Source organism: Zavarzinia sp., assembly GCF_041650655.1.
Taxonomy (GTDB): Bacteria; Pseudomonadota; Alphaproteobacteria; order Zavarziniales; family Zavarziniaceae; genus Zavarzinia.
On record NZ_JBAZKR010000002.1, the window covers coordinates 1 to 101567 of the forward strand.

General features: G+C 68.2%; 105 protein-coding genes, 1 tRNA gene and 1 pseudogene. 51 read left to right on the forward strand and 56 right to left on the reverse strand.

From position 1 onward, the window contains the following. The 9 genes from WC493_RS00510 to tsaE all read right to left on the reverse strand — a co-directional run. Positions 1-681 (reverse strand): alpha/beta fold hydrolase (locus tag WC493_RS00510; RefSeq protein ID WP_373061389.1); only part of this gene is annotated, 681 nt, incomplete at its 3' end. Positions 682-697: 16 nt separating this feature from the next. Further along, positions 698-772 (reverse strand) — tRNA-Gly (locus tag WC493_RS00515). 60 nt (positions 773-832) lie between these two features. Next, complete coding sequence (locus WC493_RS00520; protein WP_373061391.1) at positions 833-1285, reverse strand: hypothetical protein; 453 nt, start codon at positions 1283-1285, stop codon at positions 833-835. 115 nt (positions 1286-1400) lie between these two features. Continuing rightward, positions 1401-1721, reverse strand: a complete 321-nt coding sequence (trxA, locus tag WC493_RS00525; RefSeq protein WP_373061393.1) for a thioredoxin TrxA — start codon at positions 1719-1721, stop codon at positions 1401-1403. A gap of 68 nt (positions 1722-1789) precedes the next feature. Continuing rightward, the gene (addA, locus tag WC493_RS00530; RefSeq protein WP_373061396.1) at positions 1790-5206 is read right to left on the reverse strand and encodes a double-strand break repair helicase AddA; all 3417 of its coding nucleotides are present in this window, start codon (positions 5204-5206) and stop codon (positions 1790-1792) included. Next, positions 5203-8178 (reverse strand): double-strand break repair protein AddB, encoded by a 2976-nt coding sequence (gene addB / locus WC493_RS00535; RefSeq protein ID WP_373061398.1) that lies wholly within the window; start codon positions 8176-8178, stop codon positions 5203-5205. Before addB ends, addA begins: the two co-directional genes overlap by 4 nt. Beyond that, positions 8162-8893, reverse strand: coding sequence for a nucleotidyltransferase family protein (locus tag WC493_RS00540; protein WP_373061400.1), 732 nt, complete (start codon positions 8891-8893; stop codon positions 8162-8164). Before WC493_RS00540 ends, addB begins: the two co-directional genes overlap by 17 nt. Further along, positions 8890-9936 (reverse strand): aminoglycoside phosphotransferase family protein, encoded by a 1047-nt coding sequence (locus WC493_RS00545; RefSeq protein WP_373061402.1) that lies wholly within the window; start codon positions 9934-9936, stop codon positions 8890-8892. The genes WC493_RS00540 and WC493_RS00545 overlap by 4 nt, the downstream gene beginning before the upstream one ends. After that, positions 9933-10517, reverse strand: coding sequence for a tRNA (adenosine(37)-N6)-threonylcarbamoyltransferase complex ATPase subunit type 1 TsaE (gene tsaE / locus WC493_RS00550; RefSeq protein WP_373061404.1), 585 nt, complete (start codon positions 10515-10517; stop codon positions 9933-9935). The genes WC493_RS00545 and tsaE overlap by 4 nt, the downstream gene beginning before the upstream one ends. A 157-nt stretch (positions 10518-10674) precedes the next feature. Here tsaE and WC493_RS00555 point away from each other — a divergent pair, with 157 nt between their 5' ends. Together WC493_RS00555 and WC493_RS00560 are read left to right on the forward strand one after the other, a co-directional pair. Further along, positions 10675-11697, forward strand: a complete 1023-nt coding sequence (locus tag WC493_RS00555; protein WP_373061406.1) for an NAD(P)/FAD-dependent oxidoreductase — start codon at positions 10675-10677, stop codon at positions 11695-11697. Between the two features lie 4 nt (positions 11698-11701). Beyond that, a complete protein-coding gene (locus WC493_RS00560) occupies positions 11702-12028 on the forward strand; it encodes a YnfA family protein (RefSeq protein WP_373061408.1) in 327 nt (108 codons plus the stop codon). On the opposite strand, the gene WC493_RS00565 is transcribed toward WC493_RS00560, so the two are convergent. Then, on the reverse strand, positions 12029-12544 hold the full coding sequence (locus WC493_RS00565; RefSeq protein ID WP_373061410.1) for a heme-binding protein: 516 nt from the start codon (positions 12542-12544) through the stop codon (positions 12029-12031). Positions 12545-12627: 83 nt separating this feature from the next. Continuing rightward, a complete protein-coding gene (locus WC493_RS00570) occupies positions 12628-13251 on the reverse strand; it encodes an ABATE domain-containing protein (protein ID WP_373061412.1) in 624 nt (207 codons plus the stop codon). 148 nt (positions 13252-13399) lie between these two features. Between WC493_RS00570 and WC493_RS00575 the strand changes: the two genes are divergently transcribed. From WC493_RS00575 to WC493_RS00620, 10 genes are all read left to right on the forward strand, one after another. Next, complete coding sequence (locus WC493_RS00575; protein ID WP_373061414.1) at positions 13400-14353, forward strand: alpha/beta fold hydrolase; 954 nt, start codon at positions 13400-13402, stop codon at positions 14351-14353. Between the two features lie 265 nt (positions 14354-14618). Beyond that, positions 14619-16424, forward strand: coding sequence for a nif-specific transcriptional activator NifA (nifA, locus tag WC493_RS00580; RefSeq protein WP_373061416.1), 1806 nt, complete (start codon positions 14619-14621; stop codon positions 16422-16424). A 170-nt stretch (positions 16425-16594) separates the two neighbouring features. Further along, positions 16595-18073 carry a nitrogenase cofactor biosynthesis protein NifB gene (gene nifB / locus WC493_RS00585; RefSeq protein WP_373061418.1) on the forward strand — a complete coding sequence of 493 codons (1479 nt, stop codon included), beginning with the start codon at positions 16595-16597 and terminating at the stop codon, positions 18071-18073. 24 nt (positions 18074-18097) lie between these two features. Continuing rightward, a complete protein-coding gene (locus WC493_RS00590; RefSeq protein ID WP_373061420.1) occupies positions 18098-18292 on the forward strand; it encodes a 4Fe-4S dicluster domain-containing protein in 195 nt (64 codons plus the stop codon). 24 nt (positions 18293-18316) lie between these two features. Then, the gene (locus WC493_RS00595) at positions 18317-19096 is read left to right on the forward strand and encodes a 4Fe4S-binding leucine-rich repeat protein (protein ID WP_373061422.1); all 780 of its coding nucleotides are present in this window, start codon (positions 18317-18319) and stop codon (positions 19094-19096) included. Continuing rightward, positions 19080-19370, forward strand: a complete 291-nt coding sequence (locus WC493_RS00600; RefSeq protein WP_373061424.1) for a nitrogen fixation protein NifZ — start codon at positions 19080-19082, stop codon at positions 19368-19370. The genes WC493_RS00595 and WC493_RS00600 overlap by 17 nt, the downstream gene beginning before the upstream one ends. Further along, positions 19367-19579: a putative nitrogen fixation protein NifT gene (gene nifT, locus WC493_RS00605; RefSeq protein ID WP_373061426.1), complete on the forward strand. Its 213-nt coding sequence runs from the start codon at positions 19367-19369 to the stop codon at positions 19577-19579. Before WC493_RS00600 ends, nifT begins: the two co-directional genes overlap by 4 nt. Before the next feature lie 4 nt (positions 19580-19583). Further along, on the forward strand, positions 19584-20435 hold the full coding sequence (locus tag WC493_RS00610; RefSeq protein WP_373061428.1) for an SIR2 family protein: 852 nt from the start codon (positions 19584-19586) through the stop codon (positions 20433-20435). A gap of 58 nt (positions 20436-20493) precedes the next feature. Further along, complete coding sequence (gene pepN, locus WC493_RS00615; RefSeq protein ID WP_373061430.1) at positions 20494-23127, forward strand: aminopeptidase N; 2634 nt, start codon at positions 20494-20496, stop codon at positions 23125-23127. 83 nt (positions 23128-23210) lie between these two features. Continuing rightward, positions 23211-24251, forward strand: coding sequence for an alpha/beta hydrolase (locus WC493_RS00620; protein ID WP_373061432.1), 1041 nt, complete (start codon positions 23211-23213; stop codon positions 24249-24251). Positions 24252-24349: 98 nt separating this feature from the next. On the opposite strand, the gene WC493_RS00625 is transcribed toward WC493_RS00620, so the two are convergent. The 5 genes from WC493_RS00625 to WC493_RS00645 all read right to left on the reverse strand — a co-directional run bounded on the left by WC493_RS00625 (position 24350) and on the right by WC493_RS00645 (position 31580). Continuing rightward, the gene (locus tag WC493_RS00625; protein WP_373061434.1) at positions 24350-26212 is read right to left on the reverse strand and encodes a fatty acid desaturase; all 1863 of its coding nucleotides are present in this window, start codon (positions 26210-26212) and stop codon (positions 24350-24352) included. A gap of 73 nt (positions 26213-26285) precedes the next feature. Next, positions 26286-26891, reverse strand: coding sequence for a TetR/AcrR family transcriptional regulator (locus tag WC493_RS00630; protein ID WP_373061436.1), 606 nt, complete (start codon positions 26889-26891; stop codon positions 26286-26288). A 142-nt stretch (positions 26892-27033) separates the two neighbouring features. Then, positions 27034-28386: an efflux transporter outer membrane subunit gene (locus WC493_RS00635; protein ID WP_373061438.1), complete on the reverse strand. Its 1353-nt coding sequence runs from the start codon at positions 28384-28386 to the stop codon at positions 27034-27036. A gap of 4 nt (positions 28387-28390) precedes the next feature. Then, positions 28391-30373 (reverse strand): MacB family efflux pump subunit, encoded by a 1983-nt coding sequence (locus tag WC493_RS00640; protein WP_373061440.1) that lies wholly within the window; start codon positions 30371-30373, stop codon positions 28391-28393. Between the two features lies 1 nt (position 30374). Further along, entirely contained in the window at positions 30375-31580 is a 1206-nt protein-coding gene (locus WC493_RS00645; protein WP_373061442.1) for an efflux RND transporter periplasmic adaptor subunit, read from the reverse strand. Positions 31581-31717: 137 nt separating this feature from the next. On the opposite strand from WC493_RS00645, the gene WC493_RS00650 reads away from it, so the two are divergent. Both WC493_RS00650 and WC493_RS00655 read left to right on the forward strand, forming a co-directional pair. Next, on the forward strand, positions 31718-32431 hold the full coding sequence (locus WC493_RS00650; protein WP_373061444.1) for a response regulator: 714 nt from the start codon (positions 31718-31720) through the stop codon (positions 32429-32431). Beyond that, a complete protein-coding gene (locus tag WC493_RS00655) occupies positions 32428-33708 on the forward strand; it encodes an ATP-binding protein (protein ID WP_373061446.1) in 1281 nt (426 codons plus the stop codon). Before WC493_RS00650 ends, WC493_RS00655 begins: the two co-directional genes overlap by 4 nt. Here the strand turns inward: WC493_RS00655 and WC493_RS00660 are convergent. From WC493_RS00660 to WC493_RS00710, 11 genes are all read right to left on the reverse strand, one after another. Then, complete coding sequence (locus WC493_RS00660; RefSeq protein ID WP_373061448.1) at positions 33695-34753, reverse strand: NADH:ubiquinone reductase (Na(+)-transporting) subunit F; 1059 nt, start codon at positions 34751-34753, stop codon at positions 33695-33697. The two genes, WC493_RS00655 and WC493_RS00660, sit on opposite strands and share 14 nt — an antisense overlap. Position 34754: 1 nt before the next feature. Further along, positions 34755-35111, reverse strand: coding sequence for a phenol hydroxylase subunit P4 (locus WC493_RS00665; protein ID WP_373061450.1), 357 nt, complete (start codon positions 35109-35111; stop codon positions 34755-34757). Between the two features lie 74 nt (positions 35112-35185). Further along, positions 35186-36706, reverse strand: a complete 1521-nt coding sequence (locus WC493_RS00670; RefSeq protein WP_373061452.1) for a YHS domain-containing protein — start codon at positions 36704-36706, stop codon at positions 35186-35188. A gap of 13 nt (positions 36707-36719) precedes the next feature. Then, the gene (locus WC493_RS00675) at positions 36720-36989 is read right to left on the reverse strand and encodes an MmoB/DmpM family protein (RefSeq protein WP_373061454.1); all 270 of its coding nucleotides are present in this window, start codon (positions 36987-36989) and stop codon (positions 36720-36722) included. A gap of 11 nt (positions 36990-37000) precedes the next feature. Further along, positions 37001-37993: a phenol hydroxylase gene (locus WC493_RS00680; protein WP_373061456.1), complete on the reverse strand. Its 993-nt coding sequence runs from the start codon at positions 37991-37993 to the stop codon at positions 37001-37003. A 33-nt stretch (positions 37994-38026) separates the two neighbouring features. After that, the gene (locus WC493_RS00685; RefSeq protein ID WP_373061458.1) at positions 38027-38275 is read right to left on the reverse strand and encodes a phenol hydroxylase subunit; all 249 of its coding nucleotides are present in this window, start codon (positions 38273-38275) and stop codon (positions 38027-38029) included. Between the two features lie 11 nt (positions 38276-38286). Further along, entirely contained in the window at positions 38287-39216 is a 930-nt protein-coding gene (locus tag WC493_RS00690; protein WP_373061461.1) for a catechol 2,3-dioxygenase, read from the reverse strand. Positions 39217-39418: 202 nt separating this feature from the next. Then, a complete protein-coding gene (locus WC493_RS00695) occupies positions 39419-41821 on the reverse strand; it encodes an RND family transporter (protein WP_373061463.1) in 2403 nt (800 codons plus the stop codon). Next, the gene (locus tag WC493_RS00700) at positions 41821-42954 is read right to left on the reverse strand and encodes a WD40/YVTN/BNR-like repeat-containing protein (RefSeq protein WP_373061465.1); all 1134 of its coding nucleotides are present in this window, start codon (positions 42952-42954) and stop codon (positions 41821-41823) included. Before WC493_RS00700 ends, WC493_RS00695 begins: the two co-directional genes overlap by 1 nt. A 59-nt stretch (positions 42955-43013) precedes the next feature. Continuing rightward, positions 43014-44366, reverse strand: a complete 1353-nt coding sequence (locus tag WC493_RS00705; protein ID WP_373061467.1) for a DUF1329 domain-containing protein — start codon at positions 44364-44366, stop codon at positions 43014-43016. Between the two features lie 33 nt (positions 44367-44399). After that, complete coding sequence (locus WC493_RS00710) at positions 44400-46085, reverse strand: DUF1302 domain-containing protein (protein ID WP_373061469.1); 1686 nt, start codon at positions 46083-46085, stop codon at positions 44400-44402. Between the two features lie 197 nt (positions 46086-46282). Between WC493_RS00710 and WC493_RS00715 the strand changes: the two genes are divergently transcribed. Continuing rightward, entirely contained in the window at positions 46283-47188 is a 906-nt protein-coding gene (locus WC493_RS00715; RefSeq protein WP_373061471.1) for a LysR substrate-binding domain-containing protein, read from the forward strand. Here the strand turns inward: WC493_RS00715 and WC493_RS00720 are convergent. Next, positions 47185-48876: a sigma 54-interacting transcriptional regulator gene (locus WC493_RS00720; RefSeq protein WP_373061473.1), complete on the reverse strand. Its 1692-nt coding sequence runs from the start codon at positions 48874-48876 to the stop codon at positions 47185-47187. The two genes, WC493_RS00715 and WC493_RS00720, sit on opposite strands and share 4 nt — an antisense overlap. A 319-nt stretch (positions 48877-49195) precedes the next feature. Here WC493_RS00720 and WC493_RS00725 point away from each other — a divergent pair, with 319 nt between their 5' ends. The 13 genes from WC493_RS00725 to WC493_RS00785 all read left to right on the forward strand — a co-directional run bounded on the left by WC493_RS00725 (position 49196) and on the right by WC493_RS00785 (position 58287). Next, positions 49196-50656, forward strand: a complete 1461-nt coding sequence (locus tag WC493_RS00725) for a 2-hydroxymuconic semialdehyde dehydrogenase (RefSeq protein ID WP_373061475.1) — start codon at positions 49196-49198, stop codon at positions 50654-50656. Positions 50657-50663: 7 nt separating this feature from the next. Further along, positions 50664-51461, forward strand: coding sequence for a 2-oxopent-4-enoate hydratase (dmpE, locus tag WC493_RS00730; protein ID WP_373061477.1), 798 nt, complete (start codon positions 50664-50666; stop codon positions 51459-51461). Then, positions 51458-52255, forward strand: coding sequence for a 2-oxo-3-hexenedioate decarboxylase (gene dmpH, locus WC493_RS00735; protein WP_373061479.1), 798 nt, complete (start codon positions 51458-51460; stop codon positions 52253-52255). Before dmpE ends, dmpH begins: the two co-directional genes overlap by 4 nt. Positions 52256-52274: 19 nt before the next feature. Further along, complete coding sequence (locus WC493_RS00740) at positions 52275-52502, forward strand: 4-oxalocrotonate tautomerase family protein (protein ID WP_373061481.1); 228 nt, start codon at positions 52275-52277, stop codon at positions 52500-52502. Continuing rightward, positions 52499-53416, forward strand: a complete 918-nt coding sequence (locus WC493_RS00745; RefSeq protein WP_373061483.1) for an acetaldehyde dehydrogenase (acetylating) — start codon at positions 52499-52501, stop codon at positions 53414-53416. The genes WC493_RS00740 and WC493_RS00745 overlap by 4 nt, the downstream gene beginning before the upstream one ends. Continuing rightward, positions 53413-54480, forward strand: a complete 1068-nt coding sequence (gene dmpG / locus WC493_RS00750; RefSeq protein ID WP_373061485.1) for a 4-hydroxy-2-oxovalerate aldolase — start codon at positions 53413-53415, stop codon at positions 54478-54480. Before WC493_RS00745 ends, dmpG (WC493_RS00750) begins: the two co-directional genes overlap by 4 nt. A 4-nt stretch (positions 54481-54484) precedes the next feature. Next, the gene (locus WC493_RS00755; RefSeq protein ID WP_373061487.1) at positions 54485-55231 is read left to right on the forward strand and encodes an SDR family NAD(P)-dependent oxidoreductase; all 747 of its coding nucleotides are present in this window, start codon (positions 54485-54487) and stop codon (positions 55229-55231) included. A gap of 19 nt (positions 55232-55250) precedes the next feature. Then, on the forward strand, positions 55251-55682 hold the full coding sequence (locus WC493_RS00760; RefSeq protein ID WP_373061489.1) for a 4-oxalocrotonate tautomerase family protein: 432 nt from the start codon (positions 55251-55253) through the stop codon (positions 55680-55682). A gap of 1 nt (position 55683) precedes the next feature. Then, positions 55684-55977 carry a 2Fe-2S iron-sulfur cluster-binding protein gene (locus tag WC493_RS00765; protein ID WP_373061491.1) on the forward strand — a complete coding sequence of 98 codons (294 nt, stop codon included), beginning with the start codon at positions 55684-55686 and terminating at the stop codon, positions 55975-55977. Between the two features lie 115 nt (positions 55978-56092). Then, positions 56093-56380, forward strand: a complete 288-nt coding sequence (locus WC493_RS00770) for a YggT family protein (protein WP_373061493.1) — start codon at positions 56093-56095, stop codon at positions 56378-56380. Continuing rightward, the gene (locus tag WC493_RS00775) at positions 56377-56715 is read left to right on the forward strand and encodes a DUF167 domain-containing protein (RefSeq protein WP_373061495.1); all 339 of its coding nucleotides are present in this window, start codon (positions 56377-56379) and stop codon (positions 56713-56715) included. The genes WC493_RS00770 and WC493_RS00775 overlap by 4 nt, the downstream gene beginning before the upstream one ends. Positions 56716-56726: 11 nt before the next feature. Beyond that, entirely contained in the window at positions 56727-57617 is an 891-nt protein-coding gene (locus WC493_RS00780; RefSeq protein ID WP_373061497.1) for a bifunctional methylenetetrahydrofolate dehydrogenase/methenyltetrahydrofolate cyclohydrolase, read from the forward strand. Between the two features lie 16 nt (positions 57618-57633). Beyond that, entirely contained in the window at positions 57634-58287 is a 654-nt protein-coding gene (locus WC493_RS00785; protein ID WP_373061499.1) for a LysE family translocator, read from the forward strand. A gap of 458 nt (positions 58288-58745) precedes the next feature. On the opposite strand, the gene WC493_RS00790 is transcribed toward WC493_RS00785, so the two are convergent. The 4 genes from WC493_RS00790 to WC493_RS00805 form a co-directional block, all read right to left on the reverse strand. Then, positions 58746-59204 carry a VOC family protein gene (locus WC493_RS00790; RefSeq protein WP_373061501.1) on the reverse strand — a complete coding sequence of 153 codons (459 nt, stop codon included), beginning with the start codon at positions 59202-59204 and terminating at the stop codon, positions 58746-58748. Between the two features lie 47 nt (positions 59205-59251). Next, entirely contained in the window at positions 59252-60070 is an 819-nt protein-coding gene (locus WC493_RS00795) for a class I SAM-dependent methyltransferase (RefSeq protein WP_373061503.1), read from the reverse strand. Between the two features lie 45 nt (positions 60071-60115). Next, positions 60116-61330, reverse strand: a complete 1215-nt coding sequence (locus tag WC493_RS00800) for an argininosuccinate synthase (protein WP_373061505.1) — start codon at positions 61328-61330, stop codon at positions 60116-60118. Between the two features lie 64 nt (positions 61331-61394). Next, entirely contained in the window at positions 61395-62270 is an 876-nt protein-coding gene (locus WC493_RS00805) for a thioesterase family protein (protein ID WP_373061507.1), read from the reverse strand. Positions 62271-62395: 125 nt separating this feature from the next. On the opposite strand from WC493_RS00805, the gene WC493_RS00810 reads away from it, so the two are divergent. The 3 genes from WC493_RS00810 (at position 62396) to WC493_RS00820 (ending at position 64016) form a co-directional block, all read left to right on the forward strand. Beyond that, positions 62396-62881: a winged helix-turn-helix transcriptional regulator gene (locus tag WC493_RS00810; protein ID WP_373061509.1), complete on the forward strand. Its 486-nt coding sequence runs from the start codon at positions 62396-62398 to the stop codon at positions 62879-62881. Positions 62882-62894: 13 nt separating this feature from the next. Continuing rightward, on the forward strand, positions 62895-63584 hold the full coding sequence (locus WC493_RS00815; RefSeq protein WP_373061511.1) for a helix-turn-helix transcriptional regulator: 690 nt from the start codon (positions 62895-62897) through the stop codon (positions 63582-63584). Positions 63585-63650: 66 nt separating this feature from the next. Then, entirely contained in the window at positions 63651-64016 is a 366-nt protein-coding gene (locus WC493_RS00820) for a VOC family protein (RefSeq protein WP_373061513.1), read from the forward strand. On the opposite strand, the gene rlmN is transcribed toward WC493_RS00820, so the two are convergent. Together rlmN and WC493_RS00830 are read right to left on the reverse strand one after the other, a co-directional pair. After that, the gene (gene rlmN, locus WC493_RS00825) at positions 64017-65198 is read right to left on the reverse strand and encodes a 23S rRNA (adenine(2503)-C(2))-methyltransferase RlmN (RefSeq protein WP_373061515.1); all 1182 of its coding nucleotides are present in this window, start codon (positions 65196-65198) and stop codon (positions 64017-64019) included. Between the two features lie 3 nt (positions 65199-65201). Continuing rightward, positions 65202-65684, reverse strand: coding sequence for an invasion associated locus B family protein (locus WC493_RS00830; protein ID WP_373061517.1), 483 nt, complete (start codon positions 65682-65684; stop codon positions 65202-65204). Positions 65685-65842: 158 nt separating this feature from the next. On the opposite strand from WC493_RS00830, the gene WC493_RS00835 reads away from it, so the two are divergent. The 4 genes from WC493_RS00835 to WC493_RS00850 all read left to right on the forward strand — a co-directional run bounded on the left by WC493_RS00835 (position 65843) and on the right by WC493_RS00850 (position 68186). Continuing rightward, entirely contained in the window at positions 65843-66409 is a 567-nt protein-coding gene (locus WC493_RS00835) for a sigma-70 family RNA polymerase sigma factor (RefSeq protein ID WP_373061519.1), read from the forward strand. Continuing rightward, positions 66406-67077 (forward strand): ChrR family anti-sigma-E factor, encoded by a 672-nt coding sequence (locus tag WC493_RS00840; RefSeq protein ID WP_373061521.1) that lies wholly within the window; start codon positions 66406-66408, stop codon positions 67075-67077. Before WC493_RS00835 ends, WC493_RS00840 begins: the two co-directional genes overlap by 4 nt. Positions 67078-67207: 130 nt before the next feature. After that, the gene (locus WC493_RS00845; protein WP_373061523.1) at positions 67208-67792 is read left to right on the forward strand and encodes a ferritin-like domain-containing protein; all 585 of its coding nucleotides are present in this window, start codon (positions 67208-67210) and stop codon (positions 67790-67792) included. 40 nt (positions 67793-67832) lie between these two features. Then, entirely contained in the window at positions 67833-68186 is a 354-nt protein-coding gene (locus WC493_RS00850; protein WP_373061525.1) for a cytochrome c family protein, read from the forward strand. Positions 68187-68189: 3 nt separating this feature from the next. Here WC493_RS00850 and WC493_RS00855 read toward each other — a convergent pair whose 3' ends face one another. Together WC493_RS00855 and WC493_RS00860 are read right to left on the reverse strand one after the other, a co-directional pair. Continuing rightward, the gene (locus WC493_RS00855; RefSeq protein WP_373061527.1) at positions 68190-68564 is read right to left on the reverse strand and encodes a cell division protein ZapA; all 375 of its coding nucleotides are present in this window, start codon (positions 68562-68564) and stop codon (positions 68190-68192) included. Between the two features lie 8 nt (positions 68565-68572). Further along, a complete protein-coding gene (locus WC493_RS00860) occupies positions 68573-69082 on the reverse strand; it encodes a hypothetical protein (RefSeq protein ID WP_373061529.1) in 510 nt (169 codons plus the stop codon). 235 nt (positions 69083-69317) lie between these two features. Here WC493_RS00860 and tkt point away from each other — a divergent pair, with 235 nt between their 5' ends. From tkt to WC493_RS00890, 6 genes are all read left to right on the forward strand, one after another. Next, positions 69318-71339, forward strand: coding sequence for a transketolase (gene tkt, locus WC493_RS00865; protein ID WP_373061531.1), 2022 nt, complete (start codon positions 69318-69320; stop codon positions 71337-71339). Positions 71340-71351: 12 nt separating this feature from the next. Beyond that, the gene (gap, locus tag WC493_RS00870; RefSeq protein WP_373061533.1) at positions 71352-72359 is read left to right on the forward strand and encodes a type I glyceraldehyde-3-phosphate dehydrogenase; all 1008 of its coding nucleotides are present in this window, start codon (positions 71352-71354) and stop codon (positions 72357-72359) included. A gap of 10 nt (positions 72360-72369) precedes the next feature. Then, the gene (pgk, locus tag WC493_RS00875) at positions 72370-73608 is read left to right on the forward strand and encodes a phosphoglycerate kinase (protein WP_373061535.1); all 1239 of its coding nucleotides are present in this window, start codon (positions 72370-72372) and stop codon (positions 73606-73608) included. Between the two features lie 129 nt (positions 73609-73737). Next, positions 73738-74670, forward strand: coding sequence for a class I fructose-bisphosphate aldolase (locus WC493_RS00880; RefSeq protein ID WP_373061537.1), 933 nt, complete (start codon positions 73738-73740; stop codon positions 74668-74670). 4 nt (positions 74671-74674) lie between these two features. Continuing rightward, the gene (thiE, locus tag WC493_RS00885; protein ID WP_373061539.1) at positions 74675-75337 is read left to right on the forward strand and encodes a thiamine phosphate synthase; all 663 of its coding nucleotides are present in this window, start codon (positions 74675-74677) and stop codon (positions 75335-75337) included. 106 nt (positions 75338-75443) lie between these two features. After that, positions 75444-75710 (forward strand): hypothetical protein, encoded by a 267-nt coding sequence (locus tag WC493_RS00890; protein ID WP_373061541.1) that lies wholly within the window; start codon positions 75444-75446, stop codon positions 75708-75710. A 289-nt stretch (positions 75711-75999) separates the two neighbouring features. Here the strand turns inward: WC493_RS00890 and WC493_RS00895 are convergent, their stop codons facing one another. The 10 genes from WC493_RS00895 to flgB all read right to left on the reverse strand — a co-directional run bounded on the left by WC493_RS00895 (position 76000) and on the right by flgB (position 86063). Next, on the reverse strand, positions 76000-76215 hold the full coding sequence (locus tag WC493_RS00895; RefSeq protein ID WP_373061543.1) for a hypothetical protein: 216 nt from the start codon (positions 76213-76215) through the stop codon (positions 76000-76002). An 80-nt stretch (positions 76216-76295) separates the two neighbouring features. Then, entirely contained in the window at positions 76296-78935 is a 2640-nt protein-coding gene (gene alaS, locus WC493_RS00900) for an alanine--tRNA ligase (protein ID WP_373061545.1), read from the reverse strand. A gap of 126 nt (positions 78936-79061) precedes the next feature. Next, positions 79062-80144, reverse strand: coding sequence for a recombinase RecA (gene recA / locus WC493_RS00905; RefSeq protein ID WP_373061547.1), 1083 nt, complete (start codon positions 80142-80144; stop codon positions 79062-79064). A 124-nt stretch (positions 80145-80268) separates the two neighbouring features. After that, entirely contained in the window at positions 80269-82644 is a 2376-nt protein-coding gene (locus WC493_RS00910; RefSeq protein ID WP_373061549.1) for an ATP-binding protein, read from the reverse strand. A 9-nt stretch (positions 82645-82653) separates the two neighbouring features. After that, positions 82654-83742 (reverse strand): flagellar biosynthesis protein FlhB, encoded by a 1089-nt coding sequence (gene flhB, locus WC493_RS00915; RefSeq protein WP_373061551.1) that lies wholly within the window; start codon positions 83740-83742, stop codon positions 82654-82656. A gap of 4 nt (positions 83743-83746) precedes the next feature. Further along, positions 83747-84502: a flagellar biosynthetic protein FliR gene (gene fliR, locus WC493_RS00920; RefSeq protein WP_373061553.1), complete on the reverse strand. Its 756-nt coding sequence runs from the start codon at positions 84500-84502 to the stop codon at positions 83747-83749. Positions 84503-84510: 8 nt separating this feature from the next. Further along, positions 84511-84810 (reverse strand): flagellar biosynthesis protein FliQ, encoded by a 300-nt coding sequence (gene fliQ, locus WC493_RS00925; protein ID WP_373061555.1) that lies wholly within the window; start codon positions 84808-84810, stop codon positions 84511-84513. 39 nt (positions 84811-84849) lie between these two features. Continuing rightward, positions 84850-85185 (reverse strand): flagellar hook-basal body complex protein FliE, encoded by a 336-nt coding sequence (gene fliE, locus WC493_RS00930; protein ID WP_373061557.1) that lies wholly within the window; start codon positions 85183-85185, stop codon positions 84850-84852. Positions 85186-85197: 12 nt separating this feature from the next. After that, positions 85198-85617 (reverse strand): flagellar basal body rod protein FlgC, encoded by a 420-nt coding sequence (gene flgC, locus WC493_RS00935; protein WP_373061559.1) that lies wholly within the window; start codon positions 85615-85617, stop codon positions 85198-85200. Between the two features lie 11 nt (positions 85618-85628). Then, on the reverse strand, positions 85629-86063 hold the full coding sequence (flgB, locus tag WC493_RS00940) for a flagellar basal body rod protein FlgB (protein WP_373061561.1): 435 nt from the start codon (positions 86061-86063) through the stop codon (positions 85629-85631). Between the two features lie 127 nt (positions 86064-86190). On the opposite strand from flgB, the gene WC493_RS00945 reads away from it, so the two are divergent. From WC493_RS00945 to fliP, 3 genes are read left to right on the forward strand one after another with little or no spacing between them, the layout of a single operon-like run. Beyond that, positions 86191-86523, forward strand: coding sequence for an EscU/YscU/HrcU family type III secretion system export apparatus switch protein (locus WC493_RS00945; RefSeq protein ID WP_373061563.1), 333 nt, complete (start codon positions 86191-86193; stop codon positions 86521-86523). Continuing rightward, positions 86520-86822, forward strand: a complete 303-nt coding sequence (locus tag WC493_RS00950; protein WP_373061565.1) for a flagellar biosynthetic protein FliO — start codon at positions 86520-86522, stop codon at positions 86820-86822. Before WC493_RS00945 ends, WC493_RS00950 begins: the two co-directional genes overlap by 4 nt. Next, positions 86822-87556 carry a flagellar type III secretion system pore protein FliP gene (fliP, locus tag WC493_RS00955; RefSeq protein ID WP_373061567.1) on the forward strand — a complete coding sequence of 245 codons (735 nt, stop codon included), beginning with the start codon at positions 86822-86824 and terminating at the stop codon, positions 87554-87556. The genes WC493_RS00950 and fliP overlap by 1 nt, the downstream gene beginning before the upstream one ends. Before the next feature lie 6 nt (positions 87557-87562). Here the strand turns inward: fliP and WC493_RS00960 are convergent, their stop codons facing one another. Genes WC493_RS00960 through WC493_RS00985 form a run of 6 tightly spaced genes read right to left on the reverse strand, consistent with a single transcriptional unit; the run spans position 87563 to position 94087 of the window. Continuing rightward, complete coding sequence (locus WC493_RS00960) at positions 87563-90610, reverse strand: hypothetical protein (protein WP_373061569.1); 3048 nt, start codon at positions 90608-90610, stop codon at positions 87563-87565. Next, positions 90579-91262 carry a protein phosphatase CheZ gene (locus WC493_RS00965; protein ID WP_373061571.1) on the reverse strand — a complete coding sequence of 228 codons (684 nt, stop codon included), beginning with the start codon at positions 91260-91262 and terminating at the stop codon, positions 90579-90581. Before WC493_RS00965 ends, WC493_RS00960 begins: the two co-directional genes overlap by 32 nt. Before the next feature lie 9 nt (positions 91263-91271). Beyond that, entirely contained in the window at positions 91272-91967 is a 696-nt protein-coding gene (locus WC493_RS00970; protein WP_373061573.1) for a MotE family protein, read from the reverse strand. Between the two features lie 10 nt (positions 91968-91977). Then, positions 91978-92379, reverse strand: coding sequence for a DUF6468 domain-containing protein (locus tag WC493_RS00975; protein WP_373061575.1), 402 nt, complete (start codon positions 92377-92379; stop codon positions 91978-91980). Continuing rightward, on the reverse strand, positions 92376-93494 hold the full coding sequence (gene fliM / locus WC493_RS00980; RefSeq protein WP_373061577.1) for a flagellar motor switch protein FliM: 1119 nt from the start codon (positions 93492-93494) through the stop codon (positions 92376-92378). The genes WC493_RS00975 and fliM overlap by 4 nt, the downstream gene beginning before the upstream one ends. Beyond that, positions 93494-94087, reverse strand: coding sequence for a flagellar basal body-associated FliL family protein (locus WC493_RS00985; protein ID WP_373061579.1), 594 nt, complete (start codon positions 94085-94087; stop codon positions 93494-93496). The genes fliM and WC493_RS00985 overlap by 1 nt, the downstream gene beginning before the upstream one ends. Before the next feature lie 249 nt (positions 94088-94336). On the opposite strand from WC493_RS00985, the gene flgF reads away from it, so the two are divergent. From flgF to flgH, 4 genes are read left to right on the forward strand one after another with little or no spacing between them, the layout of a single operon-like run. Further along, positions 94337-95077, forward strand: coding sequence for a flagellar basal-body rod protein FlgF (gene flgF, locus WC493_RS00990; RefSeq protein WP_373061581.1), 741 nt, complete (start codon positions 94337-94339; stop codon positions 95075-95077). A 19-nt stretch (positions 95078-95096) separates the two neighbouring features. Next, the gene (gene flgG / locus WC493_RS00995; protein ID WP_373061583.1) at positions 95097-95882 is read left to right on the forward strand and encodes a flagellar basal-body rod protein FlgG; all 786 of its coding nucleotides are present in this window, start codon (positions 95097-95099) and stop codon (positions 95880-95882) included. A gap of 10 nt (positions 95883-95892) precedes the next feature. Continuing rightward, on the forward strand, positions 95893-96402 hold the full coding sequence (gene flgA / locus WC493_RS01000; protein ID WP_373061585.1) for a flagellar basal body P-ring formation chaperone FlgA: 510 nt from the start codon (positions 95893-95895) through the stop codon (positions 96400-96402). Between the two features lie 31 nt (positions 96403-96433). Continuing rightward, the gene (gene flgH / locus WC493_RS01005; RefSeq protein ID WP_373061587.1) at positions 96434-97195 is read left to right on the forward strand and encodes a flagellar basal body L-ring protein FlgH; all 762 of its coding nucleotides are present in this window, start codon (positions 96434-96436) and stop codon (positions 97193-97195) included. A gap of 68 nt (positions 97196-97263) precedes the next feature. On the opposite strand, the gene dksA is transcribed toward flgH, so the two are convergent. Together dksA and WC493_RS01015 are read right to left on the reverse strand one after the other, a co-directional pair. Further along, entirely contained in the window at positions 97264-97680 is a 417-nt protein-coding gene (gene dksA, locus WC493_RS01010) for an RNA polymerase-binding protein DksA (protein ID WP_373061589.1), read from the reverse strand. 129 nt (positions 97681-97809) lie between these two features. Then, complete coding sequence (locus WC493_RS01015; RefSeq protein ID WP_373061591.1) at positions 97810-98220, reverse strand: flagellar assembly protein FliX; 411 nt, start codon at positions 98218-98220, stop codon at positions 97810-97812. Between the two features lie 216 nt (positions 98221-98436). Between WC493_RS01015 and WC493_RS01020 the strand changes: the two genes are divergently transcribed. The 3 genes from WC493_RS01020 to WC493_RS01030 are packed head-to-tail and all read left to right on the forward strand — an operon-like array spanning position 98437 to position 100290. After that, positions 98437-99549, forward strand: a complete 1113-nt coding sequence (locus WC493_RS01020; RefSeq protein ID WP_373061593.1) for a flagellar basal body P-ring protein FlgI — start codon at positions 98437-98439, stop codon at positions 99547-99549. Continuing rightward, positions 99549-99851 carry a rod-binding protein gene (locus WC493_RS01025; RefSeq protein ID WP_373061595.1) on the forward strand — a complete coding sequence of 101 codons (303 nt, stop codon included), beginning with the start codon at positions 99549-99551 and terminating at the stop codon, positions 99849-99851. The genes WC493_RS01020 and WC493_RS01025 overlap by 1 nt, the downstream gene beginning before the upstream one ends. Beyond that, positions 99844-100290, forward strand: a complete 447-nt coding sequence (locus WC493_RS01030) for a hypothetical protein (RefSeq protein ID WP_373061597.1) — start codon at positions 99844-99846, stop codon at positions 100288-100290. Before WC493_RS01025 ends, WC493_RS01030 begins: the two co-directional genes overlap by 8 nt. Position 100291: 1 nt before the next feature. Here the strand turns inward: WC493_RS01030 and dmpG (WC493_RS01035) are convergent, their stop codons facing one another. Both dmpG (WC493_RS01035) and WC493_RS01040 read right to left on the reverse strand, forming a co-directional pair. After that, positions 100292-101332, reverse strand: coding sequence for a 4-hydroxy-2-oxovalerate aldolase (dmpG, locus tag WC493_RS01035; protein ID WP_373061599.1), 1041 nt, complete (start codon positions 101330-101332; stop codon positions 100292-100294). Further along, positions 101332-101567: pseudogene (locus WC493_RS01040) on the reverse strand (acetaldehyde dehydrogenase); the annotation flags it as partial. The gene dmpG (WC493_RS01035) and the pseudogene WC493_RS01040, both read right to left, overlap by 1 nt.

The following is a 101567-nucleotide window of genomic DNA, read 5'->3' on the forward strand; positions in this document are numbered from 1 at the left end:
AGTGGCGGAGCAGGCGGCAGGTCTCCTCCGGCTTTTCGAGCGGCGGCAGGTGGCCGCAGTCGCAGAAGACGTGATAGGTCGAGCCCGCAATGCCGCGGTGGAGCGCCAGGGCTTCGGTCGGCGGCGTGATGCGGTCGCCGTCGCCGACCGCGACCAGGGTGGGCACCGCGATCGCGGCAGCAGGGGACGCGAATCGACCCGGCCCAGAATCGCCTGCAACTGGTGCCGATAGGCTTCGACCCCGACCTTTTCCGCCATTTCCATCACCGTCCGGCCGACCGGCCCGTCGACATGGGAAGCATGCACCAACTCGGGCAGGAAGCGCCGGGTGACGCCGACGAAACGGCCGATCTTCAGGCTCATGAGCCCGGCCTTGCGGCGCTTCGCCTGCTCCGGCCCGTCGAGCCCGGCCGAGGTGTCGAACAGGGCCAGGCGGCGCACCCGCTCGGGCGCCCGGCGCAGGATCTCGAAGGCGACATAGCCGCCCATGGAAAGCGCGGCCAGGGCGAAATCGCCCTCCACCGTGGCGAGCGCCCGCTCGGCCATGGCGGCGATCGTCGCATCCTGCGTCAGGTCGGCGATACGGGCATCGGCGATATCGGCCAGCGCCGTGGCCTGACCCCGCCACAGCCGCTCGTCACAGAGCAGCCCGGGCAGGAAAAGAAGGGGAATACGGCTCACGGCGGTTCCGGCGAATTGGAGCGGGTGATGGGAATCGAACCCACGACACTCAGCTTGGGAAGCTGATGTTCTACCTCTGAACTACACCCGCGCCGGGAGCAGGCGACGTTCTTAGCAACGATGCGCCCGCCCGTCAAAGTCAAACGAAGGATCATGGCGGCCCGGCTTCGAGCCGCCAGTCGCCCAGGAGTTCCGCGACCCGCGGATCCAGGGCCAGGATGGCGTCCGCGACGGCAAAGGCTTCGCCGGCCAGGCTCGTCCCGATCACTTCGTCGCGGCGGAGCGCCCGGCCGACCAGGGAACTCGCCGAAACGGGCCGGCCGGCCGCGTCGATCACCATCATGGCGGGGCCGGTCTCGAGCCGCCGGTAGGCGAGAGCGAGGGCGACCCGTCCCGCCGCCGTCGCCCCCTCGCCCCAGCCGCCGAGGATGAGATCGATGTTGGCCCCGCGATCGGCGACATGGCCTTCGGTCCAATGGACGAAATAGGCCGCGGCAGCCCGGCCGTCGACGAAGGCATGGCCCCGGACGATGCGCGAACGCCGCCCGCAGCAATCGCATACGGCGCCATCTTCGGCACCCGTCGGCTCGACGGTCACGGACATGGCGGTCTGCCTCGGGGCTTCCCCATGCCCCCGGCCCGTCCCCCCGGTTGGAGCGAGGGACGCCAAGCAAACGAAAGGCCCCGGCCGGCGGCCGGGGCCTTCGGGCGATCCTGGATCAGAGGGAGTTGTTGATCCACTCGACGATCTTGCCCTTGGGCAGGGCGCCGACCTTGGTCGCCGCCACCTTGCCGTCGCGGAACAGCATCAGGGTGGGGATGCCGCGCACGCCGTAGCGGGCCGGGGTGCCCGGGTTTTCGTCGATGTTGATCTTGGTGATGGTGACCTGGCCGCCCAGTTCCTCGGCGATTTCTTCGAGGCTCGGGCCGATCTGCTTGCAGGGGCCGCACCATTCGGCCCAGAAGTCGACGACCACGGGGCCGGGGGCGCCGAGGACGTCGGTCGCAAAGGAGCTGTCGGTCACCTTCTTGGTGGGCATGGTTCAGGGTACCTTTCGTGGCGGCGGGACATTTCGCCCTGCAGCATGAGATCACTCGGTCGGTAAATCTAGGTAGCCCCGGGGGGAGCGTCAACAGGGCGGGAGACGCCGGGCAGGTCTGCCAGACATGCGTCGAGCGCTGCGCCCGGGATCGGCATCAGGCGCGGCGTCTCGGTCCAGAGCAGGGCCGCCTCGACCGGGCGCCCGGGATAGAGCCGGGCGACCGCCGCCCGGTAGAGCGCCAACTGGCGGAGATAGCCGGGTGCCACCGCCCGCCAGTCGGCCGGCGAGGGCCGGTCGGTCTTGAAATCGACGATCAGCACCCGGTCTTCCAGCACCGCCAGACGGTCGATCTGGCCGAGCACGGTTTCTTCGCCCAGCACGGCGGCGATCGGCACTTCCGGCCGGCTGCCTGGGCCGAAGACCGGGGCAAAGGCGGGATCGGCCAGCACCGCCAGCGTCTCCGCCGCCAGGGCCGCCTGGCCGTCCGGTCCCAGGTCTTCACCGCGCAAGGCCAGGAAGCGCGCCGCCGCCCCGGCCCGGGCTTCCGCCGCCACTTCGGGCAGGAGTTCGAGCAGGCGGTGGACGAGGCGCCCGCGCAGGAAACGCGCCGTCCCCCCGAGGGCGAGCGGACTCGCCACCCCGAGGTCGGCATCGGCGAGGCGGGACGGGCTCAGGGGATCGGACGGCCGGCGCTCGACCGGGGCCGGGCGGGCGGCCCAGTCGGGCAAGGCCCGGGCGGCGACCGCCCCTTCCGCCGCCGCTTCCTGCTCGGCCACCGGGGCTTCCTGCGGACTCGCCAGGCGAAGCACCGGGGTGCCGTCGGACAGGACCGCTTCCGTGGCCTCCGCCGGGAAGGCGGCGGCCACGAGATCGTACCAGGAGCCGGCCTGATGCGCCTGTTCGGCCCGGCCGGCGCGCCAGCCGCAGACGATCAGCCGGTCCTCCGCCCGCGTCAGGGCGACATAGAGGAGGCGGCGATATTCGGCCAGTCCCGCTTCCGCCACGGTCTGGCGAAGGTCGGCCACCGCGGGCAGGGCCATGGCCCCGGCGACGGCCCAGACCGGCAGGCCGCCCGGGGTCCAGAACAGGGATTCGCGGGGCGCCGGCACGCCCGTGGTATCGGGCAGCAGGACGATCGGCGCCTGCAGGCCCTTGGCGGCATGAACGGTGAGGATGCGAAGCTCGTCCCGGCCGCGGTCGAGGTCGCGCTTCAGTTCGATCTCGCCGGTCGCGACTGCCTGGAGGAAGCCTTGCAGCGAGGGCGCGTGATCCGACTCGTGGCGAAGGGCGAGGGAGAGAAATTCCTCGACCGGTTCGGCCGCCTGGGGACCGAGACGGCCGAGCAGGCGCCGCCGCCCGCCGTGACGATCGAGCAGCCGGGCGAAGAAATCATAGGGGGCGACGTAATCGGCGCGTTCCAGCACTTCGGCCAGGAAGCCGTGGGCGGCGGCGAAATCCGCCCGCTCGCCCGCCCTGGCGCGCAGCGCCCGCCACAGGCTCCAATTCTCGGCACGGGATGCCGCGAGTTCCAGCAGCGCTCCCTCGGCGAGGCCGACGAAGGGACCCTTGAGGACACAGGCCAGCGTCAGGTCGTCGTCCGGCAGCAGGGCGAAACGGCCGACCGCCATCAGGTCCTTGACGCCGAGCTGGTCCGCCAATGCCATGCGGTCGCTGCCGGCGACGGGCACGCCGCGCGCCTTGCAGGCCCGGGTCAGGGCGTCGACGAAGGGGGTGCGGCGGCGGACCAGCACCATGATGTCGCCGGGCCGGATCGGCCGCCCGCGCGAGGGCAGGATGTCGCGCCGGCCGAGCCAGGCGGCGGTCTCGCCCGCGATCCGCTCGGCCAGTGCAGTCTGGGCACTGCGCCCGCGGGCGGCGCTGCGCATTGCGGCCCAGGCTTCGCCTTCCTCCGCCGTTTCGCCCTCTTCGACCGGCCAGAGTTCGATCAGGCCGGCGCCACCCTTGCGATGGGCGGCATGGGCCAGCACGCCGTCCTCGACCACGCCGGGCTTCGCCGGGTCCTGCGCGAAGACGGCATCGACCAGGCCGAGCACGAGCGGCACCGAGCGGAAGGAGAGATCCAGCTCGACCGGGCGGAACTGCTTGCCGGCGGCTGCCGCGGCCAGGGCGACGCGGCGGCGTTCCTCGCCGAAGACGGCGGGTGCCGCGCCCTGGAAGGAATAGATCGACTGTTTGACGTCACCCACGGCGAAGACGGTGCGGTGCCGTTCCCCGGCGCTCTGGCCGGCGAAGAATTCCTCGGTCAGGGCACGCACCAGTTCCCACTGCGCGGGGCTGGTGTCCTGCGCCTCGTCGATCAGCAGATGGTCGATGCCGCCGTCGAGCTTGTAGAGGACCCAGGCCGCGGCCGCCCCCTTGGTCAGGAGGTCGCGCGCCTTCAGCACCATGTCGTCATAATCGACCGCGCGGCGCCGCGCCTTGGCTTCGGCGTAACGCCCCAGGATCGCGGCGCCCAAGGTGAGCAGGGCGGCGGAGGCGGCATGGACATCGGCCGTGGTCGCCTCGATGCGCAGCTTGGCCAGGAGATCGGCTTCGTCCGCCATCCAGGCCGCCTCGCGCGGGAAGCGGGCAGCCAATTTCACCGTCATCGGATTCTTACGCGGGAGCCCCTTGTCGGTCAGGAAAATCGCGACATAGCTGTCGAAATCGCCGCCGGCGACAAAGGCGGCCAGGGCTGCCGCCGCCTTGGCGTCGGTCATCGTCCCCTGAGCCAGCGCCGCCGCGACGTCTCGGAGTGCCGCGGGCGACGCCCGGCGGCGGGCGGCGAAGGCGTCATAGACGGCGGCCCCGCCGCCGACGTCTTCCGGCCCGCGGCCGAGCGCCAGGGCGAGATCGCCCAGGTAACGCGGCAGGGTCGCCGGCCCCAGATCCTCCGGCAGACGGGTGCGGCCGCCGACGAAGCCCGACACCATGGCATCGAAAGTCTCGTCCGAGGCGATGGACGACAGGCGTTCCACCGAAGCCTTCAGGGCGGGATCGGCGGCGCGCAGCACTTCGGCCGTCGCCTCGGCCAGGAGTTCGGCGGCACCCGCCTCGTCCAGTGCGGTGAAGCGCGGCGCCAGGCCGACCTCGACCGGGAAACGGCCCAGCAGCGACTGACAGAAGGAATGGATGGTCTGGATGCGGAGTCCCCCCGGCGCCTCCAGCACGCGGGCGAAGAGGCGGCGCGCCGCCACCATGGTCTCGACTTCCGGCGGCTCGCCGGTCAGCCGGGCCAGGGCGTCGAACAGGCGGGCGTCGGGCGCCACCGCCCAATCGGCCAGGCGGGCCTGGATGCGGTTGGCCATTTCGGCCGCCGCCGCCTTGGTATAGGTCAGGCACAGGATGCGTTCCGGCGCCGCCCCCGCCAGCAGCAGGCGCAGCACCCGGTTGGTCAGCACATGGGTCTTGCCCGTGCCGGCCGAGGCCGAGACCCAGGCCGAGGCGGCGGGATCGGCGGCGCTGGATTGGGCCGCGGTCATGCCTCGCCCTCCTCGCCCCATTCGCCGACCCGGGCGAGATGGTCGTAGTCCCCGAAGCCGGCGCGCTTCGGGTTGGGCTTGGCCAGATAGGGCTGGTCGGGATCGGCATAGGCGGCGAGCAGGCGGACGGCGCCTTCGACCGCGCCGTCGGCGAGCGTCATGGCGTCACCCTCGCCGATCGTCTTCACCTCGCCCGCCGGTTTGCCGCCGGTCAGGCGCCAGACTTCGATGGCGCCGACCGAGGACGGGCCGACCTCGGCGAAGCCGCCGCGCGCCAGGATCGCCGCTTCGAGCGGCAATTGCGGGCGATAGCCGCGCTCCATGTCGGGTTTGGTCGGCGGCCGGCCCGTCTTGTAATCGATCACGACCGTACTGCCGTCCGGGCGGCGGTCGATGCGGTCGGCCCGCGCCGTGATCACATGGTCGCGCCCGCCGGCGGCAAGCGGCATTTCGCCTTCCGTCTCGACCGCCAGGGGGGCGAAGCCTTCGGCCCGGCGCGCCGCCTCTATCCCCAGGAACCAGCGCGCCACGCCGAGGAAGCGCGGCCACCAGAAGCTCTGCACCGCCGGCTGGTCGTCGTAACGCCGGAAGACCTCGCGCCCGAGGGCGGTCAGGCGTTCCAAGGCGTCGTCCGGCAGCGAGCCGGGGCCGGTTTCGCGCACGAAGGCGTCGAGCACTTCGTGGATGATGTTGCCGCGGTCGCGCGCCCCCGGCGCCTCGTCGATCGGGGCGAGCGGCTTCAGGCGCAGGATCCGCTTGGCATAGAGGGCATAGGGATCGCGCACCAGCCCTTCCATGTCCGAGACGGAGAAACTGGTCGGGCGGAGTTCGACCGGCGGGCGGGGCGCCGGCTCGGGCCAGGGGGCGCCTTCCGGCGGGTCGAGCGACAAGGCCCAGGCGGGCGCAGGGCCTGCCTGCCAGCGCCCCTCGCCCACCAGGGCGTCGAGCCGGCGGAGCCAGCGCGACAGCACGGTCGGCGACAGGTCGACCTTGGCCGCCCGGGTCAGCACCACCCGGGGCGCCGCCGCCAGGGTGACGAAATCATGGGCCGCCTGGCCGAGCCGGCGCTCGACCGGGGGCAGCCCGAGCTTTTCTCGCATGGCACGCGAGGCCCAGGGATCGGCCGGCGGTTCGGCCGGCCAGGTGGTTTCGTTGAGACCGCCCAGGATCACCAGGTCGGCCGCTTCGAGACGCGCCTCTTGCGGGCCCAGAATGCGCAGCCGCGGATGCCGGCCCCAGCGCGGGCGGACCGCGACGCCGGCCGCCAATTGCTCGAACAGGCCCGGATAGTCCCGCGGGGCGAGTTCGGCCATGGCGGGGGCTGCCGCCAGCATTTCCTGCATCAGGCCGGCGGCGGCCTCGCCCGCCTCGCCGCGCCAGAGGATTTCGGCACCGGGCGCTGCCGGCCCGTCGGCCAGGGCCTCAGTGGCTTGGACATGGGCGGCCGCGATCGCCGCGAGATCGCCGCCCGCCGCCAGCGCGGCCGCCAGCGGTGCCGTCGCGCGGTCCAGGCGGTCGACCAGATCGGCCAATTCCTCGTCCTTCGCCGCCGCGAGATCGCGCAGGGCGGCGAGGCCGGCGGCCGGCCGCGGCCCGCGCAACAGCTTGCGTTCCAGCCGGCGCAGACGGCGCAGCATCTCGGCCCGCTCGAGCCCCAGGGTGGCGAAGGGGTGCTTCAGGCAGGCGAGCAGATCGAGCGGCGTGAAACGCCCCGCGACCATGTCGACGGCATGGCGGAGGAAGGCCCCCGGCACGGTGGCGCCCAGGCTGGTGCCGGCGCTGTCGTCGACCTCGACCTCCCAACGGGTCAATTCGGCGGCGACGCGACGCGCCAGGTTGCGGTCCGGCGTCACCAGCATGGCGGTCGCCGCCGGGGTTTCCAGCACTTCGCGCATCAGGAGGGCGATGGCACGGGCTTCGGCCGGGCTGTCGGCGGCATCGATGCGGAAAAGGCCGGCGAGCGCGCCGTCGAGATCGAGGCTGCGGCGGCTGGCCGACCAGCGCTCGGTGGTCGCCGCCGGTGCCATCGCTTCGGCGAGCAGGGCGGCGCGCGCATCGGGCGGGGGCACCGGCCCGCCGTCCGGCCAGAGGCCGACATCGGCGCGGTCGGCCCTGATGCGTGCCAGAAGCTCGCGCAGCATCCATTGCGGATGGCCCGGTTCCAGCGCCGCCCAATCGCCGTCATCCATGGCGAGGTCGAGGCCGGGCAGTACCACCGCCCCCTTGGGCAGGCGGGCGACCACCGCCATCAGATGCGCAGTGGCCGGGATCGAGCCGGTGGAACCGGCGACGATCACCGGATGGGAGGGCGGCGTCCGGCGCCAGGCTTCGGCCTGGGCGAGCAGGAGCTGGTTGCGCCGGGCCGCCGGGTCCATGGCACCATGGGCATCGCGGATCACCGGCCAATAGTCGCGCGCCGCGATCTTCAGGAAATCCAGCGTGACCTGCCAATGGCTGGCCAGCGCATCCGGCACGACGTGATCGAGGGCGGACCAATCGATGCCCTCGGTCTCCATCTCGTCGATCAGCCGGGCCAGCTCCTGGGCATGGGCCAGCGCCGCCCCGGCATCCGCCGCCTCGCCCCGCGCCCGCCACCAGCCCATGACCAGGCGGGCGAGCAGGAATTTCCGGGTCAGCGGCTCGATCGCCGGCGGCAGCTCCAGGGCGCCGGTCTCGGCCGTCAGGGCCAGTTCTTCCTCGTCCGCGTCGCCGAGCGGGCGGAGGCGGGGCAGCAACACCGCCTTGCCGGCGGAGCGGCGCAGGAAGGCTTCGCGGAGCGAGCGGGCGGCGCGCCTGGTCGGCACCAGGATCAGGCTCGCGGCGAGTTCCAGGGGATCGCCCCCTGCCCGCGCCAGCAGGGCCTCCGCCACGGCATCGACGAAGGAAGTGCCGGCCGGAATCGTGAACAGCGCCGGCCGGCCGGTGACCGGCGCCAGATCGGCGAGGCGAAGCCCTTCAGCCGAGGTCGGCAAGGGCGCGCTCCGCCTCGCCGATGGCGGCGATGGTGCCGACATGGAGGAACTGCCCGTCGAGCCGGAGGCCGTAGAGCCGGTCGGCCTCGATCGCCCGGTCCCACAGGAGATTGAGCGAGAAAGGTCCGTCCGGCAGGTCGTGGAAACTCGCCGGGTTCATGACGGCGCAGCCGGCATAGACGAAGGGTGCCACCTGGCTCTCGGGCCGGCGGGTCAGGCGGCCGTCCGCCGCCATCAGGAAGTCGCCGAGCCCTTCGAGGCCTACCGTGCCGATGGTCGGCGCCAGCAGGAGAAGGGCGTCCATCGTCGCGGGATCGAAGCTGCGGATCAGGTCGGCGATCGGATCGCGCATCCCTTGGCGCCACAAGGTATCGGCATTGCAGACCAGGAAGGGCTTGTCGCCCAGCAGGGGCAGGGCCTTGGCCGTGCCGCCGCCGGTTTCGAGCAGGAGCCCGCTCTCGTCCGAAATCTCGGTCGCCGGCCCCATGCCGGCGGCGCGGCGGAGCAACAGGCGGGCGGCGATCTGGTCGCCCAGGTGGTGGGTATTGACGACGGCGCGGGCGATGCCGGCGGCGGCCAGGCGGTCGAGCAGGCGATCGAGCAGGCTCCGCCCCGCGACCTCGACCAGCGGTTTCGGGATGCGGTCGGTCAGGGGGCGCATGCGGAGCCCCTTGCCGGCGGCCAGCACCATGGCGGTGTCGATGGCCGCGCTCATGCCGCGAAGGTCCGGATGCCGGCGCGCAGGTCCTCGCCCGGAAGATAATGGTCGTACCAGGCGCGCAGATTGCCCAGCAGGGGATGGCGCAGGTCACGCTCCAGATGACGCCAGACCCGCGGCAGATAATCGAGGTAGCGGGGCTTGCCGTCGCGCTTCCAGAGGCGGACGAAGACGCCGGCGATGCGGCTGTTCCGCTGCGCCCCGAGGATCGCATAGGCGGCCTCGAAGGCGGCGGCATCGAAGCGGGGATCGACCCTGGCCGCCCCCTTGGCATAGCGCGCCTTCAGCTCGGCGCCGAGGGCGGGGTCGACGTCGCGCCGCGCATCCTCGATCAGGGAGACCAGGTCATAGGCGGGGGAACCCAGGGTGGCGTCCTGGAAATCGAGCAGGCCGACCCGCGCCGCGCCCTTCCTTCCTGGCAGCCAGAGCAGGTTGTCGGCGTGATAGTCGCGCAGCATCAAGGTCTCGCGCTCGCGCGGCAGGCGGCGCCAGAGATCGGCCCAGATCGCCCGGAAAGCCTCGCCCGCCTCGGGCTCCAGGCCCATGCGAAGGGCGGGGACATGCCAGTCGAGCACCAGCGAGGGGCCGAAGGCGAAAGTCTTGGCGTCATAGGCGGCCGGGCGGTGCGCGGTACCGTCGACGAAGCGGGTGGTGCCCGGCGCCGGTGCGCCCCGCAGCTCGATCAACACGTCGACCGCCGCTTCGTAGAGTGCCTCGGTCTTGGCCGGATCGGCGGCCAGGACCGTGGTATAGCTGTCGTCGCCCAGGTCTTCGAGCAGCAGGAAGCCGCGGGCGATGTCGGCCGCCAGCACTTGAGGCGCCGAGAGGCCGATGCGGGTCAGGTGGCGGTCGATGCCGACGAAGGGGCGCACGTCCTCCTTGGGCGGGGGCGCATCCATCAGGACGGCGCTGCGGCCGTCCGGCTTTTCCACCCGCTCGTAGCGGCGGAACGAGGCATCGCCGGCGAGCGGCCGGCGCGCGGCATCGCCCCAACCGATGGAGCCCAGGAAATCGGCGATCGCCGCATTACGGTCAGTCATTCGGAAGATCCGGCAATCGAAAGTCCGGCGAGGCGCCGGCTCCAGGAACCATGGCCGATCAGTTCGGCCCTGCGGGCGGAGCCCGCTTCGAGAGAAGAAGGCAGGGCGGAGCCCGCTTCGAGAGAAGAAGGCAGGGCGGAGCCCGCTTCGGGAGAAGAAGGCGGGGCAGAGCCCGCCTCGGGAGAAGAAGGCGGGGCGGAGCCCGCGGTGAGCGTAAGTGTCACGTCCAGCCGATCGGCCGGCAGGCGGGAACCCAGCCGGTCCGGCCATTCGACCAGCACGATGCCGTCGTCCAACGCCGCGTCGAAACCCAATTCGTCGAGTTCCGACGGATCCTCGATCCGGTAGAGGTCGAAATGGGCGACGGGGCCGAGGTCGGTATCATAGGGCTGGACCAGGGCGAAGGTCGGGCTCGGCACGTCTTCCACGACCCCGGCAGCGCGCAGGAAGGCGCGCGCCAGTTCCGTCTTGCCGGCACCGAGATCACCTCGGAGCGCGATACAATCCCCCGGCCTCGCCAGGCGGGCGAGCCGGGCCGCCAGCGCGGCCGTCCCATCGAGGTCGGGCAAGTCGATCTGCACGCGAGAGGGGTCCGAATCCGGGTGTCGGCGGAAGATGGCGGACTTTAGCCTTTCGCCCCCAGGGGCCGCAACCCGGGGGCGCGAATTCGGGGGTGCTTGAATCCACGGGCGCATGGGGCCATGGTGGCGGCCCTGCTGGCAGTGGAGTGGTCAACGCATGTCCGAGATCCTGGCAACCGACGTCGCCATCATCGGGGCCGGCCCGGTCGGGCTCTTCGCGGTTTTCGAGGCGGGCATGCTGGGCCTGAAGTCCGTGGTCGTCGATGCACTCGATGCGCTCGGCGGGCAATGCACGGCCCTCTATCCCGAAAAGCCGATCTACGACATTCCGGCGCATCCCGCGATCGACGGCCAGACCCTGATCGACAAGCTGGAAGCCCAGGCCGCGCCCTTCGCGCCCTATTACCTGCTCGATCAGCAGGTCACCCATCTCGAACCGATCGACGGCGGCCGTTTCCGCCTGAAGACGAGCAAGGGTGCCACGGTCGAGGCCGGTGCCGTGATCGTGGCCGCCGGCTGCGGCGCCTTCGGGCCGAACCGCCCGCCGCTCGACAACCTGTCGCTCTACGAGAGCACCAAGGGGGTCCAATATCTGGTCCGCCGGCGCGAGGATTTCCGCGACAAGAAGGTGGTGATCGCCGGCGGCGGCGACAGTGCCGTGGATTGGGCGCTGAGCCTGGTCGAAGTGGCCGAGAGTGTCGCCCTGGTGCATCGCCGGCCGAAGTTCCGCGCCGCTCCCGAATCGCTCCGCCAGCTCGACGACCTCGCCAAGGCGGGGGCGGTCGATCTCGTGGTGCCCTATCAGCTCGACGGGTTGCAGGGGACTTACGGCAAGTTGACCGGGGTCCGCGTCGCCACCCTCGAAGGCGAGAAGAAGGTTCTGCCGGCCGATGTCCTGCTGCCCTTCTACGGCCTCGCCATGACCCTCGGCCCGATCGCCGACTGGGGTCTCGGGCTCGACGAGGCGCGGATCGCGGTCGAGCAGCGGAACTGCGCCACCAATATCCCCGGCGTCTTCGCCGTGGGCGACATCGCCACCTATCCCGGCAAGCTGAAGCTCATCCTTTCGGGTTTCGCCGAGGCGGCGACGGCGGCCCATGCGGCGCAGGCCCATATCTACCCGGACAAACTCGTGCATTTCGAATATTCGACCTCGCGCGGCGTGCCCGGCGCAGCCTGAGCCGGTGGCCGGGCTCAGCCTCTTCGTCCTGGCCGCGGCCTGCGAGATCGCCGGCTGCTTCGCCTTCTGGGCCTGGGCACGGCTCGGCCAGTCACCGCTCTGGCTGCTGCCCGGGCTCGCCTGCCTGATCGCCTTCGCCTGGCTGCTGACCAGGGTGGAGGCCGATTTCGCCGGCCGTGCCTATGCCGCCTATGGCGGGATCTATATCTGCGCCTCGCTCGCCTGGCTCTGGCTCGTCGAAGAGACGCGGCCCGATCGGTTCGATCTCACCGGCGCCGCCCTCTGCCTCGCGGGCAGCGCCGTCATCCTGTTCGGGCCGCGCGGCGCCTGATCAGATCCGATCCCTGATCGCCGCGAGGCCGGCCGCCGCGCAGGCTTCGTCCTTGTCGCCGCCGGGGGCGCCGCCGACGCCGATCGCCGCGATGATCTCGTCACCCGACTTGACGGCGACGCCGCCCGCGAGCGCCAGCACATCCGGCAGCGAGGTCAGCGCCGGGCCGTTCGGGCTCCTGGCCACCAGGGCCGCGAAAGCGCCGCTCGTATCGAATTTGAAGATCGGGCCGAGGGTCACCACCGTATAGGCCTTGCGGAAGCTCGAATCCTTGGTGTGGATCGTGCTGTGGTCGCCCTTGGCCTGCAGCTTGACGACACCCGACTGATCGACCACCGAAACCGAGACATTGTAGCCCGACGCCTCGCAAGCCTTGATCGCCGCCTGGGCCGCTTCGATCGCCAGCGCCAGCGGCAGGCTCCGCCCGCTCAAGGCGACCTGGGCCGGCGCCGGACTGATGCCCGCAGCGAGGGAAAGGGCCGCCGCCAGCGCCCCGCACGTCTTCTTGCCGATCATCGCGAACCTCTCAGGTCGAAGGGAAGGGCGCTCGCGGCGCCACAAATAACCTTCAAACATATTTTTAAGAGGTTATCAATCGCCTATTCGCACATGGGCGTCGCGCGCTGGCGGGCGCGGTGGGCGCTCGCCTTGGCACGGTTGCCGCAGGCCGCCATGGAACACCAGCGGCGGCCATGGCTCTTCGACGTGTCGTAGAACCAGAGGGTGCAGCCCTGGCCCTCGCAGTGACGGACCAGCGTCATGTCACGCCGGGTCAGCAACTCCGCCATGGCGGCGGCGAGCGGGATCAGCAGGGCGTCCGGCGTCTCGAAACGGCGGATTTCGGCGAGCGCCAGACGGTCGCCCGACGCCTCGACCCGGCGGTACAGGCGGTCCCGCTCCAGGAGCCCGTTGACCGGGCCGAGTTCGGCCAGGGCCGCGGCCTCCAGCGGGCGACCGGCATGGGCGGCGACGAAGCCGCGGAACCATTCGCGAAGCCCGCGCGCCCGGGCCGCGACGAGATCCAGCTCGTCCAGCACGGCGCCGGCCCGGAAACGTGCGATCTCCGCAGCCGGCACGGCACCCGAAGCGGCGAGCCAGTCCAGCAGGTCGGCGCCATCGGCCAGCCATTCGACCGGCAGGTCGACCGGTGTCGCGATCGAATTGAGGAAATCCAGGGCGAGGTCGTCGCCGATGAAGAAGGGGGCAGGACGGCCGGCGGCCATGAGCGAATCTCCCGCGATCGGCGGTCGGGCCGACAGGAATTAGATAACCGTAATTTTTTCGGTTTACAAGTTATCCAAAGCGCGATAACCGTCTTTATGCCGATTAAACGGTTACCATTTGACACCCGGACCCGAAAGGCCCCCTCCCATGCGCCGCTTCATCCTGGCCGCCGTCGCCACGGCCGCCTTCGCCCCCGTCGCCGACGCCGGCGTCAAACCGCACGCCGCTGCCGCCGTACCGGCGCCGACCTATCACACGGTCGCGGTCGACGACGTGAAGCTGTTCTACCGCGAGGCCGGCGATCCCAAGGCCCCGACCGTCCTGCTGCTGCACGGCTTCCCGACCTCGTCGCATATGTTCCGCGACCTGATCCCGGCCCTGGCCGACCGCTATCACGTGATCGCGCCGGACCTGCCGGGTTTCGGCCGCACCGAGGCGCCGGGCCGTGACGCCTTCGCCTATACATTCGACCACCTGGCCCAGGTGACCGAGCATTTCACCGAGGCGCTGAAGCTCGAGCACTATGCCCTCTATGTCTTCGACTACGGCGCCCCCGTGGGCTTCCGCCTGGCGCTGAGCCATCCCGAGCGGATCACGGCGATCGTCTCGCAGAACGGCAACGCCTATCTCGAGGGTCTCAGCGAGGGCTGGAACCCGATCCAGACCTATTGGAAGGACCCCTCGCCCGCCAACCGCGAGGCGCTGCGCGCCTTCATCACGCCCGATTCCGTCGCCGGCCAGTATTCCTTCGGCGTTTCCGACAAGGAGCATCTCTCGCCCGACGCCTGGACCCTCGATTCCGCCTATCTGGCGCGGCCGGGCAACGACGAGATCCAGCTCGACCTGTTCGGCGACTATCAGAGCAACGTGGCCCTCTATCCGAAATTCCAGGACTACATCCGCACGAAGCGCCCGCCGCTGCTCGCCGTCTGGGGCAAGAACGATCCCTTCTTCCTGCCGCCGGGCGCCGAAGCCTTCAAGCGTGACCAGCCCCAGGCGGAAATCCACCTGCTCGACGCCGGCCATTTCGCGCTGGAGAGCAAGGGGCCGGAGATCGCCGCCCTGATCCACGACTTCCTCGATCGCAAGGTGGCTCGCTGACGGGTCCAGCCCAGGGCCGGCGCCACCCCCAGCCGGCCCGCCCCTCCGCCCCGTGCGGGTTTATGTCGCAGCGCAGCAATTCTTGCCCTGCAACACTGGGCGCGAAGCTCTGCATCTGGCGAATTCGACCATTGTCTTTTCTATTCCGGGGGCAGTTCGGCGTTGACCCTCGCAGTCGAAACTCCATCTAATACAAGAATGTGATCGCCTCAGATCGTGCGTGGCCTTCCTGGCGCGGGGACATGTAATGGCGAGTACCCAATCGATGTCGGGGACCGCTGCGGCGCAAAACGCCGGCGGCGAGGTGAGTGCGGCCGACGTTGCCGCCCGGCTGGCGTCCGGCGGCCAAGACTTCGACGGCCGCAGGGCCGCCATGGCCCTTTATGGCATCTACGAGATTTCCAAGCTGCTGGCGACACCGGCCCGGCTGGAGAGCAGCCTGGCCGGCGTGCTCTCCCTGCTGTCGAGTTTCCTCGACATGCGGAACGGCCTGATCGCCCTGCTCGATGATGCCGGCACGCCGGAGATCGTGGTGGGGTCGGGCTGGAGCGAGGCGACGGCCAAGCGCTATTTCGAGCGCCTGCCCGAACGGGCGATCGGCCGCATCGTGGTCACCAAGACCGCGCTGGTGGTCGAGAACGCGGCCTATGACCCGCTGTTCTCCGACCTCGACTTTTCGACCTGGGGCCCCAAGGGCCTGTCCTATTCCTTCATCGGCGTGCCGATCAAGGAACGAGACAAGGTGATCGGCACCCTGACCATCGACCGGAACTGGAGCGAGCAGCCCCATTTCCGCTATGACGAAGATGTCCGCTTCCTGACCATGGTGGCGACCCTGGTCGGCCAGCAGGTCCGCCTGCAGCGCCTGATCGCCCAGGACCGCCAGCGCCTGATCGCGGAACAGCACCGCCTGGCCAAGGTGCTGGAAGAGAACGTCCGCCCGCTCCGCCCCGTCGGCCCCGTGCCGGTCAAGGGCATCGTGGGCGACAGCCCGGCCATCCGCTCCGTCCTCGACAAGGTGCGGATCGTCGCGCGCTCGCATTCGACCGTGCTGCTCAGGGGCGAATCCGGCACCGGCAAGGAACTCTTCGCCCAGGCGCTGCACGACCTGTCGCCCCGCAAGGACGCCCCCTTTATCAAGCTGAACTGCGCCGCCTTGCCGGAGAGCGTGCTCGAATCCGAACTCTTCGGCCATGAGAAGGGCGCCTTCACCGGCGCCGTGGCGACCCGCAAGGGCCGTTTCGAACTGGCCGACGGCGGCACCCTCTTCCTCGACGAGATCGGCGAAATCTCGGCCGTGTTCCAGAGCAAGCTCCTCCGCGTGCTCCAGGAAGGCGAGTTCGAGCGGGTCGGCGGCAGCAAGACCCTGAAGGTCGACGTGCGCCTGATCGCCGCCACCAACCGCAATCTCGAAGAGGCGGTGGCCAAGGGCGAATTCCGCGCCGACCTCTATTACCGGATCAGCGTGGTGCCCCTGTTCCTGCCGCCGCTGCGCGACCGCCCGGGTGACATTCCGAAGCTGGCCAAGGAATTCCTGCGCCGCTTCAACGAAGAGAACAGTACCGAACTGGCGATCGACGACGAGGCGCTGGCGGTCCTGTCGAGCTGCTATTTCCCGGGCAATGTGCGCGAGCTCGAAAACTGTATCCGGCGCACCGCGACCCTGGCCCAGGGCCTGTCGATTTCGGCCGGCGATTTCGCCTGCCGCAACGACGGCTGCCTGTCGGCCCTTCTATGGAAGGGCCCGATCCATCAGCAGAGCGCGACCCCGGCCGGCTTCCAGCCGCTGCCGATCGCCCCGCCCGGCCTGACCAGGGCGGCGCGCCAGCGCGAGGCGGCCCCGGCCCCCACGCCCTGCGACGCCGACGCGGGCGAATGGCCTGCCGCCTGCCCCGCCCCGGGCAATTGCCCGGCCAGCCCGGCCGACGGCAAGAGCGAGAAGGAACGCCTGGTCGAAGCCATGGAGACGGCCGGCTGGGTCCAGGCCAAGGCAGCCCGCATCCTGGGCCTGACGCCGCGCCAGATGGGCTATGCCCTCCGGAAGCACGACATTCCGATCAAGCGTTTCTGAGCTTTCGTACATATCGTGTCGGAGGACCGACAAGAATGACGCCCGCGTGTCGGAGGACCGACAAGCGGGCGTCGCGCTTTCGATGATCGCCCAATCAAATCAAGGCTTTGCCGTTCTGGCACGGCGCTTGCTCTCCCAACCGTGGGGATCTCACGTGACGGAGAGAGAGCGTGGCGCAACTCATATCGCTCGGCAGCCTTACGGCTCCCACCACCGCGGAATCGATGCGCGAGGCGCTGAAGGACGGCGGCTGTTCCTCGTCGAGCTGCGGCTCGTCCGACACGGCGAACGATCTGCCGCCGGAACTGTGGGACCGGATCAAGGATCACCCCTGCTATTCCGAAGAGGCCCATCACTATTTCGCCCGGATGCATGTCGCGGTCGCTCCCGCCTGCAACATCCAGTGCAACTACTGCAATCGGAAATACGACTGCGCGAACGAGAGCCGGCCGGGCGTCGTCTCCGAGAAGCTGACCCCGGACCAGGCGCTGCGCAAGGTGATCGCGGTCGCCAACGAGGTGCCGCAATTCTCCGTCCTCGGCATCGCCGGGCCGGGTGACGCCTGCTACGACTGGCGCAAGACCAAGGCGACCTTCGAGCTGGTCTCGGGCGAAATCCCGGACGTGAAGCTGTGCATCTCGTCGAACGGGCTGGCCCTGCCCGATCACGTCGACGAGATCGCGGCCATGAACATCGATCACGTCACGCTGACCATCAACATGGTCGACCCCGAGGTGGGTACCAAGATCTACCCCTGGATCTTCTACAAGAACAAGCGCTGGACCGGAATCGACGCCGCCCGGATCCTGCACGAACGCCAGATGGAGAGCCTGGACCTGCTGGCCGCGCGCAAGATCCTGGTCAAGGTCAATTCCGTGATGATCCCGGGCATCAACGACGAGCACCTGATCGAGGTGAACCGCGTCGTGAAGGAGAAGGGCGCCTTCCTGCACAACATCATGCCGCTGATCTCCGATCCGGCGCATGGCACCCATTTCGGCCTGACCGGCCAGCGCGGCCCGACCGCGATGGAATTGAAGGCGTTGCAGGACCAACTCTCCGACGGCACCAAGCTGATGCGCCATTGCCGCCAGTGCCGGGCCGATGCGGTCGGCCTCCTGGGCGAGGACCGGGGCCAGGAATTCACCATGGACCAGGTCGGCGAAGACGTCGTCTACGATCCGAGCAAGCGCGAGGCCTACCGCGAGATCGTCGCCGTCGAGCGCGGCGAGCATGTCGCCAAGCGCAAGGAAGCCGACGCCGAACTGAAGGCCATGGGCGAGACCGGCTCGGTCCTGATCGCCGTCGCCACCAAGGGCGGCGGGCGCATCAACCAGCACTTCGGCCACGCCAAGGAATTCCAGGTCTACGAAGCCTCGGCCAAGGGCATCGAATTCATCGGCCATCGCAAGGTCGAGCAATATTGCGAAGGCGGCTGGGGCGAGGATGCCACGCTCGACGGCGTGATCGAGGCGCTGGACGGGATCGACGTCGTGCTCTGCGCCAAGATCGGCGACTGCCCGAAGGACAGCCTGACCGCCGCCGGCATCGCCGCGACCGACGACCATGCCTACGACTGGATCGAAGCCGGCATCGCCGCCTGGTATGCGGCGCGTTACGGCGTCGAACCGGCACAACTTTCCGCATAACCCCCGAAGCAACGGAGCTCAATCATGGCCTACAAGATCATCTCCTCCCAGTGCACCGGCTGCAGCGCCTGCGAATTCGAATGCCCGAATGCCGCCATCTCGATGAAGGGCGACATCTTCGTGATCAACCCGAGCAAGTGCACGGAATGCGAGGGCCAGTTCGACAGCCCGCAGTGCGCCGCCGTGTGCCCGGTGCCGAAGACCTGCGTCCCGGCCTGATCCGGACATCGCCGGTCGCCGGCCATGGACCTGCCAAGCGAGGACCTCGATTGGCTGGGACGGCCCGTCACCTGCCGGTCCTGCCCGCACGAGGCGATGCATCGCGACGGACGCTGCCGCAAGGGCAGCGCCTGCGTGCGCGACCGGCGGGCCCGGCGGGTGGAACGCTTCTTCGTCGAACACCCGGATTTGGCGGACCATTACCTGGACCATCCCTATTTCGAGGTCCGGGCGATCGCCGCCAAATACGCCAGCCTGTTCCGCCTGCCTTCCCTGCTGGCGGATCCGGAGCCGGAGGTCCGGGCGATGGCGGCGCTGCGCCTGCCCGAGACACGGGTGAGGGAACTGGCGACCGACGGCGACCGACGGGTGCGCATCGCCGTGGCCAGCCGCTTGTCCGGCAAGGCGCTGATCGCGCTCCTGGACGACGAAGATTACTACGTCCGGCTGATCGCAGTCCGGCGCATGGAACCGGCCGTCCTGGCCCTCGCCATCGCCGATCCCGAACCGGAGGTCAGGCGCTGGGTGGCGCGGCGGATAGCGCCCGAACGGCTGGCCGAAATGGCGGCCGACGAAGACCCGCTGGTCCGCCTCGAAGTGGCGGAACGGCTGGACCCCGCGCGCCTCGGCCGCTTTGCCGCCGATCCGGACCTGCGCGTGCGCTTCGCCGCGGCGGAACGGGCGGCACCGTCGGTGCTGCCCGAATTCGCCGAGGATGCCGACCCGCTGGTGCGGGAGAACGTGCAGATCCGCCTGAACCGCCTGCGTGAAACCGAGGAGGACGACGATGGGACTTGGCCGTGAGGAAGAGGTGGAGACCCGCAAGCCCCCGGTCTTCAAGCCGGGCACCAAGGTGCGCTCCACCAAATATGTGAAGAACGACGGCACTTTCGCCGGCCGTGACGTGGGCGAGATCCTGGTCCGCAAGGGCGAGGTCGGTTACGTGCGCGACATCGGCATGTTCCTCCAGCGTTACTACATCTATGCCGTCGAATATGTCGACAGCGGCATCGTCGTCGGCATGCGCGGGCGCGAATTGGCCGCCGTCGACCAACCCAGCGAAGGAGCACGCGCATGAAGGTGATGATCCGCAAGGCCGCCACGGGCCTGTCCGTCTATGTCCCCAAGAAGGACCTCGAGGAAGGCGTGGTCGAGATCGAGCGCGAGGCGCTGTGGGGCGGCTGGGTCAAGCTCGCCAACGGCTGGATCCTCGACCTGCCGGAAATGGCGGCAGACACCCGCCTGCCGATCACCGTGAACGCCAAGAAGCGCGGCGGGGAGGATTGAGGCCATGAACGCGCTGCCGCCCCTCGACATCGCCGCCGGCGAGGCCGCCCTGCCCCAGGTCGTCGCCGCCCTTCGTGCCGGCCGCCTGGCCCCCTTTGCAGGCGCCGGCGTGGCCGCCCTGGCCGCGCCCGCTGTGCCGACCTCCTATGAGGCGCTGGCCACCGCACTCGGCCGCCGGGTCGCCCTGCCGAAGCGGGCCCGCGGCAACCCTTGGGCCGCCGCGCAATATATCGAGAGCAACCGCCACCGCGCGACCCTGACCGCCCTGATGGCGGAGATCTTCGCGGCCCCGGTCGAGCCCACCGCGCTGCACCGGGCGCTGGCCGCTCTGCCGTTGCCCCTGATCGTCGACGGCTGGTACGACGGCGCCTTCCGCAAGACGCTCGAAGACCGGACCGGCTGGGGCGAGATCCAGGGCATCACGCGGGCCGGCATCGGCGAAGATCGCTGGTACCGCGCCTATGACGCCGCCGGTGCGGAAATCCCGGTCGCAGAAGCCGAGGCGTGGGAAACGCTCCTCTACAAGCCGCATGGCGGCATCGTGCCCGCGCGCAATTTCCTGGTCGCCGATTCCGACTATGTCGAAGTGCTGACCGAGATCGACATCCAGACCCCGATCCCCGATGCGGTGAAGGAACGGCGCAGCACGCTCGGCTTCCTCTTCCTCGGCTGCCGCTTCACCGACCAGCTCCTGCGCACCTATGCCCGGCAAATCCTGAAACGCTCCGCCGGGCCGCATTTCCTGGTGCTGGATGGTGCCCCCTTGAGCCGGAACGAGGTCCGCTTCCTGGCCGAACAGGCGATCGTGCCGATCGACTGCACGCTGGCGGACTTCGCCGCCGCGCTGGGGGCCTGAGAAGCGTCGACGACAGGGAGATTGTATCGGCGGGCGAGTGTGCCTAAGTAGACGGATCATGTCGAACGCCGCCCCCGCCGCCGAAACCCTGCTCGTCCTCCTGGCCGACTATCGCCCGCCGGCCTTCCTGGTCGATACGGTCGAACTCGATTTCGACCTCTCGCCCAAGGCGACACGGGTGACCGCACGCCTGGCGCTGCGCCGGAACGGCCCGCCCGGTGCGCCCCTGGTGCTGGACGGCGAGCGGCTGACGCCGATCTCCTTCACGATCGACGGCGTCGCCCTGGCCGAGGGAGCCTATCGGATCGACGAACACGGCGTCACCGTGGACACGGTGCCCGACCGCTTCACTTTCGAGAGTGTCGTGGAGATCGATCCCGCGGCCAATACGGCCCTCGAAGGCCTCTATATGTCGGGCGGGCGCTATTATACCCAGTGCGAGGCCGAGGGTTTCCGCAAGATCACCTGGTTCCCCGACCGGCCGGACGTGCTCGCCCGCTATACCGTGCGCATCACGGCACCGGCGGCCTTCCGCCACCTGCTCGCCAACGGCAACCTGATGGAAGCGGGCGAACTGCCGGACGGCCGGCATTACGCGGTCTGGAACGACCCCTTCCCCAAGCCCTGCTATCTCTTCGCCCTGGTGGCCGGCGAACTCGACCTGCTGGAGGACAGTTTCACCACCGCCTCCGGGCGCACCGTGGCGCTCCGCCTCTATTGCGATCCGGGCCAGGTTTCCCGCGTCACCTACGCCATGGACGCGCTGAAGCGGGCGATGCGCTGGGACGAGCAGGCGTTCGGCCGGGAATATGACCTCGACCTCTTCATGATCGTCGCGGTTCGCGACTTCAACATGGGGGCGATGGAGAACAAGGGGCTGAACATCTTCAACTCCTCCCTCCTGCTGGCCGATCCGGCGACCGCGACCGATTTCGACTACGAGCGGATCGAGAGCGTGGTCGCCCATGAATATTTCCACAATTGGACCGGCAACCGCATCACCTGCCGCGACTGGTTCCAGCTCTGCGTCAAGGAAGGCCTGACCGTCTTCCGCGACCAGTCCTTCAGCGCCGACCAGCGGGGCGAGGCGGTGCAGCGGATCAAGGACGTGCGCGCCCTTCGCGCCCGCCAGTTCCCGGAAGATGCCGGTCCGCTGGCCCATGCCGCCCGGCCCGAGAGCTATCAGAAGATCGACAATTTCTATACCGCGACCGTCTACGAGAAGGGCGCGGAGATCTGCCGCCTTTTGAAGACGCTGATCGGCCCGGCCGATTTCCGCCGCGGCATGGACACCTATTTCGCCCGCTTCGACGGCATGGCGGTGACGGTCGAAGACTTCCTCTCCGCCTTCGAGGCGGCGACCGGGCGTGATCTTTCGGGTGTCCTGTCCTGGTACCGCCAGGCCGGCACGCCGAGCGTTACGGTGAAGCCCGCCTACGACCCGGCGGCGAAGCGGCTCACCCTCTCGCTGGCACAGAGGACGGCGCCGACCCCGGGCCAGCCGGTGAAGCGCCCGCTGCCCGTCACCCTTCGCCTCGGCCTGCTCGACGAAGACGGAAGGGTGCAGTCCTTCGCCGCCCCCGGCGCCGACCCGGCCGAGGAAGCGGTGCTGGTGCTCGACGGCGCTTCGGCCGAGATCACGCTCGAAGGCGTCGCCCGGCCGCCCGTGCTCTCCGCCCTTCGGGAATTCTCGGCCCCGGTCAATCTGACGCTGGAAGAGCCGGGCGAACACCGCTTCACCCGTCTCGCCGCCGATCCCGACCTGTTCAACCGTTGGGACTCCGGCCAGGCCTTGGCGCGCGAACTGCTGCTCGCCCGCGCCTATGGCACGCCGGACGTGGCGGGCGAGGCGCGTTACGTCGCCGCCCTCGGCAGGGCGCTCGACGACCAGGCGGCCGATGATGCCTTCAAGGCCCTGCTGCTGGCGCTGCCGAGCGAGCAGGACCTGGCGCTGGCGCGCCCGCCGGCCGATCCCGCCGCCCTGCACGAAGCGCGCGAAGCGCTTCGCCGGGCGACCGCGGACGCCTTGCGCGACCGTCTCGAACGGCTGCACGACATGCTCCGCCCCGCCGGCGCCTTCTCGCCCGATGCGGCGAGCGCCGGGCGCCGGGCGCTCCGGAACGCCGTGCTCGATACGCTGGCCGCCGCCGCGACGCCGGCCGACGTCGCCCGCGCCAAGGCCCATTACCAGGAAGCGGGCGACATCACCCAGGCCCTCGGCGGGCTCGGCGCCCTGATGCTGATCGGCGGACCGGACTACGGCGCAGCCGTGGCCGATTTCTATGCCCGCTTCGAAGCGGAACCGCTGGTGGTCGACAAATGGTTCGCGCTCCAGGCGCGGAGCCCGGCGGCCGACGTGCTGGACCGCGTGAAGGCGCTGGCCGCCCATCCCGCCTTCGACCGCAAGACGCCGAACCGCCTGCGCGCCCTGATCGCCACCTTCAGCCAGATGAACCCCTATCGGTTCCACGACGCCTCGGGTTCCGGCTATCGCTTCCTGGCCGACGAGATCCTGGCGATCGATGCCGCCAACCCGCAGATCGCGGCCCGGCTGATCGAGCCCTTGGGCGGGTTCCGCCGCTACCGGCCCGAACTGGCCGCCCTGATGCGGGCCGAACTCGAGCGCATCGTGGCGAGCCCCGGCCTGTCGCGCAATGTCGCCGAACTGGCGGGCAAGGCGCTGGCGGGCTGAACATCTGGTTCAAACGGCCGATGCGCGGCGGTGCCGCCCGGGCATTCTGGGCGCGCCGTGTAGTTTCAGCCGGGAGAAACCGGATGCCGATCCGCTCCATCCAGAGGGCCGTCCTGGCCGGATTGTTCCGCCTGCCCCATCCCGTGCTGCGCGGGATGAGCGGCGGACGGGCGGTCGTCCACGGCGGCAAAACGCTCGACCCGCATCTCCAGATGTTGCTGCGGCTGACCGGCCTCCGCCCGCCGTTGGAAACCCAGCCGATCGCGAAGACCCGCCGCCTGCAGCGCGACATGGCGAGTGCCCTCGGCGGCCGGCCGCGGCCCATGGCGCGGATCGAGGAGCACCGCGCCCCGGGACCGCACGGCGACATTCCGCTTCGCCTCTATGTCCCGCGCAACCTGCCGGTGGGGCCGGCCCCCACCCTGGTGTTCTTCCACGGCGGCGGCTTCGTCATCGGCGACCTCGATTCCTACGATCCGCTGTGCAGCTATCTGGCCGAGACGGCGCAGTGCCAGGTGCTCTCGGTCGAATACCGGCTGGCGCCGGAACACCCCTTCCCCGCCGCGATCGAGGATGCCGTGGCGGCTTGGCACCATATCGCCGCCGGGCACCGCGACTTCGGGGCCGATCCCGAGCGTCTCGGCGTCGGCGGCGACAGTGCGGGCGGCCATATCTCGGCCGTGCTGAGCCAGCAGTTGCGCGGCAGCGGCGCGCCCCTGCCCCGCCACCAATTCCTGATCTATCCGGCGACCGACCTGACCCGGCAATGGCCGTCGCACGAAGCCTACGGCAACGGCTTCCTGCTCGACCGCTCGACCATGGTTTGGTTCAAGGAGCAATTCCTGCCGGCGCATCTGGACCTCGCCGATCCCCGCATCTCGCCGCTCCGCGCAGTGGACCTGAGCGGCCTGCCGCCCGCGACCGTCGTCCTGGCCGGCTTCGATCCCCTGCACGACGAGGGCCGCGCCTATGGCGAGGCGTTGCAGGCGGCCGGCGTCCCGGTCGAGATCCTGCACTTCGAGACGCTGATCCACGGCTTCGCCTCGATGCCCGGCATTTCGCGGGGGTCGCGGCGGGCCGTGGCCGAGATGGCGGCAGTGCTCCGCCGCAGCCTGCACGGCTAAGCATCTTCAGGCGAAGTGGAGTCCGGTTCGCCGTCCGAAGATGCTTAAAATCAAAAGGTTAGAGTATCGGCGGAATGCACGTTCATTCCGCCGATACTCTAGAGGTCGAGCACCAGCCGCTCGCCCATGGGCGCGCGGGAGACGCAGGTCATGATCTGGTCGCCCGCCGCGCGTTCCTCGGGCGTCAGCACGCTGTCGCGGTGTTCGACCGTGCCGGCCAGCACGCGGCAGCGGCAGGTGCCGCAGACGCCCTGGCGGCACAGGGTCTCGGTCGGCAGGCGCTGGGCTTCCAGGGCTTCGACGATGCTCTGCCCCGGCGCCACCTCGATCGTCCGACGCGACCGCACGAGTTCCACGGTGAAGGCCGCGCCCGGGCCGCCCGCGGGTGCGAAATCTTCCGAGAAGACGGCCTCGGCTGGCCAGCCGAGGCCGGCCGCCGCCTCCTTCACCCAGGCCATGAAGCCGGCCGGCCCGCAGAGATAGAGCTGGTCGCCCGTACCGGGCGTGCCCAGGTCGCGGACAGGATCGAAACGGGCGCCGTCGTCGAGATGGATCCGCGTCCGCCCGGCGAAAGGCGCCTGCTCGAAGCCGGCGGCGAAGGGCACTTCGGCCCGGCTGCGCGCGCAGAGGTGAAGCACGAAGTCGCGATGTTCCGCCGCCAGTTCGGCCGCCATGGCGAGCAGCGGGGTCAGGCCGATGCCGCCCGCGACCAGCACCACCCGGCCCGTGCCGGGGCGAAGCGGGAAATGGTTGCGCGGCCGGCCGATGTCGATCCTTGCCCCGGGCACCAGGGTGCGATGAACCGCGACCGAGCCGCCCCGGCCCGCCTCGTCGCGCTTCACCGCGATCCGATAGGCCGCGGCCGCCCCGGGCCGCCCAACCAGGGAATATTGCCGGACCAGGCCCGAAGCCAGGCGAAGGTCGATATGGGCGCCGGCCGTGAAGGCGGGCAGCGCGCCGCCATCGGCCGCTTCCAGGACGAAGCTGGTGATGCTCGGCGTCTCGATCTCGACCTCGGCCACGCGGGCGGCGATCCAGTGACGTTCGGCCAGCGAGGGCGGCGGGTCGAAGCGCTTCACGCTGCCGCCGATGCCGCGCCAGAACAGGCCGAGGGGGGCGAGTTCCGCCGCCGCCGCGTCCCAGCCCGCCTCCAGCCGGTAGAAGGGAAGCTGGGGATAGAGATGATGGATCAGATGCGCGCTCTGCCCCAGCATGAAGAAGCGGGTGAGCGGGTTCCGCGTAATCATGGCCGTGGCATGGATCGGCCGCTCGCGCTGCTCGACTTCCGGCGGGTGCTGGATATGGGCGAAGAGATAGGCCGTGATCAGCAGGCCGAGGCGCTGCGGCAGCAGCCACAGGACCAGCCATTCGCTGGCATAGGGCGAGGCCAGCCAGGCGACATGCCAGGCGGCATAGAGCGCGAAGCCGGCGACGAAGCGGATGTTCTGGCTGGTGGCGAAACGGCCGGCCCGGCGCAGGTACCAGAAGAACCAGACGACATCGATGAAGCCGAGCACCAGGGGCAGCGACCACTTGGGTGCGATCACCATGATGTCGTCGGGATCCTCGTGCTTCTCGCCCGTGTGCTTGTGATGTTCGAGGTGCAGGATCCGGTAGACGGCGACCTCCATGCCCGGCATCAGCAATTGGCCGCCCAGGGTGCCGATGATTTCGTTGAGGAGCGGGCTTCGCGAGATGGCGCGGTGAGTGCCGTCGTGCAGCACGGTGAAGGAGGCATAGAACAGCGGCGCCGCCAGCGGGACCGAAACCCAGGCCGGGATCACGCCTGCGAGCCAGGCCCAGGCGATCAACCCGAAGGCCAGGTAGCAGCCCGCCGTCAGAACCAGCGTCGGCACCGGCAACAGCGGCAGGCGATGCAGCGCAGCCAGCCGCGTTTCCGCCCGAAGGCGCCCGACCAAGGCCCAATCGCCCTCGACAGTGCTCCTGACCGCAATGCTCATGGCCCATCCTCCCTCGCGCCGCCTTTGGCGGCATTGGCAGGACCATAACGTCAATTACGGCGTTATAACAGTGTTATTTTCGTTGCTCCACCGGCATCCCGGCCGCCAACAGCAGGTCGAAGCCGCGCATCAGGCGGGCTTCGTGATCCTCTCCGGCGGGATAGGTGCCCGAGAGTTCGAAGGTCAGCATGCCGTGGGCGGCGGCCCACAGGATGTCGCCGAATTCGCGGGCGTCGAGCTCGGGCCGGAACAGGCCTTCGGCCTTGCCCTGCTCGATCGCGGCGAGATAGGCGGCATAGGAGGGCCTGTCGCGCATGGCGACGACAAGGGAATGGCCGCGCCGGGTCAGCAGCTCGAAGGCGGCGGGATGTTCGAGGGCGAAGCGCCGATAGGCGAGGCCGAAGCCGCGCAGGCGGTCGAGCGGCGGCAGGCCGGAATTGGCGTCCAGGATATAGGTGTTCATCAGGTCGGTGGCGCGCGCCGCCAAGGCTTCGTAGAGGCCGGGCATGCCGCCGAACAGCGAATAGATCGCCATGGTGGAGACGCCGCAGTGCTTGGCCAGGCTCCGCGCGCTCAGGGCTTCGAGCCCGCTCTCGCCGACGATCGAGAGGGCGGCAACGACCACGGCCTCACGCCGGGTCGCGACATCGCCGAGGGGCGGCTGCACGCCGCCCGTCATGCTGTCCCCCCGGGACCGCCCATCGTCATGCTCGCCCTCGATCTCGCCATCAAGGCCCGCTTATAGGCCATCCGGGGACCTGCTGGCCAGCCGGCGAAACAGCGCGCTCAGGCGAAGGAAGGCTTCGGGCTTGGCCGGCCTGTCACCCAGGCCCACCGCCCAGGGCCTGGCACAGGGTGATATAGGCCTGGAGCGCGCCGAGGCGGCTCTGGACCAGGTCCGCTTCCGCCGTGCGGCGCGATTCCTGGGCGTCGAGCCAGGATTGCAGGCTGACCGCGCCGGCCCGGTAGCGCTCCTCGTAGAGCTGTTCCGACTTCTGCGCCGCCACCAGTGCCCGTTCGCGGATCGCCACTTCCTCGCCGTAGCGGCTGCGATTGGACAGGGCATTTTCGACGTCGCCGAAGGCTTCGTAGAGGGTCTGGCGGAAGCTCACCACCGCCTGCTCGTAGTCGAGCTTGGAGACTTCGATATTGAGCTGCGTCTGGTCCCAATTGAGGAACGGCAGGACGATGCCGAGGCCGAGGGTGCCAATCGGATCGGCCAGCACCTCCGCGAGGCTCGTGCTGCCGGTGCCCAGGCTGCCGGTCAGGGAAAAGCTCGGGTAGTAGGAAAGACGCGTCGCATCGGCGCTGGCCAGGGTCGAGCGCAGGCGAAGCTCGGCCGCGCGAAGGTCCGGCCGGCGGCCGAGCAGGCTGGCCGGCAGTCCGGCGTCGACCGCGGGCAGCGCGGTGCGCGGCAGGCGCAGGGCTTCCGGCTTCACCGCTTCGGGCGGTCCGTCGAACAATACGGCGAGGGCGTTCCGGTCCTCGGTCCGCTGCTGGAGCAGGCTCTGCAGCGCGGCGCGCTGGCTCTCCAGATTATACTGCGCCTGGACCCGGTCGAGTTCCGAGGCGCCGCCCGCGGCGAGCGAGCTTTCGACCAGGGCGAGGGTCTTCTCGGCATAGGCGATGCTCTGCTGCGCGAGATCGATCCGCTCGTTCAGATAGGCGACGCTCCAATAGAGATCGGCCACCGTGCCGACCAGGGAGAGGGCGGTGGCGTCGAGGTCCTCCGCAGTCGCATCGGCCTCGAAGCGGGCGGCGTCGGACTCGCGCCCCAGCTTGTTCCAGAGGTCGATCTCCCAGGCGGCGCTGAAGCCGGCGCTCGACTGCCGGCTGGTCGGATGGGCCTCGTTCAACTGGCGCGAACCCTGGAAATCCGACGAGGCGGAGAGCTGGGGCAGGCGCTGGTCGTCCTGGATGCGCGCGGTCGCGCGGGCCTTGCGCAGCTTGATCGCGGCGATGGCGAGGTCGTTGTTGCGGGTCAGCGCCTCGGCCACCAGGGCATCCAGCGCGGGATCGTTGAAATTGCGCCACCAATCCCGGGCAAGCGCGGTGCCGCCGGAGGTTCCCTGCACCCAGCTCGCGGCAGTCACAGCCTTCGGGACCTGATAGTGCGTGTCGAGCGCGCCGCAGCCGGCGAGCAGGAGGGCGAAGATATAGGGCGTATAGCGCATGATGTTACTCCCGCGACAGGGCCTCGACCGGGTCGAGGCGCGCGGCGCTGCGGGCGGGCAGGAAGCCGAAGACGATGCCGATCAGCGAGGCGCAGAGCACCGCGAGCACGATCGAGGAGACCGAGAAGGAGAGCCGGAAGGCAGTCGACAGGCTGCTGAACACCGCCCCGAAAGAGAGCGCCAGCACGATGCCGATGACGCCGCCGACCAGGCAGACCATCACCGCCTCGATCATGAATTGGCGCATGATGTCGCCCTGACGGGCGCCCACGGCCATGCGGACGCCGATCTCCTTGGTCCTTTCGGTGACCGAGACCAGCATGATGTTCATCACCCCGATGCCGCCGACCACGAGGGCGATCAGCGCGATCATGGAGATCAGCACGGTCATCGTCTCGGTCGTCTTCTGGATCGTCTCGCGCACCGTGTCGGTGTTGACGATGAAGAAATCCTGGGTGCCGTGGCGCCGGGTCAGCAGGCGGATGATGCCTTGCTCGGCGGCATCGCTGGCGACCGAATCGTCGACCCGCACCGTGATGCTCTGCAGGTAGGACTGGCCGAGCATGCGATAGAGCGCCGAGGTAATGGGGATGAAGACCTTCAGCGTGTCGGAATTGCCGAAGCCGCTGGTCATCGGTTCCAGCACGCCGACGATTCGGCACGGCACGTTGCCGAGCATGAGCACCTGGCCGAGGGCCGAGACGCGGTCGGGGAACAGCTTGTCCGCCGTATTGCTGTCGATCACCGCGATCTGGGCCATCGCCGCGGCTTCGGCCGCCGTGAAGCTGCGCCCTTCGGCGATCGTATAGCCCTTCACCCGGAAATACTGATCGCCGACGCCGTTGACCGAGACCGACAGGGCCTGGTCGCGCCACAGCATCACCTTGGTGGCGGAGACCGAAGGCGTTGCACTGTCGACGAAGGACTGGCGCGCCAGGACCTCCGCGTCGGAGGCGACCAGGGTCTGGATCTTGGCACTGTCCCGGTCGCCGAAACCCTTGCCCGGGAAGATCTCGACCGTATTGGTGCCGATCGACGAAATATCTTCGAGGATGCGCTGTTTCGAGCCTTCGCCGAGTGCCACCACCGAGACCACCGAGGCGATGCCGATGACGATGCCGAGCATGGTGAGGAAGGTGCGCAGCTTATGCGCCACCATGGCCCTGAGGGCCATGCGGAAGGCTTCGCCGAAACGGTCGAATTCCGCCATCAAGCGCCCGGCGCGGGGGGGCGTGCGGGAGACGCCGGGGGGTGACGCCTCCCGCACTACGTCAGTGGAGCCCTCGCCGACCGGGGGGGAAGAGCGGCGCTGGTCGCTGACGATCTTGCCGTCGCTGATCTCGATCCTGCGTTCGGCGATGCCTGCCACCGAGGCATCGTGAGTGACGATAACGATGGTATGGCCCTGGGCATGCAGCTCGCGCAGGAGGCCCAGCATGGCCTGGCCGCTCTGGCTGTCGAGCGCGCCGGTCGGCTCGTCGGCCAGGATCACCAGGCCGCCGTTCATCATAGCGCGGGCGACGCTGACCCGCTGCTGCTGCCCGCCCGAGAGCTGGCCGGGGCGGTGCGTCAGCCGGTCGCCGAGACCGAGGCGCTTCAGGAGATCGATCGCATCGCGCCGCCGCTCGCCGCGCGGCTCGCCGGCATAGATCGCCGGCACCTCGACATTGCCGACGGCGTCGAGATCGCTCAGCAGGTGATAGCGCTGGAAGATGAAGCCGAAGTATTCGCGCCGCAGACGGGCCAGTTCGTCGGCATCCAGGCTGGCGGTCTCGCGCCCGTCGATCCGGTAGGTGCCCGTACTCGGCCGGTCGAGGCAGCCGAGGATGTTCATCAGGGTCGACTTGCCCGAGCCGGAGGCGCCGATGATCGCGACCATCTCGCCCCGTTCGATCGAAAGGTCGACGCCCTTCAGGACCTCGATCTTCTGGTCGCCGGCATCGAAGCTGCGCCCGATGCCGGTGAGTTCGAGAAGCGGGTTGCTCATGTCAGAGCCCCATCCGCGGCATGCGCATCTGCATCGAGGTGCCGGCGGCGGCATCGCCCAGCACGACCTTCTCGCCGGCCGTGAGGCCTTCCTTCACCTCGACGTCGGTTTCGTCCTCGATCCCGGTGCGGATCTTGCGGGCGCTGACGGTGCCCGCGTCGTCGACGACATAGACGGTATAGGTTCCATCCGCCTCGCGCGTGCCGAGGGCGGTGGTCGGGATGGTCGGCACGCCCTTGGCGCTGCCCAGCACGACGGAGACCTGGGCGGTCATGTCGATGCGCAGGCGGCCGTCGCTGTTCGGCACGTCGAAGATGCCGTTGTAATAGATCGCGGTCGAGGTGCTGCTGCTCGACGAGGAGGAGGACGCGCTCGACGTCGTCGTGCTCTCGGAATTGATCGAGGTCGGCGCCGGCTCGATCATGCGGAGCTTCGCCTCGTAGCGCCGGTCGGGATCGCCCAGAATGGTGAAATAGACCGGCATGTCAGCGGTCACATTGACGATGTCGGCCTCCGAAATCTCGGCCTTCACGGTCATGGTGTCGAGCTGGGCGATCTTCACGATGGTCGGCGTGCTCTGGGCCGAATTCACCGTCTGGCCCTCTTCGACCACGACCGCGACCACGGTGCCGTCGATCGGCGATTCGATCCTGGTATAGCCGAGGTTCAGCTTGGCGGTAGAGACCTGGATGTCGGCCTGTTCGATCTGGGCGTCGAGCGCCGCGATCTCCGCCTTGGTGACCGCGAGGGTCGCCTCCGCCGTCTCGTAGTCTTCGCGCGAGGCGGCCGAGGAGGCGAGCATACGCTTCAGCCGGGCGAAGGCGAGTTCGGCCTGCTTCAGGCTGGCTTCCTTGGCCGCGCGCTCCGCCTTCACGTTGGCGAGCTGGGCCTCGGCGTCCTTCAGGCTGTTTTCCTGGGTCTTCGAATCGATTTCGGCGATCAGGTCGCCGGCCTTCACCTTGTCGCCGAAGTCGACCTTCAACGACTTGATCTGGCCCGAGACCTGAGCGCCGACGCTGACCTGCTTGAAGGCCTCCAGCGTGCCGTCAGCCAGCACGACATGCTCGATGTCCTTCGTGGTGACGGTCGCGGTCAGATAGCGCGGCGCCGTCTGCTCGGCCGGGAAGAACCAGAGCTTCGCCCCCCAGGCGAGGGCGCCGAGCACGACGATCAAGAGGAGGAGACGAAGGATGCGTGAAAAAGTCATGACAATGCCGTTCGCCGGAATCGATGGATGCAGTCTACGCCCGCCGGGGCCGGCTTTGGGTCAAGTCTTCGCCAGTCGATCGTCAAGAAAGCGCAAAGGGTCTTGCAGTCGGCACCAATCGCGTATGGTCTTGCGCCATGCAGAAGCCGGCCGATCCCAACCCCGTGCGCGTACTGCTCGTCGACGACGACGCCGAGCTGGCTGCCATGCTGGTCGAGTTCCTGGCCGCCGAAGGCTTTGTCGCGACCGTCGCCCTGAATGGCGAGGCGGGGCTGGAAGCGGCCCTGACCGGCGCCTATGACGCGGTCGTGCTGGACATCATGCTGCCGCGCCTCGGCGGCATCGAGGTGCTGCGCCGGCTGCGCGAGAAGAGCCGGCTGCCCGTGATCATGCTGACCGCCAAGGGCGACGACGTCGAACGGGTGATCGGTCTCGAGATGGGGGCCGACGATTATATTCCCAAGCCCTGCTACCCGCGGGAGCTGGTGGCGCGGCTGCGCGCCGTGCTGCGCCGGACCGGCACCGCGGCCCGTCCCGCCGAGGACGACCTCCTCCGCCTTGCCGCCCTCAGCCTGTCGCCGGGCCGGCACGAGGCGGCCTGGAATGGACGGCCGCTCGACCTGACGGTGACCGAATTCACCCTGCTCGAAATTCTGCTGATGGCGGGCGAGCGGGTCTCGACCAAGGACGAACTGTCCGAACGGGCGCTGGGGCGCAAACGTCAGCCCTATGACCGCAGCATCGACGTGCACATGAGCAACCTGCGCCAGAAGCTGGCCGCCGTGGCGGGCGACCGGCTGCACCTCGAAACCGTGCGCGGCATCGGCTACCGGCTGGAAGCGGCATCGTGACCCGCCGCCTGTTCTGGAAGATCTTCTTCGGCTTCTGGGTGACCTTCATCCTGATCATCGAGGGCGTCTGGCTGGTCTTCACGCTCCGGGACGTCCCGCCGCGAACCTATGAGATCGAGCAGGCCCGCCTCTCGGCCGAGGCCGAACTCGCCGCGGCGGCGCAGGTGCTGCGCCTCGGCGGCCGCCCGGCGCTCGACGCGCTGCTGGCCGAATGGCCGGCCGATCACACCCGGCGCCTCGCCCTCCTGGCGGCCGAGGCCCCGCGCCCGGACGACGAGCAGGCGATCGCGCGGACCGCCGAGCTGCCCGACGGCGGCCGCCTTCTCCTCGTCTATGACGCCAGGCCGGCGCCGCGCCAGCGCCCGGGTCCGTTCGACATTCCGCCCCCGCTCCTCGTGCTCGGCACGCTCGGCGGCCTCGCCTTCAGCGCCGCCCTCGCCTTCTATCTGACCCGGCCGATCAGCCGCCTGCGCGAGGGTTTCGCCGTCCTGGCGGGTGGCAGCTTCTCGGCCCGGCTGGCCCCGCGCATGGGCCGGCGGCGGGACGAGATCGCCGACCTGGCGCGCGATTTCGACCGCATGGCCGAACGGCTCGAAGGCCTCGTCGCCCTGCGCGATCAGTTGTTGCACGACGTCTCGCACGAATTGCGCTCTCCCCTCGCCCGGCTCCAGGTTGCGATCGGCCTGGCGCGCCAGAATCCGGAACGCTTCGACAGCGTGCTCGACCGCATCGAAGAAGAATCCCGCCGCATCGACACCATGGTCGGCGAATTGCTGAACCTCGCCCGCGCCGAGGCCGGAAGCCCACCGGGCGAAGACTATTTCGACCTCGGCAGCCTGCTCGAAGCCGTGGTCCAGGACGCCCGCTTCGAGGCCGGCCCCGCCGGCATCGAGATCGCCCTCCGGATCGACGAGGCGGCCAGTGCCCTGGTGGTCGAGGGCGACGCCGAATTGATGCGCCGCGCGCTCGAAAACGTACTGCGCAACGCCATCCGGCACGCCCCCGAAGGCAGCCGGGTCGACGTCGACCTCGCCCATCCCGGCGACGGCGTCGCCATCACCGTTGCCGACCAGGGCAAGGGGGTGGCGCCGGAAGACCTCGACCGCATGTTCGAGCCCTTCGTGCGCGGCGCCGGTGCGGCCGCCCAGGGCGGCTTCGGCCTCGGCCTCGCCATCGCCCGGCGCGCCATCCGCTCGCACGGCGGCACCATCGCCGCCGTCAACCGCCCGGAAGGCGGCCTCGAAGTGAGGATCGAGCTTCCGGTCAGATCGCCTTGAACAACGGGCTTCGCACCTGCTGGGCATCCGCCGCCGAGAGGAATTTCTCGGTATAGACGTCGCGTTCGAACAGGCGGCCCTTCATCAGGGTGCCGATACAGGCCTCGATCATCAGCGGCGGGCCGCAGAGATAGGCCTTGTGACCGCGGAAATCGTTGCCGAAATGATCCTTGGCAGCCTCGTGCACGAAGCCGCGGAAACCCGTCCAGTCCGTTCCCGCCGGCTCGTCCGAGAGGGCGGGAACATAGGTGAAGTTCGGATGTTCGGCGGCGAGCCTCAGGAATTCGTCGTGGTAATAGAGTTCGGCCCGGCTGCGCTGGCCGTAGACCAGGGTGATCGGCAGATCGAAGCCTTCCGCCAGCAGGTCCAGGATCATCGAGCGCGGGCTCGACAGGCCGGAACCGCCGGCCATGAAGATCAGCGGCACATGGGCCGATTTCCGCACGAAGAAGCGGCCGTAGGGGCCGGTGAAACGGACCCTGTCACCCGGCTTCAGCTTCTCGTGGATATAGGTGGTGCCCTGCCCGCCCGGCACGATGCGGACATTGAGCTCGACCTCGGCAGCACCCGGCGGCGAGGCGACGGAGAAGGCACGCGTGCCGATACCGCCCGGCAGCTCCAGGTTGACATATTGCCCGGCCTGGAAGGCGAAGCCGGCGGGATCGTCGAGCGCGATCCAGATCCCCTTGATGGTCGGCGTCAGTGCCTCGATCCGGCTGACGGTGCCGGCGAAATCCTTGACCCGCAGGTTCAGGGCATCCGGGTCCTCGTCGATCTCGGCCTGGATCACCAGGTCGCTCTCGGCCCGGGCGCAGCAGGCGAGGCATTTGCCCTCGCCCCGCTCGAAATCCATCAGGGCGAAGGTCGAGGCTTCGCCGTAATCGACGGCGCCCTCCAGCACATCGACCTTGCAGGTGGCGCAGAGGCCGTGGCAGCAGGCGTGGGGCAGATAGATGCCGGCCCGGAGTGCGGCATCGAGGATGGTCTGGCCATCCTCGATCTCGATCGTCGTGCCGAGCGGCTGGATCGTCAGCTCGTAACTCATCTCAACGCCCGATGGTCACGCTGTTCAGGCCAGGGGTGCGGAACCGCAGCAGTTCCTTGTGGGCGATGCCGTTGTCGGCCAGCGTGCGGTCGAAATCGGGCGTGAAGGGTTGCCCGCCCTTCAGCCATTCGACCTTGGACCAGTCGATCTTTTCCGCATCGGGGTCGAGCTTCAGCAGCTCGGCCAGCGGGCCGTCGAGCAGGGCGCGGAAAGGTGTTTCCGGCGGGATGCAGATCAGGAAGGGCGCCGCGAAGAGAAGATGGTGGTCCCAGCTCGCATAGACGATCTGGTTGCCGTGGAAATTCTCCACGCGGTCGCGGGGCACGAAATCATAGGGGGCACGGGCGGTGACGGACATGATGTTTGCTCCGGGCTTCTTGGCGGGCATTTTGGCGGTCTTTGGGAGGCGCGGGGCGAGCCCGCGCCCACTGATCAGTCGTTCCTTGTGGCGAGGCCGCGCCAGCGGTCGAAATTCACCTGGTCCGCGGAACCCGGGAATTCGCCGTTGTCCTGCCCGTCCGCAAGGTGCGCCCAGTTCATCCAGGCGCCCAGGTCGCCATTCACCGGCTCCTGGAACAGCTGCGGCATGGGCAGCCAGGCCTGGACATATTTCTCCGGCTCGTGCTCGAAGACGTCCTGACAGCCGTCCGAGCAGAAATGGTAGATCTGGCCCTTGTAGGTGGTCTGGCGGTGGCACAGCAGGGTCGGATCGTCGGGCTCGGTGAAGACGCAGGGCAGCTGGCAGCACTGGCACAGCTTGGCCAGGCCGAAGTTCTTGAACGGCCGGCCTTCCGCCTCGGCGCGCTTGATATGCTCCCAACGCGGCCGGTAGTAGCGGTCGAAACTGTCGGGATATTTGGCCGACAGCCAGGTCATGTCCTCGTCCGATGGGATCCAGCTATGGAAGGCGGTGCCGAAACGCCACTGGTAGAGGCCCAGCATGAACTGATGCGACATGTGGTCGATCGCCTTGCCGGCGTCGGCCCAACCCTTGGGCGGGCGGATGCCGTAGAGCTCGAGATCGCGGAACAGGGCGCCGCCGTTCTGCACGCCGTAGATCTCGAAGGCTTCGCGCCACGACATCACCCGCTTGGGCAGCATGTAATCCATCATGGTGCTGACCAGGCCGAGCACGCGGAAGCCGCGCCAGAACCACTTGTCGATCCAGCGCTGCACGATCGGCAGGTTGTCCGGGTCCTGCTCCAGCATGAACTTGATGCATTCGAGGCCGAGCGTCATGTGCCGCGCCTCGTCCGACTGGGCGGAGAAGCCGAAGGTCACGGTCGCCATGTCGCCGTTGTAGGCGGCACCGGACATGAAGGGCACGAAGAGCAGGTTGGTCAGGACATATTCGAAGGAGAAACCGATCGCGATCATGAATTCGAACGGCCCGGCCGACATGGCGTCGTCGAAGAAGGAACGCGCCACCGAGGTGTACCAGATGCGGTCGCGCTGTTCCGAGAAGGCGTGGAAGCCGTTGTAATACTTGTTGTAGTTCGAGAGCGCGTGGATCTGGGTCTGGGCGTGACGGATCTCGTCCAGCGCCTGCATCTGGCAGGCGACCTGGGTGCCGGCGCCGGAGAATTCGCGCCCGACCCGGGCGAAACCCTTGTGGGCGGCATATTCGCCCGGGCTGATCGCCTGCAGGAAGATCTTCAGGGCCGAGAGATAGCGGGCATCGGTGATGTTCAGATGGCCGTTGTTCTGGGCATGGGCATCGATGATGGCATAGAACTTCCGCTCCTTCTCGCCCTGGTATTTCCAATAGGCGTCCATGGTCAGGCGGAAGGGGTCTTCCCATTTGTCCCAGTCGTGGATCTTGATCCCCTCGTAGGTCAGATAGGGATAGATCTCCTCGTGCGAACGGTAGCTCGGCTCCCAGGCGAGATCGCGGGTGAGATACCGATAGCGTTCCTTGATGCCGAGCTTCTTCTCGGGCGACTTCATGTCCATGATCGCGTCTCCTTCAGCGGTCCCAATGGAGCGTCAAGGTCTCGTCGTCTTCGTCGACATGACCGCTCAGGGTGATCAGATTGATGTGGATTTCCTGGAGGTCGAATTCGCGCCCCAGGTTCTGCTCGATGGTGTCCTTGCGGATCACCAGGCGGCCCGGCGCGTCGATCTTCACCATGGCCGGCTCGCGCGAGACCACGGCGGTCGGGTTGTCGGCTTCGATCGCCTCGATGATCGGGCGGGTTTCCTCGTTCGCCTGCAGGGCGATGAATACGGAAGACATGGTCCCCTCCCTCACAATTTGATGCCGAGTTTGGCGAGACGGGCGGCGAGGTCGGCCTGGCGTTCCGCCATCACCGCCTCCGCCTGATCGCCCAGGCCGATCCTGGCGATCGGCGCCAGTGCCGCCGCTGCCCGCTCGCCCCAAGTGCGCAGCCAGCCGGCCAGCACCGCGTTGTTCTCGGGCGATTCCGCCGCCGTGACCTTGAGCACGGCGTCGAGCCATTTGCGGGTCTCGTCGAACCAGTCGGCCATGAACTGGGTCGCCAGGGCGAGGCCGGAGCCGCCTTCCGCCGCCCAGCCGCTGTCGACCATGTCGCCATAGACGAGCGGATAGAGCAGGCCGTCGAGGGCCACGTTCTGGGCGACGAAGAGTTCGAAGGGATCGCGCACCACCAGGCAATCCTCGACGTAACGCCGCAGATCCTGCCAGGCCGGATCCTCCATCCAGGCTTTCTTGCCGGCGGCGAGCGCCTCCGGCCCGCCGAAGGCGAGGCCGATGCGCGACAGGTACTGGGCGATGCCGAGGTTGTCCATCGCCTGATACATGCAGGGTTGCGTGAAGGTGGTGCCGTAGCCGTAGCCGCAGACGAAGGTGTTGTTCTGGTTGGCACCCCAGGCGACATGGCGGAGCGGCAGCAGGACGGCCAGCGCCTTGTCGCGCAGCGCGGGCGAGACCACGTTGGCGAGGCCGTGGGTCTCGATGAACTTGAAATTGGCCTCGGCCGCGTCCTGCTGGCGGGCGCGGGTCAGCGTATAGGTGTTATAGAAGAACTGGCGGGGATCCTTGAGGTCGTACCAGTCCTTCATGGCGATCTTGGTGATCGCGGTGTCGTAGAGTTCCTGCGCCGGGTCCCAGGTCGGGCGGTAGTGCAGGTTCTCGGTCGCCTGGATGTCGTAGCTGCCTTCCTGGTAGCGCGACGCCGGCTTGTTGCCGAAGCGGCGCACCAGATGGTCGAAGGCCTGGCGCTGCGGCTCGATGGTGACCGTGCGAAGGTCGATCTGCATGGGGTCGTCTCCCTGATCTCTTGGTTGGGGGCCTCAGCGGAAGCGGATGTCCCTGGCATCCGCGAGCCGCCAGGCCCAGTCGTCGATCTCGCCGCCGGCCTCTCGGGCCGGCAGCAGTTCCACTTCGTTGGTGGCGCAGAATTCCGCGAAGGCTTCGCGCCGCAGGACCAGCTCGACGAAGAGTTCTGGTTCGCCGATGGCGAAGTCGAACTCGACGAAACCGTCCTCGCGCTCGTGCCGCAGGCGCACGAAGCGCCGCGTGGTGTCGAGGATCGCCGCCATGGCCGCCACCCTCAGGTCACGACCGAGAGGAAGGTCTCGTGCAGCTTGCGCTGGGGATAGTCCAGGCCCTGGCCGAAATGGTCGAAGGTCCAGGTCAGCGGCTGGTAGTCGGGATAGGGATGGTAGCCGCCCATGAAGGTCTCGAAGCGGTTACCCGAGGGATCCCAGGCGTAGATGGTGCAGCCGCGGGTGATGCCGTGGCGGGTCGGGCCGATGTCGACCGCGACTTCGTTCATCGACATGATGTCGCCGGCGCGCAGCACATGTTCCCAGCTCTCCATCAGGAAGGAACAGTGATGCAGCTTGCCGGGCTCGGGATATTCGGCGAAGGCGACGTCATGCACCTTGTGGGAGCAGGAGAGCCATATCGCCGCGCTCTTCTGGCCGTCGGGGGTCAGCACGTGCTCGACCAGATAGAAACCCAGCACGTCGACGAAGATCTTCTGCACTTCGGCGATATTGGGGCCGTAGAGCAGGCCGTGGTCGAGGCGGATCGGCGCGATGCCGTGTTCGCGCGTGGCACCCCAGGGCGCCGGGTTCGTGAGACCCAGGCCGTTGCCGATCTGCGTCTTCTCGGCATAGAGCTCGATCTGGTGGCCGGAGGGCAGCTCGAAGCGCACGCGCTCGCCGGTCTCCAGCATGTCGCCGGCCGGAATGCGGCTGGTCGTCAGGCCATAGGCGCGGAGATCGGCATCCAGCTTGTCGAGCGTCGCCTTGTCCAGGACCTTGAAGGCGAAGAAATCGATGCCGGCGCTGTCCGCCTGGCGGATCACATAGCTGTTGTGATCCCGCTCGTCCCAGCACTTGAAGTAGACGCGACCCTGGCCGTCTCGGCCGGTCTCGACCAGGCCGAGGACGTCGCGGTAGAATTTCACGCTCTTTTCGAGATCGAGCACGCGGACCTGGGCGTGCCCTGGGCGCAGTACACCTGTCATGGCCATGATGCTGTTTCCTCCGTTATCCAATTCTTGGCCGGGCGGTCGTCGAATGAAGCCTCGCGCCGCCTTACGACCAAATCACAGCACGATCCGTGCCAAACCATTCAACGCCTTGAAAACCTTTATCTATCGGCTTCCGGGCGAGGCCGCGCCGGAGCCTCGCCCGACGCTTTTGTCAAGCGCCGCCCGGCGCCTTACGAATTTGTCAAGCGGGCTTCGTCCGGGCTGCCGCGCGGGGCAGCAGGAAGTAGCCGAGCGCCGGCAGCAGAACGAGGGCGCCCACCATGTTCCAGACGAACATGAAGGCGAGCAGGATGCCCATGTCGGCCTGGAACTTGATCGGTGACAGCGCCCAGGTGGAGACCGCGATGCCCAGCGTGATGCCGGTCAGGATCACCACCTTGCCGGTGAAGACGAGGGCCCGGTAATAGGCTTCGGAGAGCGTCATGCCCTCGCGCAGCCGGCCGAGCGTGACGGTCATGACATAGAGCGAATAGTCGACGCCGATGCCCACCCCGAGGGCGATCACCGGCAGGGTCGCGACCTTGACGCCGATGTTGAGCCAGACCATCAAGGCCTCGCACAGGACCGAGGTGATCATCAGCGGCACCACGGCGCAAACCACCGCCCGCCAGGATCGGAAGGTGACGAATGCGAGCACGATCACGGCGGCATAGACCAGGATCAGCATCTCGCGATTGGCCTTCTTCACCACGATGTTGGTGGCGGCCTCGATGCCGGCATTGCCGGCGGCGTTGAGGAAGCGGATCTCGCCCGTGCCGTAGCGCGCGGCGAAGCTCTCGACCGTGTCGACCACCGCCGCCAGGGTGTCGGCCTTGTGGTCTTTGAGATAGGCATAGACGGTGAGCAGGTCGCAGTTCTGGTTGAACAGCTCGCGCGGGGCCCGCGTGATGATGGCGTTCAACATGGTCTGCGAGCGCGGCACGGCGGACCATTTGAGGCTGCCCTCGTTCAGGCCGGCATTGGCGACCTTGGCGAGGTCGGCCAGGGAATTGGTCGCCTCGACCCCCGGCAGTTGCTGCAACTCGCGTTCGAGGGCGTCGACCGCCATCACCGTGCCGTAATGGGCGCAGGCATATTGCGGCGTCTTCACCATGACGATGTAGACATCGCTGCTGGCGGCATAATTCTCGACCATGAAGGCGTTGTCGCGGTTGTAACGCGAGTCGGCGCGAAGCTCGGGCGCACCGGGATCGGTATCGCCGATCTTGAGTTGCGCCCCGACGACGACGCCGAGCACGCCGAGGGCCGCCGCGCCGATCACCACGAGGGTGGCACCCCGCCTGCCGGTGAAGTGGTCGAGGAAATCCCAGAAGGGATGTTTCTTGTGCTGGGCATCCTTCGCCTCGGCCAGTTCGGCGCGCAGGCTGCGGCGGGCGACGTCCTCGCTGACCCCGGTATAGGAGAGCAGGATCGGCAGCAGGACGAGATTGGTGAAGATCAGCACGGCGACGCCGATCGAGGCGGTGACGGCGAGGTCGCGGATCACCTCGATATCGATCACCAGGAGGACGGCGAAGCCGACGGCATCGGCCAGCAGCGCGGTCAGGCCGGCGACGAAGAGGCGGCGGAAGGTGTAACGCGCTGCGATCAGCTTGTGGGTGCCGCGGCCGATGTCCTGCATGATGCCGTTCATCTTCTGGGCGCCATGGCTCATGCCGATGGCGAAGACCAGGAAGGGCACCAGCATCGAATAGGGATCGAGCTCGTAGCCGAGCGTCGGCAGCAGGCCGAGCAGCCAGACCACGGCGATGATCGAGCAGAGCACGACGAGCAGGGTCGAGCGGATGCAGCGCGTGTACCAATAGAGCACGGCGGTGCAGATCGCGATCGCCGCGGCAAAGAAAGCCAGCACCTGCTGCAACCCGTCGATCAGGTCGCCCACCACCTTGGCGAAGCCGGTGACATGGATGGCGATCCGGTCGGACTGATAGGCGGCGCGCAGGGCCTCGATCTTCTGCGACAGGGCGTGATAATCGATGCGGCGGCCGTCCTCGGTGCGCTCCTGGAGCGGCACCAGGATGATGGTGGAACGGTAGTTGGCGGCGACGAGCTGGCCGATCTCGCCCGACCGTTCGACGTTCAGGCGGACCTGTTCGAGGCTCGAAGCCGAGCCGTCGTAATCGTCCGGCACCACCGGCCCGCCGTCCAATCCGTCCTCGGTGACGCCGGTCCAGCGCACCGCCGGCGCCCACAGCGATTTCATGAAGGGCCGGTCGACGCCGGGCAGCAGGAACAGGGCGTCGCTCAGCTTGCGCAGGGTTTCGAGATAGTCCTTGTCGAAGATCGTGCCGTCCTTGACCTCGACCGCGATGCGGAGCGAATTGCCCATGCCGCCGAGCTGGCTGCGGTTCTCCAGGAAATTGGCGATATAGGGATGACCGGTCGGGATCATCTTCTCGAAGGCGGCGTTGAGTTCGAGATGGCGCGCCTGGAAGCCCAGCACCAGGGTCGCGACCAGGCAGAGCAGGATGACGATCAACCGGTTGTTGAAAAAGGCGCGCTCGACCAGCGAGCCGGAGCGGCGATCGAACTGCGCCAGGTTGGCGATGACCGGGCCGACCGCGGTGGTGGGTGCATGGGCCATCAGCGGGCCTCCGAAGAAAGTTCAGGCAGGACGGCACGACTGTCGCCCCTTGTACCGGACAGGATCAGGGCGCCGTCGGCCGCCTGGGCGAGGCCGGTCAGGCCGGTGCCGGCGGGAACGCCGAGGGCCTTGAAGCCCGCCCCGTCGTCAGGACTGGCGAACAGGCGGCCGCCCTCGTCGCCCAGCACGATGGTGCCGTCGCCGAGGCGGAGGCCGGCGGTCACGGTGACCGGCTGACCCAGCTCGACCTGGTGCCAGTCGGCGAGATCCGGGCCGGAACGCCAGGCATTGCCCTTGAGCCCGAAGGCGAGCAGGCCGCCGTCCTTCAGGGGCACGGCACCGAAGAAGGTGCCCTCGTAGGGGGTTTCGATCGCCTCGAAGCTGGCGCCGCCGTCGGTCGAGCGGAACACCGTGCCCTGCTCGCCCACCACGACGACGGTGGTGCCGAGGTCGCGCAGCCAATAGAGATGCTTGCCCGCCGGGTTGGGCAGGCGCGCCGTGGCCGACTGCCAGTTCTGCCCGCCGTCCGTGGTTTCCAGCGCCAGGCCATAGGCGCCGACCACCCAGCCGCGCTTCGCATCGGCGAAATGAAGGCCGAGGAAGGGTTTGTCCGGCCCGTCCGCCACCATTGCCGCAGCATTGCGCTTGGCCGCCTCGGCCCCCGGGGCGCCCGAGGCCGCGAGGGCCGCCGCCTCGTCGGCGACGAGCTGCGCCGCCTTGCGGCCGTCGAGCTGAACCTTCCAGGTTTCACCCGCATCGGCGCTGTGCAGCACCACGCCGCTGTGGCCGACCGCCCAGCCCTCCGCCGGGGTCGGGAAAGTGACATCGGTCAGGGTCACGCTGACCGGCACGGCCGCCGCCTGGCGCCAGGTCGCGCCATTGTCGTCGGAGAGCAGGACGTTGCCGTCCTCGCCGACCGAGACCAAGCGCTCGCCCGCGCGGGCGACGGCGAGTTGCAGGCTCTTGTCCGCCTTGGCGCTGATGCGGGCCGGCAGGTCGAGAAGGTCGGGCACCACGGCCCCGCCGGTCTCGAGGGCAGCGGTCTCGAGTGCACCGGCGGGCGCAGGAGCCGCCAGCAGCAGGCAGCAGGCGGCCAGGATGCCCCGGCCGTAAGTCGATGTGATCCGAAGCATGGTTCTGTCCAATCGATTCCGCGGCCGGGTCCCGCAGCGGAACCCGGCCGGCGGCAGGCTCAACGGGCGCCTTCAGCCGCCACGGCGTCGCCGGTGAAATAGCTCTCCGGCTTGGGCGGCACGACCTTGAAGCTCTCGCCGTTCAGGAGCTGGATCACGCTCATGGTGTTGGCCTGGAGGTTGAACACCGTGGCGGTCTTTATGATCGTGGCCGGCACCGCGGGCACGACATAGGGCGTGACCTGCGAGGTCCGCCACAGCTTGCCTTCGGCGTCATAGCCGTCGACCAGGGAGATCAGCCAGGTGTCCTCGTCGAGGTAATAGGTCCGCTTGGGCACGGCATGGCGCTTGCCCTCGGCGACCGTGGCCTCGACCACCCAGACGCGGTGGCGTTCCCAGCGCACATGGTCGGGATTGAGGTGGTGGACCGACACCGCCTCTTCCGCCGTGGCGGCGAGCAGGCCGTTGTCGTTATAGGGGATCAGCATCTCCTTCTTGCCGACGAGCTTCCACGAATAGCGGTCGAGGGCACCGAACAGGCCCTGCACCTCGTCGAAGTAATTGGCACCGGAGGCGACGAAATCGGGCGTGTCGTAGGCGACCGTGGGGGCGCGGCGGACGCGGCGCTGGCCGACCAGATACTGCCACGCCTTGCGCGGGGTATCGGGGTCGATGGTGTCGCGGATCACCAGCGATTCACCGGCCTTGAAGGGCGGTTCCAGCGTGTTGAAGCGGAACATCGCATATTCGCCCGACCAGTCCTCCGGCTTGGCGCCGGCGTAGTAGTAGGGATACTGGAAGGCGATCTGGTTGCGGGTCGCCAGGGTGTGGCTGCCGTCGGCGTTACCGACCACGTTCTTGAAGCTGTATTCGATCGAGGGCGCCTCGATGCGCAGCAGGAAGTTCCACATCACCTCGATGCCGTTCGACGGGATCGGGAACGGTGTGCCGCCGATGCAGCCCTTCAGCGACAGGCCGTCGTCGATCGTCTGGCAGCGCGTCGCATTGGCGAAGGCGGCGTCATAGACGGCCTGCGAGGCCCGTTCGGTGCGATGGCTCGGATAGACGTCGAGATGGAACGTATCGGGATACTTCTGCAGGAGCGCCCTTGTGCCTTCGGAGAGCAGGGCGGCATATTTCTCGGCGTTGGCCGCGGTGACCTGGAACAGCGGCTTCTCGCCCGCGAAGATCGAGGTCGGGATGTCGCCCATGGCGGGGCCCGGCAGCGGGCCCTGGAGGCCGCCGTCCCAGGCCGGGATGGAACCGTCGGCATTGCCCGCCCGCTCGGCGCCGAGCGGGGTCAGCGTGGTCTTCAGCTTCGCGGCTTCCTCCGCGGTGGTCGCCGCCAGGGCCGGATGGGCCAATGCGGCAGCAGCGGTCAATGCGGCGCAAACCGCCCCAAGGAACTTCATAGACGCCTCCTGTCGGCCCGTTCGGGCCTGTTCTTAGAACGTGCGCTGGATGGACAGCGAAATGAAATCGCGGTCGCCGTGGAAGTTGTCGTAAGACAATTCCGGCGCCGCCGTGTCGTAACGGATGATGGAACGCGCAGAACCATAGTAATGGGCAAAATTGACGCCGGCCTGCCAGGTCTTCTGGTAATCCGCCTTCACGCCGATGCTGATGGTGCCGCCCTGAGAGGCGGGGAACAGCACGCCGTTGACCGAGGAACGGCCGAACAATCCATAGCTGACGCCGATCGGCACCTGGAGGTCGACACCGGGCAGGACCTGAAAATATTCCGGCGTGAACAGAAACTGGATCGCACCGGCGCTTTTGGTCGCCAGCGGGTCCAACTGGTCGCGGTTCTTGTCGACCGTGAGCCGGCTGTTCATGGCGAATTCGCCGAGGAAGGAGGCGCCGTCCCAGAGGAAGCTCTCGCCCAGCACGTCGATCGCCGAGGCGTTGAAATGCAGCGTCTTGCCGACCGGGAAGGCCGGGTTGTCGCCGCCGTCGGCCGTGGTGTTGCCGGGCAGGATCACCGTGTTGCCGCTGGCCACGAGGGGCATGTTGTCGCGGAAGGAAAGTTCCGCCGCGACATTGGTGTCGCCCAGCACGGTCGAGACGCTGGCGCCGACCGTGCGGATGTCCTCGCCGAACACTTCGACATAGTCGCCGACCGTGCCCGGATCGGCATTGACGCCCGGGCGGACATAGAACTGCGGGATCTTGTCGTGGAACTGGGCGGCGTAGAAGCCATACTCGATGTCGCCCGGCGTGTATTTCACCTGGAAGCCGCCCTGCCCCGAAGCCCGGGCATTGATGTCGTCGCCACGATGGGCGACCACGCCCGGGCCGAGGATCAGGGTCTCGCCACCGCCATCGACGAAATCGGCGAAGCTGAAATAGCTGCCGGCACCGGGCAGCCGGGTCTTGCGCCATTCGAACTGGTAATAGGCACCGGCCGAAAGCTCCGGCGTGATCAGCAACTCGCCGGAGACCTGGCCGACCGGACGCAGGATTTCCTGGAAGCGCGAATTCGGCACCGACAGCGCCTTGATCAGGTCGAGCGAGGTCTGCGCCGCGGCGATGCCGTTCGAGCCGAAGAACAGGCTCTCGCCGTAGAGCTGGGTGTAACGCCCGGCGCGCAGGCTGAGGCTCATGTCGTCGAGCGGGATGGTGCCGAAGGCGAAGGCGTCGAGCAGTTCGACGTCGCGCCCGTGCAGCCGCTTGGTCGTGTCGGTGAATTCGTCGGAAGCGACCGAGGCCGAATTGACCAGGGCACCGCCGAGGGCGCCCGGATTGTCGTTGTGGTGGTTGTAGACGTCGTCGTACCAGGCCGCCGCGCTGACCCGGAAGCCGATCGCCTTCCGCCAGCTCAGGCCGAATTCGGAGAGCACGTCGACCCGGTTGGAGATCAGGCCGCGATCGAAATTCTGGTCGCCGTCGTTGGTGTTGGCCTGCACGCCGATGGAATCGTCGGCGACATGGCTGTTCCGCCCTTCGACGCGAAAGGCGGCGCTGTATTTCAACGTATTGTCGAAATAGATCTTGAGATCTTCGTTGCCTGTATCGATCTGCGCGGCATGGGCACGATCCGCAACGGCGAGAAGCGTGACAGCGGACGAAATAACCGTAGACAGAACCAAGCTCTGCGCCGAGCGGCGCGCGAATTCGTGCTTTCCCTTCATCGCTTCCCCCATGTTCCCTGGACTTGGATTCGGTTGACCGAACCCTTTTTTGGCCGCCCGATACTTCGATCGTCTTGCAAGCGGCCGCCCTATGGTTGGTGACGGTAAGAAGGCGGAGACATACTGTCCAATACCATTGACGAAACCGCTCAATACCGCCAAGGTATTGAGGGACAAGCCGGCGAGGATGGCCGACCATGGATTTCCGTCAGATCCGCTATTTCGTGGCGGTGGCCGAGGAGGAGAACATCGGCCGCGCCGCCAAGCGGCTGAACATCTCGCAGCCGCCGCTGACCCGTCAGATCAAGCAGATCGAGGACGAGCTGGGCATCGAGCTCTTCGTGCGCACGCCGCGCGGCATGGAGCTGACCCCAGTCGGCCGGCTCTTTCTCGACGAGGCTAAGAATATCCAGCTCCTGTTCGAACAGGCGACGGAGCGCACCCTGCAGGCGGCCCAGGGCAAGCTCGGCCGGCTCGACGTCGCGATCTTCGGCTCGGGCATCCTCGACGCCATTCCGAAGATCCTGCTCTCCTTCAAGGAGACTTTCCCGGACGTGAAGGTCGTGCTGCACCAATTGGGCAAGAGCGAGCAGATCGAGGCCCTGCGCCAGCGCCGCATCAACGTCGGCTTCAACCGCCTGCTCGCCCCCCTGCCCGACATCACCAGCGAGACCGTGATCAACGAGAAGCTGCTGCTCGCGGTCAACGAGAAGAATCCCCTGTCACGCCAGGCCGACATCGCCTTCGCCGAGATCGCCGATCATCCGCTGATCCTCTTCCCCTCGACCGGACGGCCCAATTTCATCGACAAGGTAATCGCCATTTGTAACGAGCGCGGGTTCTATCCGCGCATCTCGCAGGAAGTGGGCGACGCCGTCTCGGGCGTCGCCCTGGTGGCGGGCGGCTTCGGGATCTGCCTGGTGCCGACCTCGCTCACCGCTCTCACCCTGCCCGGCGTGCGCTTCCTGCCCATCCGCGACGCCGAGCCGCATTGGACCGTGGACCTCAGTTGCATCTACCGGGCGGACGACCATTCGCCGATCCTGACCGCCTTCCTGAAGACGGTCAGGGCCTTCCGCGAGGCATCGCCCGCTAACGCCTAGGCGTCCTCGGCATCGGTCGAGACGACGCCGCGCTGTTTCAGGCGATAGGCGAGCTGGCGCCGCGTGATGCCGAGCAGGCGGGCGGCATGGGTCAGGTTGCCGCCGGCCCGCTTCGTCGCCAGCCGCATCAGCCGTTCCTCATGCGCTTCGAGGTCAAAGCCTTCCTGGAGCAGGGATTCGCACAGGCCGGCGTCCTGTTCCGCACCGATGTCGCGGACATGGCCGTGCTCGTCGACCTCGGCCCCGGTCAGGCCCTCCGGCGGGCCGTCGGGGAAGAGGTGCTCGGTCTCGATCCAGCCGCCGTCGGGCGCCAGCAATACGCTGCGTTCCACCATGTTCTCGAGCTCGCGCACGTTGCCCGGCCAGTCGTAACCCTGGAGTGCCCGCAGCGACCAGTCGCTCAGTCCCTTGAAATGCTTGCCGTAGATCGGCTCGATTTTCTCCAGCATGGCGGTGACGAGCAGGGGAATGTCCGATTTCCGCTCGCGCAGCGGCGGGATCTCGACCGGATAGGTGGCCAGCCGGTAGTAGAGATCGGCGCGGAAACGGCCGGCAGCGATCGCCTTCTTGAGGTCGACATTGGTGGCCGCGACCAGGCGCACCTTGACCTTGCGCACCTGGTCGTCGCCGAGACGCTCCACCTCGCCGGTCTGCAAGACGCGGAGCAGCTTGACCTGGGCCGCCGGGCTGAGGTCGCCCACCTCGTCGAGCAGCAGCGTGCCGCCGTCCGCCCGCTCGAAACGGCCGGGCCGCGACTGCTGCGCCCCCGTATAGGCGCCGCGCTGGACGCCGAACAGTTCCGACTCGATCAGGTCGTTCGGAATGGCGCCGCAATTGACCGCGACGAAGGGGCCCCTGGCCTGGGCGCTGTTCTCATGCAGCCAGCGGGCGAACATCTCCTTGCCGACCCCGGTCTCGCCCAGCAGCAGCACGGTGATCGGCGTGTTGGCCGCCTTGCCGAGGAGGTCGAAGGCGGCGCGGAAACCGGGCGAATTGCCGACCAGCCGGCCGGCCAGGCGCGCCGCCGGACGGCGCCCGCGCAGATGGGTGAGTTCCGCCTCGATCGCCAGCAAGGGCTCGGCCTCGTCCGCGCCCTTGAACTGCTCGAGATAGGGATCGTCGCCCCAGGCCTCGGCCGGTTTGCCCACGATCTCGCAATGGTCGTCGCCCCGGGCGACGCATTTCACCTCGCGGAAGACGATGAAGCGCTTGAAGAACTGGCTGACGTAACCCGAGGCATGGCCGGTGATGCTCCAACAGGCGCAGTCCTCGCCGGTGCCATAGTGTTCGACGTGACTTTCGGCTTCCCACGATTCGGTCATCTCGACCGTGCCGAAGAAACTGCCCCGTTCCCAGTCGATGTCGGCCTTGGTGATCGTGCTCTTCACGATCCCTTCGAAGGCGTGCAGCACCGGGCCGATGTTGAAGACGTCGTAATCGCTGCCCGCGCCGAACAGCTTGGCCGCCAGCACGGCGTCCTGCCGTCCGGTGGCGAAGCCCATACGCAGCAGAACGCCCTGGGCGCGGTGCGGGCCCAAGGTCGCGAAAAGCTCCTGCCGCACCGTCGCCAGCGCTTTCGCGTGGACGAGCAACATGCGGTTCTCGTCGAGCCAGATGTGGCCCGAGTCGATCGAGAATTTCAGTCGCGAGCGCAGATTGAACTGCTCGACCAGGCGCCTGTGTGCCATCTCCCGTCCCTCGGTCCGCCGACATCCCCGGCTGGGCCGGGCGGATACCGTGCGCTTTTCGCGCGTGTCGTTTCTCTCCCTCACAACCCTTTTCGTGCGGGTCGTTTCTTCATCAGGGCCACGAAGCCATGCCCTCTGGCAAGGGCAAATTTCCATACCCAATAGGTATCGACGCCCTGTCACCTAAGTATTAGACGGGTATGTGCCGGCCTCCCTATTCTCGACCCAATGGAACCGGGCGAGCCCGCTCCGACGCCGCAAGCGAGTGCCCGCGCGCTGCCGGCAGGGGCCGAATTCCGGTCGAGTCCAAGGGGAAACTATGCTCAGGATCCAGAATTTCATCGACGGCGCCTATGCGGATTCGGCCAGTGGCCGCCGCTTCGACAAATTTTCGCCGGTCGACAACAGCCTGATCGCCTCGGTGACCGAAGCGGGCGCACCCGAGGTCGACGCCGCCGTAGCGGCCGCCCGGCGCGCGCTCGCGGGCGAATGGGGGCGTCTGTCGGTGCCCGAACGGGCCGACCTGCTGCACGGCGTCGCCGACGAGATCACCCGCCGCATGGAAGATTTCGTCGCCGCGGAAATGGCCGATACCGGCCAGCCCCGCCACGTCATGACCCATGCTTTCATTCCGCGCGGGGCCGCCAACTTCAAGGTCTTCGCCGACGTCGTGCGCAACGTGCCGACCGAAGCCTTCCAGATGGCGACGCCGGACGGCGCCGGCGCCATCAATTACGCCTTGCGCCGACCCAAGGGCGTGATCGCGGTGATCGCCCCCTGGAACGCCCCCTTCATGCTGATGACCTGGAAGGTCGGCCCGGCGCTCGCCTGCGGCAACACGGTCGTGGTGAAGCCGTCGGAAGAGACGCCGATGACCACCGCCCTGCTCGGCGAAGTGATGAACGCGGTCGGCGTGCCGAAGGGCGTGTTCAACGTGGTGCACGGCTTCGGCCCGGCCTCCGCCGGCGAGATGCTGACCCGCCACGACGGCGTCGACGCCATCACCTTCACCGGCGAGACCGGCACCGGCACCGCGATCATGAAGGCGGCGGCGGAAGGGATCCGCGACGTTTCCTTCGAGCTGGGCGGCAAGAACGCCGGCATCGTCTTCGCCGACTGCGATTTCGACAAGGCGGTGGACGGCATCTTCCGCTCCGCCTTCCTGAACACCGGACAGGTCTGCCTGGGCACCGAGCGGGTCTATGTCGAACGCCCGATCTTCGAGCGTTTCGTGGCCGCCCTCAAGGCCAAGGCGGAAGCGGTGCGTTACGGCCGGCCGCAGGACCATGACAGCGACTACGGCCCCCTGATCAGCCAGGAACACCGGCAGAAGGTGCTCTCCTACTACCGGAAGGCGGTCGAGGAAGGCGCCAACGTGGTGACAGGCGGCGGCGTTCCCGAGATGCCGGGCGACCTCGCCGCCGGCAATTGGGTGCAGCCGACGATCTGGACCGGCCTGCCCGAGACGGCGGCGGTGATCCAGGAAGAGATCTTCGGCCCCTGCTGCCACATTCGCCCCTTCGACAGCGAGACGGAGGCGGTCACCCTCGCCAATGCCTCGCGTTACGGCCTCGCGACCACGATCTGGACCACCAACCTCGGCCGGGCGCATCGCGTCGCGGCGGCGATCGAGGTCGGCATCGTCTGGGTCAACTCCTGGTTCCTGCGCGACCTCAGGACCGCCTTCGGCGGCAGCAAGCGCTCGGGCATCGGGCGCGAGGGCGGCGTGCATTCCCTCGAGTTCTACACCGAGACCAGCAACGTCTGCATCAAGCTCTGAGGTTCCCATGAACGACGTTCCGATCGCCGGCCTCGGCGACGAGCTCTATGACGCCTGGCTCGGGCGGCGCACCGTGGCGCCGCTCACCGCCCGGCTGCCGGAGATCACGCTCGACGACGCCTACCGTATTCAGCAGCGTTTCATCGCCCGCCGTCTCGATGCCGGCGAGCGCATCGTCGGCAAGAAGATCGGCGTCACCTCGAAGGCGGTGCAGAATTTCCTCGGCGTCTATCAGCCGGACTTCGGCCAGCTCACCTCCGGCATGGTCTACCAGGAAGGCGACACGATCGACCTGAACCGCCTGATCCAGCCCAAGGCGGAAGCCGAACTGGCCTTCGTCCTGAAGCGCGACCTGGTCGGTCCCGGCATCACGGCGATGGACGTGATCCATGCCACCGATTACGTGGCGCCCTGTTTCGAGATCGTCGATTCCCGCATCACCGACTGGAAGATCGCGATCCAGGACACGGTGGCCGACAATGCCTCCTGCGGGGTCTATGTCCTCGGCGATGCCAAGGGCGACCCGCGCGACCTCGACCTCACCCTGGCCGGCATGGTGCTGGAAAAGAACGGCGAATTGTTCTCGACCGGGGTCGGCGCCGCGGTCCAGGGCTCGCCCGCCAATGCCGTCGCCTGGCTCGCCAACACGCTGGGAATGCTCGGCATCCCGTTCCGGGCCGGCGAGGTGATCCTGTCAGGCTCGCAATCGGCCCTGGTGCCGGTCACCGACGGCGACGAACTCGTCTGCACCATCGGCGGGCTCGGCTCCTGCCGCGCCGTTTTCGCGGGAAGGAGCGCCGCATGACCATCACCCTGAGCCCGGAAGACATCACCCGGCTGTGCGAGCGGGTCGAGGGCGCCCAGGCGCGCGGCCACGCCATCCCCAAGCTGACCGGCGAATATCCCGGCATGACGATCGCCGACGGTTACGCCGTGCAATCGGCCTTGCGCAAGCGCCTGATCGCCCAGGGTCACCGCCTGATCGGCTGGAAGGCGGGGCTCACCTCGCGCGCCAAGATGCGCCAGATGGGGGTCGACGTGCCCTCGATCGGCTTCCTGACCGACCGCATGGCGCGGCCCGAGAATTCGGCCATCTCGCTCGCCGGCCTGATCCACCCCAGGGTCGAATGCGAAATCGCCTTCGTCACCGAGCGGGACCTGTCCGGCCCCGGCTGCACCGCCGCCGACGTGCTGAATGCCACCGATTACGTGCTGCCCGCGATCGAGATCATCGATTCCCGCTTCTCCGGCTTCAAGTTCGACCTCGAGAGCGTGATCGCCGACAACGGCTCGGCCGCCCTCTTCGTCGGCGGCGGCCGGCCGCGGCGGGTCACCGATCTCGATCTGGCGACGCTCGGCGTCGTGATGGAAAAGAACGGCGAGATGGAAGCCTTCGCCGCCGCCGCGGCCGTGCTGGGCCATCCGGCGGAAGCCGTCGCCATGCTGGTCAACATCCTGCACGGGTTGGGCGAGAGCCTGCCGGCCGGCAGTTTCGTGATGAGCGGCGGCATCACCGAGGCGATCGCGGTAGCACCCGGCGACCATGTCGCCGCCCGCTTCCAAGACCTCGGCAGTGTCTCTATCCGTTTCACCGCCTGACCGATCCGGGAGATCACCGATGCCCATCATCGAAATGCACATGCTCGAAGGCCGGACCACGGAACAGAAGCACCGGGTCGCCGCCGCCGTCACCGAAGCCGTGGTCGGCGCTCTCGGCGTGAAGCCGGAAACCGTCCGCATCCTGATCACCGAACACGACGAAGACGGCTTCTTCGTCGCCGGCCAGGCGCGCAAGCGCCGCCCCGTGTCCGTCGCCGCCAACGGCGCCGAGGAGCAACACCCGTGAAGAAGATCAACTGCGCCCTGATCGGTTCCGGCAACATCGGCACCGACCTCATTTACAAGATCAAGCGGAGTCCGGTGCTCGAACCGGTCTGGATGGTCGGCATCGATCCCGCCTCCGAAGGCCTGGCCAGGGCCCGCGACATGGGCCTGAAGACCACTGCCGAAGGGGTCGACGGCCTGCTGCCCCATGTCCGCGAAGACAATATCCAGATCGCCTTCGATGCGACCAGCGCCTATGTCCACCCGGAGAACAGCCGCAAGCTGAACGAGCTCGGCGTCATGATGATCGATCTGACGCCGGCCGCGATCGGCCCCCTCTGCGTGCCGCCGGTGAACCTGAAGAGATACACCGACCAGCGGGTCATGAACGTCAACATGATCTCCTGCGCCGGCCAGGCGACGATCCCGATCGTCGCCGCCGTAGCCGCCGTGCAGCCGGTCCGCTATGCCGAGATCGTGGCGAGCCTCGCCTCGAAGTCGGTCGGCCCCGGCACGCGCGCCAATCTCGACGAATTCACCTATACGACCTCGAATGCGATCGAGGTCGTGGGTGGCGCCCGCAAGGGCAAGGCGCTCGCCATCATCAACCCGGCCGAACCGCCGATGATCATGCGCAACACGATCTATTGCCTGACCGAGGGGCTGCCCGACCGCGAGGCCATCACCCGCTCGGTCCTGCAGATGATCGGCGAGGTCCGCAAATACGTGCCTGGTTACAAGCTGGTCAACGGCCCGGCCTTCGATGGCGACAAGGTCTCGGTCTTCATGGAGGTCGCCGGCCTCGGCGACTATCTGCCGACCTATGCCGGCAATCTGGACATCATGACCGCGGCCGCCACCCGCACCGCCGAGATGTTCGCCGAGGAGATCCTCGCCGGCACCCTGACCCTCGCCGCCACGGAGGCCGCCCAATGAGCACCGTCCCCACTCCCTCGCTCCGTGGCCGCAAGGTGATCCTGCACGACATGTGCCTGCGCGACGGCATGCATGCCAAGCGCGAGCAGATGACGGTCGAACAGATGGTGACGCTGGCCACGGCGCTGGACGATGCCGGCATGCCCTATCTCCAGGTCACCCACGGGGCCGGGCTGGGCGGCAATTCGCTGCAGCACGGTTTCGCGCTGGCCAGCAACGAGGACTATATCTCGGCCGTCGCCTCCCGGATGAAGCAGGCCAAGGTCTCGGTCCTGCTGATCCCCGGCCTCGGCACCATGCGCGAGCTCCATTCGGCCTATGACGCCGGGGCGCGCAGCGTCCATGTCGCGACCCATTGCACCGAGGCCGACACGGCGCCCCAGCACATCGCCTATGCCCGCAAGCTCGGCATGGATACCACCGGCTTCCTGATGATGGCGCATCTGAACGACCCCGCCGGCATCGCCGCCCAGGGCAAGCTGTTCGAATCCTACGGCGCCAACACGGTCTATGTCACGGACTCGGCGGGTTACATGCTGCCGGAAGACGTCAAGGCCCGGGTCGGCGCGCTCCGCGACGCGCTGAAGCCGGAAACCGAGATCGGCTTCCACGGCCATCACAACCTCGGCATGGGCATCGCCAATTCGATCGCCGCGATCGAGGCGGGCGCCAGCCGGATCGACGGTTCGGTCGGCGGCCTCGGCGCCGGGGCCGGCAACACCCCGCTCGAAGTCTTCACCGCGGTCTGCGACCGCATGGGGATCGAGACCGGGGTCGACCTGTTCAAGCTGATGGACATCGCCGAGGAGATCGTCCTGCCGATGATGGACCATCTGGTCCGCATCGACCGCGAATCCCTCACGCTCGGCTTTGCCGGGGTCTATTCGACCTTCCTGCTCCACGCCAAACACGCGGCCAAGGAATTCGGCGTGCCGGCGCGCGACATCCTGATCGAACTCGGCGCCAAGAAGATGATCGGCGGCCAGGAAGACATGATCCAGGACACCGCCATGACCATGGCCAAGCAGCGCGGCCTGCTGCACGAAGCCACATTGGCGGGCTGAGCCGATGGCCGAGACCGCCGTCGTGGTCGGCGCCACCGGCGCCTTCGGCCGGGCCATCGTCGCCCGGCTGGCGGCCGCCGGGCTTCGCGTCGTCATGGTCGGGCGCGGCGCGGAAGCCCTGAGCCGGCTGGCGGCGGAAATCGCCGGCAGCGTGCCCTGCGTCGCCGACATCGGCGACGATGCAGCGATCGCCGCCATCACAGCGAAGTTGGACGGCCCGGTCCGGATCGCCGTGCATGGCCCCGGCCTGACCGCCCCCGGCAGTGTCGGGGAGATCGCCACCGCATCGCTGGTCCAGGCGGTGAACCTGAAGGCGGGCGGCATGTTGCGCCTCACCCGCGCGGTCGATGGCCACCTCGTCCCCGGCGCCCGCCTGGTCGCCATCGCCGGCCATTACGGGCTCGAACCCGCGCCCTATGCCGCGGCGGCCGGCGTCGCCAATGCGGCCCTGCTCAACTTGGCCCGGCAATTGAGCCTCGCCTATGGGCCGCGCGGCATCACCGCCCATGCCATCGCCCCTGGCCCCGCCGATACCGAGCGCCTGTGGCGCATCGCCGAGGCGGAGGCCGGGCGGCGCGGCGTCAGCGCCGCCGAAATCGTCGACGGCATGCGGGCCGATTCGGCGACCGGCGCCCTGACCACGCCCGAAGAGGTCGCCTGGGCCGTCGCCCTGCTGCTGGCGCCGGAAGCCGCGGCCATGGCCGGCTCCACCCTGATGCTCGACTGCGGCCGCCGTCGCGGCCTGCCCTGATCCCCTGCGGGAGACGCCGATGCCCATCGTCCATTTCCACCTGATCGAGGGCGGCGCCACGCCGGAACAGGAACGCCGCCTGTTGCTCGACGCCTCCCGCCTCTATGCCGAAGTGCTGGAATGTCCGATCGACCGGGTCCGGGCCTTCATCCAGCCCTATGCCCCGGGGCGTGCGGCCGTCGCCGGCGAAATGGTCTCGGAAGGGGCAGCGCCTGCGCCCTATTTCGAATTCCTGGTGCTGGAGGGCCGCCCGCTCGAGCAGCGCCAGCGCCTGCTGACCGGCTTCACCGATCTCCTGGTCGAGATCCTGGATGTCGAGCGCAGCCGCATCCGCGGCCACTGCAAACGCGTCCAGCCGGAAGAATGGAGCATCGGCGGCCGGCCCGCCGCCGAGCTGCGCCGCCAGGACATCGCCGCCTTCAGCCGCCGGATGCAGCTCGATGAAGCATGAGGTGACCATCACTGAGACGGGCGAGAGCTTCGCCTGCGACGACAGCCAATCCGTGCTCGACGGCATGGTGCGGCTCGGCCGGCGCGGCATTCCGGCCGGCTGCAGGGGCGGCGGCTGCGGCGTGTGCAAGATCGAAGTCCTGCGCGGCAGCTTCGAGGCCGAGGTGATGAGCCGCCAGCATGTGAGCGAAGCGGACCGCGAGGCCAACCGCGTGCTCGCCTGCCGTATCCGGCCCCAGGGCGACCTCGAGGTGCGAGTGATCGGCAAGATGACCAAGGCTTGGTACAGTACCTGAGCCCCCTCTGGCCGGGCGGTCTGAACGCCCTTACCGCCTCGTCGCCGTTCGAGAGCGTTGCGCGGGGACGCGGGAGACCCTACATCGACAGGGGATTCCCCCCTGGATGGACCCTATGATCGCCCTCGTCCAAACCATCGACCTGATTCTCGGCCTCTATACCTGGGTGCTGATCGTCGCCGCCGTTCTGTCCTGGCTGGTCGCCTTCAACGTGGTCAATCCCTACAGCCCGGCCGTGCGGGCCGTCGGCCAGGCGATCCATGTCCTGACCGAACCCCTGCTGCGGCCGATTCGGCGCATCCTGCCGCCGGCCGGCGGCATGGATTTCTCGCCGGTCGTGCTGCTGATCGCGATCTTCTTCCTGCGCCGCTTCATCCCCGAAGTGCTGCTGGGGATGATGTGAGCGAGCTGCCCTATGGGGCGGAGGCGGGCGGCCAGGCGGTACGCCTCGCCGTGCGCCTGAGCCCTCGGGCGTCGCGGAACGCCCTCGACGGCGTCGTGACGGGGGCGGACGGGCGGAGCGCGCTCTCGGTCAAGCTGAATGCCCCGCCGGTCGACGGCGCCGCCAACGAGGCGCTGATCCGCTTTATCGCCGAGGCGTTGAAGCTGCCGAAGTCGTCCGTGGCGATTCGTTCCGGCCACACTTCGCGGCAAAAGCTGCTGACGATCGCGGGAGACGCGCCGGAGATCTTGCGGCGCCTCGACAAATGGCTTAACCCCGCGGCCATCGAGCGATAGCGGGGTATCCCATGACGGCACAGGTGATCGACGGCAAGGCCTTCGCCGCCGGCCTTCGGGCACGGGTGGCAGAGAAAGTGGCGCAACTGAAGGTGGACCACGGCCTCACCCCCGGCCTCGCGGTCGTCCTCGTCGGCGAGGATCCCGCCTCTGAGGTCTATGTCCGGAACAAGGGCGAGCAGACCCGCGCCGCCGGCATGAATTCCTTCGAATACAAGATGCCGGCGACGGCGACCGAGGCAGAGCTCCTGGAACGCGTGGCGGCCCTCAACGCCGATCCTGCGGTCCACGGCATCCTGGTCCAACTGCCCCTGCCCCGGCACATGGACTCGGCCAAGGTGATCGACCTGATCGACCCCGCCAAGGATGTCGACGGTTTCCATGTGGTCAATGCCGGCAAGCTGGCGGTCGGGGCCAAGGGCATGGTGCCCTGCACCCCGCTCGGCTGCCTGATGCTGATCAAGGACCGGCTGGGGCCCAATCTGGCCGGGCTCGACGCCGTGGTGATCGGCCGCTCCAACATCGTCGGCAAGCCCATGGCCCAGCTCCTGCTGCGCGAGAGCTGCACCGTCACCATCGCCCATTCCAAGACTCGCGACCTCCCCGGGGTGGTGCGAAGGGCCGATATCGTCGTGGCTGCCGTGGGCGTGCCGCTTATGGTCAAGGGCGACTGGGTGAAGCCCGGCGCCCTGGTGATCGACGTCGGCATGAACCGGATTCCCAAGGAAGGCTCCAACGGCACACGGCTGGTCGGCGACGTCGATTATCAGACCGCGGCCGAAGTCGCGGGCCACATCACCCCGGTGCCGGGCGGTGTCGGCCCCATGACCATCGCCTGCCTGCTGGCCAATTGCTTGACCGCGGCTTGCGCTCAGGCAGGATTGCCAGAGCCCGTCCTCTGATCCGAAGGCCGCCCCCGTGCTGCTCGATCCGCATCTCTTCGCGCTCTATCTGATCGCCGCCGTGGTGCTGATCCTGATCCCGGGGCCGGATTTCCTTCTCGTCCTGGGCCGCAGCCTGTTCGACGGGCGGGGTGCCGGCCTGACCGCGATCGGCGGCATCACCCTCGGCAACACGATCCATTCCTGCCTGGCGGCGGCCGGCATCTCGGCCCTGGTGGCGGCCTCGCCCGCACTGTTCCAGGCGCTGAAGATGGTGGGCGCCGTCTATCTCGCCTTCCTCGGCGTGCGGGCCCTGATCGCCGCCCACCACCATTGGCGCCACCACGAGGCGGGTGCTGTGCGACAAAGCGGGCTCAGCCGGCGCCAGGTCTTCACCCAAGCCCTGGTCACCAACCTGCTGAACGCCAAGGTGATCCTGTTCTACCTCGCCTTCGTGCCGCAGTTCGTGGCGCCGCAGCTCGGCCATGTCGCGGTGCAGACCCTGGTGCTGGGCCTCACGCTCGCCGTGATCGGCGGCCTCTATCTCGCCGCCGTCGCCGGCTTCGCCGCCCGCGCCGCCGACCGGATCGCCGGCAACCGCTGGTTCCGCTCGACGATCGAGGGCCTGTCCGGCGTCATCTTCCTCGGCTTCGCGCTCCGCCTGTTCTTCACCGAACGCAAGCTGGTCTAGGGGTCGCGGAGACGCGAGAATAGCGGAGCAGATCTTCGTTTCCGTCGGGAGGAAGCTGGACGCGAACTTCACGTCGACGAGATAATCGATTTTGTTTCGCAACAATCAAAACAAATGAAAACGTGTATTAACCCGCAGTCCGCAATGCAGAAATCATCATTAATAGAATCCAGCTGGCCATAGAAAATCATATCTTTCCGGCATGATTGGCACTGCGGCCAGTCTTCTCGCTTCAAAAGGTGGGGATCCCCACCCAATTTGTGGCGCGTACCGACTTCCGGCCCCGCCCATTTGAATGGTTTGATCTGCTTGGCCTCATCGGTAAGCGGTTCTGGCCTCAGTAAGAATTCCGGAATTTTCCTTGTGTCATTCTCCATGAGTGCCCCCTTTCCACTCGAACCAAAGCGGCCCGACGCTTCGGCACCGCAAACGCCGGCCTCATCCTGGTGCCTGACCCCTCAGCCGCCGATCGCGGCCTTGGCGCGGCGGGCCAGTTCGTCCGGCGCCACGTCTTCGATATGGGTGGCGACATGCCAGGTGTGGCCGAAGGGATCGAGCAGGCTGGCCATGCGGTCGCCGTAGAATTTGTCCTCGATCTCGCCACGAAGCTGCGCCCCCAGGCGGAGCGCCCGGACCACGAGGGCGTCGACGTCCGCGCAATAGAAGGTCAGGCTGACCGGCACGGCCGCCCCCGGCTCCGGCGCGGCAGCGCCGATTTCCGGGAAGGGATCGGCCAGCATGACCATGCCCTTGCCGATGCGGATCTCGGCATGGCCGATGCGGCCGTCGCCGGTCTCGATCCGGTGCACTTCCTCGGCCCCGAAGGCGCCCTTGTAGAACTCCAGCGCGGCGGCGGCGCCGTCGACGATCAGATAGGGCGTGACCGCCTCGTAACCATCCGGTATCGGCTTGACCATTCTTCCCTCCCAAATGTTCTCTTATTGTTCTTTTTCTGCGCCCCGAGTCAAGCGGCGTGGCGGGCCTTCAGGCTGAACAGCAGCGGCGTGTCGGGCGAGGGATCGCCTTCCGGCCGGTGCCAATAATAGCGTCCGGCGTCCGGCTTCAGGCCCGGCAGTGCCTCCCAGGCGGCGAAGGGATATTCGCGGAATTCGAAGACCTGGAGCCCGGCCGCCTCGAGCGCGCCCATGATGTCGGCAATGGTCCAGGCCCAGCCGACACCGCCTTCCTTCGGCACATAGTCGGGCTCGGCATAATCCGGCACGCCCTGGAGGACGACCGGCTCTTCCTGGTGGAAATAGGGGAAGCGCTGCCACAGCCGTCCCGCCTCGTCGATGTCGAGGGTGAGGCCGACGGGATGCGCCTCCATCATGAAGAAGAGCCCGTCCGGCGCCAGGTGGCGGGCGATCACGCGGCCCCAGTCGGCGAGGTCGGGCAGCCAGTTGATGGCGCCGTGCGAGGTGAAGACGCGGTCGAAGCGCTGGTGCAGGTCGATGGCGGTGACATCGCCTTCGACGAAATCGGCCCAGGCGGAAAGGCGCAGCTTCTCGGCCAGCGCCTTGGCCTCGGCGATCGCCTTGGGCGAGAGGTCGACCCCGGTCACCCGCGTCGCGCCCAGGCGCAGCAGGCTCAGGGTGTCGAGCCCGAAATGGCACTGGAGATGGAGGAGGTTCTTGCGCAGGAGCGGCGCCAGGGCGTCCCGCTCGATCGGCCCCACCGTGCAGCGCCCGGCGAGAAAGGCTTCGACGTCGTAGAAGGCGGAGTCGCGGTGCAGCCCCGTGACCTCGTCCCAGTGGCGGCGGTTGGCGTCGACGAAGTCGGTCATGGCGGCGGGCCGGTGGCCGGGGCGGCCGGAGCCGCCCCGGGGACCTCAGTTGTTCATGCCGCGGCGGCGCAGCAGCTTCAGGCGCAGGGCATTGAGCTTGATGAAGCCTTCGGCGTCATGCTGGTCGTAGACCGCGTCTTCCTCGAAGGTGACATGGCTCAGGGAATAGAGCGTGTTCGGGCTCTTGCGGCCGACCACGCGGACCGAACCCTTGTAGAGCTTCAGCCGGACCGTGCCGGAGACATGCTCCTGGCTCTTGTCGATCAGCGCCTGCAACATCTCGCGTTCCGGGCTGAACCAGAAGCCGTTGTAGATCAGCTCGGCATAGCGCGGCATCAGGTCGTCCTTCAGGTGCATCGCCCCGCGGTCGAGGGTGATCGACTCGATGCCGCGATGCGCCGCGTGAAGGATGGTGCCGCCCGGGGTCTCGTAGACGCCGCGCGACTTCATGCCGACGAAACGGTTCTCGACGAGGTCCAGACGGCCGATGCCGTTGGCGCCGCCGAGGTCGTTCAGGCGGGCCAGCAGGGCGGCGGGCGAGAGCTTCTCGCCGTCGATCGCGATGGCGTCGCCCTTCTCGAAGTCGACCTCGATATAGGTCGGCTTGTCGGGTGCTGCCTCCGGCGAAATGGTGCGGGAATAGACGAATTCCTCGGGCTCGACCCAAGGATCTTCCAGCGCCTTACCCTCGGAGGAGGTGTGCAGCAGGTTGGCGTCGACCGAGAAGGGCGCTTCGCCGCGCTTGTCCTTGGCGATCGGAATCTGGTGCTTTTCGGCGAAATCGATGAGTCGGGTGCGCGAGGTCAGGTCCCATTCGCGCCAGGGGGCGATCACGCGGATGCCTGGCTCCAGCGAATAATAGGAAAGCTCGAAGCGCACCTGGTCGTTGCCCTTGCCGGTGGCGCCATGGGCCACGGCATCGGCGCCGGTCATCTTGGCGATCTCGATCTGGCGCTTGGCGATCAGCGGCCGGGCGATCGAGGTGCCGAGCAGATAGACGCCCTCGTAGAGCGCATTGGCCCGGAACATCGGGAAGACGTAGTCGCGGACGAATTCCTCGCGCAGGTCCTCGATGAAGATTTCCTTCACCCCGAACATCTCGGCCTTCTTGCGCGCGGGCTCCAGCTCCTCGCCCTGGCCGAGGTCGGCGGTGAAGGTCACCACTTCACAGCCATAAGTCTCCTGCAGCCATTTCAGAATAACCGAGGTGTCGAGCCCGCCCGAATAGGCGAGCACGACCTTCTTCACGTCACGCGCCATGTGATCCGTCCTTGGAACCTGCCCTTGCCGGGCGGGGCGCAGTATAGGCAAAAGCCGGGCGGGCTCAAGCCGCGGGGAAAGGCAGCAGGATCACGGGCATGGAAGCGGTGCCGATTTCGCCCCGCGTGTCGGAGAGCAGGGCCTCGGCCATGCCGAAGCCCGATGCGCCCCAGCGCGCCTTGGGCTTCATGCCGATCCAGGCGCCGACCGGCCGGCGCCACAGGTTGACGGTGAGCGAGGGATTGGGGAAGGCCATGGCCTTGGGTGCCGCCCAGCCGTCGGGCCGGCCCACCCCCGCCGCCCAATCGGCCGCGGCGAAGACGCGGGGCAGCACGAAATCCTCGTCCGGGGCGAGCGGCACGCGGGCGCGCACCCACATGGTGCCGTCCGGCGCCGGGTGCCAGTCCAGCGCATCCTTGAACCAGGTCCGGCCCGGCCGGTGCGGCGCCTCGACCGCCTCGAAACGCTCGGGATCGACGATCGCCTCGTCCGGCGGCAGGGCGAGGCCGGGGATCGCCTGATCCCGCGCGAAGGTGAAACGCGCCTCGACCCGCAAGGCACCGTCGACCTCGGCGAAGGCGTCCACGAGGTTGAGGCGGCGGCCGGGCTGCGCCACTTCGGCATAGACGGTCAGGCGATGCTCGGCCTTCAGCGGGCGCAGGAACTGGATATGGGCGCCGATCGGCGTGCCCAGCTTCTGCTCGCGCCCCAGGCTCTCCGCTTCGATCGCGAGCAGGCCGCCGATGGCGCCGCCATGCAGGGCGTCGAAGGGGCCATGGGCCAGGTCCTCCGGCACCAGGCCTTGGCCGTCGTCCAGAAACAGGCCGCGGCGCAGCGACGCGGGCACCGCCGCTTCTTCCGTTGCCGGCTCGGCGGCGGGCGTCGGGAACAGGCGGTCGACGTTCAGGCCGGTGAAGGCGTTGCGGCTGGTACTGGTCATATCGACCCCCCTGGAACAGACAGGACTCCATTGGGCCAGATTGAGTTTCGTCATGCAACCTCGGCACGGCGCCGGGCAGGCCTGCGTCAGTTGCAAATCGAAACCACGGCGACTAGAGTGCGACCATGACCCGCAATTCCCTCGCCCCGCTCAATTGCTCCGTCGCCCGGGCGCTCGACGTGATCGGCGAATGGTGGAGCCTGCTGATCGTGCGCGAAGCCTTCTTCGGCAGCCGCCATTTCCAGGATTTCGCCGGGAACCTGGGCATCGCCCGCAACATCCTCTCGGCCCGGCTGAAGCGCCTGGTCGCCGAGGGCGTGCTCGACCGCCAGGAGGGCATGGACGGCGTCACCTACCGCCTGACGCCCAAGGGCGAGGCCCTGCTGCCCGTGCTGGTCGCCCTGACCCAATGGGGCGACGCCTTCGCCAATCCGGAAGCGCCCCCGGTGATCCTGACCGACCGCGAAACCGGCACCCCCCTGCCCCGCCTCGAAGTCCGCGCCGCCGACGGCCGCGTGCTCGCCAACCGCGACATCCGCGCCGTCCCCGGCCCGGGCGCGGACGAGGCCTTGCGCGAGCGATTGCGTCCGCGGCGCGCCACGACCGCCTGACGGCGCCACGGCCGTGTCGCGCGCCCAACGCCTGCTCGACTTGATCCAGGAATTGCGCCGCCATCGCCGCCCCGTCCAGGGCAGCGTGCTGGCAGAAGCCATCGGGGTTTCGCTGCGCACGCTCTACCGCGACATCGCCACCCTGAAAGCCCAGGGGGCTCCGATCGACGGCGAGGCGGGACTGGGTTACGTGCTTCGGCCCGGCTTCCTGCTGCCGCCCCTGATGTTCTCGGACGAGGAGATCGAGGCCCTGGTACTCGGCTCGCGCTGGGTCGCCAAGCGGACCGACGGCCCCCTGGCCGCGGCGGCGCGGAGCGCCCTGGCCAAGATCGGTGCGGTATTGCCCGACGACCTGCGTGACGATCTCGAGAGCGCCAACCTGCTGATCGGGCCGAGCCCGCCCCTGATCGCCGGCGGGCCTGAGCTCGCCTTGCTGCGCCGGGCGATCCGCCTCGAACGGAAGCTCGACATCGCCTATGTCGATGCCGGCGGCGGTCACTCGACCCGGCGGGTCTGGCCCTTCGCCCTGGGCTTCTTCGAACAGGTGCGCATGCTGGCCGCCTGGTGCGAGGAACGCCGGGACTTCCGCCATTTCCGCCTCGACCGGATCGAAACAGCCGAGCTCGTCGACCAGCGCTATCCCCGGCGGAAGGCGGTCCTGCTGAAGGAATGGCGCGACCGGCATGGCTTTCCCGAACAGTGACACTGCTGCCGGAAACTGACAGTAGGGGGCGCTAGGGTCCGTCCGTCACCAACACGGAGACCCGACATGAGCGAGTTCAGCTTCGTCCTTCTCTACGTCGCCGATGCCCAGGCATCCGGTGCCTTCTATTCGAAACTCCTGGGCCGGCCCCTGGTCGAGGATCATCCGGGCTTCGCCATGCTGCCGCTCCGCGAGGGTGTCATGCTGGGGCTGTGGGCGCGGGATACGGTGGAACCGCTCGCTGCCGGCACGCCGGGTTCGGGCGAGATCGCCTTCAGCGTGGCCGATGCCGATGCAGTGGCCGCCACCCATGCCGACTGGAAGGCCAGGGGCCTCGCCATCGCCCAGACGCCGACGGCGATGAATTTCGGGACCACTTTCGTTGCGCTGGACCCGGACGGCCATCGTCTCCGCGTCTTCGCGCGGACCTGATCACGCCGCCGGCAGGCTGGCGTCCTTGGCGGCGAAGGCGGCGTCGACCTGTTGGCGGAGGAGGTCGGCCTTGCGCTGGCGGATCGAGTCCGACTTGAGCTGGCCGCAGGCGGCCATGATGTCCTCGCCGCGGGGCGTGCGGACGGGGCTGGCGTAGCCGGCGTCGAAGACGATCTGGGAGAAGGTCTTGATCGCCTCCGGCGTCGAGCGCTCGAAGGGGGCGCCCGGCCAGGGGTTGAAGGGGATCAGGTTGACCTTGGCCGGAATGCCCTTGATCAGGCGGACCAGGGCGCGGGCATCGGCCGGGCTGTCGTTCACGCCTTTCAGCATGACGTATTCGAAGGTGATGCGCCGGGCATTGTTCAGGCCGGGATAGTCGCGGCAGGCCTGCATCAGCTCGGCGATCGGATATTTCTTGTTCAAGGGCACGATCTTGTCGCGGATCTCGTCCGTGACGGCGTGGAGCGAGACGGCGAGCTGCACGCCCAGCTCCTCGCCCGCGCGCTTCATCATGGGCACCACGCCCGCCGTGGAGAGCGTGATCCGCCGCTTGGAGAGCGAGATCCCCTCGTTGTCCATGACGATGCGAAGCCCGGCCGCGACATTGTCGAAATTATAGAGCGGCTCGCCCATGCCCATCATGACGATGTTGGAGAGCAGGCGGCCATCGGGCGACGACGGCCATTCGCCCAGCGCATCACGCGCGATCATCACCTGGGCGACGATCTCGGCCGGGCCGAGGTTGCGCACCAGGGTCTGCGTCCCCGTGTGGCAGAAGCGGCAGGTCAGGGTGCAGCCGACCTGCGAAGAAACGCAGAGCGTGCCGCGGTCGTCGTCCGGGATGAAGACGGTCTCGACCTCCTGCCCGTCCGGCCATTTGATCAGCCACTTGCGGGTGCCGTCGACCGATTGCAGGGCGCGGGTGATCTCGGGCCGGGCGACCGTCGCCACCTTGACCAGTTCGGCGCGCAGGTCCTTGGACAGCGACGACATGTCCTCGATCGAGGTGGCGCCGCGGTTGTAGATCCAGTGCCAGAGTTGCTGGATGCGCATCCGCCGGGGCTTGCCGCCCTGGCCGATCTCGTCGAGCACGCGGCCGAGCCCCTCGCGGTCGAGCCCGATCAGGTTGAGCTTCGAACCGTCGGTCGGAAGGATGGGGGTATCGGTCGCGTTATCGCTCATGTCTCAGAACTTGCAGGCCTTGCCGATGGCGTCGAGCGCCGCCGAGATGCCCTTGAGGGAGAAAGTGTCGGTCGTCTTGGTGCCGCGCTGCGATTCGCCGGCGACCACCACGGTGGCGCCCTTCCGCATGGCGGCGACGATGTCGTTGTCGGTCTCGGTCTTGCGGGCGAAGGCATTTTCGCCGTCGGTGAAGAGATCGAACTTCTTCTTGCCGACCGAGAGGGTCGCAGTCGAGCCGGCCTTGAAGGGATAGCCGATCAGGACCTGGACCTGATTGCGGATATTGCCCTCCTGGAAGTGGGAGACCATCAGGAAGATGTCACCCCGCTTGGCGCTGGCGGGATCGGACTTGCTCGGCTTGGTCGAGACCAGGCAGACGTCCTTGCCGCCCTGCTTGGTCTTGAACGCCTGCCAGTCGCCGAAGCTGCCGATCAGCGGCGACTCCTCGGCCTGTGCGGGAAGGGCGAAGCCCGCACCCACAACCATTGACAGAAACATGCCGAACGCGGCGAATAGGAAGCGTTTCATGGCGCCTGTTCACGATACTGAGCGGAGGGCGCCAAGATAGCCGGGCACGCCCGGCATTTCTACCCCGGCCTGTTCGCAGTCGCGACAGGGCGGAATTTCGCCGGTGGAAGGACAGCGTGGACCCCGCAGCCACAAGTGACCGCGAAGCCTTGGCCGATCTGGTCGAGGCGGTGGCCCGGAACGGCGACAGGGCTGCATTTGCTGAGCTTTTCGCCTTTTTGGCGCCCCGCCTGAAGGCCTTCATGATGCGCCTGGGCGCCGATTCCGCGACCGCCGAGGAACTGGTCCAGGAAGTCATGCTGACGGTCTGGCGCAAGGCCGCCAGCTTCGACCGGCGGCAATCTTCGGTCACCACCTGGACCTTCACCATCGCGCGGAACCGCCGCATCGACCTGATTCGCCGCGACCGCCGCCCCGATCTCGATCCCGACGAGCCGAGCCTGCAGCCGGAAGCCCCGGCCCCCGCCGATCGCGTCGTCGACGAGAGCCGGCGCGACCGCGTGCTGCGCGCGGCGATCGCCGAACTGCCCGCCGAACAGGCCGAACTCCTGCATCTCGCATTTTATGACGGAAAGTCACATACCGAGATTGCCGAGGTACGCAATCTGCCCCTGGGTACGGTAAAGTCCAGACTACGATTGGCCTTCAACCGCTTGCGCCGTGCCATGGAGTCGTTCCAGTGACGCCTTCCCACCACCTGCCGTTCGAGCTGCTGCTCGACCATGCCGTCGGCGCCCTGGCGCCGGCCATGGCGCTGCTGGTGGAGGGGCATCTCGCCCTGTGTCCGGCCTGCCGCGCCGAGGTGGCCGCCTGCACCGACGTGGGCGGCGCCCTGCTCGGGACGATCGAGCCGGCTCCGGTCGCGGACGGCGCCTTCGCCCGGCTGATGGCGCGCATCGACGGCGAGGCCGCCCCCAGAACAGTCCCTGTGCCAGCCCCGATGGCGGCGGCCGTGCCGGCAGCCCTGCCCGCGATGGCGCAGGGCCTGCGCCGGGCCTTCGAGCGTACACTGGCCCGGCGCAACTGGCGGCGGGTGATGCCGGGAGTCCGCCTGCTCGACCTCGACCTGCCCAAGGCCGCCCGCAGCCTGGCCCAGATGATCTCCGTCGATGGCGGCAAGGCGGTGCCGCGCCATTCCCATGGCGGGGCCGAATATACGCTGGTGCTGGCCGGCGGCTACAGCGATGCCTCGGGCAGCTTCGGCCCCGGCGACGTACAGATCACCGATCCCTCGGTGATGCACAAGCCGGTGGCCGACCGGGGCGAGACCTGTGTGGTCTATGCCGTCAGCGCTGCGCCGATCCGCCTGGCCGGCCCTCTCGGCCTGGTTCAGCGCGCCCTCGGCCGCTGAGCCGCGATTGCCAGCCGGCGGGATCGGCGCCCCGCCGCCCCGTTTTCCGACCGATCCAAGGGTGTGATCACCCCCGTATCAGGCACGCGATGCGAAGGCATCGCCCACGAGACCTGACGGAGACTTCACCATGTCGATCGAAATCCAGCCCGAGAGCCGCCCGAACTTCAGCCGCCGCGGCCTGATCCGCACGGCGACCCTGAGCGCCGCCGCCGTCGCCCTGCTGGGCGGGGCCGAGCGCCGCGCCTTCGCCCTCGACGCCAGCGCCGGCGACGCCGATATCCTCAATGTCGCCCTCGGCCTCGAGCACGAGGCCATCGCCGCCTATCAGATCGGCGCCGAATCCAAGCTGCTGAAGCCCGACGTGCTGAAGGTCGCGGTCGCCTTCCAGTCCCACCACAAGGAACACCGCGACGCCCTCGCCGCCACCATCAAGAAGCTGGGCGGCACCCCGGTCGAGGCCAAGGCCCAGGCGGATTACGCCAAGGCGCTGAACGCCGGTGCGCTGAAGGACCAGGCCGGCGTGGTCGGCCTCGCGATCAAGCTGGAACTCGGTGCCGCCAACGCCTATCTGGGCGTGATCCCGTCCTTCCAGGACAAGGGCCTGGCGCAGATCGCCGGCCGCCTCGCCGCCGACGAGACCATGCATTGGACCGCCCTGACCGGTGCCGCGGGCGGCGCGCTGCCGGCCAAGGCGCTGAGCTTCGGCGCCTGACGGGAGACGGGGTGCCGGTTCCGGCCGGCGCCCCATCGCCATGAAAAGGCGGTTCCTCGCCCTCGTCGCCGCGCTCGTCCCCGCCGTCGCTGCCGCCGCCGACGCCGAACGCGGCAAGACGCTCTACGAGTCGCGCTGCGGCGCCTGCCATTCGCCGGATGCCGACCGGGTCGGCCCGCACCACCGCGGCGTGGTCGGCCGCGTCGCCGGCAGCGTGCCGGGCTTTGCCTATTCCCCGGCCCTGAAGGCGTCCGGCCTGACCTGGACGCCCGAACTGCTGGACCGCTGGCTGACCGATCCGGCCGCCCTGGTGCCGGGCAGCCGGATGGGCTTCAGGGTCGGCTCGGCGGCAGACCGGGCCGACATCGTCGCCTACCTCGAAACCCTGAAATGAGACTCAGGCCGGCTCGAAACGGGCGACGAGCTGCTCCACCCGGGCGGCCGCCTTTTCGAGCCCCTGGGCGGCGCGTGCCTCGAAGCTGGTGATCCGCGAACTCGCGTCGTGATGCAGGCGCGAGACTTCGTGGCGCAATTGCTCCACCTCGGCGTGGAGGGCTTCGATCTCGCTCAGCCGGTCGGAGAGATCGTCGGCGGTCAGCAGGGCGGCAAGCAGCAGCACCTGGGCCTCGGCCACCTGGGCCCCGGCCGGCAGGTTCAGCGACGCCACCTTCGACTGGAGATAGTCGGCGAGGTCGCCGACCTTCGCCTCGTCGCCGGGCTGGCAGCCGACGAGATAGTCGCGGCCGTTGATGGTCACCGTGATCTGGCGCATCGAAATCCTCACTCGGCGATCGCGCGGTCGAGACGGGCGACGGTCTGGTCGAGCCGCTTGGCCGCCGTGTCGGTCGCAGCTTCGAGACGGAACAATTCGGCCTGGCGCTGGGCGCCCTGCTGTTCCGCGGCGGTCAGCGCCGCCTTCAGGCGATCGATCTCTGCCCTTGCGGCTTCGAGCTCGTTCAGTGCCTCTTCGGCGAAGGCCTCGGCATCGGCCAGGCGGTGCTCCAGGTCGACGTCGACCGGGGCCGGGGATTCGGTGGCGGCCGGCGCCTCGCGCAGGGCCGCATTCTCGGCCGCCAGTTCGCCCAGCCGCTCATCGAGCCGGCGGTTGTCGGCCCGGGCTTCCTCGAGCGCCTGGGCCAGTTGCTCGACATCGCCGGTCAGCCGGTCGTATTCCGCGACCAGCGTGGCGTGGACTTCCGGATCCACGGCATCGGCCGCCGGTGCGGCCAGAGCCTCCAGTTGGTCAAGCGCGGCGAGCAGCCTGGCTTCGGCAGCGACCAATCGATCCATGGGCAGCCTCAAATCTATATGTGCGACCCCTGCCGCACGAATCATCCTATAGGATGTGCCTGCCACGCCTCAGGGTCAATCGGCGCCACCGGAATGCGTGCGCGGACGAGGTCCTGCGCGGCCATGGCAGTTGACAGACTTCCCTGCGTCTGTAATGCAACGCCCGCATTCGGCAACACCGGACGTCTTTGACGGATTTGTCCGTTTTTCCCCGGTTACAAGGGCGAGATTCCCCATGAACGAGACGATTTCCACCCCGTCGACGTCGGCGCCGAGCCGGCGGGATCTCGCCAACGCCATCCGGGCACTGGCCATGGATGCGGTCGAGGCGGCGAAATCCGGCCATCCCGGCATGCCCATGGGCATGGCCGACGCGGCGACCGCCCTCTTCACCGACCATCTGCGCTACGATCCGAAGAACCCGGCCTGGCCCGACCGCGACCGTTTCGTGCTCTCGGCCGGCCACGGCTCGATGCTGCTCTATGCCCTGCTCTATCTGACCGGCTATCCCGATATCGATCTCGACGAGATCAAGAAATTCCGCCAGCTCGGCGCCCGTACAGCCGGCCATCCGGAATACGGCCATGCCGCGGGAATCGAGACCACGACCGGCCCGCTCGGCCAGGGCATCGCCAACGCCGTCGGCTTCGCCATGGCGGAAGCCCATCTGCGCGCCCGCTTCGGCGATGCGCTGATGAACCATTTCACCTATGTCATCGCCGGCGACGGCTGCCTGATGGAAGGCATCTCGCAGGAAGCCATCTCGCTCGCCGGGCACTTGAAGCTGAACAAGCTGATCGTGCTGTGGGACGACAACAAGATCACCATCGACGGCGCCACCGACCTCTCCACCTCGGAGAATGTGCCGCTGCGCTTCCAGGCCGCCGGCTGGGCGGTCGATGCGGTGGACGGCCAGGATGCCGCCGCGGTCTCGGCCGCAATCGCGCGGGCCAAGCTCTCCACCGACAAGCCGACCCTGATCGCCTGCCGCACCACGATCGGCTTCGGCGCGCCGACCAAGGCCGGCAAGTCTTCCGCCCACGGCAGCCCGCTCGGCGCCGCCGAGATCGAGGGCGCCCGCAAGGCGCTGGGCTGGCCCTATGGCCCGTTCGAGATTCCGGACGCGATCCTGACCGCCTGGCGCGACGCCGCCAAGGCCCGCGCTTCCGAGGGCAAGGCCTGGGGCGACCGCTTCCTGGCGGCGCCCAAGGAAGTGCAGGAAGAATTCGAGAATGCCTTCTCGGGCTATATTCCGGCCGCCCTGCTGGCCGAGATCAACGCCTTCAAGGCCAAGATTTCCGAAACCAAGCCGTCGGTCGCCACCCGCAAGTCGTCGGAAATGGCGCTCGAGGTCGTGAACAAGCTGGTGCCGACCACGATCGGCGGCTCGGCCGACCTGACCGGCTCCAACAATACGCTGACCAAGGGCCTCGGCACTTTCGCCCCCGGCTCCTACGAAGGCCGCTACGTCTATTGGGGCATCCGCGAGCACGGCATGGCGGCGGCCATGAACGGCATGGCGTTGCACGGCGGCGTCATCCCCTATGGCGGCACCTTCCTCGCCTTCGCCGACTATTGCCGGCCCTCGATCCGCCTCGCCGCCCTGATGGGCATCCGTTCGATCTTCGTGATGACCCACGATTCGATCGGCCTCGGCGAAGACGGCCCGACCCACCAGCCGGTCGAACATCTGGCGGCGCTCCGCGCCATCCCCGGCCTCAACGTGTTCCGCCCCTGCGACACGGTCGAGACCGCGGAAGCCTGGGCCATCGCCGTCGGCTCGCAGCGTGCCCCCTCGCTGCTCGCCTTGTCGCGCCAGAACCTGCCGACGCTCCGCACCACCCATACCGACGTGAATCTGACCGCCAAGGGCGCCTACGAGCTGCTGCCCGCCGCAGGCGGTCTGGCCCAGGTCAGCCTCTTCGCCACCGGCTCCGAGGTCGAACTGGCGGTCAAGGCGCGCGACATCTTGGCACAGGAAGGGATCCGCGCCCGGGTCGTCTCGGTTCCCTGCATGGAGCTCTTCGCGGCGCAGGACCAAGCCTATCAGGAAGTCGTGGTAGGCAACGCCCCCTGCGTCGGCGTAGAAGCCGGCATCGCCATGGGTTGGGAACCGATCCTGGGGGTGCCGACTTATTTCGTCGGCATGGACGGGTTCGGCGCCTCGGCACCGGCGCCCGACCTCTACAAGCATTTCGGTATCACCGCGGAAGCGGTCGCCGACGCGGCCAAGGCCGCCATCGGCAAAATCGGCTGACAGGAGGATTGAATGGCAGTTCGGGTAGCGATCAACGGTTTCGGGCGTATCGGCCGCAATATTCTGCGGGCGATCGCCGAATCCGGCCGCACTGACGTCGAAGTCGTCGCGATCAACGACCTCGGCCCGGTCGAGACCAATGCGCATCTGTTGCGCTTCGACTCGGTGCATGGCCGCTTCCCGGGTGAAGTCGTGGTCGAGGGCGAGTTCATCGTCGTCAACGGCAAGAAGATCAAGGTGACCGCCGTCCGCAACCCGGCGGAACTGCCGCACAAGGACCTCGGCGTCGACATCGCCATGGAATGCACCGGCATCTTCACCTCGAAGGACAAGGCCGCCGCCCATCTGACCGCGGGCGCCAAGCGCGTCCTGGTCTCGGCGCCTGCCGACGGCGCCGACCTCACGGTCGTCTACGGCGTCAACCACGGCGCCCTGAAGGCGGAGCACCTGGTCGTTTCCAACGCCTCCTGCACCACCAACTGCCTCGCCCCCGTGGCCAAGGTCCTGAACGACGCCGTCGGCATCGACAAGGGCTTCATGACCACGATCCACAGCTACACCAACGACCAGCCGTCGCTCGATCAGATGCACAAGGATCTGTATCGCGCCCGCGCCGCCGCCCTTTCCATGATCCCGACCTCGACCGGTGCGGCCAAGGCCGTCGGCCTCGTGCTGCCGGAACTGAAGGGCAAGCTGGACGGCGTCTCGGTCCGCGTGCCGACCCCGAACGTCTCGGTCGTCGACCTGAAGTTCGTGGCCAAGCGCGCCACCACGGTCGAGGAAGTGAACGCGGCAGTGAAGGCCGCGGCGGACGGCCCGCTCAAGGGCGTGCTGGCCTATACGACCCAGCCGAACGTCTCGATCGACTTCAACCATGATCCGGCGTCGAGCACCTTCGCCCTCGACCAGACCAAGGTGATGGACGGTACCCTCGTCCGTATCCTGAGCTGGTACGACAACGAATGGGGCTTCTCCAACCGCATGAGCGATACTGCCGTCGCCATGGCCAAGTTGATCTGAGGAGACCCGGATGAGCGCCCAGACCGCCCAGCGTGACGTGACCGCCGCTTCGGCGGGCCGGCGCTTCCTCGGCATCGACGACCTCGGCGACCTCAAGGGTCGCCGGGTCCTGCTCCGGGTCGATCTCAACGCCCCGATGAAGGACGGCGTGGTGACCGACCTGACCCGCCTGCAGGCCAATGCCACCACCATCAAGGCACTGGCCGCGAAGGGCGCCAAGGTCATCGTGCTCTCGCACTTCGGCCGGCCCAAGGGCTGGGACGCCTCGCAGAGCCTGCGCCCGGTCGCCGATGCGCTGCCGGTGATCATCGGCCTGCCCGTCGCCTTCGCCGCCGATTGCGTCGGCCCGGTGGCCAAGGCCGCGGTCGACGCCATGGCCCCCGGCGCCGTCCTGGTGCTGGAGAACACCCGCTTCCACGCGGGCGAAGAGAAGAACGATCCGGAATTCACCAGGCAGCTCGCCGAACTCGGCGAATTCTACGTGAACGACGCCTTCTCCTGCGCCCACCGGGCCCATGCCTCGACGGCCGGCCTGGCCGCCCTGCTGCCCCATGCGGCCGGCCTCTGGATGAAGAAGGAACTGGACGCACTGGAATCGGCGCTCGGCGCGCCCGAACATCCGGTGGTCGCCGTGGTCGGCGGCGCAAAGGCCCCGTCCAAGCTCGAAGTGCTCGGCAACCTGGTCGGCAAGGTCGACTATCTGGTGATCGGCGGCGGCATGGCCAACACCTTCCTGTTCGCGCAGGGCAAGGCGATCGGCAAGAGCCTGGCCGAACGTGACATGGCCGATACCGCCCGCGCCATCCTGGCCAAGGCCAAGGCGGCGGGGACCGAAGTGGTGCTGCCGGTCGATGCCGTGGTCGCCCGCGAGTTCAAGGCCTATGCGCCCTGCGAGACCGTCTCGGTCGACGCGGTGCCGGACGACGCCATGATCCTGGACGTCGGCACCCAGTCGGTCGCCCAGGTCTCGGAGATCTTCGAGAAGGCCAAGACCGTGGTCTGGAACGGTCCTTTCGGCGCCTTCGAGCTGGAGCCCTTCGACATCGCGACGACCGCGACGGCGCGCAAGGTCTCCCGCCTCACCCGCGCCGGCCAGCTCCTCTCGGTTGCTGGCGGCGGCGACACGGTGGCGGCTCTCAACCATGCCGGCGCGGCGGAGGGTTTTTCCTTCGTCTCGACCGCCGGCGGCGCCTTCCTCGAATGGATGGAAGGCAAGGCCCTTCCGGGCGTCGAGGCTCTGGCGCAGTAATCCTGGCGGCCGGCGGGAACGAAAATCCCGCCGGCCGCTTCCCTTTCCGACGCGACGGCATGGAAATTCCCATTCCACCTTGCTAGAAGCGCTTCCATACATCCGAGACTTGCGATTTCGAGGACCCAAATGCCGAAGATCACCAAGAAGGTGAAAGAGATCCTCTCGTGGTACGAGAGCGACAACCCGGGCACCAAGACCAACCTCGCCCGCATTCTGGGCGCCGGCCGCCTGGGCGGCACCGGCAAGATGATCATCCTGCCCGTCGACCAGGGCTTCGAGCATGGTCCCGCGCGCAGCTTCGCCCCGAACCCCGCGGCCTATGACCCGCATTACCACTTCCAGATCGCGGTGGACGCCGGCCTTTCGGCCTATGCCTCGGTGCTCGGCATGCTGGAAGCCGGCGCCGACAGCTTCGCCGGCCAGATCCCGACCATCCTCAAGGTCAATTCCTCGAACTCGCTCTCGCGCGCCAAGGAAGCCCCGGACCAGGCCGTGACCGCGACCGTGAAGGACGCCATCCGCCTCGGCTGCTCCGCGATCGGCTTCACCATGTATCCGGGTTCGGACAAGATGTTCGACCAGATGGAAGAGCTGCGCGAACTGGCGGCCGAGGCCAAGGCGCATGGCCTCGCCGTCGTCGTGTGGTCCTATCCGCGCGGCGGCAACCTCACCAAGGAAGGCGAACTGGCGCTGGACGTCGGCGCCTATGCCGCCCATATGGCGGCCCTGGTCGGCGCCCATATCATCAAGGTGAAGCTGCCGAGCGACTTCATCGAGCAGGGCGAGGCCAAGAAGGTCTACGACAAGCACCCGGTGCCGGTCGCGACCCTGGCCGACCGCGTGCGCCATGTCACCAGCGCCTGCTTCAACGGCCGCCGCCTGGTGGTCTTCTCGGGCGGCGCCGCCAAATCCGAGGATTCGGTCTATGACGACGCCCGCGCCATCCGCGACGGCGGCGGCAACGGCTCGATCATCGGCCGCAACACCTTCCAGCGCTCGCGCGAGGATGCGCTGGCCATGCTCGACAAGCTGGTCCGCATCTACAAGGGCCAGGAGTAAGGCTTTGGCGGCAGGACGCGAACCGCAGGACGACCCGCGTCGGCCCTGCCGCCTCTATCTGATCACGCCGCCCGCCTTCGAGATCGGCCCCTTCGCCGAATCCTTGAAGGCGGCGCTCGGTGCCGGTGACGTCGCCTGCGTCCAGCTCCGCCTCAAAGGCGTGACGGACGACCATATCCTGCGCACCGCCGACGTGGTGATGCCGATCGTGCAACAGGCGGGCGCCGCCTTCATCCTGAACGACCGCCCGGACCTGGCCCAGGCGTTGGGCGCCGACGGCGTCCATGTCGGCCAGGAAGACACGCCCTACGCCAAGGCCCGCCAGATCGTCGGCCCCGACGCCATCGTCGGCGTGACCTGCCACGCCAGCCGCCACCTCGCCATGGAAGCGGGCGAAGCCGGGGCCGATTACGTCGCCTTCGGCGCCTTCTTCCCGACCTCGACCAAGGACGCCAAGACCCGGGCACCGATCGAGCTGGTCGCCTGGTGGGCCGAGATGATGACCGTGCCCCAGGTCGCGATCGGCGGCATCACGGTCGAGAATTGCCGCCCCCTGGTCCAAGCCGGGGCCGATTTCCTGGCCGTCTCCGCCGGAATCTGGCAGCACCCGGAAGGCCCGGCCGCGGCCGTGAAGGCCTTCGGCGCGATCTTCGCTTCCCCGGCGTGACCTGCCGATCCTTTGAGATCGGCAAACCGCGCAAACACGCTTCCCAGCGAGCCTTTAGGCCCGCCGGGGCCAGAGTCCGGCCGTCAACAACGACCGGAGACAGATCATGCCGGGCTCCCTGCCGCTTCAGGTGGTCGAACCGCGGGCCTTTTTCGACCTCGATGTGGCCCGCCGCCAGGGCGAGGTCCTGGGCCATTTCCATGGCCGCACCATCTATGAGGAAGTGCGCGACGCGCGCGGTGCCCGCTACCTCTTCCTAGGCCTCGCGCCGAGCCGTCCGGACGGCAGCGTCGACCTCGCAGCGATCGGCCGCGACCAATGGCTGGTCGACGGCACCCTGCTCTACGTCCGCCAGGGTCGGCGGGAGAACTGAATGCCCTCATGATCGGGCATGGTCCTGCGGCTGCCCGGCGGCTTGCTTCACGACGCCTGGGCACCACTCTCGATCGTCATGTCCGGGCTCGTCCCGGGCATCCACGCCGGGGCGTGCCGCGGTCGTCGACGGGGGAGGCTGCCTGACGACGTAGATGGCCGGGACTTCGCCCGGCCATGACGTATTCGGGTGGTGAGGATGGAAGGCGCCGCCCCCCGGAAAGCGAGACGCCCCGCCGGTGACGGCGGGGCGCTTCAATCGGGTCGGCGACTGGATCAGTCGTCCCTGATCAGTCGTCGTTGTCGGCCTCTTCCTCGAAGCCCTCGTCCTCATATTCGAGTTCGGCGATCAGCAGGACGGCAGCGTCGCCCTGGTCATCCTCGATGACGTCGATGGCGCCGATGTCATAGACGTCGACTTCGTCTTCGTCGAACGGCATGGCGAGCCGAAGTTCGGTATCGCCGTCGATCTTCGACAGTTCGGCGATCAGCTCGGAGACCTTCATAACCCTGTTCCTTGTCGCTGGGGCGTCGGTTCACATTTCCGGGACCATAGCCGAGCCATGTTGCAAGTCGAGGAAAATCCTCAGGCCGCGATCGCCCCTTTGATGGCGTCGAGGGCCGCGTCCGCCTTGTCGCCGTCGGGGCCGCCGGCCTGGGCCAGATCGGGCCTTCCGCCGCCGCCCTTGCCGCCCACCGCTTCGACGCCGACGCGGATCAGATCGACCGCGCTGTGCTTGGCCGTCAGGTCTTCGGTCACGCCGACCACCAGAGCCGCCTTGCCGTCGTTGACCGCGACGAAGGCGACGATGCCGGAGCCGAGCTGCTTCTTGGTCTCGTCCACGAGGCCGCGCAGGTCCTTCGGATTGACCCCGTCGAGGCGCTTCGCCACCACGGGCACGCCGCCGATCGAGGTCGGCGCCAGGCCGCCGCCAGAGCCGCCGCCGGTAGCGAGCTGCTTCTTCGCGTCGGCCAATTCGCGCTCGAGCCGCTTGCGTTCCTCGAGGAGCGACGCCACCCGTTCCGGCAGGTCGACGGGCGAAGCCTTCAGCGCCGCCGCCGCGCGCTTCAGCAGCGCTTCTTCGTCGCGCATGTATTTCAGTGCGGCCGCCCCGGTCAGCGCCTCGATCCGGCGGATGCCGGCCGACACGGCACTTTCCGAGACGATCTTGAAGACCGCGATGTCGCCCGTGCGGAAGACATGGGTGCCGCCGCAGAGTTCGGTCGAGAAGGCGTGGTCGATGTCGGTGCCGCCCATCGTGACGACACGCACCTCGTCACCATATTTCTCGCCGAAGAGGGCGAGCGCGCCGGCCTTGACCGCCTCGTCCGGCGTCATCAGGCGCGTGACCACCGAACCATTGCCGCGGATCGCCTCGTTCACTTCCTTCTCGACCGCATCGATCTCCTCGTCCGACAGGGCCTTGGGATGGCTGATGTCGAAACGCAGCCGCTCTTCGGCGACCATCGAGCCCTTCTGCGTCACATGGAGGCCGAGCACGTCACGCAAAGCGCGGTGCAGCAGGTGGGTGGCGGAATGGTTGGCGCGGAGCCGCGAACGCCGGCCATGGTCGATCGCCAGATTGACCACGTCGCCGAGCTTGGCCGTGCCGCCCTCGACCACGCCCTGGTGGATGTGGAGGCCGAGCTTCTTCGCCGTGTCGGAGACCGCGACGCTCCAGCCCGGGCCGCGGATCGTGCCGGTGTCGCCCATCTGGCCGCCGGATTCGCCGTAGAACGGGGTCTGGTTCACCACGATCGAGACCGCGGTGCCAGGCGCAGCGCTCTCGACCCGCTTGCCGTCGACGATCAGGCCGACGATCCGGGCTTCCGCCGTATCCGTGTCGTAGCCGAGGAATTCGGTGGCGCCCGCCTCTTCCTTCAGTTCGTACCAGACGAGATCGGTCGCCGCCTCGCCCGAGCCGGCCCAGGCCTTGCGCGCCTCGGCCTTCTGATGCGCCATGGCGGCATCGAAGCCGGCGGTGTCGACCGCGATATTCTTGGCCCGGAGCGCATCCTGGGTCAGGTCGAGCGGGAAGCCGTAGGTATCATAGAGCTTGAAGGCGACGTCGCCCGCCAGCGCCTGGCCGGGCTCGAGCTGCGCCACCTCGTCGTCGAGCAGCTTGAGACCGCGTTCGAGGGTCTGCTTGAAGCGGGTCTCTTCGAGTTTCAGGGTCTCGGTGATCAGGGCTTCGGCGCGGATCAGCTCGGGGTAGGTGCCACCCATCTGGTTGATCAGGGCGGGCACCAGGCGATACATCAGCGGTTCCTTGGCGCCGATCAGCTGGGCATGGCGCATGGCACGCCGCATGATCCGGCGCAGCACGTTGCCGCGGCCCTCGTTCGAGGGCATGACGCCGTCGGCGATCAGGAAGGACGAGGACCGCAGGTGGTCCGCGATGACCCGGTGGCTGGCCTGGAAGGGGCCGTGCGGATCGGTCCTGGTGGCATCGGCCGAGGCCGTGATCAGCGCCTTGAAGAGATCGGTCTCGTAATTGTTGTGCACGCCCTGGAGCACGGCGGCGACCCGTTCGAGCCCCATGCCGGTGTCGATCGAGGGCTTGGGCAGCAGCACGCGCGAGCCGTCGGCCGACTGCTCGTACTGCATGAAGACGAGGTTCCAGATCTCGATATAGCGGTCGCCGTCGGCGTCCGGGCTGCCGGGCGGGCCGCCGGCGACCGAGGGGCCGTGATCGTAGAAGATCTCGGAACAGGGACCGCAGGGGCCGGTATCGCCCATGGCCCAGAAATTGTCCGAGGTGGCGATGCGCACGATCCGCTCGTCCGGCAGGCCGGCGATCTTCTTCCAGAAGGTGAAGGCCTCGTCGTCCTCGTGGTAGACCGTGACCCAGAGCTTGTCCTTATCGAGACCGAAGCCCTGCGTCACCAGGCCCCAGGCGAGCTCGATCGCGGTTTCCTTGAAATAGTCGCCGAAGGAGAAATTCCCCAGCATCTCGAAGAAGGTGTGATGGCGCGCGGTATAGCCGACATTGTCGAGGTCGTTGTGCTTGCCGCCGGCGCGCACGCATTTCTGCGAGGTCGCGGCGCGCACATAGTCGCGCTTCTCCTTGCCGGTGAAGATGTCCTTGAACTGGACCATGCCGGCATTGGTGAACATCAGCGTGGGATCGTTCGCCGGCACCAGGGGGCTCGAAGCGACATGGCGATGACCGGCCTTCACGAAATAGTCGATGAAGGTGGAACGGATCTCGTTGATGCTCTTCATGATCCCCTGAACCGAAAGAAAGCCCTGTAGCTCCGTTTATTAGCGCCTTGCCCCGCTCGGAGTCCACGGCCCTCTCGCAAAGCCGTCCGGGGCGCGTGGTTTCGCCCCGGGCCGGCCCCGAGGCGCTCAGGCGTCTTCGGCGCTGCCTTCGGCGTCCGGCTCGGGCGAGCCGGTCATGGCGGCGGAGACGATGCCGGCGTTGGCGCGGATCTTCCGTTCGATTTCGTCGGCGAGTTCCGGGTGGCTTTCGAGGAAGCCCTTGGCGTTCTCTCGGCCCTGGCCGATCCGCTGGCTGTCATAGGAGAACCAGGAGCCCGACTTGTCGACGATGCCGGCCTTGATGCCGAGGTCGATCAATTCGCCGGTCTTGGAGATGCCGGCGCCATACATGATGTCGAACAGGGCTTCCCGGAAGGGCGGGGCCAGCTTGTTCTTGACCACCTTCACCTTGGTCTGGTTGCCCACCGTCTCTTCCTTGTCCTTGATCGCGCCGATGCGGCGGATGTCGAGGCGGACGGAGGCGTAGAACTTGAGGGCGTTGCCGCCGGTGGTGGTTTCCGGGCTGCCGAACATCACGCCGATCTTCTGGCGGATCTGGTTGATGAAGATCACCATGCAGTTCGACTTGGAGATCGAGCCGGTGAGCTTGCGCAGGGCCTGGGACATCAGACGGGCCTGCAGGCCGACATGGGAATCGCCCATCTCGCCTTCGAGTTCGGCGCGCGGCGTGAGCGCCGCCACCGAGTCGATCACCAGGACCTCGACCGCGCCGGAGCGGACCAGCGTATCGGCGATTTCGAGCGCCTGTTCGCCGGTGTCGGGCTGGGAGATCAGCAGCTCGTCGACATCGACGCCGAGCTTGCGGGCATAGATCGGATCGAGCGCATGTTCGGCGTCGACGAAGGCGCAGATGCCGCCCTTGCGCTGCGAATTCGCCACCACCTGGAGCGCCAGCGTGGTCTTGCCCGAGGATTCAGGCCCATAGATCTCGACGATACGGCCGCGGGGCAGGCCGCCGATGCCGAGGGCGATGTCGAGCCCGAGCGAGCCGGTCGAGACCGCCTCGGCTTCCACCACGCTCTCGCGGGCGCCGAGCTTCATCACCGAGCCCTTGCCGAAGGCGCGTTCGATCTGTCCGAGGGCGGCCTCGAGGGCCTTCTGCTTGTCCATGACTTCCGATCCGACGAGCCGCAAGGATGGCGACGACATGAGGGGGTCCCTCCTTATTTCAAAGCCCTGCACGGGATTCAACTGCGGATCAATGTATCCGATTTGTTCCCCCGTGCAATCACCTTTTGTTCTCTTTCCCCTGCCGTGCGCGTCAGCCGGGCGATCAGGCCCGGTCGAGCACGTCACGCACCAGGGCACCCAGTTGCTTCAGGGTGAAGGGCTTGGCCAGGAAAGTGAAATTCAGGCCGGGGTCGAGGCTCTTGCGGAATTGTTCCTCGGCATAGCCGGAGATCATAATGACCTTGAGATCGGGCAGCCTCTCCCGCGCCAGGCGGGCGAGCGACGGCCCGTCGAGCGAGGGCATCACCACGTCCGAGATCAGGAGATCGATTCGCGCGCCCTGCTGCTCGATCACTTCGAGCGCTTCCTCGCCGGTCGGCGCTTCCAGCACGTCATAGCCCTGGCGGCGCAGGGCGCGGACGGCGAAATTGCGCACCGCATCCTCGTCCTCGACGATCAGGATGGTGCCATTGGCCGGCGCCGACGACTCCGGCCGGTCGGCCGGCTCGGCCGCCGACTCGGCCGCCTCCGCCCCGGCGACATGGCGCGGCAGGGCGATCCGGAACAGCGTGCCCTTGCCCACCTCGCTCTGCACCTCGATCGAGCCGCCGGTCTGCTTGACGATGCCATAGACGGTGGAAAGGCCGAGGCCGGTGCCCGCCCCCACTTCCTTCGTGGTGAAGAAGGGCTCGAAGATCTTGGGCAGCACGTCGCGCGGGATGCCGTGTCCGGTGTCGGAAACCTCGATCATCACATAGTCGCCCGGCGCCAGCTGAAGGGCGGCGTAACGGCGCAGCTCGCGCCGGGCGACGTTGAAGGTGCGGATCAGGATGCGGCCGCCCTCGCTCATGGCGTCGCGCGCGTTGACCACCAGGTTGATGATCACCTGGTCGAACTGGCTGGGGTCGACGCGGACCGGCCCGAGGTCCTGCGCATGGTCGAGGTCGAGCTTGATGTTGGCGCCGATCAGGCGGCGCAGCAGGGTGGAGAGGTCGTTCAGCGCGTCCCGGATGTCGATCACCTTGGGGCGCAGGGTCTGGCGCCTGGAGAAGGCGAGCAGCTGGCGCACCAGGTTGGCGGCACGATTGGCGTTCTGCTTGACCTGCATGATGTCGGGGAAGGACTCGTCCTCCGGCCCGTGGCGGGTCAACAGGAGGTCGCAGAAGCCGATGATCGCGGTCAGCAGATTGTTGAAATCATGGGCGATGCCGCCGGCGAGCTGGCCCACCGCCTGCATCTTCTGGGACTGCACGAATTGCTCTTCGAGCGCCTTCTGGGCCGAGACGTCGAGCATGTAGACGATGCGCGTCAGCTGCTCCTGGGCGCCCTGCATCCGGCTCGCCCTCGTCGCGAAGAGCCTCATGGTCAGGGCCGGTGTCGCCTTGAAGCGGAGTTCGGCGCTGGCCCCTTCGACGCCGGCCAGGACCTGCTGGAAATCGGCGCTCGCCTTGGCGTCGTCGGCCGGCCAGTCGACCAGGCCGTGCAGGTCGATGCCGAGCACGAATTCCGGATCGGCCTTGCCGGTCGCCAGTTCAGCGAAGACCGGATTGGCTTCTTCGACCAGGCCGCTCGGGCCGAGGGCCGCGATGCCGACCGGCGCATCGTCGATGAAGCGACCGAAGCGTTCCGCCGACTCGGCCAGGGCCTCGACCGAGCGCACGATCTCGCGGAGATCGATGACCAGGCCGCCGCGCGGCATGCCGCCCCGTCCGTCGCTCTGGATTACCACCTCGACCGGGAAAATCGGCTCGCCTTCGGGCACGAGTTCGGCGTGGAAACGATCTTCGCCCGCCTCGGCGTGTTCCGAGGGGCGGAAAATCTCGAAGATCGACAGGCTGCCGCCCGAACTGTCCTCGATCGAGCGGCCGAGCCAGCCGGCCAGGGTCGCGTTGAGGGCGGTGATGCCGCCGTCCTGGTCCATCTCGAACCAGCCGAGGTCGGCATGTTCGAAAATGCCGGGATCGACCCGGGGCGGTGCCGCCACGTCGCGCACCGTGAGCAGATGATAATTCGGAATGGCGCCGAGGGCGCGGCCGGAAACCTCGATCTGGCGGCCGTTGGACGCCAGGGTGAACTGCCGTGAATGGCCGCCCTCGACCGTCATCACCCAGGCATCGGGCACGGTCTCCGTCGGCAGGCCGAGACGGCGCCAGGGCAGATTGTGTTGCAGCACGATACCGCCCGGCCCGCTCACCGCGCGCGGCACGGGCGACAGTTCCATGGCCGGCCCGATCTCCTCGATCAGGGCGCCGATGGATTGGCGCCGGCGGCGTTCCGCCAGGCGGTTGCGCACGGTGATTGCGGCCATCGGGATCGCCACTGCGATCACCCCCGCGAGCCCGAGCAGAGGATCGGATTCGGCGATACCGGCGCCGATCAGGGCGCCGCCCAAGCCGGCCATCAGGGCGCGCAACGCCGGCGCCAGCGAACGTGGTTCCCGCCGCTTGCCAATCAACTTATCGACGTCCGGACCGTCCATCACCAATGCTTACGGCGTCGGCGCACGCTTTGGAAGCCCGCCGCGGCGTCGCAGGACGAATCCGATCACTTCTGCCACCGCCTTGTAATGTTCGGGCGGCACTTCCTCGTCGATTTCGACCGTAGCGTAGAGGGCGCGGGCGAGCGGCGGATTGGCCACCAGGGGCACGTCCGCCTCTTCCGCCACGGCGCGGATCCGGGCCGCCACCGCATCCACCCCCTTGGCCACCACCAGAGGCGCCCCCATCGTTTCCGCGTCATATTTCAGGGCGACGGCGAAATGGGTCGGGTTGGTGATGACGACATCGGCCGTGGGCACCGCCGCCATCATGCGCCGGCGCATCCGGCTGCGTGCCATCTGGCGCTGGCGGCCCTTGATCTGGGGATCGCCCTCGGTCTCCTTGTGCTCGTCCTTGACCTCCTGCTTGGTCATACGCAGGCGACGCAGGCGCTCGAAGCGCTGGAACATATAGTCGGCCCCGGCAATCACGGTGAGCACGATCAGCGCACCGCCGAACAGCCGGACCACCGCCTTCAGGATGAAACCAGAAAGATCGACCAGGTCCCGATTGGGCGATTCGATCAGGGGCGAGATCTCGGGCATCACGGCGATCGTCGCCCCCGCCCCGACCAGGGCGATCTTGGCGATACCCTTGAGGAATTCGACCAGGCCCTGGCGCGAGAAGATCCGCCCCAGACCCTTGATCAGCGAGAGTTTGGACAGATCCGGCTTCAGCTTTTCGGCCGTGAAGGCGATCTTGTGCTGGACCGCGTGGCCGGCCACCGCGGCGACCGCCATGAGCAGCATGGGCAGGCCGAGGAGGGCGAGAAGGTCGCGCCCCACCTCCATCATCAGGCCGACGCCGGCCTTGCCGTCGATCGGCACCGCCCAGCCGTGTTCGATGAAGCCGCCGAGCCTGGCGCCGACACCGGGGCCGGTGACACGGACGACCAGGAGAATGGCGGCGAGGCCGGCGGCCAGACCGAACCAATGGCCGACCTCCATGCTGCGCAGCACGTCACCCTTCTGTTCGGCGTCACGCAGGCGTTTGGCGGAAGGGTCTTCCGTTTTGGAGGAATCGTCGTTGTCTTCGGCCATGGCCCTATTGCACCAGGGGCCCGAGGGCGGTCACGAAACGATCGGCGAAAAGGGTCAGGGCATAGCCGATGGTCGCCGCGAAGAGCAGGAAGGACAGCGAGAGCTGCAGCGGCATGGCGATGAAGAAGACCTGCATCGACGGCATCACCCGGTTGGTCAGGCCGAGCAGGACGTTGAAGATCACGCCAAAGGCCAGGAAGGGTGCCGACATCTGGAGCCCGAGGGCGAAAGTATCGGCCACCACGCCGGTCGCCAGTTCCGCGAGGTCGCCGACCGGCGGCGGGGCCGCCACCGGGAACAGCCGGTAGCTCTGTACCAATGCGCCGATCAGCAGGTGGTGCAGGTCGGCCAGCACGATCGCCGTGGTCCCGGTCCGGATAACGAAATTGGCCGGCACGACCGATTGCGACCCTTGCGTCGGATCGACGTTCTGGGCGACCGCGAGGCCCGACTGGATGGCGATCACCGTGCCCGCGATGTGAAGGGCGGCGACCGAGAGGCGAACGATCCCGGCGATGGCGAGGCCGAGCAGCACCTCGCCCCCGATCAGGGGCAGAAGCTCCAGCGCATTGGCCGGCAGGGCGGGCAGCGTGCCCGCCCGGGGCAGCACCAGGGCGGTCAGGAACAGGGCCAGCACCAGGCGGATGCGGACCTGGACATATTGCTCGCCGAAGAAGGGCAGCACCATGACCATGGCGCCGATCCGGGCGAACACCAGCGCCCCCTGGAAGACGCCGCCGGGCAGGACCTCGTCCAGCACGGCGGGCCTCAGCCGCCGGGTGCCGCGGCGGTGCCGGCGGCGTGATTACCGTCACCCACGCGCGACATGATCTGCAGGGTGAACGTCCCCAGCTCCTCGCCCATGAAGGGCAGCGCCAGCAGCAGCACGGCGAAGATCGCCAGGATCTTGGGTACGAAGCTCAGGGTCGCTTCCTGGATCTGGGTCAGGGCCTGGATCAGGGAAATGACCAGGCCGACGACCAGCGCGACCACCATGACCGGCCCGGCGACCAGCAGGATCGTCAGCAGCGCCTCACGGGCGACATCCAAGGCTTCGGCCGCGGTCACGCCATTCCCCTTTGCAGTGCGGCGCGACCGGGACCTGCCTCAGATCGCCATCCGCATGATTTCCTGATAGGCTGACACGACCTTGTCGCGCACCGCAACCACCGCCTGAAGGGTGACTTCGGCATTGGTCAGGGCGGTGACCACGTCGGTGACATTGGCCTTGCCGGTCGCCGCGGCGAGCGAGGTCTGATCCGCCCTGGCCGAGGTCTGCACCGCATCCTCGAGGGTGCGGCCGAGCACGGCACCGAAGCTCTCCCCCTGGGCGCCGCCCTGGGCCGCGTCGCCCCCGGCGACGGCATCGGTCTCACCGCCGCGGGTTCCCCGGCGGAGCGCATCGGTATAGGCGCCCAGCGCCCGCGTCGCGATCGGATCCATCGGCGGCCCCCCTTAAGAGCGCAGCAGGTCGATCATGCGCATCAGCATGGTGCGCGCGGAATCGACCACGTTCAGATTGGCTTCATAGGTGCGCTGGGCCTGGCGCATGTCGCTCACCTCGACCAGCGTGTTCACATTCGGGGTCTGGACATAGCCGTTGGGATCGGCCGCCGGATGGCCGGGGTCGAAGCGGCTGCCGAAGGCCGACTGGTCCTCGGTCACGCCCTTGACCTTCACGGTCTCGGCGCCGGTCGCCTGATCCAGCGTCTCGGCGAAGGTCACGACCTTGCGGCGATAGGGCTGGTCGCCCGGCTTCAGGCCCACCGTCTCGGCATTGGCCAGATTCTCCGCGATCACCCGCATGCGCACACTCTGCGCCCGCATGCCGGCGGCGGAAATCATCAGGGTCTTGTTCAGGTCGTCGATCGCCATGGCGGTATCCCCTAGCTGCTCGAGCCGCCGCGCCAGGCGGTCTTCAGCATCTGGATCTGCTTCCGGTAGATGCTGGTCATGGTGTCATAGTCCATCTGCGTTTCGGTCAGACGCGACATTTCCTCTTCCAGCACCACCGCGTTGCCGGAAGGCGCCGTCTCGTAGTCGTTCGCCTTGGTCGTCGCCTGGCCGGGCTTGGCGGCGGGCAGCGTGCCGGCGAGATGGCCGGCCGAGGTGGCCGCCAAGCCGACCGGCGCCACGCCTTGGGCCGCCATGCCCATTTCGCTGGCGACATGGCGGGCGAAGGCGTCGGGCGCCATGTCGCGCGGCTGATAGCCGGGCGTATCGGCATTGGCGACATTCTGCGCGATCACCCGCTGACGGGCGCCGAGGAAATCCATACGGCGCACCAACATGCCGATGACCGGGATGCGGTCCAGATCCATGGCCGAAACAGCCTTTGCCAAAGTGACGGACCCTTGCATCCTGACGACAACGCCCTTAACGACGCGTAAACGTGGAGGCACCATGATGAACCGGAACATGGTCGCGTCCGCCACGAGGAAGGCCCGGATGACCGAAGAGCAGAAGCCGCCGAGCACCAAGGCCGTCGCCCTCGGCTACAAGCGGGGCGAGGACGCGGCGCCGCGCGTGCTGGCGCGCGGCCAGGGCGAGATCGCCGAGCGGATCGTCGCCATCGCTCACGCCCACGACGTCAAGGTGCGGGAAGACGGCGACCTCGTGCAGATCCTGGAGACCTGCGACCTGGACGAGACCATCCCGACCGAAGCCTTCGCCGCCGTGGCCGAGATCCTGGCCTATGTCTATATGGCCAACAACCGGATGCGCGAAGCCCGCCAGATCCAGCAACGCCGCGACCCCTATGGCGGCGGCAGCCCGCGATGATGCCTGAACTGCTGCGGGCCGGCTTCGCCCTCGCCCTCGTCATCGTCCTGATCCTGGTCTTCGCTGCCGTGGCCAAGCGGCTCGGCCAGAACGCCGGCTTGCGCAGCGGCAAAAGGCTCGCCGTGGTCGAGAGCCTGAGTCTCGATCCGCGCCGGCGCCTCGTGCTGGTCCGGCGCGACGGGGCGGAACATCTCCTGCTGCTCGGCCCCGGCGGCGATTTGGTGGTCGAACGCGGCTTGGCCGCCATACCGGAGACCGCGCCCGCCCCGCCAGCCACGCCCGCGCCGGAGGATGCCTGATGTCGCGCCGCCTGTTCCTGCCCGTCCTGCTGGCCGCCTCGACCCTGGGCGCCAGCGGGGCCTTGGCGCAGTCCCTGTCGCTCGACCTGAACGGCCAGGGCGGCCTGACTTCGAACCTGGTCCAGATCATCGCCCTGGTCACGGTGCTGAGCCTGGCGCCCTCGCTCCTGGTCGTGGTCACTTCCTTCGGCCGGCTGGTGGTCGTGCTGTCGCTCTTGCGGAACGCGATCGGCGCCCAGCAGACGCCGCCCAACACGGTGCTGATCGGCCTCGCCCTCTTTCTCACCGCCTTCATCATGGCGCCGACCTTCGACAAGGCCTGGACCGAGGGCGTCAACCCCTACATCCAGGGCCAGATCGACGAGCGCGCCGCCTTCGATGCGACCGCCGCGCCCTTCCGCACCTTCATGCTGAAGAACACGCGGGAAGCCGATCTCGGCCTGTTCGTCGACCTGGCGGGCGGGACCAAGCCCGAAACGCCGGAAGCCGTGCCCCTCACCACCCTGGTGCCGGCCTTCATGATCTCCGAACTGCGCCGCGCCTTCGAGATCGGCTTCCTGATGTTCGTGCCCTTCCTGGTGATCGACATGGTGGTGGCGTCGATCCTGATGGGCATGGGCATGATGATGCTGCCGCCGGTGGTGATCTCGCTGCCGTTCAAGCTGATCTTCTTCGTGCTGGTCGACGGCTGGCACATGACCGTCGCCAGCCTGATCCAGAGCTACGCGAACTGACCGGCGTCAGTCGGTCAGGGAGAGTTCGCCGGCAGTCAGGCGGCGGCGTAGCTCCTCGATGAAGGCGACCCCGCCGTTCGCCGCATTGGCCATGGTCTGGGCCAGGTTGCGGGTCGAGAGGGCGGTCGGATCGCTCGCCCCCGTCATCATGGCGAAGGCGTCCGCACTCTTCGACTGGCCCATGGCGGCGGCCCAGCGGTCGGCCAGGTTCTTCAGGCCGGGCGCGTCCTGCGCCAGCGCCAGTGCCACCGCGGCGCGCAGCACCAGCGACTCGATGCCCGAGGCCGGCGGGCCGGCGGGCGGCGGCGCCTTGCCGTCCAGCAGGCGCCCCAGGAAGGATGCCGCCTTCGGCCAGTCGCGCGCCTGCCAGGTGATTTCGGCGCCGAGAGTGGCGGCATCGGTGGAACCGTCGCCGGCGAGCTGGGCCAGCGCTTCCGGCACCCGGCCGAGATCGGCGAGCGCGCGGGCGCGCAGCAGGCGGCGCAGCTTGGCGGTGCCTTCGGGCAGCACCGGCTGCTCGCTGTCGTCCAGCACCACCAAGGCCTTGGCCGGATCGTGGTCGAGCAGGTGGATCAGCGCCAAGCGCGACGCCACCTTGGACTTGGCGATGCCCTGCAGGCGGTAGGTCACCTGGTGGGTCAGCAGGGTCTTGGCCTGGTCGAACAGATCGACCTGGACCAGACGGTCGGCCAAGCGGCGGATCATTTCGTCGCCGTCCTGGCCGAGCGGCGTCAGGTCGCGGAAATCGAAATAGAGCGCAACCGCCTGGACCGGTGGCAGGGCATCCGCACCGCCGCCCAGGAAAAGGCGGCGGAAGGCGGTCGCCTGGGTATCCTGGAGGACCTGGGCGTCGGGCGCGTCGGGGAACACCTTGAGCGCCAGGCGCAGCGTCTCCAGCCCGGCGCGCCAACGCCCTTCGGCCAGTTCGAGATCGGCGAGGCGGCGCAGCACGGCGAGTTCCTTGGCATCGCCGCGCCAGGCGAAGCGGAGCCGGTCCAGCTTCTCGATCGCCTGGGCGCGGCTCAGGCTGCCGTCGGCGAGGCCGAGCTCGACCAGGCCCATCTCGGCGTCGACGCGGACCAGGCGTTCGCCACTCGCGAGCGCCGCCTCGAAGGCGGCACGGGCGGCCGGGCCGTCGGACCGGCGCATGGCGACCCGCCCGGCCAGCGCCAGGGCGAGCGCCTTGCCCGCCGCCGTCTCGGCCTTGCCGGTCAGCGCCTTGGAGGCTTCGTCGGCCGTGCGCACGTCGTCTGCCGCCAGGGCGGCATCGCCCGCCGCCGCCAGCAGGCGTTCCTGCAGGCGCAGCGGATAATGGCCGAGGGCCGGCAGGCCGGGGCCGAATTCCTTGTGCGCGGGCAGTTTCTCACCCCGCCCGGCCAGGGCGTAGGCGCGCCACAGCGCCGCATCGGGCGAGAATTCCAGTGCCGGCAGGCCGAGATCGGCCAGGGCTTCGTCATGCCGCTCCTGGATCGCCAGGGCAATGCCGCGCATCAGCCGGAAGGCCGGCGCCTGAGCCGAGGTGGCATCGTCATGCTCGACCAGGGCGGCTTCGCCGATCGCTTCCGCCCCGAGGCCGTTGACGACATAGAATTCGGCCAGGGCGCGGCGCAGGTCGGGCTTCGCCTCGGGCGGCGCCAGCGCCAGGTCGTGCTGCAGCCGGGCGCGCGTCTCGGCGACCGGGCCTGGCTCGTTCCAGCGTCCGACGTCGAGCCCGCTGTCGGCCTTCTGGCCGAAGCCCAGGGGCCGGGCCGAAGGGGCCGCGACCACGTCGGAGAGCATGAGACCGCTGCCGTTCCGTCCGATCGTCACCATGCCCTCGGCGACCGTCGCAGCGACCCCGTCGGCCAATGGGGTGAAGGCCATGCCCTGGGCCGTGGCCAGGACCTGGAGGTCGGGCAGGCGGCCGCCGACCGCGGTGCCGGTGCCGGGCGTGGCGATCGGAATCGCCACCACGGTGTCGCCGATTTCGGGATCGGTCAGGGTGAGCGGTTGGTGCGCACCCGGCACGCTGGCCACCAGGCTCATGCGGCCTTGGGCATCGGCCTTGGGGCTGGCCACCACGGGATTGGCCGGCGGCCGCGAATCGGGACCGAAGGTGAAGCTCCAGGTCGCTCCATCGGCCGCGACCTGGGGCAGCGCCCGACCGCCGTTCAGGCGGAAACCGGAACCGCCGGGCACCACCAGCGGCTCGACCGTGCCGAGATCGGCGAGTGGCCCGTCGGTGATCGCCGGCCCGGCCGCCCCCGGCCCGTCGAACACGAACCAGAGCGACTCGGCCCTGGCAAAGACCGTCGCCCCGACCGGCGCGGGAAAGGCGATGTCGACCTGCGGCCCGACCAATCCCTTGTGCAGGGTGACCTTGGCCCCCGGCGCGGCGGGCGGCAGTGCGGGCGGAGGCGGGGCCGGTGCCGCGGCGGCTGGCACCGCAGCCGCCGGCTTGGCCGGCGGTGGTTCGGGCGTGACCGGCCGGGGTACCGGCGGCGGTGACGCCACCGGTTTCGCGGGTTCGACCGCCAGCGGAGCCGGCGGCGGCGCTGCGGGCTTGGCGGGCGACGCCTCGGACGCCGGCGGCGGCACAGGTTTGGCGGCCTCGGGCTTGGCCGGTTCAGGCGTGGCGGCGGGAGCCGGCGCCGTGAGCAGCCGAAGGTCGACGACGAGCTTGTCCTCGTAGCGCTGCACTGTCGCCTGGGCCGGCTGTTTCAGCTGGACGTGGAGGCTGCGGCCGTCGGCGGCCAGGCTGGCCGCGGCGGCGATACGGCCGAGCCGCTTCAGCGCCGCAGCGGCGTCGAGCGCCACCGGCGCCGAGAATTCGATCGCAAGGTCGGTCCCGGCAACCGACGCCTTGGCCTCGATCCCCGACGCCAGATCGAACACCAGCCGGCCGTAATCGCCGTGATCCCAGCCGCGCACGCCGACCACGGGCTCACCCGCCGCCAAGGCCGGCGCGGCCGCACCCAGGGCGAGGCCGAGGGCGACAAGGCCTGCCTCGAGGACGCGGCGGAAGCCCACCGGCTGGCGCTGCTCAGAGCGAGGCGAAGAGACGATCGATGTCATCCTGCGTCGCCGCCGCATCGGGCAGTTGGGGGCCGTTCAACAGATGCTCGTCCACGACCGGGACGGGCGCCGGGGCCATCGGCCCAGCCGTCGGGACGGCAGCACTCCCGGTCATGGCGACCAGGCGGGACAGGCGTGCCTCGATGATCTCCATGGTCTCCAGCACCTTGTTGATGCGCTGGCCGGTGATGTCCTGGAAATTCGAGGCTTCGTAGATGCGGGTGGTGATCGCCTGGAGCTCGGCCGCACCGGCACCGCCGAAAGTCTCGGCCAGGGCCGACAGTTCCTCGGCGATGTCGAGAAAGACGCCGGTCGCCTGTTCGGTGGCATCGACGACCGAGCGGAGCTGGTCGTTGGCATGGGGGATCTTTTCGCCCGTCAGCTCGGCCGGCTGGATCGCGGCGATTTCGCGTTGGGTCTGGTGGATGTAGGCGAGCAGGTCTTCGAGTTCGCGCGTCGTTGCCGGATCCGCCGCCGCTGCCGGGGCCGGCGGCGGCGCGGACGGGGCGGCGGGCATGGCCTGGTCGCCCTCGAAAGTGTCGAGCAGGGCGGCGACCACCCGGCCGATGTCGGCCACCGGAATGCTGCCGCCGGTTTCCGCCGCCAGGGCGGCGAGCCGATCCTTGAAGCTCATCTTCACCGTCGCGACCATCTGCTGCCCCTAACCGCCGCTGTTGCCGGACGCCGGCGCCGCCTTGCGGGTCGCAAGCGCCACTGTCAGTTTCTTCGCCGCCTCGGGATCCATGGCCGCCAGGACGGGAGCGATCTTCGCCTCCTTCATACGACTGGCGACCTCGATCAGCACGGAGAAATCGAGCGTATTGAAAATGGTCGCCGCTTCGGCCGGCTTCATGGTCTCGTAGACCTTCACGAGGCGGGCCATCTGGGCGTCGTCCTCGGCGCTCTGGGCCGCGTTGGCGGCCTGGATGCGGGCCTCGATCTCCTTGATCTCGGCCAATTTCTTGTCGATCCGGGCCTCGGTCGCGGCGACCAGGGCTTCGCGGCTGTCGAGTTCGCGGGCGCGTGCCTCGATCTCCTCGCGCCGGCGCGACAGATTCTGCAGGACGTCGAGTTCGCCCGCGGTCAGCGTATTGGGATCGAAGGCGGGAGCGCCGATGCCGGCGGCGGCCGGCGTTGTCGCTGGTGTTGGCGCGGGAGCCTGCGTGCCACCTTCAGCCCCGGCCGGGGCCGCTGCGGGGGCCGGGGTCGCGGGGGCCGCCGTCTCGGCCGCCAGGGCCGCATTGGAGGCCGGCAGGGTGCGGCCCACCGCCTGTACGGTCTCGGGCAGGCGCACGGCCAGAGCCACGGTCGCCGTGGCAGCCAGCACCAGGAAGAGGGGAATGCGGCGGCGGCTCATCACGGGCGTCCTAACGGATGTCCTTCAGGGCACGCAGAATGCCCGGATCGCCGCCCCCGGCGGCGGGGCGGAGCGGTGCCTCGGCCGGGCGGCCGGTCGAGCCGGCCTTGACCAGCCGGTCGGCGACATTGTTGGCCGAGGCGACCAGCAGCGACAATTCGTCGGTCACCTTGCGCGCCGTGTCGACCTGGTTGCCCAGGCGGGCGGTCGAGGCTTCGGCCGCCATGCGCAATTCGATGATGCCGGCCTGGGCGCGGCGCGTCGCCTCGTTCAGGCCTTCGACCAACTGGCGCAATTCGTCATGGCCGCCGCGCAGGCCCTGCAGTTTCTTCTGCAGGCGCAGCGCCAGCACGATGGTGGCGATCAGCAGCCCGGCCAGCGCCAGGTCCACGACGAGTCCGAGCGTGCTCATGCCTTCGTCACCTCGCGCTTCGCCTTCATCAGCGATTGTTCGACCTTGACCGCGACCATGGGCCCGACCCGTCCCATCTTGCCGCGCAACATGGGCAGTCCGCCGCATTTCAGCTCGATCGGCGAATCGGGCGTGCAGTTCAGCAGGATGGTCTGGCCGACCTCGAAATTCATGACGTCACCGAGCTGCATCATCTGCTCGTCGAGGACGGCGTCGATCTGCACCTCGGTGGCCCAGAGCTCGGTGGCGAGATGGCTCTCCCAGATGGTGTCGCGGCCGAATTTCTCGCCCATGAACATCTGGAGCAGCAGCTCGCGCACCGGCTCGATCGTGGCATAGGGCAGCACCAGTTCGATCCTGCCGCCACGATCCTCCATGTCGACGCGGAGCCGCACCAGGATCGCCGCATTGGCATCGCGCGCGATCGTGGCGAAGCGCGGGTTGACCTCCAGCCGGTCGAAGGTGAAGTCGACCGGGGTCAGCGGCTCGAAGGCCGACTTCATGTCCTTCAGCACGACCTGGACCATGCGTTCGACCAGGTTGCGTTCGATCGTCGTATAGGGCCGACCTTCGATGCGCATCGGCGTGGTGCCCTTGCGCCCACCCAGCAGCACGTCGACGATCGAGTAGATCAGATTGGATTCGACCGTGAGCAGGCCGAAATTGTCCCATTCGACGGCGCGGAACACGGTCAGGATCGCCGGCAGAGGCACCGAGTTCAGATATTCGCCGAAGCGGATCGAGGTGATGTTGTCCAGCGTCACCTCGACATTGTCCGAGGTGAAATGGCGGAGCGAGGTCGAGAGCAGGCGCACCAGCCGGTCGAAGACGATCTCCAGCATGGGCAGCCGGCCATAGGAGACCAGCGAGGAATTGATGATGGCGCGGATGCCGGTACGGCCCGTGTCGGCGGTCTGCACGGCATCGAAGCCGAGCAGGCTGTCGATCTCGTCCTGGCTCAGCGCGCGCCCGGTCTGCCCGGCCAGGGCCTCGTCGACCTGGGCCAAGTCGGGGTCGACCGGCGCGCCGTCCTCGCCGCCGGCCATGGCGGCCCATTCCGCCGCCAGGGCGTCTTCGTCGACGGGCTTCTGGCCCTCGGGCTGCTCGTCGGCCATCACTGCACCAGCATTTCCTTGAACAGGACGTCGTCGATTTCGGCCGGCGCCAGGAGTTGGTTGGCCCGGGCCAGGAGTTCCTCCTTCAGGCGCAGCAGCCCGGCCGAGCCTTCGAGGTCCTCGAGCCGGAGTTCGCGCAGGTAGATCTGGAAGCTGTCGATCACGCGCGGCTGCATCTTCTGCAGGATCGGCGTCACCTGCGGGTCCCTGTACTGGAGCGAGAGCTTCATCTTGAGATAGGCGGCCCGATTGCCCGTTGTGTGCAGGTTGACCAGCATGTCCGGCAGGTCGAAGAAGACCGGCTCGGCGGCGGAGGCCGCCTCCGGCTTGCCGGCGCCCTGGCCTTCGGCACCGTGACCTTCGGCCGCCGCCTCCTCGGTCTTGCCGAGCAGGCCGTCCAGCAGGCCCAGGTAGAAGGCCGCCCCGCCGCCCGCGAGCAGCAACACGAGGGGCAGCAGGATGAAGAGCAGCAGTTTGCCCTTGCCCTTCTTCTTGGCCGCCTTGCCGCCTTCGGCACCAGCCTCGTCCCCGTTTTCGCCGAGGCCGCTGACCAGGTCGTCGAGATCCTGTTGAGATGCGGCTTTGCTGGCCATGCCGAGACCCACTCCGAGTTTGCGCCCGTGACAACTCGGAGTTTGGGCGATCTTCGTTAACAAGCGGTTTTGATTTCACCGCCACCCGGCATCTTCTGCCCGGCAATCCCGGCCAGCCGGAAATCGCGGAGACCCCACCGCCGGCACAAAATCCTTTAAAATCAGATGGTTATGAGTTGGCACGCGACCTGCACCGAAACCGGCGATGGCGCGGCCCCGATGTCGCGCAGGGATTTCGGAGCAGCAGGCATGGAAAATTCGCTCTACGTCGGCCTGTCGCAGCAGATGGTGCTGGAGCGCCAGATGGACCTGGTGGCGAACAACATCGCCAACATGAACACGACGGCCTATCGGGGCATGCGCCCGGTCTTCCAGGAATATGTCGTGAAGGCCGGCCAGGAGCAGAAGCCGGTCTCCTATGTCCTCGACTACGGCGTATCGCGCGACACCCGCCCCGGCGTGCTGACCGCGACCGACAATCCCTACGACATCGCGGTGACCGGGCCCGGCTATCTCTCGGTGCAGACGCCGAACGGCACTCGCTATACGCGGAACGGCCATTTCACGCTCGACGCCGACGGCCGCGTGGTGACCCGCGAAGGCTATGCCCTGCTCGACGACGGCGGGGCGGAGATCACGGTCGACGACCCGACCCTGGGCACGCCGGTGATCTCGGCCGACGGCACCATGGCCCAGGGCCAGACCCAGATCGCCAAAGTCGGCATGTTCACCTTTGCCAACGAACAGGACCTGCGCGCCGTCGGCGACAGCCTGTTCGAAGCCCCGGCCAATGCCACCGCCACGCCGGCCGGGACCGAGACCCGCCTGGTCCAGGGCATGCTGGAAGGCTCCAACGTGCAGCCCGTGGTGGAGATCGGCCGGATGATCGAACTCCAGCGCCGCTACGAGACGATGCAGAACCTCATTTCCAAAGGCGACGACCTGCAGACCACCGCGATCCAGCGGCTGGGCAAGGTTTCGCAGGCCTGACGGCAGGGAGTAGACGACGATGCGCAGCCTTTCCATCGGCGCCACCGGGATGCTGGCCCAGCAGCTCAACGTGGAAGTCATTTCGAACAATCTGGCGAACCTGTCCACGACCGGCTTCAAGCGCCAGCGGGCCGAATTCCAGGACCTGCTCTACGAGAACCAGAAGCGCATGGGCACCTCGTCCTCGGACGCCGGCACCGTGATCCCTTCGGGCATCCAGCTCGGCACCGGCGTGAAAACCGGCTCGGTCTACCGGATCATCGCCCAGGGCAACATGACGTCGACCGAGAATACCTACGACCTGGCGATCCAGGGCCGCGGCTATTTCCGCATCGAACTGCCGAGCGGCGACGACGCCTATACCCGCGCCGGCTCGTTCCAATTGAACGGCGACGGCCAGCTCGTCACCCAGGATGGCTACACGGTACAGCCCGGCATCGTCATCCCGCAGACCGCGACCGCGGTCTCGATCTCGGCGACCGGCGAAGTCACCGCGACCCTGCCGGGCCAGGTGAACCCCCAGGTGGTCGGCCAGCTCGACCTCACCACCTTCGTCAATCCGGCAGGGCTGGAGGCGACCGGCGACAACCTGTTCCTGGAAACCCCCGCCTCGGGCACGCCGACCACCGGCATTCCGGGCGACACCGGCTTCGGCACCGTGCTGCAGGGCTATCTCGAAGCCTCGAACGTCAATCCGGTGCAGGAGATCACCAACCTGATCTCCGCGCAGCGGGCCTATGAACTCAATTCCAAGGTGATCACTGCATCGGACGAGATGATGCAGACGATCACCCAACTCCGCTGAGGAGGCCGCCATGATCCGTTTCGCCATCGGCATTCTGCTCTGGGCGCTGGCCTGGAGCCTGGGCCTGCCCGCCAAGGCCCAGGAGGCGGCGCCCGCCGCCGTCACCGCCACCATTCCCGTGCTGGACCACGACCTCGCCCCGGGCGACGTGCTGCGCGCCGAAGACCTGGTCGACCAGCCGGTCCAGGGCGCCCTGCCCGGCAATATCGCGACCGACGCCGATCAGCTCGTCGGCCTCGCCGCCCGCAAGCCCCTGCGCGCCGGGCGGCCGATCGCGCTGAGCGAAGTGCGCCCGCCGGTTCTGGTCGGCAAGGGCAGCCTCGTTACCCTGCGCGTCTCACTGCCCGGGATCGAGCTGGCGACCACCGCCAAGGCGATCGAACAAGGCGCCATGGGCGACGCCATCCGCGTCATGAACCTGACCTCGAACCGCATCGTGCAGGCGGTGGTGACCGGCACGGGCGAAGCCCAGGTCCTGGTCGCCGCCCAGCCGGTGACCGACGCCGCGCCCCAGATGTAATCCGAAACGACCTGCCAGAAGGCACCCAGCCATGAACGCCAAACCCTTCCTCCGTTTCCTCCTGGTGCTGGCCGCCGCGGCCAGCCTGGGCGCCTGCGCCGGCTTCCAGGAACGCATGAGCCGGATCGGCGAAGCGCCCGGCCTGAGCCCGATCCAGAACCCGACCGCCCAGGCCGGCTATGTCCCGGTCAGCCTGCCGATGCCGAACGACCCCGCGGTCGCCGGCGGCGCCTCGCCGAGCCTGTGGCAGCAGGGTTCGCGCGCCTTCTTCAAGGACAACCGCGCCGCCCGCGTGGGCGACATCCTGACCGTGACGATCAACATCGACGAGCAAGCCAACCTGCAGAACCAGACCGCCCGCAAGCGCGACTCGACCGAGAACTTGGGCCTCAACGGCCTGCTCGGCCTGGAGACCAGCGTGGCCGGGGCCGCCCTGCCGGCGGGCTACAGCCCGAGCGGCGCGGTCGACCTGTCGTCCGGCACCAATACGGCGGGCGACGGTTCGATCAAGCGCTCGGAAGCGGTGAAGATGACGGTGGCCGCCGTGGTCACCCAGGTGCTGCCCAACGGCAACCTGGTGATCCAGGGGCGCCAGGAAGTGCGCGTCAACTACGAGATGCGGGAATTGCTGGTCGCCGGCATCGTGCGCCCGGCCGACATCTCCGCCTCGAACACGATCAAGCACACCCAGATCGCCGAAGCGCGCATCTCCTACGGCGGCCGCGGCCAGATCACCGATGTGCAGCAGCCGCGCTACGGCCAGCAGGTGCTCGACGCCATCCTGCCCTTTTAGGCAGTCCCCGGAAACGGCGAGACCGGGCCACGGCCCGGCCTCGTCATGCTGTTCGATGGTCGCGCGGATTACTCGTCGCGATAGGTCCGCTCCCGCCGTTCGTGGCGTTCCTGGGCCTCGATCGAGAGAGTGGCGATCGGGCGGGCGTCGAGCCGCCGCAGGCTGATCGGGTCGCCCGTCTCTTCGCAATAGCCGTATTCGCCGTTCTCGATGCGACGCAGGGCCGCATCGATCTTGCCGATCAGCTTGCGCTGGCGATCGCGGGTACGCAGTTCGAGCGCCCGTTCCGACTCGGCCGAGGCCCGATCGGCCAGGTCGGGCTCCGCCACCGTGTCTTCCTGAAGATGCTGCAATGTTTCCTGGCTCTCACGCAGGATTTCTTCACGCCATGCCACGAGTTTGCGCCGGAAATACTCACGCTGGCGCGGGTTCATGAACTCTTCGTCCTCGCTCGGATGATAGTCCGGCGGCAACTCTGCTCCCATGCCATCCCTCACGCATGTCTAGGCCGAAAGGCGGCGGGAGTATAGCAGCGAAGAATTCCTGTTCAAGCCTCGGTCGCCACAAAAAAAGCCTGTATTTCCATGGATTTAGACCGAGTGCCGAAATAGTAGTCAGTAGCCCAGCTTGGCCAGCTCGACTTCGGCCCGAAGTTCGATATCGGCCAGCACGCCCGCCAGCCGCGGGTCGGACAGTTTTTCCTGCCGGCTGCGCACCATGCCGAGCAGGTCCAGGAGCCTCTCCTTGGGGAAATGGCCGAACAACAGGCCGAGGCGCAATTCCTCGAGCCGGTCGAGCAGATCGTTGCCGCGTTTCGCGGCACGCCGACGCTCACCATCGGCATCGACTTCCTGAAGGGCGAAGAGGGCGCCGATGCCGCCGACCGGGCCGGCCGCGACCGGGCCGGCCGAAGCCTTGGCCTCTTCCGTCTCGCCCAGGGTGAAGCCGCCGTCGCCCGTGCGCGTACTACGGCGACCGCCGGGCGCTGCCGGGCCGCCTACTCTGCCGCTGCCGTCGATCTTCATAGTGGGCTCGACACCTCCAACACGGATGGAATCATGCGCGACCAGGGTTAACAAGCCCTGAAGCGACCGGGGCGGCACGGCAGGAATTGCCGGGGAGGCAGGAAATACCATGACCAGACCCGGCCAAGCTCTTGAAATTCCTGGAATTTCCGTTGGCACGGGACTGGCAAGGGAAGGCCCGGGGCGGAGAATCCGCCGCGCACCGAGGTAGAAACGATGTTCCGATCCCTGCTCGCCCTGCTCGTCCTCGCCACCGCCGGCCTCGGCCTGGCGCGGCCGTCCTTCGCGGTCGAAACCAGGATCAAGGATATCGCCAATATCCAAGGCGTGCGCGACAATATGTTGGTCGGTTACGGCCTCGTGGTCGGGCTGGACGGTTCGGGCGACTCGCTCCGCAACTCCCCCTTCACCAAGCAGAGCCTGGAAGCGATGCTGGAACGCCTGGGCGTCAACACCCGCGATTCCGACATGAAGACCAAGAATGTGGCGGCCGTGATGGTGACCGCGGAACTGCCGCCCTTCGGCCGCTCGGGCAGCCGGGTCGACGTCGCCGTCTCGACGCTGGGCGATGCCAAGAGCCTGCTCGGCGGCACGCTCCTGGTGACACCGCTGCTCGGCGCCGACGGCGAGGTCTATGCCGTCGCCCAGGGCCAGGTCTCCGTCTCGGGCTTCAAGGCCCAGGGCGCCGCCACTTCGGTGACCAAGGGGGTTCCGACCTCGGGCCGCATTCCCAACGGCGCGGTGGTCGAGCGCGAAGTGACCTATGCCTTCGGCACCGAGCCGACGCTGCGCGTCGCACTCCGCAATCCCGATTTCACCACCGCCCGCAGGATCGCCCAGGAGATCGCCAACAAGCTGAAGGTCAACGGCCGCGCCCTCGATCCCTCCACGGTCGAGATCCAGGTGCCGCCGCAGTACCGCGCCGACATCGTCTCCTTCGTGACCCAGATCGAGCAGCTCAGGGTGACGCCGGACCAGCGCGCCCGCATCGTGATCGACGAAGCCTCGGGCACCATCGTGATCGGCGCCGACGTTCGCGTCTCCACCGTGGCGATCGCCCAGGGCAACCTCACGGTGCGCATCACCGAAACGCCGCAGGTTTCGCAGCCCGCCCCCTTCTCGGGCGGCCAGACCCAGGTCGTGCCGCGGACCGACGTCCAGGTCGACGAGGGCGGCAATCGCCATGTCGTGGTGATGAACAGCGGGGTCAGCCTGCAGGACCTGGTCAACGGCCTGAACGGCCTCGGCCTCGGCCCGCGCGACTTGATTTCGATCCTCGAGGCGATCAAGGCCGCCGGCGCGCTCCAGGCCGATATCGAGGTGATGTGATGACCGCCGCCCCCGAAGCAATCCGCTACGCCTATCCGGCCGACCGGCCGCTGCCCGCGATCTCGCCCAGGCTGAAGGCCGCGGGCCAGGATTTCGAGGCCATGGTGATGAGCGAGATGCTGACCCCCATGTTCGACGGCCTGAAGACCGACGGCCCCTTCGGCGGCGGTTCGGGCGAGGCCGCCTTCCGGGGCTTCCTGGTCCAGGAATTCGGCAAGGGCATCGCCGCCCGCGGCGGCATGGGCCTTTCCGACATGCTGATCCGTTCCCTGCTCACCTCCGAGGAGCCACCCCATGCCTGAAGCACAGAAGTCCCCCCTGGCGCAGGCCGAGATCGATTGCCTGGTGACCCTGACCGAACGCCTGGCCGATGCCATCGAGGCGGAATGCCAGGTGCTGTCGGAACGCCGGCTGACCGGACTCAAGCCGCTGGTCGAAGCCAAGCTGCCGGTGGTCAACGCCTATGACAGCCAGCTCGCCCGCATGGGCGGGGCAGCGGCGGTGGCGGCGGATCCCCTGGCCCGCGCCCTGTTGCGCGAGCCGACCCGGCGGCTCCGCGAGATCATGGCGCTGCACACGATCCAGGTCGCCGCGGCGCGCACGGTGGCGGACCGCCTGATGCGCTCGATCGCGGAATCGGTCGCCCAGCAGGCGCGGCCCGTGCTCGGTTACGGGCCGCGTGCCGCCCTGCGCACCGCCACCGCCGCACCGGCGGCGATGGCGGTTTCCGCTGAGGCCTGAGTTACGCCGCCTGGGTCTTCGCCTTGGCGAGGTCGAGGGCGATGTCGACGATCATGTCTTCCTGACCGCCGACCATGCGCCGGCGACCGGCCTCGTAGAGGATGGCGCGGGTGTCGACGCCATACTCGTTGGCCGCCTTCTCGGCGTGGCGCAGGAAGGACGAATAGACGCCGGCATAGCCGAGCGTCAGGGTCTCGCGGTCGACCCGGACCGGGCGGTCCTGGAGCGGGCGCACCAGATCCTCGGCGGCGTCCATCAGCTTGTAGAGGTCGCAGCCGGTCTTCCAGCCCTTGCGCTCGGCCGCGGCGATGAAGACTTCGAGCGGGGCGTTGCCCGCACCGGCGCCCATGCCGGCCAGCGACGCGTCGACCCGGATCGCCCCCGCCTGCACGCCGACGATCGAATTGGCGACGCCGAGCGAGAGGTTGTGGTGGGCGTGGATGCCGCGCTGGGTCTCGGGCTTCAGCACGCGGTCATAGGCTTCGCAACGCGCCCGGTAACCATCCATGTCCAGCGCACCACCGGAGTCGGTCACATAGACGCAGGTGGCGCCGTAGCTCTCCATCAGCTTGGCCTGCTGGGCGAGCTGCTCGGGCTCGATCATGTGGCTCATCATCAGGAAGCCGATCGTGTCCATGCCGAGGTTACGCGCCGCCTCGATATGCTGCTTCGAGACGTCCGCCTCGGTGCAGTGGGTGGCGATGCGGACCGAGCGGACGCCGAGGTTGTAGGCGTGCTTCAGCTCCTCGACCGTGCCGATGCCGGGCAGCAGCAGGGTGGTGATGACGGCGTTCTTCACGACGTCGGCCACCGCCTCGATCCACTCCCAGTCGGTGAAGCGGCCGAAGCCGTAGTTGAAGGTGGAGCCGTTCAGGCCGTCGCCATGGGCGATCTCGATCGCGTCGACGCCCGCTTCGTCGAGCGCCTTGGCGATGGCGCGCACATGATCCAGGCCGTACTGGTGGCGGATCGCATGCATGCCGTCACGCAGCGTGACGTCCTGGATGTAGAGCTTGGTCTTGGTCGGGTCGAGGGTGGCCATTATGCGACCTCCTTCAGGAGCTTGCGGCGGGCGATCTTCTCGGCGGTGGCGAGGCCGGCCGAGGTCATGATGTCGAGGTTGCCGGCATAGGCCGGCAGGTAGTGGGCGGCACCTTCGACTTCGAGGAAGACCGAGGTCTTCACCCCCTCGAACGTACCGTGCCCGGGGATGTGCACCGGGTTGTTCGAGCCGAAATGCTCGAACTGCAATTCCTGCTTCAGGCGGTAGCCGGGGA

Bases quoted from the DNA above. Each gene is read 5' to 3' on its own strand.
- WC493_RS00520 (WP_373061391.1), bottom strand. From the start codon at position 1,285: ATGTCCGTGACCGTCGAGCCGACGGGTGCCGAAGATGGCGCCGTATGC.
- trxA (WP_373061393.1), bottom strand. From the start codon at position 1,721: ATGCCCACCAAGAAGGTGACCGACAGCTCCTTTGCGACCGACGTCCTC.
- addA (WP_373061396.1), bottom strand. From the start codon at position 5,206: ATGACCGCGGCCCAATCCAGCGCCGCCGATCCCGCCGCCTCGGCCTGG.
- WC493_RS00540 (WP_373061400.1), bottom strand. From the start codon at position 8,893: ATGAGCGCGGCCATCGACACCGCCATGGTGCTGGCCGCCGGCAAGGGG.
- WC493_RS00545 (WP_373061402.1), bottom strand. From the start codon at position 9,936: ATGACTGACCGTAATGCGGCGATCGCCGATTTCCTGGGCTCCATCGGT.
- WC493_RS00555 (WP_373061406.1), top strand. From the start codon at position 10,675: ATGTCCGAGATCCTGGCAACCGACGTCGCCATCATCGGGGCCGGCCCG.
- WC493_RS00565 (WP_373061410.1), bottom strand. From the start codon at position 12,544: ATGATCGGCAAGAAGACGTGCGGGGCGCTGGCGGCGGCCCTTTCCCTC.
- WC493_RS00570 (WP_373061412.1), bottom strand. From the start codon at position 13,251: ATGGCCGCCGGCCGTCCTGCCCCCTTCTTCATCGGCGACGACCTCGCC.
- WC493_RS00575 (WP_373061414.1), top strand. From the start codon at position 13,400: ATGCGCCGCTTCATCCTGGCCGCCGTCGCCACGGCCGCCTTCGCCCCC.
- nifA (WP_373061416.1), top strand. From the start codon at position 14,619: ATGTCGGGGACCGCTGCGGCGCAAAACGCCGGCGGCGAGGTGAGTGCG.
- WC493_RS00590 (WP_373061420.1), top strand. From the start codon at position 18,098: ATGGCCTACAAGATCATCTCCTCCCAGTGCACCGGCTGCAGCGCCTGC.
- WC493_RS00595 (WP_373061422.1), top strand. From the start codon at position 18,317: ATGGACCTGCCAAGCGAGGACCTCGATTGGCTGGGACGGCCCGTCACC.
- WC493_RS00600 (WP_373061424.1), top strand. From the start codon at position 19,080: ATGGGACTTGGCCGTGAGGAAGAGGTGGAGACCCGCAAGCCCCCGGTC.
- nifT (WP_373061426.1), top strand. From the start codon at position 19,367: ATGAAGGTGATGATCCGCAAGGCCGCCACGGGCCTGTCCGTCTATGTC.
- WC493_RS00610 (WP_373061428.1), top strand. From the start codon at position 19,584: ATGAACGCGCTGCCGCCCCTCGACATCGCCGCCGGCGAGGCCGCCCTG.
- pepN (WP_373061430.1), top strand. From the start codon at position 20,494: ATGTCGAACGCCGCCCCCGCCGCCGAAACCCTGCTCGTCCTCCTGGCC.
- WC493_RS00620 (WP_373061432.1), top strand. From the start codon at position 23,211: ATGCCGATCCGCTCCATCCAGAGGGCCGTCCTGGCCGGATTGTTCCGC.
- WC493_RS00625 (WP_373061434.1), bottom strand. From the start codon at position 26,212: ATGAGCATTGCGGTCAGGAGCACTGTCGAGGGCGATTGGGCCTTGGTC.
- WC493_RS00630 (WP_373061436.1), bottom strand. From the start codon at position 26,891: ATGACGGGCGGCGTGCAGCCGCCCCTCGGCGATGTCGCGACCCGGCGT.
- WC493_RS00635 (WP_373061438.1), bottom strand. From the start codon at position 28,386: ATGCGCTATACGCCCTATATCTTCGCCCTCCTGCTCGCCGGCTGCGGC.
- WC493_RS00640 (WP_373061440.1), bottom strand. From the start codon at position 30,373: ATGAGCAACCCGCTTCTCGAACTCACCGGCATCGGGCGCAGCTTCGAT.
- WC493_RS00645 (WP_373061442.1), bottom strand. From the start codon at position 31,580: ATGACTTTTTCACGCATCCTTCGTCTCCTCCTCTTGATCGTCGTGCTC.
- WC493_RS00650 (WP_373061444.1), top strand. From the start codon at position 31,718: ATGCAGAAGCCGGCCGATCCCAACCCCGTGCGCGTACTGCTCGTCGAC.
- WC493_RS00660 (WP_373061448.1), bottom strand. From the start codon at position 34,753: ATGAGTTACGAGCTGACGATCCAGCCGCTCGGCACGACGATCGAGATC.
- WC493_RS00665 (WP_373061450.1), bottom strand. From the start codon at position 35,111: ATGTCCGTCACCGCCCGTGCCCCCTATGATTTCGTGCCCCGCGACCGC.
- WC493_RS00670 (WP_373061452.1), bottom strand. From the start codon at position 36,706: ATGGACATGAAGTCGCCCGAGAAGAAGCTCGGCATCAAGGAACGCTAT.
- WC493_RS00675 (WP_373061454.1), bottom strand. From the start codon at position 36,989: ATGTCTTCCGTATTCATCGCCCTGCAGGCGAACGAGGAAACCCGCCCG.
- WC493_RS00680 (WP_373061456.1), bottom strand. From the start codon at position 37,993: ATGCAGATCGACCTTCGCACGGTCACCATCGAGCCGCAGCGCCAGGCC.
- WC493_RS00685 (WP_373061458.1), bottom strand. From the start codon at position 38,275: ATGGCGGCGATCCTCGACACCACGCGGCGCTTCGTGCGCCTGCGGCAC.
- WC493_RS00690 (WP_373061461.1), bottom strand. From the start codon at position 39,216: ATGGCCATGACAGGTGTACTGCGCCCAGGGCACGCCCAGGTCCGCGTG.
- WC493_RS00695 (WP_373061463.1), bottom strand. From the start codon at position 41,821: ATGGCCCATGCACCCACCACCGCGGTCGGCCCGGTCATCGCCAACCTG.
- WC493_RS00700 (WP_373061465.1), bottom strand. From the start codon at position 42,954: ATGCTTCGGATCACATCGACTTACGGCCGGGGCATCCTGGCCGCCTGC.
- WC493_RS00705 (WP_373061467.1), bottom strand. From the start codon at position 44,366: ATGAAGTTCCTTGGGGCGGTTTGCGCCGCATTGACCGCTGCTGCCGCA.
- WC493_RS00710 (WP_373061469.1), bottom strand. From the start codon at position 46,085: ATGAAGGGAAAGCACGAATTCGCGCGCCGCTCGGCGCAGAGCTTGGTT.
- WC493_RS00715 (WP_373061471.1), top strand. From the start codon at position 46,283: ATGGATTTCCGTCAGATCCGCTATTTCGTGGCGGTGGCCGAGGAGGAG.
- WC493_RS00720 (WP_373061473.1), bottom strand. From the start codon at position 48,876: ATGGCACACAGGCGCCTGGTCGAGCAGTTCAATCTGCGCTCGCGACTG.
- WC493_RS00725 (WP_373061475.1), top strand. From the start codon at position 49,196: ATGCTCAGGATCCAGAATTTCATCGACGGCGCCTATGCGGATTCGGCC.
- dmpE (WP_373061477.1), top strand. From the start codon at position 50,664: ATGAACGACGTTCCGATCGCCGGCCTCGGCGACGAGCTCTATGACGCC.
- dmpH (WP_373061479.1), top strand. From the start codon at position 51,458: ATGACCATCACCCTGAGCCCGGAAGACATCACCCGGCTGTGCGAGCGG.
- WC493_RS00740 (WP_373061481.1), top strand. From the start codon at position 52,275: ATGCCCATCATCGAAATGCACATGCTCGAAGGCCGGACCACGGAACAG.
- dmpG (WP_373061485.1), top strand. From the start codon at position 53,413: ATGAGCACCGTCCCCACTCCCTCGCTCCGTGGCCGCAAGGTGATCCTG.
- WC493_RS00755 (WP_373061487.1), top strand. From the start codon at position 54,485: ATGGCCGAGACCGCCGTCGTGGTCGGCGCCACCGGCGCCTTCGGCCGG.
- WC493_RS00760 (WP_373061489.1), top strand. From the start codon at position 55,251: ATGCCCATCGTCCATTTCCACCTGATCGAGGGCGGCGCCACGCCGGAA.
- WC493_RS00770 (WP_373061493.1), top strand. From the start codon at position 56,093: ATGATCGCCCTCGTCCAAACCATCGACCTGATTCTCGGCCTCTATACC.
- WC493_RS00780 (WP_373061497.1), top strand. From the start codon at position 56,727: ATGACGGCACAGGTGATCGACGGCAAGGCCTTCGCCGCCGGCCTTCGG.
- WC493_RS00790 (WP_373061501.1), bottom strand. From the start codon at position 59,204: ATGGTCAAGCCGATACCGGATGGTTACGAGGCGGTCACGCCCTATCTG.
- WC493_RS00795 (WP_373061503.1), bottom strand. From the start codon at position 60,070: ATGACCGACTTCGTCGACGCCAACCGCCGCCACTGGGACGAGGTCACG.
- WC493_RS00800 (WP_373061505.1), bottom strand. From the start codon at position 61,330: ATGGCGCGTGACGTGAAGAAGGTCGTGCTCGCCTATTCGGGCGGGCTC.
- WC493_RS00805 (WP_373061507.1), bottom strand. From the start codon at position 62,270: ATGACCAGTACCAGCCGCAACGCCTTCACCGGCCTGAACGTCGACCGC.
- WC493_RS00810 (WP_373061509.1), top strand. From the start codon at position 62,396: ATGACCCGCAATTCCCTCGCCCCGCTCAATTGCTCCGTCGCCCGGGCG.
- WC493_RS00820 (WP_373061513.1), top strand. From the start codon at position 63,651: ATGAGCGAGTTCAGCTTCGTCCTTCTCTACGTCGCCGATGCCCAGGCA.
- rlmN (WP_373061515.1), bottom strand. From the start codon at position 65,198: ATGAGCGATAACGCGACCGATACCCCCATCCTTCCGACCGACGGTTCG.
- WC493_RS00830 (WP_373061517.1), bottom strand. From the start codon at position 65,684: ATGGTTGTGGGTGCGGGCTTCGCCCTTCCCGCACAGGCCGAGGAGTCG.
- WC493_RS00845 (WP_373061523.1), top strand. From the start codon at position 67,208: ATGTCGATCGAAATCCAGCCCGAGAGCCGCCCGAACTTCAGCCGCCGC.
- WC493_RS00850 (WP_373061525.1), top strand. From the start codon at position 67,833: ATGAAAAGGCGGTTCCTCGCCCTCGTCGCCGCGCTCGTCCCCGCCGTC.
- WC493_RS00855 (WP_373061527.1), bottom strand. From the start codon at position 68,564: ATGCGCCAGATCACGGTGACCATCAACGGCCGCGACTATCTCGTCGGC.
- WC493_RS00860 (WP_373061529.1), bottom strand. From the start codon at position 69,082: ATGGATCGATTGGTCGCTGCCGAAGCCAGGCTGCTCGCCGCGCTTGAC.
- tkt (WP_373061531.1), top strand. From the start codon at position 69,318: ATGAACGAGACGATTTCCACCCCGTCGACGTCGGCGCCGAGCCGGCGG.
- gap (WP_373061533.1), top strand. From the start codon at position 71,352: ATGGCAGTTCGGGTAGCGATCAACGGTTTCGGGCGTATCGGCCGCAAT.
- pgk (WP_373061535.1), top strand. From the start codon at position 72,370: ATGAGCGCCCAGACCGCCCAGCGTGACGTGACCGCCGCTTCGGCGGGC.
- WC493_RS00880 (WP_373061537.1), top strand. From the start codon at position 73,738: ATGCCGAAGATCACCAAGAAGGTGAAAGAGATCCTCTCGTGGTACGAG.
- WC493_RS00890 (WP_373061541.1), top strand. From the start codon at position 75,444: ATGCCGGGCTCCCTGCCGCTTCAGGTGGTCGAACCGCGGGCCTTTTTC.
- WC493_RS00895 (WP_373061543.1), bottom strand. From the start codon at position 76,215: ATGAAGGTCTCCGAGCTGATCGCCGAACTGTCGAAGATCGACGGCGAT.
- alaS (WP_373061545.1), bottom strand. From the start codon at position 78,935: ATGAAGAGCATCAACGAGATCCGTTCCACCTTCATCGACTATTTCGTG.
- recA (WP_373061547.1), bottom strand. From the start codon at position 80,144: ATGTCGTCGCCATCCTTGCGGCTCGTCGGATCGGAAGTCATGGACAAG.
- WC493_RS00910 (WP_373061549.1), bottom strand. From the start codon at position 82,644: ATGGACGGTCCGGACGTCGATAAGTTGATTGGCAAGCGGCGGGAACCA.
- flhB (WP_373061551.1), bottom strand. From the start codon at position 83,742: ATGGCCGAAGACAACGACGATTCCTCCAAAACGGAAGACCCTTCCGCC.
- fliE (WP_373061557.1), bottom strand. From the start codon at position 85,185: ATGGATCCGATCGCGACGCGGGCGCTGGGCGCCTATACCGATGCGCTC.
- flgC (WP_373061559.1), bottom strand. From the start codon at position 85,617: ATGGCGATCGACGACCTGAACAAGACCCTGATGATTTCCGCCGCCGGC.
- flgB (WP_373061561.1), bottom strand. From the start codon at position 86,063: ATGGATCTGGACCGCATCCCGGTCATCGGCATGTTGGTGCGCCGTATG.
- WC493_RS00945 (WP_373061563.1), top strand. From the start codon at position 86,191: ATGACCGAAGAGCAGAAGCCGCCGAGCACCAAGGCCGTCGCCCTCGGC.
- WC493_RS00950 (WP_373061565.1), top strand. From the start codon at position 86,520: ATGATGCCTGAACTGCTGCGGGCCGGCTTCGCCCTCGCCCTCGTCATC.
- fliP (WP_373061567.1), top strand. From the start codon at position 86,822: ATGTCGCGCCGCCTGTTCCTGCCCGTCCTGCTGGCCGCCTCGACCCTG.
- WC493_RS00960 (WP_373061569.1), bottom strand. From the start codon at position 90,610: ATGACATCGATCGTCTCTTCGCCTCGCTCTGAGCAGCGCCAGCCGGTG.
- WC493_RS00965 (WP_373061571.1), bottom strand. From the start codon at position 91,262: ATGGTCGCGACGGTGAAGATGAGCTTCAAGGATCGGCTCGCCGCCCTG.
- WC493_RS00970 (WP_373061573.1), bottom strand. From the start codon at position 91,967: ATGAGCCGCCGCCGCATTCCCCTCTTCCTGGTGCTGGCTGCCACGGCG.
- WC493_RS00975 (WP_373061575.1), bottom strand. From the start codon at position 92,379: ATGAGCACGCTCGGACTCGTCGTGGACCTGGCGCTGGCCGGGCTGCTG.
- fliM (WP_373061577.1), bottom strand. From the start codon at position 93,494: ATGGCCGACGAGCAGCCCGAGGGCCAGAAGCCCGTCGACGAAGACGCC.
- WC493_RS00985 (WP_373061579.1), bottom strand. From the start codon at position 94,087: ATGGCCAGCAAAGCCGCATCTCAACAGGATCTCGACGACCTGGTCAGC.
- flgF (WP_373061581.1), top strand. From the start codon at position 94,337: ATGGAAAATTCGCTCTACGTCGGCCTGTCGCAGCAGATGGTGCTGGAG.
- flgG (WP_373061583.1), top strand. From the start codon at position 95,097: ATGCGCAGCCTTTCCATCGGCGCCACCGGGATGCTGGCCCAGCAGCTC.
- flgA (WP_373061585.1), top strand. From the start codon at position 95,893: ATGATCCGTTTCGCCATCGGCATTCTGCTCTGGGCGCTGGCCTGGAGC.
- flgH (WP_373061587.1), top strand. From the start codon at position 96,434: ATGAACGCCAAACCCTTCCTCCGTTTCCTCCTGGTGCTGGCCGCCGCG.
- dksA (WP_373061589.1), bottom strand. From the start codon at position 97,680: ATGGGAGCAGAGTTGCCGCCGGACTATCATCCGAGCGAGGACGAAGAG.
- WC493_RS01015 (WP_373061591.1), bottom strand. From the start codon at position 98,220: ATGAAGATCGACGGCAGCGGCAGAGTAGGCGGCCCGGCAGCGCCCGGC.
- WC493_RS01020 (WP_373061593.1), top strand. From the start codon at position 98,437: ATGTTCCGATCCCTGCTCGCCCTGCTCGTCCTCGCCACCGCCGGCCTC.
- WC493_RS01025 (WP_373061595.1), top strand. From the start codon at position 99,549: ATGACCGCCGCCCCCGAAGCAATCCGCTACGCCTATCCGGCCGACCGG.
- WC493_RS01030 (WP_373061597.1), top strand. From the start codon at position 99,844: ATGCCTGAAGCACAGAAGTCCCCCCTGGCGCAGGCCGAGATCGATTGC.
- dmpG (WP_373061599.1), bottom strand. From the start codon at position 101,332: ATGGCCACCCTCGACCCGACCAAGACCAAGCTCTACATCCAGGACGTC.